Raw genomic sequence first — 115,343 nt, forward strand, 5'->3', positions numbered from 1 at the left:
ACCCACGGCCTCGGCTGGTGCTTCCCCACGACTGCACCAACGAACCACCACACCGACAGTCACATGATCAACCGACTTCTGTTAGGACCTCTAAGACGGTGTCCTATGTGGTGAGGCGGACCAGTCGCTTGTAGCAGCACAGGGCTGCGGCAAGGCCGAGAAAGGCCAGGTAGTTGCGTGGGTGGCGCTCGTAACGGGGACTGAGTCTGCGATAGCCGGACAGCCAGGAGATCGTCCGCTCGATCACCCACCTGCGGCGGCCCAAGCGTTCGCTGGACTCGACGCCTTTGCGGGCGATGCGCACGCCGATGCGCTTGCCGCGTAACCATTTCCGCAGGTGGGGGATGTCATACTCGGCGCTGTGCTGGCGGCAGGGGCCGGTACGCCGTGGGTAGTACAGCACCACTGTACGGACCCAGGACTCCAACAGCTCACAGAGCCGGACGAGTGACGCCTGCGGTGTTCTCCGAAGGGGCCAGGACAGCATCCGCTACGAAGAACACAGCCTGTCCGTGATCTTCGAAAGGGTCCACTACTCGTGCTCCTCGCTCGCGCCCTGCACACTTCCGCCGCTGTACTGTCCGCGCTCACCGTCGTGCTCGCCCCCACCACCGCGCATGCCGCCGAACCCGGCGACACGGTGGCGCTGCCCGTACGCGACGCCCTCGCGGCTCTGCCCGCCCGGGACGAGGACCGCACCGGCTAAAGCCGGGACAAGTTCCGGCACTGGATCGACGCCGACCGCGACGGCTGCTCAACCCGCAACGAGGTCCTCATCGAGGAAGCCGTCACCGCGCCCACTGTTGGAGCGAACTGTGCACTGACCGGGGGCAGTTGGTACTCGCCCTACGACGACACCTACTTCACCGTCGCCCGCTCCCTGGACATCGACCACCTCGTGCCGCTCGCCGAGGCCTGGGACTCCGGCGCCTCCGCCTGGACGGCCAAGGAGCGCCAGGACTACGCCAACGACCTCGGTGACACCCGCGCGCTGATCGCGGTCTCCGCGGCCTCCAACCGCAGCAAGAGTGATCAGGACCCGGCCACCTGGCAGCCCCCTGCTGCTGGCTACCGCTGCACCTACGCCACCGACTGGATCACCATCAAGACCCGGTGGCAGCTGGCCATCGACACCGCCGAGCAGGCCGCGCTCACCGACATCCTCAACAGCTGCCCGAACAGCCCCGTCGAGGTCACCCTCGCCCGCTGAAGGGGGCGGCTGCCGTGCCGGGGCTGGCGCGTGGCGGAGTCGGGCTGGCCGAAGGTGCGGGGCCGGCTATGTCTCGTCCGCGTCTTCGGTGAGTTTGGTCAGTTCCCGGCTCGCCCGGTCCGCCATCCGGCGGGCGTTGTCGGCAGCCCGGGCAGCGTCTGCCACCGCGGTGACGGCGAGGCCCGCCGCCTCAGTCGCCTCGCGCAGTTCCTCACGGGCTCTTTGCAGTTGCTCCTCCAGCTCGGCCACCCGATCCCGCGCTCGTCCAGCACGGGCATCGGCGGCCTGCTTCGCGTCCTGCGCCTCCGTGAGGGCGTCCTGGCTACGCCGGGCCGCCGTCGCCGCCTCATCGGTGCGCGCTCGGGCCCGCTTCACTCGCTCGCGCCGCGCCTCCCCGCGCCGATCGGACTTGGTCGGCTGGGACTTCGTCCCGCGTGTCGGCGCGGATGCCGCAGCCGCTGGCGGCCGGTGGCGTTCCGGCAGAATCTCGGGGGTGACCGCGGTGAAGTCCACAGTTGCCGGCGGCGCTTTCGTCAGCCGGGCTGCCGCCCATTCCTCAGAAACCTGCGCATCAGCCAGGACAGCGTGCAGGATCTGCTCGACCTCGTGCCGCACCACCTCCGTCAACGGCAACCCGGCCTGCTGTGCGAGCTCGGCCGTCTCCCGCGCCAGCAAGGTGATCATCTGGTGCTGCCGACGGCTCGCCTGGCGCAACTGCCCGGCATCCAGCGTCCGATGCGCCTGACGCAGCGTCTCCCCCAGCTCCAGCAGCCGCCGCGCCTCCTCAGGGCGCCAGCGTAGGAACAGATTCGAGGCCCAGGCCGCGAGCGTGGGCCGCCGCAACCCGGCGATCCGGCTGGCCGCGGCCGCGTCCTTCGCCCGGCGGGCCTCCGCCACCCGCGCATCCCGGGCCGCGATGAACTCCTCTGGCCGTAGCCGGTACAGCGCTCTGGTGACCTTTTCAACGTCCACACCGCCACCCTGCGCCCTTGTGCCGTCCCCGGACTGGGGCGCGTCGCGGTATGCGGCCTTGTCACGCGGCATTCACTCGCGCAGTCGAAGACCTGCGCTATGCGGTGCCTTGGTTCCGGTCTGCCTTCGAGGCACTGCTGAGATGGGCTGGCCCGTGCATCGGCTGCTCGTGTCAGCGGCGCCTTTCCCGGTCCGGTCGCACGGCCCTGTGAGGCCTGCGGCACGCGATGCATCCCGTTGCAACTCGGGTGCTGCCGGTCGGTACCACGGTCTACGGCGTTGAGCGCCGGATCGCGTGATCAGAAATATGGGTGCGCCGAGTAAAGAGAATGCGCGGCTGGTCCCTCTTCAGGTGTGACGGCTGCCCTCACGGCGAGGGCGCGTAGGGCCGTGGCGCGAAGGAGGAGCGATGGATCTTACGACTCTGGTACTTGTGGTGCTGGGCTTCCTGCTGCCGAGTGTCGTGGAGCTTGTGCGCAGTATGGCGGATCGCAACCATGCAACAGCTCAGCGGATCCGTGCCTATGGGGAGGCGGAAGTGGTGCGGGCCCGGCTCGGCCGGGGCAAGTCTGCGGGGACGGGGCGGGGGCAGGATGTCTGAGCCGGTGGAGGGCCTGGCCCTCGAAGCGGTGTACGAGCGGCACTACGGGGAGATGGTCGGTTACGCCCGTCGACGGTTGCGTGAGTCCAGGGCAGCCCTCTCCCACGTGGATGCGGAAGACGTCGTCCAGGACGCTTTCGCGCAGGCCTACCGCAATCCACTGCATATCGTGCGGCCACGGGCCTACCTCTACAAGGTGATCAAGCATCGGCTGCTGGAACTCGAGGAGCGGGCCCAATTGGCCGACCGCACCGCCGAGTTACCCGCTCCATACGCGATGGGCAGCGTGGAGGAAGTGGCCGTCGCGATCTGCGATGTCCAGCGTGCGTTGGCACAGTTGCCCGTTCAGCAGAGAACAGCGGTGTATGCGGCAAAGGCCTGGGGGTTCACCCAGCATGAGGTCGCCGAGGTGATGGGAAAGCGCCCGGGGACCGTCGGCGTCCATATCGCCCGGGGAGTGCAGGTACTGCGGGCCGCGCTGATGACCACCGCGAGCGTCGCCGCCGTAGTCGTGTGTATCGGCGCCGCAGCGGGTCTGCGCCGCATCAACGCCGCCTCCCGGGGACGGACGCCGCTGCCTGCCTCCGACGATGTCCGGGCCTGGCTCTGGCTCGTTCCGTTGACCGTTGTGGCACCGGCCGTCGGGTACATAGTCTTCGAATCGCCCTGGACACGCTGGTCCCGGGCGAATTCAGTGGCCCGGCGCCCTGATGTCACGGCCGTCGGGACGCTGCTCCTGCACCTGCCGAACCTGCTGTGCAGTATGGCTGTCCTGGGCGTCGCTGGGGCCTTCCTGGGACGGTATTGGGTCATGGTGATCCTGATCTGGCTGGCTAGCGGTGCCTTGGTCTTTCACCGACCCACCGAACGTGCCATCGCCCGATACCTCATGCGTCTGCGGCAGCCCACTGCCCAGGAGATGGCCCGCATCGAGCCTGCGTGGCGCGAGGTCCTCGCCCGCGCCGGCCTGGAACGCCGCAGGTACGAGCTGTGGGTCGAGGACAGCGATCGGCCCAACGGTGTCTCCACCGCCGGCCATCTGGTGGGGGTCACCCGCTTTGCCGTGGAACGGCTGCCCGAGCACGAGCTGGCCGCCGTCCTCGCACATGAGTTGGGACATCACATCGGCGGTCATGCCTGGGCCACGCTGCTCGGCTACTGGTACGCCCTGCCCGGCCGAATGGTATGGATCATCGTGCGCACCGTTGCCAACGTCCTGTTCGTGGTGGCCCGTGTGTTCAGCATCCTCGGTACGGCGCTGGTCACACTGTTGTTCGGCGCTCTCCTTGTCGGCCTGGCGCTCGCGTCCTACGGGCTGCCGCTGATCATACTGCTGGTTCCGTATGGACTCGCCTACGTCGGGCGTCAGGCCGAACTCCGCGCTGACCGCTACGCAACCCAACTCGGCTTCGGCCCCTCGCTGGCCCAGCTCCTCACGCGGCTGCACCATCAAGAGCAGCAAGCGGGTCCGGCCCCCGTGCCCAGCACCAGCACCAGCACCAGCACCAGCACCAGCACCAGCACCAGTCGGAGGCGACGCCACCAGCTCCTTTCCACCCACCCCGACTACGCCACGCGCTTGAACGCACTGGAGCCGTACCGGCTCCCCGCAACGACCTCCAACACATGAGACCTGGCCGTGCGACACCCCCTACGGTCGGACAAGCGGCCGACTCGCAACGGGTAGGCCTGGGGCGTCTATCCATGTGAAAGGACAGGGAGCCGCGGATGCCGGGAGACGGGCCCAACAGCGAGCGCCAGGGAGCCGTACGGCCGTAGACCCGGAGCTGGTACCGGTGCGCGCGATCAGCGCTTCTTCACTGGCTTGTGTTGGGGGCCTTCGGTTGACCTGAGGGCATTTGTCACGGGTGTCGGCAACCCGCACCGGCGCAGGCGGGAATACTTGTGGCTGCCCGGTGTTCGGCTACTCCTGGTCCGGTGTCGTGGGTTTCGGACGTGGTCTCGAGGAGCGTCGGCCTGGCAGGCGGGGTGCGGCCCGGCGTGCTCTTTGCTTTGCGAACGCGTTAGCGGCTGCGGCCGCCGCGAGCAGGATGCCGAGTTGCTCGGCGAAGTCCTCCGGGGGCAGAGGCATGTCGAAGTCCGGGTGGTCGAGGTAGCCCAGGGCGACTGCTGCAGGAACGTAGTGCATGACGGCGTCGGCGACTTCGGTGCGGGGTCGGGTGGTGGCGTCGAGCTGGGTGAGAACGCGCAGGACAGTGGGGAAGCTGTCGTCGTAGTCGGGGACGTGCGGATCAGGCTCATCGGTGTCCTCGTCGATGTGGCTTTGGTGCAGCCACCAGTCGGCGGCGTCGGTGTCGCCGTGACCGAGGTGCTGCAGGTAAAGGCAGTAGGGGGCGAGGTCGTCGCCAGCGCCGGCGGCGTACTGCCACCAGGAGCGGGCGCTGTCCTGGTCGTCCGCCAACTGCAGGGCGCAGCCGAGCACCCGGGCCGCAGGGGGTTCGGGCAGGTGCTCGGTGATGAATGCCTGCAGCAGAGCGGGGGTGGTGTGGGCAAGGACGGTCTCGCACAGGGTCTTCAACTCACCTGCCGCTCGTTCCTGTTCGGGATCTGCACTGAGGACGGGCAGCGCCGGCAGCAAGGTGGCGGTCGTGGGGACGATGTCACGGGGGACGACGCGGTGGTCGAGGAGACGAGCACGGGCGAGGAGTTGGTCAATGGGGGTCATGCGGTATGTCTCCCGGGGCGTGCTGGGGGCCAAGAGCGGTGGTCAGGGATTTGCGGGCGTAGCGGTCGGTGGAGTGGACCGCGGCGATCGGGGTGCCGAGGACGTCGGCGACGGCGGCGTGGTCCAGGCCGAGGAGGTGGGTGAGGACCATGACGTCAAGCTGAGGGGCGGGCAGTCGGCTGATCGCTCTGAACAGGGCGAGGGATTCGGCGATCTGGCGGAAGCGGGCGTCGTCGTCGGTGAGGTGGCTCAGCGCGATGGTGTTGAAGGCGGCGTGCGTGAGTTCGGGGTGGCCGTCTTCGCTGTGGTAGGCGCGGTCCATGACCCGTTCGCGCAGCACGGGCCAGGCGAAGGCGACAACGTCGGAGCTGGCCAGTGCTTCGTGCCAGCGCAGCCACAGCAGGTCGAAGGTTTCCTGAACCGCTTCGAAGGCTTCCGGGTCCTCGAGGAAGACCCTCGCGTAGGCGGTGTAGGCGTCGCGGTTGAGGTCGGTGAATGCCTGGTGCTCCAGCGGCGGTTCTACGGGGCCGGTGGACAGAGCGACTTTCTGTATGCAGCCGTCGATCCAGTCAGGCTTCTTATGCGCTTCCAGGGCCGCGGCCATCCACAGTCGGCGCATGGGCCAGGTCGGGATCTCCAGTACCTGCAGCAGCCCGTGGGTGATCTCCCAGCGCGGGTACAAGCCCGCCCCGCGCAGCAGTTCGGAGATCTTCGACTTGGCCCAGCCGGAGCGCTCGCTGAGGTCGCTGATGGTCAGGCCGCTGGCCAGGAACCTCGCGCGTAAGGGCTCGAGCCAGGCCCGGTGGGTGGGACCGACCCCGTCCGAGATCGGCCCGAGTTTGCGGCCCGGCCGGCCGCTTTGGCCCCCGTCGGGCTGTGGGGGCACCGGTGGTGCGCTCACCCGGCGCGCTCCTCGTCCCCGCCCTCAGCGGCGGGTTCCAAGCCCGCGGCACCGGAGCCGGTCCGGGAACGGCGCGGCTCGCCACCAGCCAGCACGACGCCTACCTGTTCCACCATCAAGATCACTGAGGGGACGACGGCGGCGACCGCCGTAGTCTGCCCGAACACGGCCATCACCGCGCTCCACGCGGAGACCGTCACCAACGCGATGACGGCCCACACCTGCCTTCTGGACATCGAAGAGCCTTCCCACGTACCCGTTTGTGTACCTGTCCGGAACAGCTCCTCTGCGCGGTGCCGGCCGCGGTGTCGAGGAACCGGAGGCCAGCATGGAGCGCGATCAACCGGTCACGCCACGTGATCACGGAATCGCGGAACAATGCGCCGGGAGCCCCTGGGGGCGCACGCCAGCTTCCGTGCGCCCCGGCGCACGGGAGCGTCAGGCTTTCGGGGTGAAGTTCCCGGATTCGGCTGCGCCCGGCCGCGGAGTGCTCATCATGTAAACAACGGCGCCTTCGGCTGCCGTAGCCCTTCCCGTCCGGAAGGCGTGCCCCTCGTGCCGGCATTTCGAGAGGGGCGTGCCGCTCCCGTTCCCGCACCTCGGCGGGCCGGGAGCGGCCAGCGGCCCCTCTCGCCACATCAGGAGGCGGACCCGCTCTTGGTCACAAAACGCGCACGGGCTCCTGGGAACCAAGGTGTGCACCCCCGCCGCAGGGTGGCCTGTTGGGTTCAGGACTGGTAGCGCTCGGGCTTGGGGGCGCGTGCCAGGAGGCGGGATGCGGCGTCCTGGACGGTGAGCTGGTCGTTGATGACGCCGACGACGACCTCGGTGATGGGCATTTCGACGCCGTGGGCGCGGGCCAGATCGAGGATGGCCTGGCTGGACTTGACGCCCTCAGCTGTCTGGCCGGTGGCGGTGGTGGCTTCGGCGACGGTCAGGCCGCGGCCGAGGTGTTCACCGAAGGTGCGGTTGCGTGAGAGCGGCGAGGAGCAGGTGGCCTGCAGATCGCCGACGCCGGAAAGGCCAGCGAACGTGAGGGGTTCGGCGCCCAGGGCCGTACCGAGGCGGGCCGTCTCGGCGAGACCGCGGGTGATGAGCACCGCGCGGGCGTTGTCGCCGAGCCCCAGGCCGGTGGCGAGGCCGACGGCGAGGGCAATGACGTTCTTCACGGTGCCGCCGAGTTCGCAGCCGATGACGTCGGTGTCGGTGTAGGGGCGGAAGTACGGGGTGAGGCAGACGGCCTGCAGCGTCTTCGCGGCGGTCTCGTCGGGGCAGGCGATGACGGACGCGGCCGGCTGACGGGCGGCGATCTCGCGGGCCAGGTTGGGGCCGGACAGGACGGCGACCCGCTCGGCGGGGATGCCGACGGCCTCCACGATGACCTGACTCATCCGCAGCCCGGTGTGGGTTTCGATCCCCTTCATGAGGCTGACCACGACGGCGTCGGCCGGGATGAGGGGGGCCCAAGCAGTCAGGTTGGTGCGCAGCGTCTGGGCGGGGATGGACACGATGACGTGCTGGGCGCCGTTCAGGGCGTCGGCCGGGTCGGTGGTGGCGCGGATCGCGGCGGGCAGGGTGATGCCGGGCAGGTAGGCGGGGTTCTCGTGCCGGGTGTTGATCGCGTCGGCGATCTCGCTGCGTCGGGCGTGGAGGGTGACGGTGTTGCCGGCGTCGGCCAGCACCATCGCCATGGTCGTGCCCCAAGAGCCGGCGGACAGCACCGCGACCTTGTTCATCTGGCGTTTCCTCTTTCAGTGATCTCGGGTGAGCCTATGCCCTAGTTCGCGTGCGGCGACTGGGCGCGGGGCGGCGGAGGGTGACGATGACGGCTCGGCGGGTAGCAAGCCTAGGCTGCATGCGGTGAGCTTCGGCCAGCATGTTGGCGGCCTGGTCGGGGCCGAGTTCCAGACGTAAGCGGTCCTCGTTCACCCTCCATAGCTGATAGACCCGGTGCCACAGGTCGGGTTCACCGTGGCGGGTGTCGATGTGTTCGACCGTCAGCCCGGCTGCGCGGGCCTGTGCTCTGACCTCAGTGCGGCCGCCGGCAGGCAGGGTGCGCGTCAGCACGGCGCGGCCGCCGGGGGCGAGGACCCGGTGGAACTCGGTCAGGGCCGCAATCCGGTCGGCGGCATTGAACAGTGCGTCGATGCAGATCAGCCCGTGGGCGCAGGCGTCGGGCAGGCCGGTGGTCTCCAGGCTGCCGACAGTGAAGTGCGCCCGTTCATCGCCGACGAAGTCCGCGCGACGTTCGATGGCGAGGCGCACGGCTTTGGCGGAGACGTCGATCCCGACGAGCCGTGTGTTCAGTGCGCGGGCCAGCCATAGGCCGACGCCGCCGGTGCCGCAGCCGATGTCCGCCAGGAGCTGGCCGGGGCGGAGTTTGAGGCGGCTGGTCAGGGTGCCGAGCAGGGGCCAGTCGCAGGAGCTGTAGGGGGCGACTTCGGCCGGGTAGGCATCCCCCATGGCGCGTGCGTACAGCTCGGAGACGAGGGGGCTTTCGGCGCGGGCGGCGTGGAAGGCGTCGTAGTGGCCGGCCTGCTCCAACTCGCGATCGGTGAGGTGGGTCATCGGGGGATGTCCCTTCGGGTACGGGAGCGGGTGCCGGGTGCGACGACCTTGACAGCTGCGAAGGGGGCGTCGGGGGCGGAGAGGGTGACGGCGACGGGCTCGTAGCCGGTCGTCTTGTGCAGGCGTTCGGCGAGCGCCTGCACAAGTTCGGTGAAGGTGGCCGCCGTGGGTGGTCGGCAGGTCCTGAGCTGACCGTCCCAGCTGGCCGGTGTCTGCCGGGGGCTCGCAGGAGCGGGTTGGGGGGCGGCGAATGCGTCGTTGTGGCCGGGCAGGTCGTCGCGGGTGCCCGAGATCGAGGTGAGGCGGGACTGTGCGGCCTCGGTGATGGCGCGGCTGAGCGCGATGTGCGGGTCACTGTGGCAGCCGGTGCCGGCGAACCAGACCGGGTAGTCCTGGGACCACAGGTAAGCTAGGCAGACGGGCAGCGCGAAGGCGTTGTCGACGACGTACAGCTCGAGGCTGGTGCCACTGGCGTGGATACGTTCGGTGAGTTGGCGGACGTAAGGGTCGTCGACACTGTCCGCGTCGATGAGTCTGCGTAGGGTGCCGCCGGTGTTCTCGTCGACGTGCAGAGCATGCCTCTCGATCACCTCGAGCAGGGCATGGACCAACGCCTCGTCATGGGTGTTGCCGCAGGCAAGGCCGGTGCTGGTACACCGCCACAGCGCCGGCGTCCACATCGGTTGAGGAGCTCGAAAGACCACCCCCGCCGGAACCAGCAGCGAGCGGTCTGTCAGCAAGCCAACCCCTTGTGTCCACTGTTGCGGAAGGCGGTTGAGGGCTGCCACTTCCGACAACGTCTGGGGCGCGAGGCGCAGCGGAAGGGTCTCCAGCGGGTAGTCGACATGCACTGCGAAGGCGGGGCCGTCGAAGTCGACCTGCGGGGGCTGCTCGGCATGGTGGAGCTCCACGGCCTCCATCACCGCCGAGATCGCAGCGAGTTGATGCGTGGCCCCCTTGCCTTGAGAGACGGTCAGCGTATGGGCGACGGGGCGGTGCGCGGCCCAGACCGGCAGGCCGAGATGGTCCAGCCCGGTCAGATCGGCGACGCGGGTGATCCCGTAGGCCGGCAGCCGCGGCACCAGCACACTCCAGGTCGCTTCGGGGTCGCACGCCCGCACGGTGCCGTCGAACGCCAGCAGGTCAGTGGCGGACATCAGTGGTCGCCTCCGTGACATCAGTGACCGGCTGCTCCCGGTCACGCAGAAAGCCGGCTGTGAAGACCTTCATGGCCGTCACGGCCTCAGCCAGGCCTCGAAATCCCCGGGCCACGGCCTCTTCTTCCAGACCTGTGTCCGGCCCCCTCCAGATTTGCTGAAGGACGCGGATCGCGTACTCGTCCCTGACCGTTTCGGGCGTGTAGAAGGGCAGCTCTCGGCGGGCGTCGTGGTTGGCAGCGAGGTAGCGGGCCACAGCCCGACGGTCCAGATCCGTCTCGTGGGCCAGGAGCCGCTCGACGGTGCCGGAATCCCGCAGGTCGACCGGCACCTTGAACACCGTGTGGGCCGCGGGCGGGCCGGCTTCCTGACCGGTGAGACGGAACATGCGCTCAGCCAGCGGCATCCCCCGGCTGCCGTCGGACGGTCGGCGGGAGAGGTGGTCGAGATGCCACTGCCACAGCCCGCGAAAGTCCGGGTCGAACAGCTGCTGATAGGCGACACGCAGGCCGGTCGGCAGCATCAGACCGTCGACGTACTCGGTCGCGAAAGCGTTGTACCAGCGGCGGAAGTACACGCTGTCGGTGTACGACGCTGAGGGGACAGGTCCGCACGGATCCGGTCCGTTCAGAGCGACGCGGATGGCGCTGAGCGCGTCGGAGCGCTTGATGTCGCCGAAGTGCAGGTCGCTGCTGCGTCGTTCGCCGAGCCAGTCGGCGAAGGCGGTGGCGTTCTGGTCGCGGCAGACGGCGCGGATCGCGGCGTAGGTGCGCTGCGGGTAGTAGACCGCATGCAGAGCCTCGAGCACCGCCGCGGCTTGGGAGCCAGTGAGGATCCCATTCCTGACGGCGAGGTTGATGATGTAGCGGCAGTTCACCATCGGCCAGGTCAACGCCCGGCCCGTCATCGGGTCCTGGCCGACGGCGACTTCGTCGTCGCCGACGAGCTCCAGGTTGCGGTAGGAGCGGTAGACGTTGCCCACACCACCCATGCCATACGGCCACAGCTCAGCAGCCCGTAGGGCGCCAAGACTGGCGGCTCCGATGACACGCACCCCGCGAGCCAAGACGGCAAGGATCTCCTTGTGCCGCAGGGCGGCGGCTTGGTGGTAGAGGCCGTCGATGAGGACGACGGTGTCGGTGTCCGCGATCGCCGCATCGAACAGATCGCCATGTCGGACGGGTGGTCGGCGGCGCACGGTCCGGTGGACGAGCAGGGTCTCATCCGGGGGAAGGGTGGGGCCGACGAATACGTGAATGGTCATGGCTCTCAAGGGCCCAGGGTTGAGGACGAATAGGTGGGAGGGGGGAAGTGCCCCTCAACGCACGGGCGTTGAGGGGCACCGCTCGTGGCGTGGTGACCGTCCCGGAGGGACGCAGCGTGATCCGGGTGCCGGTCACCTCACCGGGTCAGGAACTGGATCACGTTGGTGCCACGGGCCCGGTCAGGGGCCCTCGTCCTCGACGTCCTCGATCCGCACGGTGCCGGATGGCACGGCGATGTCGGCGAGACGCACGGTCGTGGTCTGCTGGGCCGCGGCTGCGGTCTCGGACTTCGACAGGTTCTCCATGACAATCCCTCCCTTCTTTCCTCGGTATTGCGGCCCGGGCGGTTGCCCGGTGCCGGTGGTCGCACCGCGCCCTGTGGGTGCGGCGGTGGTGCCCGGGCCTCGCCGGTGGTGCTGGCTGAGGCCGGCTTCCCGTCCGCCGGAACGGGAAGGAGGAGACCCGGCGCCGTGCCGCACTCCGGGGGGATGTGAGTACCGCCCGGCGCCGGGAGATCGGAGGCCGACGAGGTGTCAGCCGGTTCGCAGGCCTTGCAGCAGGGCGAGGCCGAAGGCGCCGACGGCGAGGGCCACCAGTGCCATGGGAATCGCGGTGTCGGCGAGTCGGCTGCGCGACTGTCGTCTTGGTGGCGCGCTCATGTGCGGCTGCCCCGGTGCTCGTCGAGGAGGCGCTCGTCCTCCGTACGGGCCTGGACCGGCATCTGCACGGCCGCGGCGGGTAGCGGAGTGCTGGTGCCGAGGATCGGGTCCACTCCCCTAATCAGGGCGGACAGTCCTCGCTGGCGATGCGGGGCGTGCTGCATCTGGCTGCAGCGCCGTCCCGCGCCGTCGTGCGTGACGCGGACTTCCTCCCAGCCCAGCTGGTCACGGAAGTAGGCGGCGAGTGGGGTACCGGGCACCGTGGCGCGTACCCAGTGCAGGCGAGTGCCCGGGCGGCGGGCAGCAAAGTCGAGCGCCCACAGGGTGATCCGGCGAGTGAGACCGTTGCCCTGCTGATCGGGATGGGTGTGCAGCGCGGACAGGCCCAGGGACGGCTCGGCGCGCTCGCTCGGCGTCCATCCGAAGGGCAGGGCGGCGTGCAGGACAACGCAGCCGACGACGGCGCTGTCCTCTGTGAGCAGCATGAGCACCATGTCGTCGTCGGGATCGTCGATCAGGAGACGGACGGCGATGCTGTCCGCGGGTGCCAGGCCGTTTCGGCTGGCGCACCTGTTGTGTGCGCTGAGCAGGTCCCGGACAGCAAGGGTGTCTCCTTCGGCGGCCGGGCGCATCTCGTACATGAACGTCTCATCTCGTGCGGAGTCTGAGGAAGCCGGTCAGGGGGTGCAGTGCGTGGGCGCCGCGCCCGCGAGGTGGCGGTGCAAGTCGCGACAGCAGTACGCGAGAGGCACAACCGCGGCAGTGCCACGCGCCGTGTAGATCGGCGGACTAGCGAGGAGGTGTTCGGCCTCGGCAAGGCTGCGCCGCCCTCGAACACGGACGCTTTCGTCCTGCTTCACGTGATCCAGGGCCTCGGTCATCTCGAGCACGAGCAGGGCGAGATGGCCCCGCAGAAGCAGCGCAAGAAGTGCAGCCTCATCCCGGTCCGGCAGCTGCGCCTGCGCGTCGAGGACACGCTCGACGGCGGCTGCGGCCAGTTCCGTATCGATGGGAAGAGCCCGTAGCGCGGCGGTCTCGCGCTCCCAAGCAAGGGCAAGCTTCATAACCGGCTCCTTGTCTCGTCTGGCCGGTCTTCGTGGCCCCGAGCCGTTTCACCGTCAGAGGGGTGGTCGATTTCGAACCAGACCGTTTTGCCGACCCCGGTGTGCTCCACACCCCAGCGAGAAGCCATCTCCTGAACCATCAGCAGGCCCCGCCCCGACTCGTCGTGCTCACTCGGCGAAGTCCTGGGCAAGGCCTGCTGGTTGGCGTCCGTGGTTTCCACACGCACCGCCGCTCCGGTCCACCGCACCGTCACCCTGCTCATCGTCTGAGCGTGGACAACGGCGTTGGCGAGGATTTCGGCCGTACAACTCTCCAGTCGGTCCAGCTCTGCCTCAGACAGGGGGAGATCGCCCTCGGCGCAAGCCGCGCGCAGCTGCTTCCTCACCCGGGATGCCTCGCCGAGGGAAGGCGGCACGTACGTGACGAGTGCTTGAGCGGTGGAGAGACCTAACTGTGCGCCTGCAATCGCCCTCGTGGGCGTTTGGCATGGGCCCTCAGGGGTGCTGGGCGATGCCGTCATGCCAGGACGGGAAGACTGGGTCACCGGATGCCTCCGCAGTTGAAAATCGCTAGCTCAACGTCGACTGCGCTGCAGGTAGCACCTGCGGGCAGCGCCTGACACGCGCAGCCCTGATTGGCGGCTTTGGCGGTGACGGTCACCACTGGTTCTCCCTCTCGTCGGCGCTTTCGTAATCGACTTCCGCCCAGATCCGGGAGGTCCCGTTCTTCTCCAGGCGGTGGCCGAATCGGTCGGCCGTCACGTAGAGGAAGGTGAGTAGATCGAGGCGGGCGCTCTCACCGAGCGAGTCGGGCACGGTGGCCTCGATACGCGTCCGTCCCTGGGACTCGTCCTCCGTCGGAGCTTCGCCGAACACGGCGGTGAGCATGGAGGCGATCGCGGTGGCCTGGGCCTTTGGCGAGCTCACAGATCTCCCCCTGCACACAATTCATCACCTAACGTAGTTCTAATGCATTAGCTTGAACCTGATGCATTAACTTGTCAATTGGGATGGCGAAACGTGCCATTCCGCGAGCCGACCAGTACGGAGTCCTCGCATGGGCCACGACGAGCCGCCGCAGCACCAGGTGGTCGCCAACGACCTGCGCCGCCGAATCACCAACGGCGAGTGGGAGGTGGGCGCGAAGCTTCCGTCGCGCGCCCGGCTCGCGACGGAGTACCGCGTCGGCGCCAACGTGCTGCAGAAGGCACAGGAACGCCTGATCATCGAAGGCCTGTTGGAAGGCCGTGCCGGGTCCGGGACCTACGTGGCTGCACCCCGCGAGCGCCGGCGGATGGTCCGCGCACGACATCGGGAGCAACGCGGTGGCAGCCCCTTCCGCGGCGACATGGCGGAGATCGGCCGCTCCGGCACATGGGAGGCACACTCGGAGGCCCGCACTCCGGCCCCGGACGGGATCGCCCTCCGCCTCGGGATCGACACGGGTGAGCTGTGCGTCCGGACCGAATACGAGTTCCTCGCCGACAACCAGCCCGCTCAACTCTCTGTTAGCTGGGAACCGATGTCGATCACTGGGGAAACCCCGATTGTTCTGCCCGAGATGGGGCCGCTGGCCGGCTTGGGCGTCGTCGAGCGGATGCGGTCCATCGGCATGGAGGTCACCACGTGCGTGGAGGTGCCGCGTCCCTCCCGGGCCAGCCAGGCGCAGGCCAACCTGCTCGGCATCGGTCTCGGTGACCCGGTCCTCGTCATCGAGCGGACGTACTACACCGGCGAGGGCCGCGCGGTGGAGACGGCTGACATCACGGTGCCTGACGCCCGCTGGGAGGTGGCCTACGAGTTCGGTATCGACGCCTAGGGCCGGTGCGCGTTTCGCCACCGTCCCATCACCGCCCTCCCGCAAGGCCACCGGGCCTTCCGACAGCTGTCGCTAATGCGCGCCGCAGCTCGCAGACGCGGGTCAGGCCGTGGCCGAGTTGGATCAGCCAGTAGGGCCCGGGCGGTGTGGCCTTGCCTTCTGGCGGCAGCGTCCAGTCCAAGTCGCCGAACGCCACGCGCTGCGGCAGTCGCCAGCAGGCTGTGCTGCCGGAAGGGACAAGGAAGTACAGCGCGGGACGGGACGGATGCGGGTCGACGACGACCGCTCCGGGCTGGGTGAGATTCTCTAGGGCTCGCAGGGCGAGGAAGCGGGCAACCATGATGACGTCCCACTCGTCGCCCGCACACACGAGCTGTGCGCCGCCCGTGCTTGCCCGCCCCGTCACCGTGGTGACCATTCGCCATCCGCCCTTCGCCGAGGTGGGCGTGAACTTACGGCCACTTCGGCAGGGCAGAGCGAACTGAGAGTTCGGCAGAACTGTCAGTTCGGTGGGTCAGGCCAGCTGAAGGCGCTCGGCCAGTGCGTTGACCTGGGTACGGAAGGTTGGCCGGACGCGCCTCCGCAGACCCAGGACTATGTCCCGGGCGAGCGGGCTGCGGGCCAGATCCTCGGGAGCCAGGTCCTCCAGGCTGAGCAGATGGACGAGGACGGCGGCGTCCTCACGGCGCAGATCGTGGCAGCGGGCTACTTCCAGTCCGAATGTGAACTGGCGCTCTCTACTGGGCAGTTGACTGATGTCTACCTGGTCGGCCACGCGAAGCCCCTCGGCTGCCTCCCCGGCGAGCATTTCAATGCTCATGGCGTGGAGGGACACATTGGTGGGGCCAAAGACCGTCCAGTGCGCGTTTCCCTCCCCCACGCGCCGGGCCAGGGAAGCAGCACGCTCCTCCAGACGGCGCCGCGCCTCCCACCAGTTCCGCAGGCGGGCGTCGGCTACCACGGCCACCAATTCGAGGGCACCTTCCATCGCACACGCCTCTGAGCTCTTTGGAGCTCGACGCAGTTGCTCCGCGGCCAGCAGTGCAATCCCCTTGGCCTCTTCAACGGCACCGGGTTCATCATGAGAAAGCAGAACGTGGCCGAAGTTCCACGCCGCAGCCGCGATACGGACGGGGTCGTCAGCGTCCTCGGCGGCACGCATCGCGCGGTCGGCGACCATCAGGGCGAGGTCGAGGCGGCCTGTACGCCGACAGTACGAGCGCAGCAGACCGTACAAGTCGGCGGCCACTCGCAGAACTTCTCGCCGTACCGTTGCATCGCCCTCTCCGCGATGCGCGCGCACTGCGTGCTCCACATCTGCAATGAGGGCGGGCAGGATGTCAGCCGCCTTGGTGAACCGGTCCTTCGAGGCCTGCCAGATGCGCCACGCCTGCTCGACACGTTCGCGAAGCAGCACCGCACTGGCCGGGGCACCACTTGGGCCGGGTACAGCACCCGTGAGGACACGCGCCACATCCGGCGCCGCGCCGCTCGGCGCGGCTGTCTCTTCAACCGGTTCCTCGCTCAGCAGGGCGCCGACAGGCGCATCCAACTCGGCGGCGATGCGGCACAACACGTTGGCGGAGGGCACCTTGGTCCCAGCCTCGATCAGGTGCCAATAGCGCTCAGAAATGCCGCACAGGCCAGCCAGCACAGCGACGGATCGGTTGCCTCCCTGGCGATACTGCTTGATCCTCAGGCCGATTGGTGGACGCGGGGCGGGTAACGTCATGCCGACCCCCTTTCCTGGGCACTTCTCGTAACGTCAGCGTAGGGCCAAGCCGGGCAGCAGACGGCTGGTCCGCACAAATCTGCGGACGGCTGAAACTGCGGTGAAGGCCGGGAGTTGGGGAGGCGGACCGTGCCACTGGTCTTGTGGGACATCGACCACACCCTGATCGATACCCGGGGTGTGGGCCGCGAGCTGTCCGCTGCGGCATTCGAGCGGGCCACCGGGTGCCCGATGCGTGAGCAAGCCAAGATCGACGGCATCACGGAACGAGTGATTTTCCGTGAGACTGCCAAGCTCCACGGCCTGGCCACCAACCCAGCCGACTTCCAGCGTTTCGCCGAGGCCCTCACCGACGAGCACCTCAACCACCTGGGGGACCTGCGCGAACGCGGCCACGCCCTGCCTGGTGCAGCAGCCATACTGAACGCCCTCGACGCCCAAGAAGTCCGGCAGACCGTGGTAACGGGCAACATCCGCCCGGTCGCCGAACTCAAGCTCCAAGTGTTCGGCCTCGACAGCCCCATCCAATGGGACGTCGGAGCCTACGGTGAGGAACACGACAACCGAGCCGAATTGGTCCGCCTCTCCTTGCAGCGCGCCTGCACCCCGTCAACCAACGCCGTCCTCGTGGGTGACACCCCCGCAGATATTGAAGGCGCCCACACCAACGGCGTTCGTGTCATCGCAATCGCCTCAGGACACAGCGACGAGGCGACCTTGAAGGCCGCCGGCGCCGAGATCGTCCTGCCCGACCTACGCAACACCGAGCTCCTGCTCAAACTCGTTCGGGACGACATCTGACAGCCGCATGCTGTCCCACCTCCTCAACTCGGAGGCACTCAACCGCTCCGGCTCGGTCGAGGCTCCGGCCTGCCCCCGAGTTGCCTTGAATCGGGAGAGCTGATCTCGCGCTGCTGGTGTTGCGCGCCGCTCGTACTCGACGGGAGTGAGCATCTCCAACGCGGAGCGTCGGCCGCCCAGTTCCTTGCACACCCTGATCCGCTGACCGCTGCCTTCCAAACCCGGACAGCCTTGTCTGCCCTTGAACTGGACCGTGCCGGACGCCATACCGCGCGGATGCTCGACGTCCTTGTCAGTGTCGCCCGACTCGACGTCTACGCCGCCCGCGACGCTCTGCACCACCCCGTCTCCGCTTCAGCCCTGGACGGCCAGGCGACAACCGCATTGACCGCAGTGGTCGCCGCGGCCGGGCTGGGAGCCGGCGCCCTGTCCACCCACGACCACCAGGCCCTGACGGGCGTAGTCGGCCACGCCGAGAGAAAGTTGGGATGGCTGCTGCAAGCCGATCCAGACTTCGGTTAGGAGGGGCCGACCCGTGATGGCCAGCCGTACATCCCCACGCGGTTTGGCGGCGTCGGCGTTTCGGCCATTTCCCACTCGCGGCCGATTCAAGCCAGACCAGGGATCGGGCCCCTGCGGGATCCGCGGACGCAGGCAATAGCGGGCTGCCCAGGACGACCGAATGACGTGTGTTCGATATCGCCGTCGAGTCGTTAGACCTCATGACTCAGCCGCAGCGAGCGTCCTAGGGGGAACCATCACCTCGACCATTACGCAGGACCCGCCGCCTCAACCGCCCAAGGGGACCGCGCCGGACGACGAACCGCAGGAAGCTGGTGTTCGAGAAGCGGAATACCTCAACCGCGACGAGTTCGCTCTCCAGACCGCCACCGGCTCGGTGCGCAGCATCATCAACGGCGGGGCCCGCCTAGTGCGCACCGGCTGGTACGTCCAGGACTGGCACAACCTCCGCGACAACGCCCACGGCCAAGCCATGACCGACTCACGCGGCACCACTCCCGTACCCGCGGCCCCCGAGAGCTTCGAGGTCCGCGACGTCACCTACCGCTACGACGGCGCCCCCAAGGACAGCCTGAGCAGCGTCTCTCTGCACGTGCGCCGCGGGCAGATCGTGGCGCTGGCGGGGAGAACGGCTCCGGCAAGACGAACCTGTCGCGCCTCCTGCGCGGGCTGCTGTTGCCCACCGAGGGCGATGTGGCCTGGGACCACGCCTCCACAGCGGACTTCGACCCGTGGGGGTCGTGGGAGCATGTCGCGCTGGTGCCCCAGAAGTTCACGCACCTGCCGTTCGGGCAGGGCGACACCAGCGATGCGGCCTTGCACGCCGCCTGCGAGGCGTCCGGCGCCGCGGAGATGTGCCGGGCCTGCGCTCCGGCCTGAACACCCTGCTGACCAGCGAGTGGTTCGGAGGCAGCAGCAGCTCTCCGGCGGGCAGTGGCAGCGCCTGGTCCTCACCCGCGCGTCCCACCGGCAGACTGCGCTCCTGGTGCTGGATGAGCCCACAGTCGCCCTCTACGCCGGCGCGGACCACCGTATCTTCGCCGGTCTGCGCGAACTGGCCAAGGGCGGCGCCAACCTGCTGATCACGCATCGCCTCACCAACGTCGCCGTCGCCCACCGGCTCGTGGTCTTGAACGAAGGGAGGATCATCCAGGAGGGCACCTACGCCCAACTCCCCCAGCAGCCAGGGCTGTTCCGGACCCTGTGCGAGCTGCAGCGTCGGATGAGCGGAGACACCCGGTGACCACCACCAGGCCCGTGCCAAGGCCACCGATGTGCCGAAGCAGAGACACCCGCCCGCTCCTGATCCTCCCTTCCAGCCACGTTCCCACCGCCCAATCAACCCGCAAGGAGTGTCGTGACGACTTCGCCGGCCACTGCGGCGCCCGCTGCCCCCTCATCACCGCCCGCCCTGCAACTGATCCCGTCCCGGCAGACGCAGACCACGAACCGCACGTGTTCGCCAAGAAGCACATCCGCATCACCGTGGACTGGCCGATCGTGCCCGGCAGCGATGCCCGCCCCACCAACCCTGGGAGCTGCGACGCCGGATGAACGACGGTGCCTCCTGGCCACCACTGGCTCCTCCGTGCCGCGGCTCGTCCGTCCACCGTCGCGAAAGGCAGGGATACATGCCCTCTCCCCTCTTCCCTTCAGGTCACGTCACACCGCGCGCCACTGTGCCATGGGCGCAGTACGCCGCATCCCGGCATGCGGCGTGGATGGGGGCCGCCGCGATCATCACCGACGAGGTCGGCCGTGTCCTGCTGGTGCATCCCACCTACCGCAAGGACGAGTCATGGCTGCTGCCCGGGGCGTGGTCGAAGCCGGCGAGCACCCCCACCTCACCTGTCGGCACGAGATCACCGAGGAACTGGGCCTGAATCTGACCCTGTCGGCCGTCCTCGCCGTCCACTCCCTCTCCCCGCACCACCCCGACCTTCAGCCCGGCACGCCCTGCCCTGGCGAGGTCCGGTTCGTCTTCGACGGCGGAACCCTCACCCCCGACCAGGTGCAGGCGATCCGCCTGCCGCACGAGAAACTCTCCGCGCACGCCTTCCTGGAGACCCGGGACGCGGTGCAGAGGCTGCGCCCGATGGACGCTCAGATCATGGTTACCGCCTACCGCGCCAGGCTCGGGAACACCGCGACCGCTCACCTGGCCGACGGCCGGCACACCCTCGACGTCCCAGCGCTGGATCGCCATGACGTCCACGTCCGCTACCGGCCCTTGTGGGACAGCCCTCTTCACCGTGATCCCGTACCCGAGGGGCTGCCCGTGCAGCAAGCCTGGGCATGGTGTTTCGTCCCCCGACGGCCGGATCGTCGTCGTGGCCGACCCCGGCCCGCGGGGCGCACTGCCAATGCTGCCCGGCGGCACCCTGGAAACGACCCACGCGACTCCCGAGGACACCCTGCACCGCGAAGCCGCCGAGGAGGCCCAGCTCACCCTGGCCTGTCCGATACGACTGGGCTGGTTGCTGGACGAAACGGGCGAGGTCTACGGCGGCGTAGGGCCCAACGCGAGGCTCCGCCTGGCCGCCCGGGTCACCGCCATCGGCCCGGAGGCCGTCGACCCCGCCACCGGCCACCCCTTCGCCCGCCTACTCGCCACGCCCGGCCAGGCAGTCGCGCTGCTGGGTGGGGCCCACCGGGAGCGCGGCAAGCCCAGCTCGCGACGGAAACGGCACGCAAGCGGTGGGGGCTGCCCATCGCTCGCACCGCCGCCGTCGATGCGATCCCTGCCGAGGGGGTGCGGCTGAGCTGAACCGACCCGCCCACCCCGCGCCGACTCCACCCGCTCCACGCCCTGTGAGGTAGCCCCATGCCGTTGTCGCACGAGCACATCCGCACCACCATCGATGCTTACCTCGCCCGCCACCCTCACGAGCGCGAACAGCTCGGCGGACTACTGGATGCCCTCAACCGGAACGGCGACGAGATCACACGCCGCTCCACGTTCACCGGCCACGTCACCTGCGCCGCAATCGTCATCGACCCACTCGGCCGCGTCCTGCACGTACTGCACCTGGCGAGCGGAAAGGTCCTCGCACCTGGCGGACACACCGAGCCCTCGGACCATTCCCTACCAGCAGCGGCGCTGCGGGAGCTGCACGACGAGACCGGGATCCCGTCCCAGGCCGTCACGCCGTGGCCCGGCTACGAGACGGTGCCGCTCGACATCGACATCCACGACATCGACGCCAACCCAGGCAAAGACGAACCGGGCCACCACCACTTCGACCTCCGGTTCCTCTTCCGCCTGCACACCGCGAACGAGGTCGACGTAATGCTGCAGGAAGAGGAGGTCGGCGGCATCGAGTGGCGGCCCGTGGACAAGACGGCCTCCCCATCCCTGCGCGAGAAGCTCCAAAGGCTCCCGCTCCAGGTCGAACCGGAGACGACCAACGCCTCCGCACTGATCTACAACGACCGTGGCGAGTACCTGCTCCACCTGCGCGACTACTTTCCCGGCGAGATCTGGGAGCCGGGCATGTGGTCCCTGCTGGGCGGCGGCCGAGAGCCCCAGGACGCCACCCTGGAACACACGGTGCGGCGCGAACTGGCCGAGGAAGCCGGCCTCGATATCGCCAATCTGACCCCGTTCGGCACCGAGTACGCCTGCGACGACGCCGGCGCGGTCGTGCCCATCGCCATCTACGCGGGCCGCTGGAACGGCGAACCGCGCGAACTCCGCCTGACGGAAGGGGTGATGCTGTCCTGGTTCGCTCCGCACGACCTCCACCGCCTCCGGATCGCCGACACCACCAGCGACCTCGTACGACGCCACGCCAGCCGCCCAGCCAGCACCGCACCGCCCGGGCTCCCCTCGCCCGAGAAGCCTCGCCCGCCTTCGCCGGACGCCACGGTCCCTCACGTCATCGGCGTCCACCTCTACCTGGAGCGCCCCGACGGGACAGTACTGCTCGGGCTGCGCCACCCCAACTCCCAGTTCGCGCCGTCCACCTGGCACGCCCTGGCCGGCCATTGCGAGCAGGAGAACGCCATCGCCTGCCTGATCCGGGAGGCGCACGAAGAAGCCTGCCTGCGCATCGAGCGCCAGGACGTCGAACTCGTCCACGTCGTCCACCACATCGACAAGCCCGAAGACCAGCCCCGCATGGGCCTGTTCTTCCGCGCCCGCGCCTGGAGCGGCGAGCCGCAGCTGCGCGAGCCAGACAAGTGCACCGAGTGGAAATTCTGGGACCCTGCCGCGCTCCCCGACAACCTCGTCGCCTACACCCGGCTGGCCATCAGCAAGATCCAAAACGGGGAGCTGTACAGCGAGACGGGCTGGCCCGCATGACCGGCACCACGAACCGCGCACACCGTCGCGTGTCGCCCGCGACCGCGACCGGACGTGCGGACACCCGCCTCGTGGTGATCCGCGGCAACTCGGCGTCAGGCAAGTCAAGCGTGGCCCAGAGACTGCGAGATCACTACGGCCGCGGTGTCGCGATCGTGGGCCAGGACGTGATCCGCCGCAACGTGCTCAGGGAACACGACACTGCGCGCGGCGCCAACATCGCCCTGCTGGGCAGGATCGCACGCGAAGCACTGAACGCCGGCTTTCACGTGGTGCTCGAAGGGATCCTGTACGCCGACCGCTACAGCCACATGATCACATCTCTGGTCCGTGACCACCGCGGCATCTCCCGCTGCTACTACCTGGACGTGCCGCTGGAGGCGACGCTGGTCCGGCACGCGTCGAAGGCGGACGCCGCGTACCTGGCGCAGGTCACCGACAGCCACCTCACCTCCTGGTACCGCGAGATGGACCTCCTGCCCGGCGCTCTGGAGACCGTGATCCCGGCCGACAGCACGCTGCAGGACACCGTCGCGCGAATTATTCGCGAGACCGATCTGACCTCTGCCTCCCCCGCCCCGCCACCGCCGTGCAAGATGTCACAGGAAGACTCGATGGACCCTTTGGTGTTGATGTCGGATCCGCGAGTCGCCGCGATCCCGGTGCTCGAGTGCGAAGAGCCGCTCGTCGACGTCCGAGACCACGACTTCCGTGTCGATCCCCGCAAGCAGGATCCGCTGGGCGCCTTCGCTCACGTTCGCGAAGGCCTCCTGTCCCGGCTACAGCACGCCCGCTCGCTCCTGCCCGCCGGCACCGACCTACTGTTCATCGAGGGCTACCGGCCGCTTTCCCTCCAGCAGCGCTACTTCGACGAGTATCGGGACAAGTTGGCCGCCGCTCAGCCAGGCTGGACAGCTGAGCAACTGGATCAGGCCGCCGGCCGGTACGTGTCTCCGCCGGACATCGCGCCTCACTCAGCGGGCGCGGCCGTGGACGTGACCCTCGTCGACCAGGACGGCCACGAACTCGATCTCGGCACCCGCGTCAATGCCACCCCGGAGGAGAGCAGCGGTGCCTGCTTCACACACGCTCCCAACCTCAGCAATCACGCGCGCCACCATCGCACGCTGCTGCTCAACGCCATGGAAGGCGCAGGTTTTACCAACTATGGGACCGAGTTCTGGCACTTCTCAGTAGCGGACCAGTACGCCGCACTGATGCGGCATGACCCGCACGCGCGCTACGGACCGATCGAACTGCCCTAGCGCGCCGGCAGCCTCATCCACCTCCTCGCCACTCACCCCGATCCGCAGACACAGAAGCGCGTCCACCGCTCCATGACCAGTCGCGCCCCCACGACCGCGACGGTCGCCAAGCATCGAACGGAGGCATGTATGCCCGACGACACCCGGCAGACGCTCCCAGCCCTCCCCAGCCCGGCGGCCGGAGACGAGCCGCGCGAGCACCACATGCACCTGCTCGGGCAGTACTACCGCCAAGTGGAAGCAGGGCGCAAGACGATCGAAGTAAGGGTGGCCACTCCTCACAAGCGCGACATCAGCGTCGGTGACGCAGTCGTCTTCCACGATCGGGATACCGGGCGCGAACTCGACGTCCGCGTGCAGCGCATTACCTGGTACCCCTCCTTCAAGGACCTGCTCCGCTCGGAGGACGCCGCGCTGATCGACCCGGACGGGCCGCCCAGCGGACTGCTCGCCAACCTCCGCAGCATCTACCCGCCGGCCAAGGAAGCCCTCGGCGTTCTCACCCTCGCATTCGACCACCGCCCTGCCCGGCCGCCCCATGCCGATGACAGCCGAGGAGTACGCGCAGCCCCCCCACCACACGGTGTACGGCTGCCTGTACATGCGCGACGAGCATGACCGGCCGGTCCAGCTCCGCTCGGTCTACGGCACCAGACTCTGGCAGCTCCCGGGCGGGACCCTGGACGCCCCGGGCGAGGACCCGCTGCAGACCGGCGAGCAGTTCGGCCGCATCCGGCTCGATCCCGCAGAACACGACATGTGGGCCATCCACGACCTCGCGACCTGGCAGGAGCTGATGGCGCCACGCGCCTTCGCCCGCCTCGACGCCGTCGAACGAGCCCGGCGCGGCGAAGGCCCCGCCTACCTGATCACGCACACCTGACCCCTCAACACCCGCCCACCAGGAGGCAACTGTGCCCGCCGAGGACACCAACGCCCGGGCCTGGCAGATCTACGGCCAGCGCCAACTGACCCGTGCCTACACCCCACCCGTCCCCGAACGACTCGGCTGGACGCCCTGGGAAGGGATCGGACCAGGAGCAGAAGTCCTCGGCGACGTCACCGGCCGCCGTGTCCTGGACATCGGCTCCGGAGCCGGCCACCACGCCGTCCATCTCGCTCAGGCGCACGGGGCGCGCGTCACCGCCGTCGAACTGTCCCCGACCCAGCACGAGCGCGCCGTCGGCGCCCACGCGGACGTGGACGGCGTGGAGTTCATCCAAGCCGACGTGACCGAGCACCTGGCCGGAGCCGAGCCGTTCGACGCCGCGTACGCGATCGGGACGCTCGCCTTCATCGACCCACACCGCTCGCTGCCGGCACTGCGCGACGGCCTTCGCCCCGGCGCCCCGCTGATCCTCTCGCTCCTGCACACCGACCTGCACGGCTGCGGCCCATCCATGGAAGTGGCGCCACGAGAGCAGACGATCCTGCTGCGGGACGACCCGCCCCTGCCGACTCAGATGTGGGTCCTGGCACCGCAACTGTGGGAGGACCTACTCACTGAGTACGGTTTCCGCGTCGAAGCCATCGACCTGTATCCAGACCCCGACGAGAGCGCCGCGGTCATCCAGCAGCTCATCCGCGCCCGGCGCCTTCCCGGCCGGCCGGCGCGCGTCTCCAGTCGGCCTCGTAGCACCCGAGCGCCGGCCGCCCACGCGGCCGTCGGCGTCGGCGCGATCCTGCTCAGCAGGCAGGGCATCCTGCTGGGCCAGCACCGCCGCGGCACCCTCGAACTGCCGGGCGGCAGCGTAGAGGCCGGGGAATCCTTCGAGGACGCGGTCGTCCGCGAACTCGCCGAGGAGACGGGTCTGGTCGCTCGGACCGCCGGCGTGCGGCTCCTGGGCACGCTCGTGGACCACGTCGAAGGAGTCCTGCGGGTCACCGTCGGCGCGCTCGTCCACGCCTGGCAAGGGCAGCCGGTCACGCAACCGGACGAGAGCGTCGGCGACTGGGCATGGCATCCGCTCGATCAGCTCCCCGACGGCCTGTTCGTATGCAGCGCCCAGATCCTCACAGCCTGGCGGCCCGACCTGTCCATCGACCACCCGCAGGCGCACTTCAATGCCTTCGCCCCAACCACGTAGGCCGGCGCCCGCATGAAGGCCGTCGACGCCCTCCCGCCACACGACGTAGGTGCCGCTCCCCCGGTGCGTCCCGTAATTGATGATCAGGCGTTAAGGGATAGGCGGCGGGCTCGTAGCCAGGCCGAGGTTCATCGGCCGCCCGACTTGATCCATGGCCATTTCACAATGCAGGCCACGCCAGGGGCGACAACCATGGCCAGCAGCCAGAGGCCCACGCTCGCTGGAGAGTAGATGTAGTAGCGCCAATGCTCTGGCAAGGACGACGGCGCAAGCAGGAGCAAGATCAGCGTGGCCCAAGTGGCCAGCACGACTGCCGCCGTGCGTGCTGCCGTTATCATGATCGCCCCTCAACGTTGCTCCATCTCTGTGGATCGGATACTAGGGCAACTGAGATGATCTTGGCATGGCTGGGCCGACGGGGGAACGTTCCAGCACACGTTGGTCCGGCTGTCAGCCGTGCGCAGCTCGTGGGTACGCACGATCCTCGAGAACCTCACGCAGAGCACCTCGGTGGGCCTCTTCGAGTCGTCCGGCAGATGAACTGACAATGCCGATCAGTGCTATCTGGCAACGCGGGGATGTTCCGGCAGAAACGGACAGCGCAAGCCGGTCCCGGACGCATGCCTCGCCTGCGAGGGGTGCTGGATCCTACGGCTGCCGGAAGACCGGCGGGAGCAGGTCGTCGCCCGGCCAGAAGGCCTGCTCAGCAACAAGCCCTGTGAGGAACTTGTCGACCTCGGCAAGGACGGCGGCGCGCTCCTGCGGTCCATAGGCGATGACTTGGCCAGCCGCAGGGGCGAAGAGGCGGACGTGGCTGTTCGGGCCGGTGCAAAGGAGGGCGCGCCCGATCTCGGGCAGACCGAGGCTGAGGGCGTCGCACTCACCTGCGCGGACGAGGTGCACGAGGTCGGTGGTGACCGTCTCCCAGTCGCCCACCTGCGGCCAGCCAGAACCGCCGCCCAGTTCATGGGTGAGCGTGGAGAGCGGGATGATCTCGCCCGGTGTGCGTGACCGGGTGAGGCGTTCATGGATCCGTGCGCCATCGGGCTGTCGCACCTGGGGATGGAGCAGGGTGTCGGCGGCGACCACGGTGGTGTTGATCTCCTGGGTGCCGGGGCCGGGGTAGTACGGCTCGTGCGCGAAGAGGAGATAGGTGTCCGTGGTGCGGGCCAGAGCGTCGGTCTGGCTCTGGGGCATGGGGTGGGCTCCCTTCAGCGGTGAAGTTGTAGGCGCGGGTTGATGAGTTGGTGGGGCCGCGGGTTCGAAGGCGGGCGGGAGCGGGCCCAGCGGGCTGGCCCGTCATGCGGCTGGTGGCGCTCGTGCGGGCTCGCCCGCGCTGCGGCAGCAGCAGGGTTGAGGGGCTGGGTGACTTGGTCGGCGAGCTGGGCCATCAGCCGCGGTGCCGATGAGCCGGGCCAAGGCGGACGTGGTGTCAGCTGTCTGGAGCAGGTCGGCAGCGTCCCACAGGAGGCGGTGGCCCGTCTCGGCCGAGCGGCGTAGCCGCTTAGCGTCGCTGGCGACGGCAGCCTGTAGGACACGGGTGTGCAGTGCGGCAAGCCGCTGCAGGCAGCGGCAGGCGGCGGCGTCATCAGCACTGCGTACATGCCGTGCGACCCGGTCGTCGAGCTGGTCAGCAAGGCGCTCGGTGAGCACCGGGGGAAGCAGCACCACCGGCAGCACGAGGACGACAGGGCTGCTGCTCAGCACCGCGTACAGGGCAGCGAAGAGGCTGATAGCCGCCATGGTCATCGCGGAAAACCGCAGCGACGCAGAGCCATGGGTGGTCAGGGCGATCCGGGTGGCGGGACGGCGGGTCAGCCAGCCCAAGGCCAACCGCTGCAACAGCGTCGCATCCCGGGTAACCACACCGACCTGCTGCGGGAGTTGGGGGAGTGTGCCGTCATCGGGCACCGTCCAGGCAAACCACCCCCAGCCGGTGCCCTCCACCACGAGCGCGGGCTCACACAGGCTGGCGCATCCCGCGCCGGGGCAGACGTGACCTCGTCGCAGCACACGGCACTGTTCTTCCTCCCAGCATCGCGGCTGACGGGCGAATGGACGCGGCGGCTGCCCGGGCGCTGTCTGCGGTGGCGTGCGGGGCGTGTTGGTCATGACGGGCTCGCTTCCAGAAGGCCGGTCACGGTCAGGGCGGAGGCGCAGGTCGAGCAGCAGCCGTCCCCGTCGGGGTGAGCCCGCCGGGGAGTCGGTCCGGGGCAGGTGCGGCACAGCGGCCAGCCCAGGCAAGCCGGGCATAGGTCCTCACTGGGGGCGGTGCCGGGTCTGCCGCAACCGGAGCACTCCACCAGCGCCCGGTAGGCGATCGCCTCATCGACGGTGCGGTCGGCAGCGGACGGCGTTGGGGACTGCACGGTCCACGCAGCCGCCTCATGGCGGCCGGTGCTGCCGGCAACGGTGGCGGTGGCTGGGGGCGGGTAGAGCTGGGCGGAGCGCAGGCGGGCAGCGACGATCGCGCCGACGGAAGTGCGGATACGTTCCGGCAGCGGCCGGCTGGTGATGATGTGGCGCAGCTGTTCGGTGCTCCAGCCGGCCTCCAGCATCGCGGTGACCACCCGGCCCTGGTCGTGCAGGGCCTTTTCCTGCAGGAGCAGTTCGGGGTGAGCGGAGCCAATCGACAGCAGCAGCCGCGTGCCAGGGTCATCCGGCGCCCACCGGCCCCTCCCCTCCGGCGGTGCAGCCGTCACGCCCGGCGTGGGCTCACCGCGGGGGCACGGAGGGAGGGGACTGGTGTTCTGCTGGTTGGTCTTCTTAACGATGGTGTTCTTTGTTGGGGGTTGAGCCAACGTAGGGTTATCCAGTCCTGGATTTCCCGAATCTGGTCGTGACGCGCACCGTTGCCAGGCTGGCAGATCTGTGATGACGTACGTCGCCGCGCCCAGAGTGCCGTCCGGGTGACGGTCGCGCTCCCGCTGCAGGAAGCCGTGGCGCGCAAGCTCCTGCAAACCGGTCGTCACCGCATCGACGCCGTCACGGCCGCAGCGGGCAAGGTCCGCCACCGTCATCCGCCAGCCCTCACGGTGCGTGCTGATCAGCCCGAACAGGCCCTTCGCCTTAAACGACAGGCGCTCGTGGCGGAACAGGCCGTTGGCAATCTGCGTGAACTGATCCCCCGCCATCACCCCGCGGCGGACGCCCATACCGCAGCCGCTCCCGCCACCCATGCGCGGCGACGGTGCGTCCACTGCTGCGGCGGCGTCCGCCAAGACGGCGTCGACGAACGCGGGGCGGTCAGTGATCGAGTACACGATCTCGCCGAGGGTGCCATCGCTACGCCGGAGGCGTTCACGGACCAGGTAGCCGTGCCTCTCCAGCTCCTTCAGCCCGGTGCGCACCGCGTCCCGGCCATCAGGACCGCACCGGACAAGCCCGGCCACGGTCACCTGCCAGCCGTCCTGATGGGTGCTGATGTATCCGAAGAGCCCCTTCGCCTTGTAGGACAGACGGCCGTCCCTAAAGAGGGCGTTGGCGATCTGGGTGAACTGATCGCCGGCCATCACGCCCCGACGGATCCCTGCTCCAAGGCTCACCACGCTCCCCCGCACGTCATGGAGACAGCAGCAACGAGGTCGTACTGCATGCCGTGGAGGGGGAAGCGGTCAGAGCATTTCCGTGCGCACGCGCAGGCGAGGTCCATGCCGTCCAGGGCATCCAGCGGCCCTGACCAGACCATCGACCAGGTCAGGCCGACCACGGTCACAATCCGAGCACCATCAACGGTGCTCAGCCATGGTCAGGGCATGGTCAGGCCCACCACGCCCCTGACCACGCCGTGGCTCGGCCCGGTTGCGCAAGCTGACTGCGCAGCATCGCGCAGACCCGATGCGCAACACGGGCTGCGCAACCGAAAGGGGTGCGCAATGGTCGGGGCCACGTCGTTGCACAGCACCGGACGGGCCTCGGCGCGCCGAATGCGCATGCCTGCGCAGCCTTGCGCACCACTTCCCTGCGCACGTCCGAACAACTGCGCATACCGACGCCGCCCCACCCGCGCCTACGCACGCTCCGCTGCGCAGACACGCAGCCGCGCCGGCTCACCCGCTGCGCAACTGCCCGTGGTCAGGAGGTGGTCAGGCTGACCACGGGCTGACCACGCCGTTTGTGTCCTCATCGTGACCGTGGTCGGCCTGACCTGGTCGATGGTCTGGTCAGGGTCGGCGGATGTCCTCACCAGCAACATCCGTTCCGAACCAGGAGGTTGACCATGCCTCACCGAAGGCACGCCTCGCCCACGCAGGAAGGCGCTACCGTCATGGCGGCAGGCGCCCGCCTGGAGGCGATGCGGCGCCGGGTGCGTCTGTCGCGGGTGGCAGTGTGGACGGTCATCGCGGCCGGACCGGTCGCCCTGGCCGTGGCCGTCACCTCGCCCCCGACCGCAACCGTCGCGGCCCCGCAGGACCGATCGGCTGCTGCGCAATCGGTCACGGCGGTGCCCGCCGACCCGGCCGGCTATGCGCAGGTGTTCATGACCGCGTGGCTGCGCAGCAGCGCCGACGACACGGCGTCCGCGCAGGCGCGGCTTGCGCAGTCGATGGCGCCCGACGTCGAACTGCCCGACCCCGCGACCGATGCGCAGCCGACACTCGCATCGGTCACCACGGTGCGCAGTGCGCACACTGGCGCCAGTGCCTGGTTGGTGACGACGGCTGCGCAATACACAGAAGGCGTCGTGCGCTACTTCACCCTGCCCGTGACCGCCGACACGGCTGGCTCCTCCTTCGCGGTGACCGGCACCCCTGCCGTAGTTGCCGGCCCCAGCCGGGCCGAGCCGCCCGAATCTCCCTACACGGTCCCGGTCGGCGACGGCGAACTGACCCGCGCTGTGGGCGAGTTCCTCGCCGCCTATCTGACGGGTGCCGGTGAGGTGGACCGCTACCTGGCTCCCGGTGTGCGTCTCACCGCTGTCTCGCCCGCCCCGTTCTCGGCGGTCACAGCGCGGGAGATCTCGGCGATCGAAGAGGCCGCGGCCGGTGATGAGGTTCCGGGCGACGGCGCCCGGGTGCACATCCAGGCGACAGCCGTGGCCCAGGACACCACCGGGCGGTGGCCGCTGACCTACGAGCTCACCCTCACGGCCCGCTCCGGGCGGTGGGAAGTCGACGCGCTCACCTCCGCGACGGACCAGGGCGGGGGTACACGGTCATGAACACGGACCGGAGTGTGCTGGCGGGAAAGCTGGACGACGTCGGCGAGGCGTGGATCAACATGTTCCACCGCTGGGGCGATCTCGGCCTGCAGGCGGGGCTGACCTGTCTGGTCTTCATCACCATGGTCCAGAAGGTCAGCGTGCGCGCCGGGATCGGTGCCCTGCTGCTGATGATCGTCGCGCTGGGGTTGTACAACTCGCGCGAGGACCTGGCGAACATGTTCGAAGACGAGGTGAAAAACCCCGCCCAGGGTGCGCCCGCCGTCCCCGGCATCATCTCCCCACCACTGGCGGCCCCGCACGGCCACACACTGTCTGCAGGGAGCGGGCTGTGAGCGGGGCGGGCGCGGTGAGCGCGCCGCGGGTGGGCCGTTACTACACCTCAGCCCGCCGTCACCCCTGGGTGCTGGGCAAGGTCGCCGACTGGAGGATTCCCCTCGGCCCGTATACGCCAGCGCAGCTGGCGGTCGCGGTCGGCGGCGGCTTCATCCTGTTCAAGACCGTCCCCTGCTGGTCGTGGCTGGGGCCTCTTCCGGTGGTGGTCTGGCTGCTGGCCGTCTGGGCGGTACGCCGGCAAACCATCTGCGGCCGGGCGCCGCTGCCGGCCGCGCTCGGCCTCGTGCTGCTGGGCTGCCAGCCCCGCGGCGGGCGGATCGGCGGACGGGCCGCCCGCGACCGCCAACCCCGCACCCTGACCGGCGGTTTCACCATCGAGGGCGCGCCCGGACCACGGCCTGCCTCGCACCGGGCCCCGTCCCGCACCGCCCGGCGGCGCGCGGCCGCGGCATCACGGCCAAAGGCGGGACGGGCTCGTGCGGTCGGACCCTCCGTGCGCCGTCCCCGGACGCCGGCTGCCGATCGGCCGACGCCGGCCCCGGCGTCAGGGGTGCAACGGCTCCTGCTCGCCACCCACATGCCGGGCGGGGGTGTGGGGTGAGGGTTCCGATCCGGCACATCGCCGGGCATCTGCTGTGGTCGGTGCAGGGCAGCGTCTGGGCGATCTACCGCCTGCACCCCGGCCCCGACACCGACGGGCAGGCAGAGGAGAGCGTGCAGGGCACGTATGTGCCTGCCGCGGTCCGCGAGGAACAGCTCGCGAAAATCACCCACTTGGTGCGCTCGCTCGCCGGGACGCCGCGGTTGTTCGGGCTGTGCGCGCAGGTCGACCCGGGTGAGATCGCGCTGAAGATGATCGAGGGCATCGAGCCCGCCACACAGGAGCCTGGCACGGGCCCGCATCCGTGGGTGGAGAACGTCGAGGCCGCCCTGGAGTTGCTGGACGAGCAGGAGATGCACCGGCGCACGCTGTGGCTGGCCGTACCGCTCGCACCCGAGTCTCGCGGCCATCAACTGTCGGCCCAAGTGGGTGCGGTGTGGGCGGAGTTCGCGCCATTGCTCGGCCTGAGGACGGCGCCGGTGTCCCGCCGGGAGGTGACCGCGTACCGCGAGCAGGCCGCGAAGGTCCAGGCGGCACTCGCCGGCGGCATCGCTTTCCGTCCGGCCCGTGCGGCGGAGATCGTGTGGATGATCCAGCACGCCCTGCACCGCGGCCTGCCCGAACCACTGCTGGCGGAGGCAGAGAGCAGCAGCCTCTTCGACGGGCAGCTGCACCGCGGGGTGCTGCGCTCCCCCAGCTATGCCGACCTCGGCCAGGTCCGCCTGCAGGAAGGCGGCCTCGATGCCGGCGTCGATCACGGAGACGGCCTCGACGGCAGCGCGCGGATCACGCGGTCGGGGCGTGCAGCGTGGTGGCGGCGCCAGGCCAGCTCACCGTTGGCGCGGCGCTGGCTGCAGATGGAATCCGATACCGGTACCGGCTACCAGGCGCAGCTGGTGCTGGCCGAGTGCCCGCCCGCCGTCAGCCAGAGCGCGGCGGATCTGTTCGCGCAGCTGGAGAGCCTGGATTTTCCCGTCGACTACACCATCGACCTGACCCTGGTGGACGCGGAGAAGGCACGCGCGCAGGTGCAGCGCAAGAAGAACGAACTCATCGACCAGGCCGACCAGTACGACGCCCGCCCCACCGGCATGCCCGCCTCGCTGGCCGAGGCCGCCCGTGATCTGGGCGAGCTGGATGCCCGGCTGTCGCGCACCGGAGTGGAGGTGGAGGTGCAGTCGGTGACCGTGCTGACGGTGTGGGGTCCGACCGCCGCTGCCTGCGATGCCCGCGCCCGGGCTCTTGGCGCGCTGCTGGCCGGCGCCGACTACCGCGCCGTGCGTCCAGCGGGCCTGCAGGAAGCCCTGTTCACCCTCGGCCTGCCCGGAACCGTCCGACCGGGAACGGTACGGGAATTCACCCAGCACCAGGTCTCCGAGGACTGGGCCCTGTCCGGGGCCTTCACGGCCGCTCAGGTAGGTGATCCGAACGGCATGTTCCTCGGCATCGATCTGGACTGCGGCACCACCCGCCCCGTCATGATCAACGTGGCGGACGCACCGAAGCAGGACGCCTCGGCCTCGATGGGCATCGTCGGCGATCTCGGCGCCGGCAAGAGCGTGCTGCAAAAGCTCATCGCGGAGGCGGTATGGGCGCGCGGCGGCTGCGCCATCTGCATCGACCGCACCCCGGTGCGCGAATGGGCCACCTTCGCCCGCGCCGCCGCGGGCAGCCGGGTGCAGATCATCGACGCCGCCCGCGCCGCCGTGTCCATCGACCCGCTGCGCATGTTCAACGGCCCTGAGGCACATCACTACGCCCTGTCCTATCTCACCCTGCAGCTGGGCATCGGCCCGATGAGCACCCACGGCGAAGTCCTCCACCACGCCGTCGAACAGGCCGCCACCAGTGACACACCGTCCATGCAGCGCGTGGTGGAGGCCTTGGAGGAGATGGCCCAGAGCCAGCCGGGGCGGCGCCAGGACGCGGCCGCCACCCTCGCCGGACTCCTGCACGTGGTCGCCGCCAACCCCCTGGCGGCGATGGTCTTCGATGCCGCCCTGCCGCCGGTGCGGCTGGATGCCTCCAGCGCCTGCGACATGATCGTGATCACGACAGCCGGGCTCAAGCTGCCGCCCAAGGCGGCCTTCGCCAACCCCGAAATCCTCCACCAGCAGCCCCTGGAAGCACTGATCGGCCGGGCCGTGCTGTATCTGATCGCCGCGCTCGCCCGGCAGAGCGCCTTTGAGGACCCCGGCCGGTTCACCGCCGTCGTGCTGGACGAGCTGTACTGGCTGACCTCCTCGGCCGAGGGCACCGCCCTCGTGCACGAAATCCTCCACGACGGCCGCAAACACGGCGCCGGACTCATCGCCGGATCCCACGACGCCGACGAACTCGGCCCCGACCGCGGCCTGATGGCCTACCGGGCCCTGGCCCGCACCACCGACCGTGAACGCGCCCGCCGCGGCCTGGAATTCGTCGGCCTCGACCCCACCGACACCGAACTGCTGCGGCTGGTCACCACCGGCCTGTCCCCCGTCGGCCAGCGGGGCCGCGAGGGCGAGTTCCTGCTCGCCTGCCCGCGGCAGAACACCGGCCGCGTCAAGGCGATCATCCCGCGCATCACGCGGATCGCCTCCTCCATCACCACCACCCCCGGCACCCGCACCCACGCTCCCGCCCCGCCTCCCCCACCGGCCACCGCTGAGGCCGATACCGCTGCCGGGGTGGCCCTGTCCAAGGAGCACCCGCGATGAGCCTGCGTCCCCTCCCGTCTGCGACACGCTCGCCGTTCGTCTCCCGGGCCCGACGCCTGGCCGCCGCGGCAAGCCTCATCACCCTCATGGCCGTCTTGGCCGTCCTCCTCGCCCTGTTCCTCACCGCAGGCCAGCCCGAGCCCTGGTGGCCGCGAACCAACGCCTCCTCCCCCACCTCGACCCACACCTCCACCGCTCCAGCACTACGGCGCGAGGAGTGTGGTCTGATCGCGGGCCCGGCCCGGACCTACTGCGAGCAGGACACCCACAGCCCCCTCTCGCCGCGGCCGCTCACACCCAGCGGCCACCAGGTGGCGCGGGCGGTGTGGCGCCTGGTGCCGATCGGCTCAGGCTTGGCCGCGCTGATCGTCTGGCGCCGCAGCAAGGCTCGTACGCGAGGTGGGTGCTGAATGGCCCGCCGCCCCCAGCCGCGCCGCCGCTCCCGCCCCCGGCTCCGGCCGGCCGTCACGGTCCTCGTGCTGGCCGTCGTGTTCGTCATCGTCAACACCCAGGTCGTGTATGCGGCCGGCGCCGGCGATGGCGGCACGGGTGATCTGCTGTCCCCACTGAACATCACCTCCAGCGAGGGCATCCCGATCGACGGCTACGAACTCGGCGCCCAGGGCGGTTCGATCTTCAGTTTCCAGTCGCAGTCCCTGGCGTTCGCCCTGTCCGGGCTGTTCACCGTCATCCGGCTGCTGGTCGGGCTGGCCGGGTGGGCGATCGAACTCGCCTTCCGCTTCCCCCTGCTGGCCATCCTCATCAAGCCCGCACAGCGGGTCGCCGACGCCTACAACACCGTCGTCGTCGAGCGCCTCGGGCTGAAGGGGCTGCTGCTGGCATGGGCGTTCATCTTCGCCGCCTTCATGATCGTGCGGGGGCGCATCGGCCGCGGCCTGGGTGAAATCTTCCTCACCCTCACCATCGCCGCCTTCGCCGCGTCCGCATTCGTCCGCCCCGACTACCTCCTCACCCCACACGGCCCGCTCGGACAGAGTCAGCAGGTGGCGGCCGAGGTCGCGAAGGAGAGCGTCAACTCCTACGACTGGGGCGGCAAACTCGCCAGCCTCAGCCCCTGCGACCGCATGGCCGGCGCACAGGAAGCCAAGTGCCTCCAAGAACAGGCCGCAGCACCGGTCGCGGCCACCGACGTGGCCCGGCCGCTGCAGGACTCGATCACCAACGCGCTAATCGTCAAGCCGTACATGCTGCTGGAGTACGGGCGCATCCTCGACCCCGGCAAACCCTCCGACCGCAAGGCCTACGCCGTCCACCTCAAATGGATCACCGGCGGTTACAAGGCGGGCAGCGGACCCGTCAGCGAGGAACGCAAGGACCACTGCAGCAAGATCAAAGGTCCCGCGAAGCAGTACTGCGAACGCGACGCCACCGGCGCCGACCAGGACATCCCCGAGGGCGCTGGCGATGTCGGGCTCACGCCGGGCCAGTCGCTCACCGATATCGACAGTGCCGCCTTCAGCGACGAGGCACGGCAGTTCGCCGCCTTCCTCGAGGACCTAAAGAACTCCGGCGAGGTGGGCAAGGCGTGCGCCGCCTACGCCGAAAAACCCACCTGGTGGCGGGTGGGCGGCGCGTTCCTCCTGCTCATCGCAGCGTTCTTCATCTGCGGCATGCTGCTGTCCAGCGCCATCGTGCTGCTGGGCACCCAGGGCATCGGCGCCGCGGCCGCGGCCGGCGGCGCGATGACGTTCATCGCGGCCATGCTGCCCGGCCCGCCGCGGCAGTCGGTGTGGAAGTGGCTGTCCATCTGGGGCATCGCCATCCTCGCCATGGTCGGCATCTGCGCCTTCGTGCCGTTCTTCGGCATCGCTGTGGACGCCACCATCACCGACGGCCCCGACCTGATGGTCGAACGCATCCTCCTCATCGACGTCCTGGCGATCGCTGGCGCGGCCGGGCACCGCCGCCTGCTCACCGGCATCAGCTCCTTCGGGCGGCGCATGGCCATGCGGATGCGCTACGCGAAGATCGGCGGCACCCATATGCCGGGCGACACCTCCGAACTCGGCGCCGCCCTCGCCATGAACTCCCCCACCGCGCTCGGCGGTTACGGCGGCGGCCTGCGCGCCCTCGGCGGCGGGGGCCGATTCGGGATGCTGGGCACCCGCCAGCGGCTGATGGGGGCGCTCGCCTCGCTGTTCGACGGGGCGGGCATGCCCGTCGACACCGGCCGCATCCTCGCCGACGCCACCGCCGAAGCCGGACGGGGACTGGCGCCGGTCACAGCGGCCGCCGCCGCGGGCGGCCTCGGCGCCCGGCTGAGCTTCGGCGGGGCGCAGCTCGGGGCGCGCGGCGCGTACTGGCTGCTGATCGGCCGCCGCCCGGACCGGGACAAGCTCGCCCAGTGGCAAAAGCCCACCGCCGACGCAGACACACCCCCCGGCGGCCCCCACGGCACAGGCGGTGGGGGTGCAGGCGGTGGTGGAGGGCCGCGGCGGCCGGGCGGACCGCCGGACCGCTACCGAGGCGAGGATGGGGAGATCGTCGACCGGCGCACCGGCGAGGTCCTGCACGACCAGAACCGCGACCGCACCCTGCTGTCCACCCGTGCCCACAACCGGCTCGTGCGCTACCGCGGCTACCGCATCCTGCATCGCGGCGGCCGCCTCCTGTACGGCGCCACCCTCGGCCTGCCGGCCAATGCCCGCCGGGCCAGGCAGGGCGGTTCGCGCTACTCCCAGGACGCCCGCCAGCAAGTGCAGGTGTGGGCCAACACCGGCCGCGAGGACCGCCGGGCCTGGGGCGACATGGGCCGGCACACCACTCAGGTCCTGCGCGACCATCTCGACGACCGCGGCGGCCCCGGCCCCTTCACCACCCCCCGCCGCCTGCCCACCCCCACCACGGCCACGCCCCAGCCATCGTCCCCGGCACCTTCCGGCCCCGCGGTAGCCGGAGAAGCAGTCCCGCTCACCCGGGAACAAGCCCGGCGCCGGGCCGAAAGCCTCCGGCAGCCCGGCGCAGCAAGTTCGTCTCCTGGACAAGAACCCGCAGCAGGGCCGCCCCAGGCCTCGGCCCGGCCTGCGTCCGGGCGCGGGCGTCGCTCCGGCCGGCCGCCTGCCAGTGACGCGTCGAGCCCGGCGGCACCGCAGCCCAACCCGCCAGCCCCGCCGCCCGCGTCGCCGCGGGTGCGTCCCGGCCGCGCCTCCGGGCCCTCGATGCAGCCCGACGCCACCGGACCCGCCTCGCGGGAGCAGGCACGGGAGATGATCCAGCGGATCCTGCGGCGCAGCGAAGAACGCACCCGCCGCGAGGGTGAAGGCGGTGAGCAGGAGTGAAGCCCCACCGACGCCACTTAGGGCGGTGGGCCTGCCTGGTGGCCCTGTTGTTGTCCGCGGCAGTCTGCTGCGCTGCTCCGGTCTCGACTGCAATCAGCGCCTACGCCGCACTGCAGGCCGGCGCCGACCGCCAGGACGCCATCGAGGGCGGCAGCGCCGCAGACATCCCGGCCCGGATGCTGACCGCGTACAAGAAGGCCGTACAGCAGATCGGCCGGCACGCGCCGAGGTGCCGGGGCATGCGGTGGCCGATCCTCGCCGCCGTCGCCAAGATCGAGTCCAACCACGCCATCGGCCACACCATCACCGCCAGCGGAGACATCCACCCCCGCATCTACGGTGTGCTCCTGAACGGATCCGGGACCGGCGGCAACACCACCCCGTTCCCGGACACCGACCACGGCCGTTGGGACGGCACCGCCACCGGGGAGCGTGCCGTCGGGCCCTTCCAGTTTCTGCCCTCCACCTGGAACACCGTCGGCGCGGACGCCAATGGCGACCGGGAGGCTGACCCGCACAACGCCGACGACGCCGCCCTCGGAGCTGCGATCTACCTGTGCGGTGACGGTCGCGATCTGACCCGACGCGCCCAGCTGAAGGCGGCGATCTACCAGTACAACCACTCCACCGCATACCTGGCGAACGTCCTCGGATGGGTCGACAAATACTCGGCGGCCGCCAACGACCCGGGCCTGAGCGGCGTTTCCGGCACGGTCCGCACCGTCATCGAGGCGGCGCTCGCCCAGCGGGGCGTGCCCTACTCGTGGGGCGGAGGCAGCACCACGGGTCCCTCCTACGGGATCTGCTGCTCCCCCAGCGGCAAGAGCGGCGCACACGTCAAGGGCTTCGACTGCTCGGGCCTGACCCTGTACGCGTTCGCCCGGGCCGGCGTGCGCCTGCCGCGCACCGCGGCCGCGCAGGCCGGGGTGGGCCGGCGCATCCCCGCCCGTCTTGGTACCGGCGCGCTCACGCCGGGTGATCTCGTCTTCTACGCCCATGTTCCTGGACGGGATTCGACGATCTACCACGTCGGGATCTACCTCGGCCACGGGCAGATGATCAACGCCGCCCGTCCCGGCACCGTCGTCCGCGTTGACGCCGTGGCCGCCATGTCCGGTTACGCGGGAGGAGCCCGCCTGCTGTGACCACCACCCCGCATGAGGTCCTCCAACGCAGAGATGAGGGTGTCCAGGTGATGGATCGACATGATGCCCATGTACCGAACGCGCTGCTGCCGGGTGGCCGGCGGGCAAAGCCACCTCACGCAGTACGGGCTTTCGTCATCACGCACCGCACGTCACCGCGCTGTCGTCCGCCGACGCGGGGCCTGGTGGCCGTGGAATCCCTCGCGCGCATCCTCAACGAACTTCCCACCGTCCACACTGGTGTCGAGCACCCGCATGGCCGTCGATGGCATCGCCCTGTCGGCGGTGACGGACGCACAGCAGCCGTCCACACCGTTTTCAAAGGCGCCACCGGCCTCAACGGCAGTGCTGCCCGCACTCATAGCCACGGATGCATCCGGCAGTGGCACAGCTCCCTCCGTTGCCGGTCCGCGGGCTGTGGCCGCGGGTCGGTCGAGGGTGACGGTTTCGCCTGCCGGCGGCCTGTCTGCCGTCGCGAGCCCCGGCACTACGCGCACAGCGGTGGCTGCGGAGCGCGCCGCATCGAGGCTGGTGCCGCGCGGCGACGGCGTGACCGGGGATCCGTTCATCCATGGCGTGGTCGGGAACATCTGGCCCGCCGATCTGCCCGACCAAGAGCGGGAGTTGCTGCTCGCCACATCGCGACCAGCTGCGGGCGGACGCCACCGGCATCGGCTCCGTGGCTCACGGTCTTCCGCGACCCGTCCCAAAAAGGCGCCGGCGTTGGCTGCCGATCGCTTCCGTATTGCGGCCACGACCGCCCGCCGAGCCGCGGCGGGGATCGGTCGTGCATCTGGTGAGAACCGCCGCAGCGCCTTGGCCGACCTGCGCCTCATTGACTGGTACTTCACCTGCTTCCACACCGAAGGAGCGCCCGGATGGGCCCCGCGACAGCCTGGCACCTGACCGACACCTCCGGTTCTGCGTCGACGTCGGCGGCCGGCCCGACACGTGGCCTGCTGACCGGGATGTTGGAGGCGGCAGATTGGCTGCTCGGGCACTGGTGGGTGCCGGTGATGGCCGTGGCCGGTATCTGGGGCGCGGCCGAGTGGCTCATCCGGCACCTCGCCGCACGCGCCTGTGCGCAGCGGATGGCCCTGGAGCTGGTCCCCGCCCGCCACTTCGACCCGGGTCTGGAGGAGATCTTCCGCCGCGGTGTCCAGCTCGCCCGTGCCTCTACGGCGATGCCGTGGTGGGTGCCGCGGCGGGCGAAGGCGGTGCAGATCCGGCTGCGCGCTGATGGCAGTACGCCCTTGCGGTACCGGATCGAGGGCCCGGCAGGCGGCGAACGGCTGCTGTCCATCACCCCGTTCGGGCCCGCCGTGACCGTCCAGCGAGCCCGCCCCATCCACGACGGCCCGCGCGCGCACATAGTGCGGGCCGAATTCGTCCTGCGCGGCACCCCCACCGCGCCACTGCGCGAAGTGCCGCTGGACCCGGACCCGCTCCAGCCGCTCATCGACGCGGTCTCGGACCTGCGCGCCGAGCTCGGCGACCTCGCCGAACTACGCCTCGACCTCCAGCGCGCGCCCAAGTGGGCGCTGCGCGCACGGCGCACCCAGCTGATGAGTGCCGCCCGCCGTACCGAGCACCGCGAGGCGCAGCGGGCCGCCCGCTGGCTCCGCCACGACACCGCCGGCCTGGAAGACTCCCTCACCACCCAGCTCAGGCAGCTCGTCACCGGCAAGGACAGCGGCCCGGGCCGACGGCTGGTGATACCGCCCGTGCCCCGACGGGTCGATCGGGAAGAAGCCCTGGGCAAACTCGCCGCCGACGACCACCTGGTGCGCGTCCAGCTGCTGGTGATGTGCGCCTCCAACACCGAAGGGCGGGCCCAGGCCCGCCTCGCCCAACTCCAGGCCGCACTCGATGTGTTCGGCGGCCGCTCCCGGTGGGCGATGCGCGGGCTGCGGCTGGGTCCGTGGCGTCTGGGCGCTGATCACTGGCCCACCCGCCGCGGCTTCGAACAGCGCTGGACGCTCGGTCTGTGCCGGCCGCCGAGGGCGAACTGGGTACGCCTGGAGGAACTCCTCGGATTGCTCAAACCGCCCACCGTGCACTGCCGTCTGCCGCTGCTTGCCACCGAGCTGCCCACCTTCCGCTTCGGCGACCCCGCACTCCTGCTGCAAGGCATCTACCAGCATCCCGACGGACGCCGCCGTCTGGTCGCCACCCACACCGCGGAAACCCTGTTCGAGTGCGCGGTCGGCAAAGCCGGCGGCGGCAAGACGGAACGTGCCCTCGCCCAGGCCATCGCCTACGCGCACGCCGGCGGCGCGCTGATGTTCCTCGACCCGCACCGCGACTCCTGGCCCCGCGCCGCGCCCTTCCTCGCCCACTCCCACCTGATGGGACGGATCGCGCTCATCGACCTCAACACCACCGGCCCCCACCCACACTTGAGTTCGTGGAACCCGCTGGCCCTGCAGCACGGGCAGGCCCCGCACGAAGTCGTGGAGTCGGTCGCGGACGCCTTCGCTTCGGTCCTGGGCTGGGATGACGCCACCGCACCCCGCGCGCTGACCATCCTCAGCGCCGCCCTCACCGTCCTGACGGCCATCAACCAGGCCGCCTGCCAGGCCGGCCGGATCCACGATCAGGCCACCCTCTTCCAGATCCGACCCCTGCTCACCGACCCTGACTTCCGCGCCGCGGCCCTGGCCGCCACCACCAGCCGCCTCGACACGGACACCCTGTCGTGGTGGCAGACGGTCTTCCCGCACCTGCCCGCGGACGCCTTCGCCGTCGTCCTCAACCCCCTCGCCCGGCTCGCCGCCCACCCCACAACCCGCGCCTTCCTCGGCCAGCCAGCCGGCGTCTACAACAGCCGCGCCGCCATGGACAACGGCCTCATCGTGTGGATCTGCCCCGCCGGCACCGGGCCCACCGACCGAATGCTCACCGCACTCCTCGCCCGCGACCTGCTGCGCTCTGTCCGCTCCCGCCGTGACACCCCCACCCAGCAGCGCCGCCCGTTCCGGCTGTACTTCGACGAACTCATCACCCTCACCGGCGCCGCCCCGGACACCATCGCCGCCATGTTCGAGGACTTCCGCAAATACCGCGTCAGCGTCCACGGCATGACCCAACTCCTGGCACGCCTGCCCACCCCGGTGAGGCAGTCACTGACCCAGAACGCCTCCACCCTGTCCACCACCACCGGCTCCACCACCGCCATCGCCCCCATCACCGCCGAATGGGGCGACACCCCCAACCCCGCGGAAGTCGCAGCACTCGACCGCTATGAGCACTACACCTCCCTGACCATCAGCGGACGCCGCATCGGCCCCGTCCGCCTGACCGGATGCCACCTCGACGACGTCTTCGCCAACCAAGCCCGCCCCCACCGGATCCCCGCCCTGAACAGAGCCGCACAGACCACCGCCCGCGCCCAGCCCCTGAACCAGCTCACCGCCACCGCCGCCAACCAACAAGCCCGCGTTCAGGCCTTGCTCAGCCACCTCGCGACCACCACTCCGGTACGCCTAACCAAAGACAACAGGGGATACCAATGACCCGCCCCGACCACTGCCGTCGCCTCGACCGGCGCCACCTTGCTCACCGCTCCTCCCGTTCCCCCCACCAGCCCACCCCAAAGTAGCCGTCTGCGCCCTCAAGTGCCCCTCGCACAGCAGCAGTGGCGAACACCGAGGCACTCGGGCCGATGCGCTTACAGGCCGGCTCAGCAGAACCGGGTCGGCCGTGCGCCGGTGGCGTGCAGCCTTGGGGCTTCACCGCCAAGGCCCGCCCTTGCCTGGTGAACGGCACAGGTGGACGGGGTTATCCGCGGTGACCGTGGCGGGGCTGTCGAATGTCGCAGGTTTGTAACTTATCCCAAACCCCTTGAGATTTGCGTGAGCGAACAATAGATTCGCTTCCGCCACTCAATGCTCAGCAGCGCATCACGCATGCTCCAAGCCGCACTTGAGGGAGCCCCACATGAACCGCATCACACGCTACATTCGCAATAAAGAAGCGTTGAACACCGGGACCAGTGAGCCTGCCGAGAAGTCCGCAGGCCTGGACCGGTGGCCGCCGGCCACCCGAGCCGTCACCCGCATCGGCCGCGCCTGCGTCATCGAAGGTCTCACCGACTTCGGCCCGGACGACCTCCACATGGTCCGCGACCGCTTCCCTCATCAGCACGTCACCCTCGACGGCGACGTCATCACCGTCTGGCCCGCACCCCTGCCCCACCCCTGACCACACCTCGGACAGCCAGCCCGCCCCGCGGCCACGCGGCCCCTCAACCAAGCGCCCTTCCCTGCCGAAAGGACACGCGTTGCTATGACCAGCCTGGGCACCACCAGGTTCACCCGGCGCCTGTTAGCCGTGACGATCACAGCAGGCCTGACCCTCACTACAGCCAGCTGCGCCAGCTCCCCCTCCAGCCCCCAGCCCGATCAGTCCGACCCCACCCCCACACCCGCCGCCCACACCGCTAGCAGCACCCCACGCGCGCAGACCGGCCGCACGACGACGGCGCTGGCCGAACTCGACGGGCCGGCCGGCCTCATGCTGATCCTCACCGCGGCCGAACGCGACCAGAGCGGCTACCTCACCCTGCGCGGCATCCTGCGCAACACCTCGAGTGTCCTCATCACCGTGCCCGCCCAGTTACGCGGCACCGAAGACCACATCGTCAGAACCAGCCCCTCCCTGGCCGGCGCCACCCTCATCGACTTCGTCCACCACAAGCGCTACTACGTTCTGCGCGACACCGACGGCAACCCCCTGACCACCATCGGCCTGACCCGCCTCAAACCCCACCAAAAAGCCGATGTGTTCATGCAGTTCCCCGCACCACCCGCCACCACCCACCATGTCGGCTTCCAGATGCCCCTGTTCGACACCACCACCATCACCATCACCGGATAAGGCGCACCGGTATGCCCTCCCTCCGAGCACAGCTCATTGCCCTGCGCCTGGTCCTGGCCCTCGCCCTGGTCCTCGTGCCGGTCGGCGCCGTGGGAGCAAGTCGCGACCTCACGCGCACCACCGCCACCGCCCACAGTCGAGCAGCATCCGACGCCCCGTCGCCGACCCCCTCCCTGGCCTTACGCCCAGGCGCCCGCCTCGCGCCCGAGCGCATCCTGGACTTCTTCTCCACCCCGCTCGCTCTGAACTACGTCATCACCGACGAAGACTCCACCCCTCCCGACCAAGACGCCGCCGGGCCGTCGGCCTCGCGTACGCCTGGCCACGACGGCGCCGAGCAGCCCGACACCGTTCCCGCAAATCCGTCCGCGACTGCCCCGCCCAGCAGCAGCACCACCTCGCCCACCGCAACGGCCAAGCCGTCCCGCACCCCCTCCGACACGCAGCCGCCGGCACCGTCCGAATCCGACCACACCGTGAGCCTGTACAGCCTGCTCGGCGCCGCCGCACTCCTGACAGTCGCCCTCACCACCGCTCTCGCCCTGCGCAAGGCCCGGCAGCGCTCGACGGCGGACCGCACAACCGACAAGGACTCGCAGCCCGCCGACGCCTCAGCTGAGGCGAGAGGAAAGGAGGGGCTCGAGGGCGTCATGCTCCTGGATGCCGCCCTGCGCACCATGGCGTACTACAACGCCCAACTCCCGCAACCCACCAGACTGCCTGCGGTGCGCGGCGCGCTCATCGGCACCACTACGGTGCGGGTCCTGCCTGAGGACCCCTCGACCGAGCCACCCGCGCCCTTCACGGCCGGCCGCAATGGCCGCTGGGTGCTGCCGGACGACGCCAACCTGTTGGACGCGGACACCACAGCCCAGGCGCCTGCCCCCCACCCCGCCCTGGCCGTCCTCGGCACCACCAGCAACGAAGAGCTGCTCCTGCTCAACCTCGCCTCACTACCCGCCCTGCTCCTGGATGGCGAACCCGAACACGTCCGCGAGGTGTGCACCGCACTCGCTGTCGAACTCACCACCAGCCCCTGGGCCGACAGCCTCGAACTGATCACCGTGGGCTGCGGCGACGGTCTCGACCGCCTGTTGCCAGCCCCAGCCGTCACCCCCTTACCCGACAGCGCGCACGCCGTACGGGAGGCAACCGAGCGGCTCCTGGAAGCACACCAGTCACCCGACCCGAGCCACCACCCGCTGGTGGTCCTGTGTGCTGCCCCGCTGAGTGCGGATACCGCATGGCACTTCGCCGACCTGGCAACCACCACCGCCCCCCGCCCCCTCACCCTGATCGCACCCGCCCACACCACCGCAGCCCATTTCCCCGATGCACCCAGCCTCGACACAGCGGACAACCGCGCGCAGTACCTCGAACCTCTGGACACATGGGTCACCCTGCAACGCCTCACCCCAACCGCCTACCAGCAGATCAGCGCGGCCCTCGGGCCCGCCACCAGCCACCCGCCCCGACCTCACCACACCGGACAAGACACCGCTCCAGATCCCGTGCCAGAGGCCGAACTCACGCCCGTCCAGAGCGAGCAGGCACCAAAGGCCCACTCGTCACAACCCCAGGGATCGCCAGTCCCCGGGACCGCGACCTCGTCGACGGCCCCCGATGACGGCAACAGAGATGTGTTTCCCGCCCTCCTCAGCACGCTACGCCCAGCAACAACCGATCCCACGCATCCATCAGAGACGGCATCCGCAGGCACACCCCCCGCACAAAGCGTCACTCACCCAATGGCCAGCGCCAGCATCGCGCCGCCGGGGGCTGACGCGGCCCGGCAGCGTGACGAAAGCGCCCCGCAGATCCGGGTTCTGGGGCCGGTCGAGGTCGACGGCGTCGACGCCACCGGCCACGGCCCCCGCATCGCCCAACTCGCCGCCCTGATCTATTTCAAACCCGGCCGCACCGCCGACGCTGTCTGCACCGACATGGACCCCGCCCACCCCTGGTCCACCACCACCCTCAACGCCCGCCTCCACCAACTGCGCGCCGCCCTCGGCAACGACCCCACCGGCCAGCCCTATGTCCCCCGCCGCAAGACCGGCGACGACCCCTACCACCTCAACCCCACCGTCACCTGCGACTGGACCCGCTTCCAGCACCTCACCCACGACGCACTACCAGACGAGAGCACCCAAGCCCCGGACATCGAACAACTCGAGGAAGCCCTCGCACTGGTTCGCGGCACACCCTTCGACGGCAAACCCCTGCCCTGGGCCGAACCCCTGCAGCAGGAAATGACCACCGCCATCGCCCAGATCGCCCACACCATCGCCACCCACCGCATGAGCCCCGGCCCGCACCACAACCTCGACCGGGCACGACAGGCCATCGCCCACGGCATCGACAGCGACAGCACGGCCGAACTCCTCTACAGGGACTGGATCCTGGTCGAGGACGCTGCAGGCAACCGGCACGGCGTCCACACCGCCATCACCCGCCTCCAGCACATCAACCGCGCTCTGAACTCTCCCCTGGAGCAGGAGACCGAACAGCTCATCAACTCGCTCCTCGACCCTGCCCGCCATACCCAGGCCAGCCGACCATGACCACCACACCCAACGCGACAGACCTCCGGCAGACCGCCCACGGCTCCGCCACCCGGCTTGCGCCGCGGTCGGCCCCCGGTGCGCGCCACGGCGGTGCCCAGGCATCGGCCGGACCCGGGCCCACCGGCACGGCGACCCCGATGACACCTCGGGGGCACCGCCTCGCCATCACTGCCATCAGCGGCGGGGCTGCGCTCATCGCCGGGATCGGGTTCACCGGCTCCTACACCGCCGTCCGCGACCTCGCCGCAGACAAGGGCTTCGGCCCCTTCGCCTACCTGTTCCCCCTCGGCATCGACGTCGGCATCTGCGTCCTGCTCGCTCTCGACCTTCTCCTCAGCCACCACCGCATCCCCCTGCCCCTGCTCCGGCACACCGCCTGGCTGCTGACCGCGGCGACCATCGCCTTCAACGCCGCCACCGCCTGGCCCGACCCCCTCGCCACCGGCATGCACGCCGTCATCCCCCTGCTGTTCATCACCACCATCGAAGCCGGCCGCCACTCCATCGGCCGCCTCGCCCACCTCGCCGCCGGCACCCACATGGACGGCGTCCGCCCCGCCCGCTGGCTCCTGGCCCCCGCGCCCACCTTCCTGCTGTGGCGGCGCATGAAGCTGTGGGAACAACGCTCCTACAGTCAAGCCCTCGCCTTCGAACGACAACGCCTGCTCTACCAAGCCCGGTTACGGAGCCGGTACGGACGCGCCTGGCGACACAAGGCTCCCGTCCACACCCTCATCCCTCTCCGGCTCGCCCGCCACGGCATCCCCCTCCCCCACACCCCACCACCCACCAACCCCGCCGGCGACCGAGCATCCGGCGCACCACCCAAGCCTGCCCCGGCCGCCTCCTTGGACGACCGCCAACGGCCTCGCAACAGCGAGCACGCCGAACCACGGCCGGGGCACGCTCAACCGAGCCCCCCTCCACCGCCAAGCACCGAAACGGCGTACTCCACCCACCCCAGCCGCAGCCCGAAGCCCTCTACCCCCTTCTCTCAGACAGATCAACTCCGCGCCGCTTACCAGGCGTTCAACGCCGACACCCGCACGGAGCCCAGCCCCACGCACTGGGCCTGGTGGAACCGGCAGGACCACCAGCTGCCCGAACCCGCCAGGAAGAACGCCGCCCCCAGCCACACACAGACAGCGGTCGCACCCACGGGCATCGCCCGGCCCCACTTCGATCCACCCGACGCCATACGATCTGTGCCAGCCGGCGAACCGGGCCCGTACGAGCGACCGGACCACGACTCCGGAACTCCGACGGTGCGTGATCCGGGCCAGCAGTCTGACCCACCGGACGCTACGGCCCCTACGCCCACGCAGCCGGTCGACGATGCCGCTCCGGCCAGCCACCAGACAGCAAATGGTGCGCCCGCCAAGCGCGCGGCAAGGGATTCCATCCACCGCACCCTTCCCCCACGCTCCCCAACAGCCTCCGATACAGAACCTCCAGAGCAGCGGATCCCCGCGCGCAACGACCAAAATCCGCCAACACCCCTACCTGCCAGACCTGCTGATGGCCAGCGAGACGGCACCTCACCCGAAGAACACGATCGGCATGCCACCAACCACAGAATCAACGCGGCCCCGCAGCCGCCCACCAGCGAACGCCTGACCCTGACCGACCGGTACTACCTGCACTGGATGGACTACCAGGCCCAACACGGCGCCGAACCCACCCCCGAACAACTCTCCACCCACCTCGCCAGCCAGGGATTCCTCGGACGAGGCGGCGCACCCATCAGCGCCTCAAACCTGCGCCGGCACTTCCTCAACTGGCGCATCTACAACCTCTGGGCAACCCACCGCAACCACCACCCCGCCCCGTCCGCCGAAGACATCGCCCACCAATGCACGGCACACCACATCACCGGCCAATACAACCGCCCCATCACCCCCACCTATATCACCCAGCACACTCCCGAATTCGAACGCCGCTGGCACACCATCACCCAGGAACGCCCGACACAGCCACTGTCGAGGACGGGCCAGTGAAACGTGGTCTGGAACTGGGGCTCCATCGTCGGTCTGGATGATTTCGACCTGGAACGGCAGGCGCTCGATGACGTAGTCGAGGAAGTGATTGGCGGTAGTCTGGTTCAGAGCCGGAGAGATGCGCAGGACGCGGAGCCGTGTGCCATCGTCGATGACGGCAAATCGGAAGAACTTGTTCCGCCCGCCGCGGCGTCCCGGGGGCGTTGAGGCGAGCGGCTCGATGAACTTCGCGCCGATCTGCACGCGGTGTCCGGGCAGCTTCTGCTTCTCGTACCACTTCCGTCGGCGGTCGGTTAGCGCTGCGAGGCGGGCAGGCGGCCCATGACCGGCCGGCTGAGGATCCGCCAGACTCCGGAATTGTTGATGGTGACGTCGTGGTGCCGCTTGAGGTACATCGCGATCTTCTCTGGCCCGGAGGGTTAGTTCTGCCACGGGTGGATGATCTTTCCAACCGCCTCGACATAGACGGCGTTCGGGCAGGCCTTCGGCGCCGCGAACGGGCGCGTAGACCCTCGACGCCCTCGGCCTGATAGCGGGCAGGTGTAGTAGGACTGTCCGCTGATCGCGAAATACCAGCAGGACATCACGAGGTTTCCCGCTGACCTCGTCGACGTGGCGTATGACGGCCAAGCGACGCTTGGCCTTGCGGTCAAGCGGCGGGGTGGTGGGGTTGGATTTCGGTATGTGGATCTCCGTAGTGAATCAGAGGCCCGGATCTCAACGATGATCGTCAGTTGCCACAGTGTCGGAGGGTGAGAGACAGGCTCAGGGCCTGCGTCTGATGCCGGCACGCGAGCATGCCGAAAGGCACTCCGGGTAGCCGGTCGCGCTGACGCATTCGCCGCGAATGGTCTCCTCGCCGACATGAGGTGCGGCATGATGACTTACCGTGCGTACAGGGGGCATAGGCCAAGGGTCACAAGGTGCGCGTCGGATGCTGCTGCTGACGGCGTCAGCGGTCCTGATACTGGCGGTGGGGTTCAAGTACAACGAACAAGAGACGCTTTCGGTCATATCCGCAGCATCCGCGATGCTTGGGATCGTTCTGGGCTACTTGGCTGAGTTCCGTGCGCGGCATGCCGAAGCCGCAAAGGACTTGGGCCTGATTGCGAAGGAATTGGCGGCAGACGTTCAGCGGGAGTGGAGCGCCGAGGCCGCCCGGCGTGAATTCATCGAGTCCTCTGCGCTGCCGGTTGCTTGGCGTCCAGCGGAATCCGGACTGGTGGAAGGCTGGGCAGATGTGGTCAGGATCGCCCGTGCTCTGCCCGGTGGGCCGCCCGGAGATCCCCACGCGTGGCCGGTGGACGTGGCGGGGCTGGAGGGTATCTACGCGCAGATTGGCGAGGTCTTCACTCAACGGGTGCCCACTCGTCGGCTGGTGGTCCTGGGCGGGCCCGGATCCGGCAAGAGTGCGCTGCTGATGCGTCTGCTGCAGGAACTGGCGCCACCGGGCAGCGGCGGACCGGTGCCGGTGCTCTTTTCCCTCGCCTCCTGGAACCCTCACGACCAGGGGCTGAAGGAGTGGATGGCTGAGCAACTGCGCCGCAACCACAACGTCAGCCTCAGGCATCCTGCGTCCGCAGAGTCGCGGGAGCTGGACCGGGCCGAGGCATTGGTGGACCGCGGACTTGTTCTGCCGCTCCTGGACGGGTTCGACGAAATTCCGCCGGCCCTGCATGCCGTGGCCCTGCATCAAATCAACAGGGCCTGGCGGATGCAGCCTTTGGTCTTGGCAAGCCGCACCGACGCCTATCGCACTGCTCTGACTGGGCCGGATGCCAGGCGGCTCGATGGTGCGGCCGGCATCCAGTTGGTACCGCTCACCCCTGGTCCAGCCGCCGACTACTTGCGCAGCGGTCTTCCCCGCGCCGAGCGATGGGATGCGGTCATCGCATGTCTGGGTACCGACACTCCCGTCGGCGAGGTGTTGAGCACGCCACTGGGCCTGTTCCTCGCGCGCACCATCTACGCCCCACCGCCCCGTGTCGGCGCGACCGAACCAGCTCCGCACCCGCAGGAGTTGTGCGACACCACACGCTTAAGCACCCTCGCCGAACTGGAGCGCCATCTGTTCAGCCGCTTTATCACAGCCGTCTACGACGACCGGGACGCACAGAACAAGCGGCTCCGCTGGTCAGCACAGCAAGCCCGTCACACGCTCATCACTCTCGCCCGGCATCTGGAAGATCATCACGGTGGCAGCCCAGACCTGGCCTGGTGGGAACTGCGCTCGGCGGCACCTGCCGAGCAGCGAGAAAATGCCGTAGTGCTGACGACTGCTCTCATCGGCGCCGTCGTTGTCGGCCTTGTTTCCGGTCTCACCTCCGGGCTCGGCTGGGGGCTTGCCGGCATGCTGGGCGCCGTCCTCCTGTGTGGGTTCTCTTCCGCCGGTGGCCTCATGAATGCGGCCACCGTCGTGTACCCGAGCTCCCGTTTCCAGTCCGCCTTGCACTTCGGGCTCGTTGCGGCGCTCGTGGCAGCGTTCGCTGTACAACAGTTCGTTGGCGTGCGCGCCGCGCAGTGGGCCGGCCTGGTCGCCGCTTTCATACTCTGGAATCGGTTCAACAAAAGGCTGACACTGGAGCGAGTGGATCTTGCCCTCCAGGTCGGGCCGGGGAAGTCGGTCCGGCAGGATCGTTGGATCTTCTTCCAGATCATGCTGCTGTACGTCCTGGGGTTCGGGGCCTGGGGCGTCTGGGGGTTCGGCCTGAAGAGCAGTTTCTGGGTAATACCGGCGTTGGGCATCGGCGGCGGGCTGGCTATTGGGCTCGCCGCGGGACTGGCGCGGGGGTTCTATGTCGGATTCAGGGAGACGGCATGGCCGCAGTTCGCGGTAACCACGGCCTGCCTGGCGATGCGCAACCGCGTCCCGTGGTCGTTGATGGCGTTCCTCCAAGACGCACACGAACACCGAGGTGTACTGCGCCAAGTCGGCACGGTCTACCAGTTTCGCCACATCGGCCTGCAGCGCTATCTCGCCGAGCAGCCATACGGCGATGATGCCACTCTCCCGAGAACCTGAGAAAGGCATTCCCTACCCGGCTCAACTGGTGGGGCCCTGGACATGATGGCTGGCCATCATGCGAACGCATGGGCAGGGACGGTGCGCCCCGACTGAGGCTGGCCGCGGTTCGAGTTGAGGACGTCGGGCCTGAGCTGTGCCGTGGCTGAAGTGGCCGGTCGCCGCCAAAGGCGAAGGCGACCGTGAGGGCGTCGTGGGTGTGCATGCGCAGGCAGAACGCGCAACCGTTGATCTGGGAGGTGCGGATCCTCAGCAGATCGACCAGAAGAGGGTCGAGGCCCGCTGCGGCGGTGGCCTTCTCCGCCTCCGCCGACAGGGCGATGAGGGTCTTGTAGGCGTCCGGGGGCTGCTCGCCGATGTGGACGCACTGCGCCCCGAGCTACTCGGCTGGCAGGCATGGGCGGAGCCAGTCCTTGGCGCCCCGCCCCGTACCTGTGGTGCGCGAGCTTCAGCCCCAGCGTCCCCCACGACCTGGTCGCCGCCTTCGCCGCGTCGCTCGCCTCACCTGTCCCGGTGCCGCGTCGTCGGCTGCCCAAGCTCGCGGAGGGTCGGCTCACCGTCATCCGCCGCAGCTGACTTGACAACAGCCTCAGCCGCGATCTTCACGGCCGTGCGACGACTATTACTCCCCTGATCGACTGAGCCCGTACGGCCTCGGCACGTGACCAGCGGCAGGACGGCCGCCTGGGGTGCAGCCTCCGTCTGTCCTCGGAGCCTCGGGACACCGCTCAGTCCACGGTGACATCAATCGTGTGCCAGCCGGTCGCTCCGTCTGGAAGCGGCCCCTGCTCCGTTCGTGTCTGCACCTCGCCGGTCTCGTCGATGGCGCGGACCTGCAGCTGGTGTTTGCCGTGCTTCGCCTGCCACGGCCAGCTCCACTGCCGCCAGGTGTCCACCGACGGCACCTTCGCGAGCTGTGCCCGCTGAGCCTCTGACTGTGCGACTGCCCGACGCCGTGCGATCGAACGCCGTGCTGATCGGTACCGGCAACTACCGCTCTCCTGCCCTCCGGGACGTGCCCGCGATCCGGGGCAACCTCACCGACCTCACAACGGTCCTCAGCGACCCCGTGTCCGGGTCGTTCCCCGCCGCACGGTGCGCGGTGGTGCCGGATCCGGCCGACGCGCGGACGGCGTGGCGCGCGTTGCGGGACGCGGCGGATGCGGCCGAGGACACACTCCTGGTGTACTTCGCCGGTCACGGGCTGCTCGGTACACGGGGCGAGCTGTACCTGACGATGGCGGACACGGATCCAGAAGAACTGCGGGTGACCGGGCTGGAGTACGACGTACTGCGGGAGGCGGTCTCGCAGTGCGGAGCGGACAACCGGATCGTGATCCTTGACTGCTGCTTCAGCGGCCGAGCCGTCCCAGCCCTGGGGACCGCACTCATCCAGACGGCCATCGAGGGAACGTACGTGCTCGCCTCCGCCCCGCCGAACGGGGTCGCCCTCGCGCCCGACGGGGCAGCGCACACCGCGTTCACCGGTGAGCTGATCACGCTCCTGCGCGACGGCGTGCCCGAAGGACCGGAGTTGCTGGGCCTGGGCGAGCTCTATCGCAGACTGCTGAGAACGGCGGTGCGGCATGGGCTTCCCCGGCCAGTGTGCAGCGGCACCGGAACGGCGGATCTGCTGGCCCTGGCCCGCAACGCTGCCACAGGTCCGACGGCTCCTCAGGCTCCCCGCACCCCAAAGACTCCGAGAGGCCCCAGCGTGGGCCACCTCAGAGAACCGAAAGGCGCCCTGCCCGAAACGTCTGGGGCGTTCGCAGCAACCACCACACCATTTGACGCCCCTGCCACTGCGCCGCCCAGCCCAACCCCTGCGAGGCCCTCCCGGCGCCGGGCGCTGGCATCCATGGCTGCGGTCGCCGTGACCGGCGCCGGCGGTGGCATCACGGCGTGGAAAGTCCTGGAACGGCAGGGGAACAGCACCGACGCTCACGCCGGTGGCCCGACCTCACCCAGCCCGTCGACCGCCGACACGCACGGCGCGACCGCGAACGTCACTCCGACCTCCAGCGTGACCACCACCCCAAAGAGCATCGGAGACACCAGCGCCCGAAGAATGATCGCCAGAACAACGGACATCCCGGTCGGCGGCGGCCTGATCATCGCGAAGGAGAAGATCGTGGTCACCCAGCCCGAACAGGGCTCGTTCCACGCGTTCCGCGCCGTCTGTACCCACTCGGGCTGCCCGGTGAGTGCGATCAGCAAGGGGGCCATCCTCTGCCCCTGCCACGGCAGCACCTTCGACATGGCGGACGGCTCGGTACTCGGCGGCCCGGCGACCACGGGGCTGTACGCCCGCCAGATTGAGATCCACGGAGACAGCGTCATGATCGCAGCGGACACCTGAGAGACCACAGGGCGCCCCACACCCCTGGGTCCTTCGGCCGGAAAATCTGCGGCACAACCATTCCGGCGGATCTCAAACGTTCGAACGCGGCACCGGTAGTCCGTCAAACCCGGTGGCGGAGACTTGCCAGCCGTCCTGACAGGTGCGGCTCCAGGACGACCGCGCAGTACACCACTGGTCCCCAGCGTGCCGGGTGAAGTGTCGCTCCACCAGGTCGGCGACAGACGGGGGACGTGCTCGGCGCGGAGCCGCCGGTTGCCAGGCAGGCCGCCACCAGGGGGTGGGATTCGAATGACGGTGCAGCGATCACGGCAATGTCGAGGCGAGGCCTTTCCCGTCCTTTACGACGAGCCACAGTGGGCCGTCTCGTTCAGTCATGGGCGAGGTCGACAGTACGGTTGACGATTTCTCGCGCAACAGCGGTGCATGTCTGGTCCTGGGCGAAAGCCCGGGCTCGCAAGCGGAGCATGGCCTCATGAGGGGCCACTCCCAACTGCGCCATGATCATTCCGCTGGCCAGGTGGATCTGCTTTCGGTCGTCGTGAGCCCCTTCCAGCCATGCCGCTGCCCCGTACGGGTTCCCAGAAGGGTGACCGAGGGTGCCGATGGTCACGGTCAGCGCCTCGGCAACCAGCAGCGCCGTACGGAGAAGTCCGGTACCCGCGCCGCCCGCGGTTTCCCGGTAGAGGTCCAGTGTGCCCAGGGGGCCCGCCGGATCGGTCAGCGGCAGTGAGACGACGCCTTCGACGCCCACCTTGGCCGCCTGGGCTGCGAACAGGAGCCACCGGCGGGATTGCGGGCCGCGTGTCAGGTTCGAAGCCAGCACCGGATGCCCCAGACGCAGGGCCTGCTCGCACGGGCCCTCACCGAGGGTGAACTGGACCTCCGCGAGCAGTGCGGCGACCTCGTCGCTGGCGAACAGCAGAATGCTGGTGTTCACCTCGGGCAGGGCGAGCGAAGCCGACAGACCGGAGACCTCCGGCAGAAGGTTTACGCAGGCCCGGCACAGTGCATCGGGTATCTCGGCGGGCGGTACTCCGGCGACCGCAGTGGTCAGTTCACGCGCGATGCGCAACCTCTCGAGCTGCACGGTGTGCTGGGAGTCCTGCCCGTCTGGCCCTCTTTCTACGAACATCCTCTTCCTCCCAGCCGGAACGTATTCACTGTCCGGGTCGACGGCTTCGGGCCTTGTCCCCTTGTTTCGGGGCAGGGCCGCACCTCCCTGAGAGGGGGAGGCTCACGAGTGTCATCGGTGTGGTTGTGGGCTGCTGCGAACCGTCGGCGGGTTCGAGAATCACGCCCATCCCCGAGAGGCCGTCCACGGTGCCTCGCATCAGGACGGCTTGGTAGCTGAGTCTGCCGTTCATGAGACCGGCGGAACGCAAGGTCCCGCCATCGTCGAACCACAGCTTGCGGGCCTTCCCCACAGGCGGAGACGCCACATCGGAGGTGCGGAAGACTGCCTGGTTGCGGGCGTGCGAGATGACGACGGTGCCCGTGGCGCTTTCGGTCAGCCGTGCGCCTCGGCTTTCGGCGTGGCAAACGCTGCCGCGACCCGCGAGGTCCCCTGCTCGGCCCGGCGGGCCTGATCGACCGCTCTCTCGGCTCTCTGCTGTTGCCATACGGTGGTGGTTCCGAAAGTGGCGGTCGCCGCGAGGCCCGTCGTCAGCGCCTACCTCGGCAGCCCCCGGTCCCACACCCACGGCCGAGTCGGACGGCCCGGCCAGCACACCGGGAGACTCCTGCAGGACGGTGTTGATGCGCTGCAGAGCCCGCTCGCGCGGCTCGCTACGAGGCGCCGCCGCGACGGCACGTCCCAGACGCGCGGCGGTAGCGCACAGTCCGGCGCTCTGCTGAGCAGTCGGTTCGCAGCATGCGAGACGGCGCTCGGAGATGCCGCGTTCTTCGACGGCCGGGGGATACAGGGCGTGGACGGCGGCCATACGGTGCAGTTGGGCGGTGGCCATACGGCCACCCCTGGGCAGTCGGCGCAGCCGGATGCGCCCGTCGCGCAGGCGAGTTCTGACAGCTCCCAGAGGATTACCGAGAGTCTCCGCGATCTCGCGGTACGTCAGTATCCGGCAGCAAGCCAGGATGACCGCCTGACGCTGGATCCCGGTCAGCGTGCGCAGACAGCGCCGCGCCTGCTCCTGCTCGGGGCAGACCTCGACGTGCTTGGTCACCCCGGCGTACTCAGGGGTGCGCGCCAGGGGGGCGGCTGTGCGATCCCGGGCGACCCCGACCTCCGCGTGCCGGACCTGATCCACTGCCCGACGGCGTGCGAGGGCCAGAATCCAGGAGCCGCCCGTCCCTCGGTCGGGCCGGCAGCGCGGAGCGGTGCGCCACATCTCCACCAGGACCTCCTGAGCGATCTCCTCCGACTGCGGCTGATTCCTGAAAGCGGCACGGGCCGCCCTCGGCACCGAACTCACGACTCCGTCGTAGACAGAGGCGAACGATTCCTCGTCGTCCAGAGCGACGCGGGCTACGGGCTCCTCGGCCCTTACGGCTTCGTCGATGGATTGCGTCCGATGTGAATGTCTTCCTTCACAAGGTCCTCCGCGGTTGCGACAGCTCCGGGCGTAATCCGATCCTGAGCCGGGCCGTGGATTGGTCCTGAGCACGGCGAACTGTCAATACGCCGGTTGGCAGTGTCACGCTGACGCGGACGGCTTGGCGCCGGGAACACGTTCGTGGCGGATGCAAGTCCACGTCGCGGCCGTTTGAGGCCCGGACGAGTCAGGCGCGTGGTGTTCTCCCGCAGGGCAGGCACAGCCTCCGCTACGAAGATCACAGCCTGTCCGTGATCTTCGAACGGGTTCACCACTCGTGCCCCTCGCTCGCGCCCTGCACACTTCCGCCGCTGTGCTGTCTGCGCTCACCGTCCTGCGCTCCCCCGCCACCGCGCACGCCGCCCAGCCCGACGACACGGCTGCGCTGCCCGAACGCGACGCCCTCGCGGCTCTGCCCGTCCGGAAAGGAGGACCGCACCAGCTACAGCCGGGACAAGTGATGGCACTGGATCGACTTCGGCCGCGCCGGCTGCTCCACTCGCGACAAGGTCCTGATCGAGGAGGCCGTCACCGCCCCGACGGTTGGGGCGAACTCCGCGCTCAGCGGTGGCAACTGGTACTCGCCTACGACGATGCCTACTTCACCGTCGCCCGCTCTCTGGCCATCGACCACCTGGTCCCGCTCGCCGAGGGCCGGGACTCTGTCTGGACGGCCGAGCAACGCCAGGACTACGCGATCGACCTCGGTGACAGCCCGGCCCTGATCGCGGCCTCTGTGGCCTCCAACCGCAGGTAAGAACTCCCAACAGAATGATCTTCGTGGTGATTGGATCACTCCGGAATAGATGATCCGGGGGTTCGGGGTGGCGCGGCTGATACAGGTGACCGGACCCTTCCACGACCGTCGCGGCCCGATACCCTGGTGGCCCCTGGAGCCGGAATCGGGCCGGGGCTCCAGCGCTCAGTCCAGGACCTGGGCCTGTGTGGTCGCGTCGAGGGCGCCGGCGGATTCTTCCCACACGGTCAGTTGCGGGTCAAGGACCAACGCCCCTGCGATGGAGTTTCGTTGGCTCCGGCCACCGGACAGTTGGCGGTCTGTCGTCGGCCAGTGTGTCGGCCCGCTCGGCCGACGGACCTCACTCCCCTTCCTTCATGTCGAAGGCGACGAACCGCAACTCCGATGTGTAGCGCCGTCCTTCGTCGTCGGTGAGCCAGGTCTGTTCCGGGGTCGGGAGCATCTCCGTGAAGGTGGCCGTGCCCTGCGGGTCCTTGCGGGCCAGGCGGCGCAGGGCCTTGGCGAGGATCGTCACGTAGACCGGGCTGTCGAAGTCGACGTAGAAGGGCCGGGACTCCGTCTGTGAGATTACGAAGACATAGCGGGGCAGGCCGAGCCGGGTGCGCCAGTGGCGCGCCCGGACGAAGCGCCGGGCTTCGTCCTTGTCGTCGGCGAAGTCGGCGTCCGCGGCGGGCAGTTGCCAGGTCTCGCGGGCGACCACCATACGGTCGAGGGTGACACGGGGGGTGTGGGCGGCCGGTGGCAGCAGTCGGAAGAGGTCCATGGACAGCGTGGTCAGGACGTGCGAGAAGACGTCGAGCGCGGGGAAGACCGCGCCGTCGGGCAGGCGGACGACCAGGCTGCCGTCGCGCTCCTCGACGAGGGCGTCGGCGCTGCGGACGGCCCGGGGGCGAGCGGGGTCGGCGGTGAAGTCGGAGAGGGCGATCTGGTAGTCCTGGGGCCGCACCAGTGTCTGGCGGACGCGGGCGGAGAGGCGGGCGCGGTGCTCCTTGGGGATGAGCGGCAGCAGGCGCGGGCCGGGATGATCCTGGTCGGTGTGGGCGAACAGCTCGTCGACATCGGGATGCTGGTGGGTGAAGAGCGAGGCGCCCAGGGTGTTGGCGGCCAGGTGGAGTTCACCGAGGACGAGGGTGAGGTCGCCGCGGGCGGCTGCCTCGGGACCGTCGGCGGCGATCATGATGTCCGGACTGAGGTAGCGGGCGGCGCTCCAGCCTCCGCCGCCGTCGAACTCCCGTTGCACGGCCGCCGCGATGTCGCTCGTCTGCCGGCTGACCCTGCGGGGGTCTTCGGGCACTGCGAGGATCCGCTGCCAGCGGGCGGCGAACTCCTGCTGCAGCTCACCGGCTGCCGTGCGGGCGGTGCCGTGCAGAACAGGCAGGCATGCGAACCAGAACGAGGCCAGGTCGACCGGGCCGTGTGCGGCAAGTCGCCGCTGGACCGCCCTGATCTCGGCGTCCACGGTCTGGGCAAGCCGAGAGGTGAGCCAGCCCGCGCTGTCCATCAGGAGGCGCAGGGGTGACAGCGCCTTCAGCACGGCCGGGCCGAGGCGGGCGGTGGCGGAGCGCCGGGTGTCGCTGTAGACGAGTGCACGGCAGGGGGCGGTGGAGGCCGACTTCTCGCGGACGGCGGCCGTGTCGGTGAGTTCGGTGAAATCTCGCTCCAACTCCCCCAGTGCGGACAGGAGTTCGTTCTCGTCGGTGGCAGCGGCCACCTTCTCCTTGCCTGCTTCCAGCAGGTCGAGGGCGGCGAGGCCGCGTCGCTTGAGATGAGGGTCGCCGATGCTCGACAGCCACGAGCGCAGGGCACGTTCCGGGTGGGTGTCGGCCGGGACCTCCAACCGCCAGGTGACCCAGCGACGAGCCACCAGGTCGTGCAGTGTCGCGGGAACGTCGGTGCCTGGCACGTCAGCGGCGATGTCTCGGGCCGTGCGAACCCCGTCGCAGCGAGCGAGGACCGCCGCCGCCGCGGCGGGCACCGTCGTGGGGCGCCTGCCGGGTACGCGCACCTCGTCGCCGTTCACCACGACGAACGGCACCCGCCTCGGGGCGATCCAGTCGCGCGATCGCGGGTCGGCGTCCAGCATCTTCGCGAGCGCGTCGATTCCCCAACTGGCCCAGTAGACAGTGGAGTCAGCGATCAGTCCGGATCCGGGATCGACCTGCGCCCCGGGCACCGCGGGGTCCCAGCGGCCCCAGCCGACCGGGCCGAAGAAGCCGATGGTGTCGTTCTTGACGCAGAACCGCTGCCAGTAGTGCGCGACGAGCTCCTCACGCTGGCGGGGCATGCTGCTGCGCGCGTCGGTGTCCGGGTTCCAGCGCAGGAACGGGGCGATGCCCGTGCTGAGCACGGGCCGGTTCTGCCAGGCCAGCGCCTGCCGGAACGCCGGGGTGCGGGCGATGTCCTGCAGTTCGTGCGCGGTGTCCACGGCCGCCGCGGCCAGTTCGCCGGCAAAGGCCTCCCAGTCGGGTCCGGACAGCGGGGCGTCGGGGGCGAACTTGTCCGCCGCCTCCGCGAGACCGAGGGGAGCCAGCCTCAGCACGCCCTCGGCCGGGAAGCCCGGGCCGCGCAGCGCGAACTGGTTCCACAGGCGCCAGCGGCCGAGGAACGGGACGAGGTCTTCGGTCATGACGGGACTCCTTGACGCGCGCGGGACGAGGTGGGCGGAGGGTGCGGCGGCGGCCCGGCCGGTGGTCCCGGCCCGCGCACGGATGGAGGTGCGAGGGCCGAGGTCCGGCCGTGGCCACGGTGCCCGCGGTTCAGAGGCGACCGAAGTCGGCGTCGACGACCTCGGCGAGGTCGCGCGGGGTGGGGTAGGCGAAGACGAGGGAGACCGGGATGTCGTCGGAGCCGAGGGTCTCCTGGAGACGGCCGGTGATCTGGAAGGCGGTCAGGGAGTCGCCGCCGGCTTCGTAGAAGTCGGTGTCCGCGGTGAGGTCGGCGTAGTCCAGGACGTCGCGGAAGATGTCGACGAGCAGGTCGAGGGTGCTGGTGGCGGTGGCGGTGTTCTCGGTCATGGCGTGTCCTCCTGAACAGTGGTGGGTGCGGTGCAGTTGTGCAGACGGGCGGCGGTGTTGCCGCCGGAGACGACGGCCACGGCGGTTTCGCGGCGGCCGGCGCGCAGGGCTCCGGCCAGGGCGACGGCGCCGCTGGGTTCGGCGTCGATGCCGTGGCGGCGCAGCAGGGCTGCCGCGGCAAGGATCTCGGCTTCTCCCACGGCGATGAGGTCGTCGACCCGGTCGCGGATGATCGGGTAGGTGTGGTGTCCGGGCCGCTGGCCGCGCAGACCGTCGGCGACGGTGTCGCTCGGGGGCAGCTGGACGGGGTGTCCGGCGGCCAGGGAGCGGGCGTAGCGGGGGGTGCGGGCGGGTTCGACGCCGACCACCCGGACCGGGTGTGCGGTGGCGGCGAGACAGACGCCGGCCAGGAGGCCCCCACCGCCGACCGGGACGTAGACCGTCTCGGCTTCGGGGGCGTCGGTGAGGAGTTCGGTGCCGACCGTCCCCGCGCCGGCGATCACCAGGGGGTGGTCGGACGAGGGGACGAGGACGGCGCCGGTCGTCTCGGCGAGTGCCCGGGCGCGGGCCTCGCGTTCGGCCACTCCCCCGCCGACCTGGACGGTGCGGGCGCCCAGGGCGCGGATGGCGGCGGCCTTGGCGGGTGCGGCGCCTGCGGCCAGGACGACGGTCAGTTCCAGGCCCAGGGTGCGGGCGATGCGGGCGAGGGCGATGCCGTGGTTGCCCGAGGAACCGGTGACGACGCGGTCGGCGGCCAGGGCGAGCACGGCGTTGGCGGCACCTCGGGTCTTGAACGAGCCGCCGATCTGGCGGTGTTCGGCCTTCAGCAGCAGGCGTGGGCCACAAGCAGCGGTGATCGGTCCGGGCAGCAAGGGGGTGCGCACGACGTACGGGGCGATGCGCGCGGCGGCCGCGGCGAGAGCGGCGGGTCCGTGCAGGGGATCCGCGACGCGCGTGGCCGCGGGCCGGGCCTGGAACGTGGTCCGATGGCCGGTGGCGGTTGTCGCGCTCATGCGGGGCTCCCGGCGCCCAGGCGGCCGCGGTCGGCCTTGCCGCCGCGGGTGGTGGGCAGCGTGGCGTGGCGGTGGAAGCGGCGCGGCATCAGGTGGGGTGGCAGGCAGCGGGCCAGATGGGCGCGCAGGGCGGCATCCGGCACCGTGTCGTCCCCGGTGACGTGCGCGGCCAGGTAGACGCGGCCGCGGTCGTCGGTGTGCGCGGTGGCGACGGCCCCGCTCACGGCGGGGTGGGCCAGCAGGGCTCCCTCGATCTCGGCGGGGTCCACGCGGTAGCCGCGGATCTTGATCTGCCGGTCGCCGCGGCCTTCGTAGCGCAGCCCCTGAGGAGTCCACCGGCCGAGGTCACCGGTGCGGTAGATGCGGGAGCCGGGCGGTCCGTACGGGTCGGGGACGAACGCGGCGGCGGTACGGGCCGGAAGTCCGCCGTAGCCGCGGGCGAGGCCGGTGCCACCGATGTACACCTCGCCCACGGCGCCGTCGGGGACGGGGGCGAGGTCGGGGCCCAGGACGCGGATCGTGGTGCCGGGCCGGGGCAGTCCGACGACGTCGCCGTCCGGGTCGGGATCGGCTGGGACGTCGTGGCGGGTGGTCGTCATCGTGCACTCGGTCGGGCCGTACTGGTTCACGAGGCGGCCGGGGACGAGGGAGCGGCCGCCCGCGGTGAGGAAGGGGCGCAGGGACTCGCCGCTGGACGCGACGAGCGTGACGCCGGCCAGCGGGTCGGGAAGGTCTCGCTGTCCGGCGAGGTGGGTGAGGAACGACGGGGTGACGCTGAGCAGGGCGGTGACACGGTGCTCGCGCACGGTGCGGGCGAACTCGGCCGGGCGCAGCAGCCGGGCGCGCTCCACCACCACGAGGCGGCCCCCCGCCAGCAGGGGCGTGAAGGTGTCGCGGATGGAGGCGTCATAGCCAAGGGGAGCCATCTGCAGCGCCACCGTGTCCGGGCCGAGGCGGAACGCCCGAGCGGTGTCGCGCAGATAGCGGTCGAGCGCGTGGTGCTCGACGAGGACGGGGCTCGGCTCGCCGGTGCTGCCGGAGGTGTGGCTGACGTAGGCCAGCGCCCGGGGATCGACGAGCGGGAGCAAAGGGTCGTCGGTGGGGGCCGCGGTCGGCGCTGCGTCCAGGTGGACGACGGGGACCCCGAGGTCGAGGTGGGCGGCGTCTGCGGTGGTGGTCAGCAGCAGGCGGGCGTGCGCGCTGCGGACGAAGGATGCCAGCCGGTCGTGGGGCTGAGAGACGTCCAGGGTGAGGAAGGCCGCGCCGCAGCGCAGGACGGCGGTCATGGCCGCGACGGCGTCCGGGCCGTGTGCAACGGCGATCGCGCAGACGGTCTCCTGCCGCACACCACGGGCCCGCAGCAGGCGGGTCAGCTCGGTGGTGCGGTCGTGGAGTTGCCGGTAGGTCACCGGTCCTTCGGGGGTGTCCAGGGCGATCCGCTGCGGGTGCCGGGCGGCGTGTGCGGCGAGGTCGTCGGCGAAGGTGCGCATCACCGGCTCCCCTCGGCCGTGACGCTCTGGTCGACGGCGACGAAGCGCAGTTCGGAGGTGTAGCGCCGGCCGTCGGCGTCGGTGAGCCAGGCCTGCTCGGGGGTGGGCAGCATCTCGCTGACCTTCAGACGGGCTCCGGGATCCTGTCGGGCGAGGCGGCGGGCGGCCTTGGCGAGGATGGTGGTGTACACGGGGCTGTCGAAGTCGACGTAGAACGGGCGGGGTTCGGTCGGGGAGACGACGAACACGAAGCGCGGCAGGTCGTGGCGGCGCTGCCAGTGGCGGGCCCGGACGAAGCGCGCGGCCTCCGACTTCTCGTCGGCGAAGTCGGCCTCCGCGACCGGCAGTTGCCAGGTCTCGCGGGCCAGGATCATGCGGTCGACGCTGATCCGCGGGGTGTGATCGCCTTCGGGGCGCAGGGTGAAGCGGTCCATCACGCGCTGGGTGAGGGTGTTGGCGTACGCGTCGAGGAGGTCGTAGCGGGTGCCGTCGGGGAGCATCACGGTCAGCCGGCCGTCGATGTCCTGGACCGGCACATCGGCGCTCAGCACGGTGCGCGGCCGGTACGGGTCACCGGTCTGGTCGACCAGCGCGACGTAGTGGTCCTGGTCGCGGTCGAGCGAGGGGCGGCTGCGGGTGGACCACTTCAGGGGCAGCTCCTTGGCGAGCATGGGCAGCAGCCGCGGGGCGGGGAAGTCGCGGCTGGTCTCGGCGATCAGTTCGTCGCGGTCGGGGTGCTGGTGCACGAAGAGGGAGGCGCCCATGGTGTTCAGGGCGCAATGCATCTCCCCCAGGACCAGCTCCACGTCCCCGCGCGCCAGCGCCGCCTCGTCCTCGGTGACGACGAGCACGTCGGGGCTGAAGTAGCGGGCCAGGGACCAGCCGTCGCCGGGCTCGTCGAACTCCTCGCGGACCCGGTCGGCGAGGTCGGCGGTGGTCAGCCGGACGCGGCGCGCGCCATGTGGGATGTCGAGCAGGCGGGCCCACTTGGCGCGCAGTTCACCCTGGACGGCGTCGATGAGGTCGCCGGCCTCGGGGTGCGGGGAGGGCAGGGTGTGCAGCCACAGGGTGGCGAGGTCGACGGGGCCGTCGGCGGCGAGCCGGTCGTAGGCGGTGCGCAGGCGGGCGCGGATGCCGTCGGCGAAGCGGTTGGTCATCCAGCGGGCGGCGGTCAGGCACAGCTGGAGGGGTTCCAGGTGGGCGAGCAGGCGCGGCCCCGTGGTGGCGGTGGCCGCGCGGCGTGTGTCGGAGTAGACCAGGCCGCGGCAGGGTGCGGTGCGGGCGCCCTTGGCGCGCTGGGCCTCGGTGTCGGTGAGGGCGGCGAAGTCGGCTTCCAGCGCGCCGATCGCGGTGGTCAGCGCGTCGGCGTCGTCACCGGCGTCGCGCACGGCGTCGCGCCCGCCTTCCAGAACGGCGAGCTTGGCGAGCGCACGGCCGCGTGCGGCGGCGTCGGGGACCCGCTCCACGATGGCGCGCAGGGCACGGTCGGGGTGGGTGGCCGCCGGTACCTCCAGGCGCCAGTGCACCCACCGCTTGCGCACCAGCTCCCGCACGAGCGCGACGATGTCGTCCTCGGGCTGGTCGAGCGCGGCGGCGATCTCGGCCACCGGACGGGTCCCGTCGCACAGTTCGAGGACCGCCGCAGCACGCTCGCCCACCGGCTGTGCGGGCCGTCCGGGCACCCGGACGGTGGTGCCGGCGACGCGGACGATGGAGACGCGGCGCGGGGGGATCCAGCGCATCAGCGCGGCGTCCTCGGCCAGCACCTTCGCCAGCGCGTCGATCGCCCAGCCGGAGAAGTAGACCTCCGCGGCGGCCAGGAAGGTGTTCCCGGGGCTGCTGGAGACGGCGTCTGTCGCCTCCAGGTCCCAGTGGCCCCATCCGACCGGGCCGAAGAAGCCGATGGTGTCGTTCTTGACGCAGAACCGCTGCCAGTAGTGCGCGACGAGCTCCTCACGCTGGCGGGGCATGCTGCTGCGCGCGTCGGTGTCCGCTTTCCAGCGCAGGAACGGGGCGATGCCCGTACGCAGCACAGCGGGGTTCTGCCAGGCCAGGGCCGCCTGGAAGCGGGGCTGGGCGGCGACCTCCTGCAGATCGCGGGCGGTCTGCACGGCCGCGGCGGCGAGTTCGGCGGTGAAGCCGTCCCATTCGGGGCCGGACAGCGGCGTGTCGGCGCCGAACTTGTCCGCCGCCTCGGCCAGTCCGGGCGGGGCCAGGCGCAGCACGCCGTCGGCGGGGAAGCCCGGGCCGCGCAGCGCGAACTGTTCCCAGAGCCGCCATCCTCCGCCCGGCAGCAGGACAGGTGCGTGCTCGTCCGACATCGCGTGCTCCTTCCGAAAAGGGGGGTGCGGAAAAGCGACCGGCCCCGGGGCGGACGGTGGTCCGCCCCGGGTTCGCCGGGTTCTCCGGCCGCAGAGCACCGTCCCGCGCGGCGGGGGTGTGCCGACAGAGAAGATCCGGCAGCAACACATGCCATGGGGTCGGCGCGTTCGTCCCTGACCCCCGCCGTCGCCGTCCGGGCACGCTGTCGGCGTCGGCCGTGACCTGCGGCCGGCCCCATCACCCGCGGGAGGTTCACCGTGACGCAACCCGACTTCGCGAACGGCGCGGACGCCGAGGAGGTCCGCCCGGACACCGACGAGGAATACCTCGTGGTGCGCAACGACGAAGAGCAGTACTCGATCTGGCGAGCGGATCGCGATCTGCCCGCGGGCTGGCACCCGGAGGGGCGGCGCGGCGGCCGGCAGGCGTGCTTGGACCACATCGGCGAGATCTGGACGGACATGCGTCCGCTGAGCCTGCGCCGACGGCTGGCCGAGGCAGATGCCTGAGCAACTCCCGGGCAGGCTCCCGGGTCCCTCGGCGCACGACCCGCCGGCCGGCGGCGCGTGCGGGCCGCCGGCCGCTCCCGCCTCGCCGGTGGCGCTGCCGCAGCGGCTGTGTCCGGCCGTGCTGGACCTGTCGGGGCTGCGCGACAGGCCGGCCGCACGCGCGCCCCGTACCCTGCGCGCCCCGCTGGAGCTGTACCTGGCGCGGGTCGCGGAGCAGGACGCGCAGACCCTCCGGCAGGCCCGCGAGGTCCTCGACGCGGAGGAACGGGCCCGCGCCCGCGCCTTCCGGCACGACCGGGACCGCGACGCCTATGTGGTCGCCCACGCTGCACTGCGGGAAGTGCTCAGCGTCGTCACGGGGGTGAGCGCCGATGCCCTGCCGCTGACGCGCGAACCGTGCGCCGGCTGCGGCGGACCGCATGGGCGGCCCGTGCTGCCCACACCTGGGGTGCACTTCTCGCTGTCGCACAGCGGCGGGCTGGTGCTGGTGGCGCTCGCGCCGGCACCGGTCGGGGTCGACGTGGAGGAACTGGCCACCGTGAAGGTCATGCTCAGCGCGCAGTCGGCGCTGCACCGGGCGGAGGCGGACGAGCTGGCACGGCTGCCCGCCTACAGCCGGCCGGCGGCCTTCACTCGTGCCTGGGTCCGCAAGGAGGCCTACCTCAAGGGACTGGGCACGGGGTTGGTCCGCAACCCCGCGCTCGACTACCTGGGCACCGGCCCGACGCCCACCGACCCGGCCCCGGGCTGGGCGGTGCGCGACCTGCTGGTCCCGTCCGGCTATGCGGCCGCCGTGGGCCTGCGCACCTGCTGAACCCGCACCGCGCAGCGCGGCGGGGACCGCTTCGAGTACCGGTCCCCGCCGCGCTGCCGGCATTGCGTCCCGGGACGCCCGACCTGCGCGCGGCCTTCACCTTTCGGCCACGTTTTCCGCCGGGTCGACCGGTATACGATCACGCGCGTGACAGCACCCGAACCCACCATCGTGGCCACCTCCGGCGGTGCTCGCCCCGGCCGTCGCACACGGGTGCTCTTCGACGCGCTGGTCCACCACGCGGTCGATCTCTCCGGCGTGCACGGCAGGCGTCCGCGCATCCTCCACGTCGGCACCGCCGCGGGAGACTCCGAGCTGGTCGCGGCGCGGGTCGCCGAGGCGGCCCGGGTGGCGGGTTACGACCTCACGCCGCTGCACTTGTTCCCCATGCCCAACGTCGAGGACATCGAGGCCACGGTGCTCGACCACGACGTGGTGTGGGTGGGCGGCGGATCGGTCGCCAACCTGCTCGCCGTCTGGCGGGTGCACGCCGTGGACGACATCATGCGGCGCGCCTGGCGGGCGGGAGTGGTGCTCGCCGGCGTCAGCGCGGGCTCGATCTGCTGGTTCCAGGGCGGCACCACCGACTCCTTCGGCCCCGAACTGCGCCCGGTCACCGACGGACTCGCTCTGCTCCCCTACGGCAACGGCGTGCACTACGACTCCGACGAGGGCCGCCGCCCGCTGATCCACCGCCTGGTCGCCGACGGCACCTTCTCCGAGGCGCACTGCACCGATGACGGGGTGGGGCTGGTCTACCGGGGCACGGAACTCGTGGGGGCGGTCGCGGAGTTGCCGGGGAAGGCGGCGTACCTGGTACGGCGGGAGGACGGCCGTGCCGTGGAGGAGCGGATCGAGCCGCGTCGGCTGCCGCCGGCCTGAGCGGCCCCTCTCCCACGACGCCACGTACGAGCGCGCGGGGCGACGGGCCGGACCTCGATGCCGTCGGCATCAGGTCCGTGCAGGCCCGCGCCCCGCGTCGTGGACGGGTGCTTCCAGGACTCAGACCAGGCCGTGGCGTACGGCGTGGGCGACCGCGTGCGCGCGGTTGCGGGCCTGAAGCCGGGTCATGAGTTCGTAGATGACGTTCTTGACGGTGTGTTCGGAGCAGCCCAGCAGCAGGGCGATGTCGGCGTTGCCGTGTCCCTCGGCCATCAGACGCAGCACCTCGGTCTGCCGCGCGGTCAGGGCGGGCGTGCGGGTGGCCGGCGCCGCGTCGGGGCGGTTGCCGGTGCTGAGCATGCCGGTCAACTCCGGGTAGGGGATGCTCGGATGAGGGTGCGCGGCCCGCAGGACGGCCTTCAGGAGACTGTCCTCGGTCAGTTCGGCGGCGCCGATGACGACGGCGCCGGCCCGCAGGGCCCGTCGGCGGTCGTGTGGGCTGACGGTGTCGCAGACGAACAGCACCGGCCCGCGCGTGCGCGGCGCGCGCAGCGCCCGGCCCGCATCGGCGGCGACGATCACCGTGACCGTCCCCGCGGACCCGTACGCGTCCGCGGCGCACCGCAGTCCGGCGCGTTCGGCCAGCGCCCTGACCCGTTCCGCGCCCGGGCCCGGCACGAGGCGCACCGCGACAGCCGAATCCGCGGGCGGCACCGTCACAGCCGCGGTCACGGCGCCGGCGGCGGGCGGCGCGGTCAGGGTGGCGGTCACAGCAGGCCCGCCCGCAGGGCGTAGGCGACCGCGTGCGCGCGGTTGCGCAGCCGGAAGCGCTGGGTGATGTCGTGCACGACGGTGGTCACGGTGCGCGGCGAATACGCCAGCCGCTGGGCGATCTCGGCCGTCTCGTGCCCCTCGGCCACCAGGCGCAGCACGGAACGCTCCCGGTCGGACAGCATGCCCTCGCTCCACCCCCCTGCGCCCCGCACGGACGCGTCCGGTTGATCCAGGAGCTCCTCCAGCAGGCCGGGCGGCAGGGTGCAGTCGTCCCGCGCCGCGGCCAGCACCGCGTGGGCCAGCCGGGCGGCGTCGGCCTCGCGGCGCAGCAGCAGGCCGCGGGCACCGGCGGCCAGAGCGTGCAGCACGTCCCCGGCAGCGAGGAGGCCCGCCACCAGGACGACGGCGGGGCGGTGGGTCTGGGTGCGGGTGGCACGCACCATGTCGAGCTCGGCCGGACCGAGCCGGTCCACGGTGAGGACGGCGACCCGCGCGTCCGCGGGCTCGCACACGGTCAGTTCGGGCCGGACGAGCAGGGTCGCGCGGATGCCTGCCTCCAGCACCGGGTCGAGTGCGACCACACTGACAGGTACGGGTGCTCCCATCTGCTGCTCCTTGGAAGGTCGTGCGCCCGGCCTGAGGCTGCGCGGGCAATCTGGCGTGGGGACTTGCCCACACCCTGCCGTGCGCACCAGCGCCGGGGCATCGGTAGCGGGACCCCACATTTGCGCCCCGGCCACACCCCGCACCCCGGGGACACCGGGCAGGCGTGCACGTCCCCGGCCGCTCAGCGGGCCCGGCGGCACGCGGCGCAGGCGCAACGGCGCCCGGCATGGGGGTCATGGGGGGTACCCACCCCCACCCAGGACCCCCCACCCCAGTCGGACCCGGCCGCACCCCCATCCCCGACCCTGCCGCACCTCTGCCGGAGCACGCCTGCCACCTGCGGTTTCCGTGCCGCGTCCCCCATACCCCCACCGGTGCGGAGAGGGGTGGGGAGAATATGGGGGACGGTTACCCATGTGGGGGCCGTAGGGGGTCTGCGACCTTCTTCTCGTGACCGACACCGCCAGCCTCCCGACTCCCCGGAGCGCCGGACTGCCCGCCACCTGGTGGGCCCCGGCGCTGACCCTCACGGAGCGGCTCGCCGCCCCCGGGCTTCCCGGAGCGGCCTCCGCCACCGCCGCCCACGGGCCGCTGCCCTGGGCCGTCGGCGACGCGGAGGGCTTCGCCCTGCGGCTGGACCGCCTGGGCGTGGACGGCGCCACCGCGGCGGCGCTGGCCGCCGAGCCCGCCGAACGCCTCGCCCGGCGGACCGCCAAGCCCGACTGGGCGTCCTTCGCGGAGGAGGTGCTGGCCGCCGCACCCGACGATCTCACCGAGGTCGAGGCCGGCGGCGAGGGCCCGGACGCCTTCGCCCCGGTCGTCAGGCCGCTGGTCGCCACAGCCGCCGCCCGCCTCGCCGCGCTGATGGACGACGTCCCGGAGACCGAAGCCACCGTGTGGCGGGACGGATTCACCGAACGCCTGACCCGGCAGCTGGTCCGGCAGGCCGCCCGCACCCTGGTCCGGGAACTGCACGCCGCCCGGAGCGCCGGGCGCCTGGCGGGGGCCGGTCCGCGCGAGCGGTTCGTCTCCTTCACCGCGGCCATCGGCACCCGCCGCGGGCTGTCGGAGCTCTTCGCCGACTACCCGGTGCTGGCCCGGATGCTCACCCGGACCGCCCTGGACGCGACGCAGGCCGCCGCCGAGCTGGCCGCCCGCTTCCAGGCCGACCGCTCCGCCCTGGCCGCCACCCTCCTCGACGGCCGCACGCCGGGCCGCCTCGTCCGCGTCGATCTCGGCCGCGGCGACGCCCACCAGGGCAACCGGTCCGTGGCCGTCCTGCACTTCGCCGACGGCAGCCGGCTCGTCCACAAGCCCCGCCCGCTCGACCAGCACGCCCTCCTCGACCACCTGGTCGCCTGGCTCAACGCCAAGGTGCCCGGGCTGGGCCTGCGCACCCCGCGCACGCTGCGCCGCGACACCTACGGCTGGCTGGAGTTCATCGAGCACCGCTGGTGCACCTCGGTCACCGAGACCGACGCCTTCTACCGCCGCCAAGGGGCCCTGCTGGCCCTGCTGTACGCGGTGGACGGCGCCGACATGCACTACGAGAACGTCATCGCCCACGGCGACCAGCCGGTCCTGGTGGACGCCGAGACGCTGCTGCACACCGGTCTGAGGCAGGCCCTCACGGCGGGCACCGACCCGGCCGCGGACGCCCTGGCCGCCTCCGTCCACCGCACCTGCCTGCTCCCCCACCTGCTCATCGGTGAGCACGGCGCCCTGGACATCTCCGCGCTCGGCCGGGACACCGACGGCACCTTCCCCAGCGAGGGCCTGCGCTGGGAGGACAGCGGCCGGGACACGATGCGGGCGGTACGCGGCCCGCTGCCCAGCCCCGCCGCCCAGAACCACCCGCTCCCCCACGGCACCTCCCTCACCGGCGCCGACCACACAGCGGCCCTGCTGGGCGGATTCCGCACCGCTTACGCGGCGATCGCCGCCCACCGCGGCGAACTGCTCGACGCCCAGGGCCCGTTGGCCCGGTGGGCGGAGCGCCCGGCCCGGCTGATCGCCCGCGCGACCCGGCTGTACGCCACCCTCCTGGAGGAGTCCACCCACCCCGCGCTGCTGGGCGACGCGCTGGCCCGGGAAGGGGTGTTCGCGGTGCTGTGGACGGAGTCCGCGCACGACACGGCGCGCGAGCGTCTCACCGAGCACGAGACCGCGGCCCTTTGGCGCGGCGACATCCCCTTCTTCACCCACCGGCCCACCGGCACCGAGGTCCGGGCCGATGACGGCACCCCGCTGCCCGACGTGCTTCCGGTGGCCGCCGCGACGGCGGTGCGCGACAAGCTCGGCCGCATGGACGAGGTCGACTGCCACGACCAGGAATGGATCATCTCGGCCACCCTCGCGGTACGCGGCGCGAACTCACCGCTCGATCGCCCCCGTTCGGAACTGGCCCCCACCCCCGTGCCACCGGCGGCACCCGAGCCGTCCCGCCTGCTGGCCGCCGCGTGCGGGATCGCCGACGAGATCACCGCCCGCGCGGTACGGGACGGCTCGCGCGCCAACTGGATCGGGCTGGAACGGGTGTCGGGACCCCACTGGGCCGTCCTGCCCATGGGGGCGGGCCTGGCCCAGGGCTACTGCGGGGTCGCGCTCTTCCTGGCCCACACCGAGGCACTCACCGGCTCCGGGCGCTACGGCACGGCAGCCCGTGAGGCGGTCCGCCCGCTCCCCGCCCTCCTCAAGGCGCTCGCCGAGGACCCCGAACTGAGCGCGGCGGCCGGACCCGGCGCCTACGACGGGCTCGGCGGGATCGTATACACCCTGGTCCGCCTGGCCCAGATCCTCGACGAGGGCCTGCGGGCCTGCCTGCCGGACGCGCTGACCGCACTCGGCCACGCCGCAGCCGCGTGCCCCGACCCCGGGCTGGCCCAGGGCCGGGCCGGGGCACTGGCCGCCGCACTCGCCGCCTACGAGGCCACCGGTGATCCGGCGGCCCTGCGCCTGGCCGACCGGATCGCGAGCCTGCTGCCCACGGCAGCGGCGGACGACCACCTCCCGGCCACCGCCGGTCTCGCCGACGGCACCGCCGGAATCGTGTGGGCGCTGCGGCGCTGGGCCCACCACCGGCCCGAGCGCGCCGCCGGCGTCGAAGCCGCAGCCCGCGCCCTGCTCGACGCCACGCCGCACAGTCACGGCGAAGCGGACCTCTCCTGGTCGCACGGACTGGCCGGAAAGGCCGCCGCCGGTCTCCCGGAGACCACCGCCCGGCTCGCGGACGCCCCCACCGGCCCCGACCTCAGCCTCACCCAGGGCGCCCTCGGCCGGCTGGAGGCCCTGGCCATCCTCGCCGGACAGGGCGACACCGCAGCCCGCTCGGCCCTGGGACGGCACAGCGGCCACGTCCTCGCCCTCGTCGAGGCCCAGGGCCACCGCTGCGCCACCCCCGACCACGTTCCCACCCCCGCACTGATGACCGGCCTGGCCGGCATCGGCTACGGACTGCTGCGCCTGGCCGACCCGAGCACCGTCCCGTCGGCCCTGCTCCTGCACCATCCCGCCCACTGACCCACCCGCACCTCCGCTCGTCAGCACAACGGCTCCTCCCACCTCCCACCCCGTGCGCCCCGCACGGGACACCAGAAGGGACCACCGTCATGGACAAGCACCTCGTCGCCGCCGACACCGCCGAGTTCACCGCCGCCGACTCCGCCGAGACCGCGCGCACCGAGCAGGACACCGCGGGCGGCATCACCCTCTCCGGCCGCAACCGCGCCTGCGCCCGCGCCCGCGTGCTGGCCGGCATGGTCCTCACCAGCGGCATCGTCATCACGCTGAGCACCCTGGACACCTCGCCCCCCCCACCCCGCTCCCGGGCGCGGGCCCGGGGTGGGGGGGGGGGGGGGGGCCCGGCGGGGGCGGCCCCCCGCCGCCGCGTTCCCGCCCCTGCCCCCTCGCCCGCACGCTCCAGCCTCCCGGCCCGTACCCGCGGCACGCCAGAAGGTGATCGCGACCAGGGCGCCATCTGCCCCCGCCCCATTCCGCCGACTAACATCAGCGTTCATGCGTTCCCATACGCCTTCCCTGGTCGGGCGGGACTCCCAACTCACCCAGCTCGAACGCGCCATGGCCGACGCGAGGCAGGGCATGGGCAGCGTCCTCTTCCTGGTCGGCGAGGCCGGAGTCGGCAAGTCCCGTCTCGCCGCGGAAGCCGTGGGCGAAGCCCTGGGCTCCGGAATGCGCGTGCTGCGCGGCCGCAGCAGCACCACGGGCCCCGCCGTACCGTTCCGGCCGCTGACCGAGGCGCTGATGTCGCTGTTCCGCGGCGGCGACCCCATGGACGACCTCGCCCTCGGCCCCTACCGGCCGGTCCTGGGCCGGCTGATCCCGGACTGGGACACCGGGGAACGCGACAGCAGCTCCATGGTCATCCTCGGTGAGGCCGTGCTGCGCCTGCTCATCGCCGCCGGCCGCGGCCAGGGCCAGTTACTGCTCCTGGAGGATCTCCACGACGCCGACCCCGAGACGCTCGGCGTCCTGGAGTACCTGGTCGACAACCTGGCGTACACGCCCATCGTGCTGGTGGCCACCGTGCGCACCGACATCAGCGACGCCCTCGACCTCGCCCAGTCCGCGCGGCGCCGCGGCGCCGCCACCGTGATCGAACTGCCGCCGCTGTCCCAGCCGCAGGTGCACCAGGTGATCGCCGCCCAGCTCGGCGCGGACAGCCCCGACGACGTGCCCGCCGAAGTGCTCAGCAGGCTGTGGGAGGACAGCTCGGGCAGCCCCTACCTCGTCGAGGAACTGCTGCAGTCGATGATCGGTTCGGGCACCCTGGTGCAGGGCCCCGGCGGCTGGCGCGCCGTCGGCGACCTGCGCCGTGACGTTTCCTCAACACTCGCCCGCGGCATCCTGCGCCGCATCGACCGGCTCGGCGCCCAGGGCCTGACCCTCCTGTCCGCCGCCGCGGTCCTGGGCCGCCGCTTCCCGCTCTCCGTCCTGCAGCACATGACCGGCGTCGACGACCGGGCCCTGCTCGGCCACCTGCACGCCGGCGTCGCCGCCCGGCTGGTCGTGCCCGACGAACCCGCCCCCGACTGGTACTCCTTCCGCCACTCCCCCACCCTCGAAGCCCTGTTCACCCAGATGACACCGGGCCAGCGGGCGGAGCTGGCCCGCCGGGGCGCACAGGCGGTGGAAGAACTCCACCCCGCGCTGGAAGGCGACTGGTGCGCGCTGGCCGCCGGCCTGCGCTGCGAGGCCGGCGACCGGGTCGAGGCCGGGCTCCTGTACGCCGACGCCGGCGGACGCGCCCTGGCCGCGGGCGCACTGAACTCCGCCGTGACCCTCCTCAGCCGTGCCGAGTCCCTGCTCGCCGACGCCGACGACCCCCAGGCGCGGGCCTCGGTCCTGGAGAACCTGCTGCCCGCCCTCGCCGAAGCAGGCGACTTCGCTCGCGCCTTCGACCTGGTGGACGACCTGCACGCCCTCGGCGGCGCCGGCCTGAGCGCCCAGCGCCTGGCGACACTGCACGCACGGCTGGCCAAGGTCGCCCACACGGCGGGCCGGTGGAGCGACGGCAACCGGCAGATCGTCCGCGCCCGCGAAGTCCTGGCCGCCGCCCCCGACGAAGCCACCGCGGCGGCCGTGGACGTCACCGCGGCCTACCTCGCCCTGGACACCCCCGGCCCGGACCGCACCCAGCACGCCGAGAAACTGGCGCGCTCCGCCGCCGACGCCGCCGAACGCCACCAACTGCCCGTCGTCGCCTGCCAAGCCTGGGAACTGCTCGCCACCGTGGCCCGCGAACGCGACCCGCAGGAATCGGCGGCCATGCTCGCCCAGGCCCAGTCCGCCGCCGAACGCCACCGGCTGCCGTTGCAGCGCATGTACGCGGCCACCCGCATGGGCGGCAACGCCTGGCTCGCCGAGGGCGACACCGCGGGGCTGCTGACGGCCCGCCAGGAGGCGCTGCGGCTGGGCTCGGTGAACATCGTGCACACCGTCGACGGCATCCTCGTCCTCGACGCCGTGCTGCGCGGCGAGGACAGCGCCGCACGCTCGGCCGCCGCCGAATGCCTGGCCGTCGTCCGCCGCCTGCGCCTGGCCCCGGCCGTGCGCTACGTGCTGATGGCGCAGGCCACGCTGGAGGCCCATCGCGGGGACCGGCCCGCGATGGAAGCGGCGCTGGCGGCCTTCACCGAGTGGGACGGCGCCGGTTCCCAGGAGGAACCCCTCTGCCTGGGCCTGGCGCGGGCCTTCTGCGCCCTGCTGGAGGAGAACCGGGACCTGGCGCGCACGGAGTTGGCGGCGGTCAAGGCGCTCGAGGCGGACAACCCCTCCACCTACCACCTCAGCGGCACCCACGGCCTGCTGCTCCTGCTGGACGTGCTGGACGGTCACGCCGACCGGGCCCGGCACGCGGAGATCAAGGCGACCGCCATGGCCCGCATGCGCTGGAACCGGCAGTTCGTCGACCTCGCCGAGGCCGTCCTGCTGGGCCGGGACGGAGCCGGGGCGGACGCGACGGGCGCCGTGGACCGGGCCCTGGCCGTGGCCGAGCCGTATCCGCTGGCTCAGCAACTGGGGCTGCGGCTGATCGCGGACGCCGCTCACCAGGACGACTGGGGGGATCCGGTGGGCTGGCTGCGGCGTGCCGAACACTACTTCCACGAACGGGACATCGCCGCCGTCACCGGCGCCTGCCGGGCAGGCCTGCGCCGCCTGGGCGCCCCGGTGCACCAGCACCGCACCGGCACCAGCGGCATTCCGGAGCAGTTGCGCACCCAGGGAGTGACCGTCCGGGAGTTCGACGTGTTCCGGCTGCTCGCGGAGCGTCTGAGCAACAAGGACATAGCCGACCGGCTGTTCATCTCGCCCCGGACCGCGGAGAAGCACATCGCCAGTCTCATCACCAAGACGGGAGCGGCCAACCGCGCGGATCTGTGCGCGCGATCGGCCGCTCTGCGCTCCGGCTGAACGGTGGGCCGGCGCTCAGCGCATCTCCCGCACCGCCCGTGAACCGAGCACCGCGAGCCCGGTGCCGGCCAGCACCACGGCCACCACGCCGAACAAGGCCAGGTGGCTGGTCCCGGCCAGGGCGCCGCACAGGATCAGTGACAGCGGGGCAGCGGCGTAACCGAGGACCATGTCGACGGAGACCACCCGGGTCAGTACGTCCTGCGGGATGTTGCGCTGGATCCAGCTCAGCCCGAAGACGCCCTGGTAGCCGATGGCGAAGCCCATGGCCAGGACGGTCGCGATCACGACCGGGGTGCTCTGCGCCAGACCGAGCACGGCCATGCCCGCGCCCAGCCAGCCGGCGAGGGCGGCCACCAGAAGACCGACGCGGGGCCGTCCGCCCACGGCGCCGCCGACGAGGGTGCCGAGCACCGCTCCCCCGGCCAGGGTGCCGTTGAGGACGCCGAGCGTGGCCGACCCGCCGCGCAGCACCTGGTCGGCGAGGGTGGCGAAACCGACCGTGAAGGGGCCCGCGTAACAGAAGTTGACCGCGGTGTCGAGGGCGACGATGGTGCGCAGGCGCGGGTCGCGCAGGGTGAAGGTGACGCCCTCCCGGATCCGCGCGCCGAGGGATGGTCCCGACTCGGCAGGGGCGCTCCTGGCGGGCCGCGGGCGCGTGCGGATGCGGGCCACGCACAGGCCGCACAGGGCGAAGCAGACCGCGTCGACGAGGAAGGCGACCGGCGCCTGCGTCAGCGCGATCACGACACCGCCGACGGCGGGGCCCACGATCGCCGCCGTGCGCGCGCCGGCCCCCAGCAGGGCGTTGGCCGGGGCGAGCAGGTCCTTCTCGACCACCGACGGCAGGATGGAGACACGGGCGGGCTGGAAGAACGCGTCGACGGCTCCGAAGGCGGCCGCCGCCGCGCACAGCATCCACACCGTCAGGTGCCCGGTGAGTCCGGCGGCGCCGACCGCGGCCATCAGCACGGCGCGGGTCCAGCTGGAGGCGACCATCAGGGTGCGGGTGGACCAGGTGTCGCCGAGGGTGCCTCCCACCAGGGTGAGCAGCGCGCGGGGTACGGCCTGGAAGGCCAGGACGTAGCCGAGGGTGAGGGTGGACCCGGTCAGGCTCAGGGTGATCCAGGAGAAGGCGACGACGCTGAACCCGTCACCGAGCAGGGAGAGCGCCTGCCCCGTCCACAGCAGGCGGAAGGAACGGTGCCGGGCGGGCGCCCACAGCCGCGGACGGTCCGCGGCGAGGGTGGTGGCCATGGGGGTGCCTCTCTTCGAGGGGACGTGTGCGGTCCGGTCAGTAGTGGACGGGCAGCGCGGTGAGGCTGCGGTTGAGCATGGACGGCTGCCAGGTGAGGTGTTCCGGGTCGGCCAGCGTCAGGCCGGGCCGCTCGCACACCAGCGTGCGCACCGCGCAGACCGCGACCAGGCGGGCGAGCGCGGCACCGATGCAGAAGTGGGCGCCGAAGCCGAACCCCAGATGTGTCGCCCCACTGCGGGTGACGTCGAAGCGGCCCGGGTCGGGGAAGCGGGCGGGGTCGCGGTTGGCGGCGGCGGTCACGAGGAAGATCCGGTCCCCGGCACGCACGGTCTGCCCGCCGAGTTCGAGGTCCTGGGCGGCCGCGCGGATCGACATCTTCGACGGGCCGTCCAGGCGCAGCGTCTCCTCCACCGCGCCCTGTGCCAGCTCCGGTTCGGCGCGCACCGCGGCCAGCTGGTCGGGGCGGGTGTGCAGGGCCAGGACCGTGTTGGCGATGAGGTTGCTGGTGGTCTCCCCGCCGGCGAACGCCATCTGGGTGAGCATTCCGACGAACTCCTCCTCGCTCACCGTGTCGCCCACCCGGCCCTCCGCCAGCACCTGGCTGATCAGGTCGTCGCCGGGCTCCGCGCACCGCCGGGCGACCAGGGCACCGAGGTAGTCCTCCAGGCTGACCAGGGCCTGGAGCGAGGCCCGGTACTCGCTCTCCTCCTGGGCGGTGCCGAGCACCAGGTCGGCCACGCGGGTGTTCCAGTACCAGAAGGAGGGGCCGTCGGTGGGCGGGATGCCGAGCCAGCGGGCGAAGACCAGGGCCGGCAGCGGCTTGGCGAGGTCGGCCATGAGGTCGCCGGTGCGGCCGGGGGCGGCCTTGCGGGCGAGCACGGCCCGGGTCACCTTCTCGGTGAAGGCGCTGTAGCGGGCGACGGCGCGGGCGGCGAACGCTTCCTGGAAGACCTGCCGCAGCCGCCGGTGCTGGGGCGGGTCGTTGAAGACCATCCAGCGCGACAGGATGCCGAAGGCACGCTCGGCGTCCTCACGGGCTCCCTGCGGGACGGCGTCCATCAGGGGCCGGACCCGGTCGGCGGAGACGGCCCGGTCGCGCAGGCAGCGCATGACCTCGTCGTAGCCGGTGACGAGCCAGGCGTGGTGCAGCGGGCTCCACTGCACGGGGGCGCTCTCGCGCAGCGCGTCGAGGTGTGCGTAGGGGTCGGCGACCAGGTCGGGGGCGAGCAGGTAGCGCTCGGTGGGGGCCGGGGCGTGGGTGGTCATCGGGACTGTCCCCTCTCCAGGACGGCGAGCAGGCCGGCGATGCCGGTGACCTGGGGCTCGGCCATCATCGACATGTGGTCGCCGTCGCTGATGTGCAGCGTCAGCCCGCCCTGCGCGGTCTCCCGCCAGCGCTCGACATAGGTGTCGTAGTCGACGTCGAGTCCGGGCATCGTGACGCCGCGGGGCAGGCCGGCGGCCTCGCTGCCGACCACCAGGTGGATGTGGCCGGGGTAGGGCCGTACCGCGTAACCGGCCAGCGCGGCGAGCAACGAGTGCCAGACCTCGATGGGGGCGCCCTCGACGAGGGCCGCCTCGGCGGGGCTCATGCCGGCGCCGAGGAGGGTCGCGGTGAGTTCGGCGGTGGCCTGGTCGCGCTGCGGGGAGGCGGGCAGTTCGCGCAGCCGGTCCCGCAGACGCAGGGCTTCGCGCAGGTCCCGGGTGACGCCTTCGAGGCGGGCGCGGGCGGCCGGGTTGGGCAGGTAGGGCTCGATGAGGACGAGCGGTTCGACCGGGTGGCCTGCCTGGTGCAGCTGGGTGGCCATCTCCAGGGCGATGTTGGCGCCCATCGACCAGCCGAGCAGGGCGTGCGGACCCGGGACACCGCGGTCGGTGATCTCGGCGGCGTAGTTGGCGGCGATGCCGGTCACGGTGCTGGGGTCGACGCCGCCGAGCAGGCCGCGGGCCTGGAAGGCGTGGACGGGCCGGCCGGGCGGCAGGGCGCGGGCCAGCGGCACGAACCAGGCGGCGCTGCCCCCCGTGGGGTGCACGCACCACAGAGGTTCTCCCTCGCCCTCGCGCAGCCGCACCTCGGAGGTGACGGTCTCGGGCACTCCGGCGCCGACCGCGCGGGTGGCGTGGGCGGCGAGGCGGGCGAGGGTGGGGTGTTCGATCAGGTCGCCCACCGTCACCGGCAGCCCGCGTCCGGCGGCCAGCAGCGACACCCGGACGGTGGACAGGGAGCTGCCGCCGATGCGGAAGAAGTCGTCGTGGACGCCGATGCGGGACAGGCCCAGCACCTCGCGCCAGATCTCGGCGAGGATGCGTTCGGCCGGGGTGGCGGGGGCGACGTACTCGGTGTCGTCCTGGTCGAGTTCGGCCGGCGGCAGCGGCAGCGCCCGCTTGTCGATCTTTCCGCTGCGGTTGACGGGCATGTCGTCCAGGACGACGAACCGTGAGGGCAGCATGTAGGCCGGGAGGCTGGTGCGCAGGGCGCCGCGCAGTTCCTCGGGGGTGTGCCGGCCGGTCGCGTCGGTGACGAGGTAGGCGACCAGGGCCGGTTCGCCGCCGGGCAGGTCGGTGCGGTGCAGGACGACGGCCTGGCGGATGCCCGGCAGTTGCCTCAGCGCGTGCTCGATCTCGCCGAGTTCGATACGGAAGCCGCGCAGTTTCACCTGCGCGTCCCGGCGGCCGAGCCATTCCACGCTGCCGTCGGGCCGGTAGGCGCCGATGTCACCGGTGCGGCACAGCCGTTCGCCGGGCTCTCCGTAGGGGTCGGGGATGTAGGTGGCGGCGGTCAGGGCGGGCCGGCCCAGGTAGCCGCGGCCGACGGCCTGGCCGCCGAGGTGGATCTCACCGGGTACGCCGACCGGGACGGGCTGGAGGTCGTCGTCGAGGACGTGGATGCGGGTGTTGCGGATCGGCGTGCCGACGGGCGGGCGGCCCTGGCCGGGGGCGAGGTCGGCGGCGACGGACCACACGGTGGTCTCGGTGAGGCCGTAGACGTTCTGGAAGCGGCGGCCCGGCGACCAGCGGTCGGCGAGTTCGGCGGGGCAGGCCTCGCCCGCCACCTGGAGCACGCGCAGGTCGGGGAAGGTGTCCTCGCCCAGGACGGCCAGGGCGCTGGGCGGCAGCATGCCTCCGGTGATCCTGGCCTCGCGCAGCGTGCGGGCCAGGTCGGGGCCGGGACGCAGGTCCTCCTTGGGGGCGGTGACCAGGCAGCCGCCGTTGGCGAGGGACCAGGTCAGTTCCAGGATGGAGGCGTCGAAGCCGAAGGACGCGAACTGCAGGACGCGGTCGGCAGGGTCGGGGTTCACCAGGTCGCGCTGTCCTTCGAGCATGTTGGACAGGCCGCGGTGGGCGATGGCGACCCCCTTGGGGACGCCGGTGGAGCCGGAGGTGTAGATCAGGTAGGCGAGGGTGTCGGCGTCCGGTGCGCGGCCGGGGACCGGTCCGACCGGCTCGGCGGGCACGTCCAGGTGGAGGGTGGGGCCGTCGAAGGGTACGGCGCCGTCCAGTGGCCGCTGGGTCAGCAGCACCCGCATGCCGCTGTCCTCGGCCATGAACGCAAGCCGCTCGGTGGGGTGTTGGGGGTCCAGCGGCACGAAGGCGCCGCCGGAGCGCAGCACGCCGAGGGCGGCGCGGACCCAGTCCGGGCCCCGGTCGACGCAGATGCCGACCACGCTCTCCGGGCCGACGCCGAGCAGCCGCAGCCGGCGGGCCACCTGCTCGGCCTGCTCGTGCAGTTCGGCGTAGGTCAGCGGCTGCCCGCGGTGTTCGACGGCGACCGCGTGCGGGGTGCGGGCGGCCTGCGCGGCGACGTGTTCGTGGAACAGCAGCGGCGAGGGGGGCAGGTCCGGGCCGGCGGCCCAGCCCAGGACGGTCGCGCGTCCCTCTCCGGTGGCGGCGGGCGGGCTCACCCGGCCGTGCGGGTCGGCGGTCATCGCCTCCAGCTGGGCCACGAACACGTCGGCGACCTGTTCGGCGGTGGCGGGGGCGACGTAGGCCGGGTCGGCGTCCAGGGTGAAGGCGTTGACGCTCGCGTTGACCAGCAGCGGGAACATGGTGCGGGCGATCTCCAGGGAGTCGTCCCAGGAGTCGTGTGCCAGACGATGGAAGTTGACGTAGTTGAAGACGGTGTCGGTCAGGTTCGGTTCGGTGGGGCGCAGTCGGGCGATACGGACCAGCGGCACCCGGCGGTGCGGGAGCATCTCCTGCTCGGCGCCGAACACCTCGCGCAGGTGGGCCAGCCAGTCGCCGCGCGGGCGCTTGACGCCGAACGGCACGGTGTTGAGGAACAGTCCGCGCATCCGGTCGGCGCCGGGCACCTCGGGGCGCCCGTTGGTGACCAGGCCGATGCTGTGTCCCTGCACGCTGTCGTCGCGGTCGGCGAACAGGCTCATGGTGTGGTGGAAGGCCGCGAGGAGCACGGTGCGGCGTGGCACGCCCGCCTCCTTGGCCAGGCGGCCGATGCGTTCGGCGAGGTGGGCGTAGGAGCGTCGCACCTCGTGCACCGGCGGCCCGTCCGCGGCGGCGGCCTCGGTGCGGCGGCGCAGCGTGACCGGGCGCAGTGCGGCGAGCCGGTCGGACCAGTAGGCCAGGGATTCCTCGCTGTGGAGCGCGGCCCGCTCCAGGGCGACGTACTCGGCGAAGGCCGGGACGCTCGGGGGGCGCGGTGCGGTGCGCCGGGTGACCGCCTCGCGGTGCAGCGCCAGCAGATCGGCGACGAGGGATGTCAGGCTCCAGCCGTCGAGGACGACATGGCAGTCGGTCAGGACCAGGCGCAGGTCGTGGTCGGTGATGTGGTGGAGGTGGATGCGGACGAGGGGGGCGGCGGCGAGGTCGAAGCGGCGCTCGAACTCGGCGTCCACGAAGCGGCGCAGCCGCTCCCGCTGCTCCTCGCGGGGCAGACCGCGCAGGTCGGTGTAGCCGACGGGCAGGTGGGCGGTGCGGTGGACGAGCTGGAGGGGTTCGCGGTAGGTGACGAGGTCGACGGAGGTGCGCAGGATCGGGTGCGCGGCCACGACGGCGTCGACGGCGGCCTGGAAGGCGGCGGCGTCGAAGCCCTCGGGGACGGTGATCTTCAGGTCGGTGACGTTGTGGTAGGCGCCGCGCCGGGGGTCGGCGAGCATCTCGTGCAGCATGCCGGCCTGCAGCATGGTCAGGGGGTAGGCGTCGGCGAGGCCCTCGGGCAGCCGGGCCGCGTCGGCGGCGTCGATCAGGGAGAAGGCGGCGACCGGTTCGGGGGCGTCGGTGGCGTCGGTGACCAGCGCGGCGAGGTCGGCGAGGGTGCGGGCGCGGAAGACGTCGGCGACGCTGAAGCCGAGTCCGGCGAGCCGGCCGACGCCGACCAGGCGCAGGGCGAGGATGGAGTCGCCGCCCAGGTCGAAGAAGTTGTCGTCGCGGCTGACCCGCTCGACGCTCAGGACCTGGCTGAACACCTCCGCCAGGGCGCACTCGGTCGTCCCGCGCGGGGCGGTGTAGGCGCCGGCTCCCGCCGAAGCGGGGCGCACGGCGGTCAGCGCGGCGCGGTCCACCTTGCCGTTGGCGGTCAGGGGCAGCCGCTCGTGCCGTACGAACAGGGCGGGGACCATGTACTCGGGCAGCGTCAGCCGCAGTCGTTCCCGCAGGGCGGCGGCGTCCAGGGGCCGGCCCTCGGGGGTGACGACGTGGGCGACGAGACGGGCGGCGCCGTCGTCGCGGCGGGCGACGACCGCGGTGTCGGCGACGCCGGGCAGGGCGCGCAGCGCGGTCTCGATCTCGCCGGGCTCGATGCGGTAGCCGCGGATCTTGACCTGGTGGTCGGCGCGTCCGACGTAGGCGAGCTGTCCGTCGGGCAGGACGCGCACGAGATCGCCGGTGCGGTACATGCGGGCGCCTGGCGCGGCGAAGGGGTCGTCGAGGAAGCGTTCGGCGGTCAGCTCAGGCCGGTTGCGGTAGCCGCGGGCCACTCCCCCACCCGACACGTACAGTTCGCCGACGGTGCCGTGCGGGACGAGGCGTCCCCAGGCGTCCAGGACGTAGCCGTGGGCCCCGGTGAGGGGGCGCCCGACGGGTGAGCGGACGGAGCCGTGGACGTCGTCCTCGGTGATGGTGCGGATCGTGACGTGGACGGTGGTCTCGGTGATCCCGTACATGTTCACCAGCGCCGGACGCGGCCCGGGAGCGGAGAACCAGTCGCGGTAGTCGCGCACGTCGAAGGCGTCACCGCCGAAGACGACGGTGCGCAGGGCCAGGGAGGAGAAGTCGGCCCCGGCCTCCCGGAGGTGGGCGCGCAGGCCCTTGAAGGCGGCCGGGGTCTGGTTGAGGACGGTGACGCGCTCCTCACGCAGGACACGGTGCACGGCGGCCGGGTCGCGCACCTCGTCGGCGGTGAGGACCGTGACCCGCCCTCCGGTGGCCAGCGGTGCCCACAGTTCCCAGACGGAGAAGTCGAAGGCGGGCGAGTGCATCAAGGTCCACACGTCGCCGGGGCCGAAGTCGAAGTGGCGGTCGGCGGCGCCGAGCAGCCAGGCCAGGTTGCCGTGGGTGATCTCGACACCCTTGGGGCGGCCGGTGGAGCCCGAGGTGTAGATGACGTAGGCGAGGTCCTCGTGGGCGGGGACGCGGTCCGGTGTGTGCGCGGTGTCCTGCTCCGGGACGGCGTACCCGGCGGGCGCGTCCAGTTCCAGGAGCCGGGCCGGCAGGCCCGCGACGGTGTCGCGGGTGGCGGAGTCCGTGACGATCAGTTCGATGCCGGAGTCGGTGACGGTGAACTCACGGCGTGCCTTGGGGTGGGTGGGGTCCAGGGGAAGGTAGGCGGCTCCGGCCCGCCAGACGGCGAGGAGGGCGACCGCCAGATCCGGGGTGCGGTCGAGGCAGACGCCGACGAGGGAGCCTTCGGCGACGCCCGCGGCGCGCAGGCGGCGCGCCAACGCGGTTGCTGCCGAGTCGAGTTGCGCGTAGGTCAGGCCGCGTCCCGAGCCGGTGACGGCGAGTGCCTGCGGGTCCCGGGCGATGTGGTCGCGGATCCGGTCGGCGGCGGTGCGCGGCGCGGAGGCGGGCGCCGCGGTGGTGCGGGCGGGGCCGTCCGGGCCGAGCAGGTGGGCGCGGTCGGCGCCGCTGAGCGGGTCGACGGTGCTCAGCGGGGCGTCGGGGCTGGTGCGGAAGGCCTCCAGGAAGGCCACGGTGTGCCGGGCGAGCGCGGCGACGGACTCCTCGGCGAAGAGGTCGGGCCGGTAGACGAAGGCGAGTTCGGTGCGGTCGCCGCCGTCGCGCAGGTCGAGCGTGAGGTCGAACTTGGCGGTGGTGAGCCCGATCCGGTAGGGCGTGCCGTCGGCCGCGCCGAGGGTGAGGGCGCCCGTGCCGGTCTCGGTGTGCGTGTACAGCACCTGCACCAGTGGGTTGCGGGCCAGGTCGCGCTCGGGGCTGAGGGCTTCGACGACTTTCTCGAAGGGCAGCGACTGGTGCGAGAACGCCTCCAGGACGCGGTCCCGGGTGCGGTGCAGCAGCGCGACCGGTGTCGGGTCGTCGGAGAGGTCGCCGCGCAGCACCAGGGTGTTGACGAAGAACCCGACGAGTTGTTCGGTCTCGGCCCGCTCGCGGTTGGCGACGACGGTACCGACGGCGATGTCCTGCTGCCCGCTGTGGAAGGCGAGCGCCGCCTGGAAGGCGGCGAGCACGGTCATGTACGGCGTCGTCCCGGCCTTGCGGCCCAGGGCGGCGAGGGCGTCGGTGAGGGCGGGCGGGAGGGTGACGGCATGGACGGCGCCCTGGCTGGAGGGGGTCTCGGGACGGGGGTGGCCGGTGGGCAGGTCCAGCGGGGCGAGGCCGGCGAGCCGGTCGGTCCAGTAGGCGAGGGCGGGGCTGTCGTCGGCGGCGCGCTGCCAGATCGCGTAGTCGGCGTATTCCAGGGGCAGTTCGGGCAGGTCGGCACGGCACCCCAGGCACCTGGCCCGGTACAGCTCGACCAGGTCGCGCACGAGGACGTCCAGGGACCAGCCGTCGGAGACGATGTGGTGCATGGCCAGGACCAGGACATGGTCGTCATCGGATGCACGCACCAGAGTCGCCCGGAAGGCGGGTTCGCGGGCGAGGTCGAAGGGGCGCAGGGCCGCGGCGTGGACAGCGGCGTCCAGGCGGGCGGGGGCGTCGATCTCGTCGGCGGTGTCCGGGCGGCGGATGCCGTCCTCGCCCGTCGGGGCGGCCTCGACGACGTCGAGCACGGCGTCACCGGCCGACAGGACCCGCTGGTAGGGGACGCCCTCGTGCTCGGGGAAGACGACGCGCAGCTGTTCGTGGCGTGCGACGAGGTCGGCGACGGCGGCGTGCAGGGCCGGCACGTTCACGGGGCCGCTGAGCCGCCAGGCGGCGGGCAGCAGATAGGTCACAGCTCCGGGGTCGAGGCGGTCCAGGAAGTACAGCCGCTGCTGGGCTGCCGACAGGGGTGTCCGTTCGGGGCGGGGCCGGACGCGGACGGGGCCGTCGTCGCGGGCGGCCGACCGGCCGCGCAGCCGCTGTTCCAGCAGTCGCCGGGCGGCCGGGGAGAGGCCGCCGGTCGCGGGCAGGGCGCCGGGGCGCACGTCGGACGTCGTCATGAGGCACTCCGAATCTCAAGGTCTGTGGCGGGGCGGGCGGCAAGCCGCCGGGAAGGGTCCGTGAGGGGGCACTGCCAAGGGACGGAGAGCGGCCGACGACGTTCGCCGGGTGCCGACCCGGCGCTCGGTCAGCGCCCGGCGGCCGGCCGCAGGTCCGCGTCGGTCAGAGGTCCACGGTCAGGGACAGGTCGATCTCGTCGTCACTCATCTGGGAGATCAGCTCCAGCAGCCGGCGTTCCACTTCCGCGGCGAGCCGCTCGACTGTGGGGTGTTCGAACAGGTCCCGGACCTGGAAGGGGCAGTCGAAGGCGATCCGGAGCCGGGAGGCCACCGACACGGCGCGCAGGGAGTGGCCGCCCAGCGCGAAGAAGTCGTCGTGGACGCCGACCCGGGGCAGGTCGAGGACCTCGCACCAGATCTGGGCGACGACCGTCTCGGCCGGGGTGCGCGGCGGCACCAGGGTGTGGGCCTCCCGGACCTCGGGTTCGGGCAGCGCCGCGGTGTCCAGCTTGCCCTGGACGGTCAGGGGCAGGGCGGCGAGCAGGACGAACGCCGACGGGACCAGGTAGTGGGGCAGTTGGGCCCGGCAGTGGGTGGCCAGCGACTCCTCGGACAGACCGTCGCCCGCGACATAGCCGACCAGCGCGGGATCGCCGTGCAGCGTGCGGACGAGGACGGCCGCGCCGCGCACCCCCGGGTGAGCGCGCAGGACCGCTTCGGCCTCACCGGGTTCGACGCGGAAGCCGCGGATCTTGACCTGGTCGTCATTGCGCCCGAGGAACTCCAGTTCCCCGGAGGGCAGTCGGCGTACGACGTCCCCGGTGCGGTACAGGCGGGCGCCGGGTGCGCCGTACGGGTCGGGCACGAACCGCTCGGCCGTCAGGGCCGGCCGGCGGAGATAGCCCCGTGCCAACTCGGGTCCTCCGAGGAGGAGCTCGCCTGGGACGCCGTGCGGGGCCAGTTCACCGCGGGGGTCGACGACGTAGGTGCGGCGGCTGCCCAGCGCCCGACCGATGGGCACCCTGCCCTCCGGCCGGCCCCGCAGGGTGTGTGCGGTGGCGGAGACGACCGCCTCGGTGGGCCCGTAGGTGTTGACGACCGCGACGTCCGGCAGGTGAGCGAACCAGTGCTCCAGCGGGTCGGCGGGCAGCGCCTCTCCCCCGGTCACCAGCAGCCGCAGGCTGCCCAACCGAGGGGCCAGCGCGTCCAGCCGGGCCACGAACTCCGCCCAGTAGGACGGGGTCAGTTCCATCACGGTGATCCCGGCCGCGGCGACGTGGTCGGCCAGTTCCTCCGGCGCCCAGATCTCGTCGGGCCGCACGTGGACGCTCGCTCCGACGCTGAGCGCGGGCAGGATCTGTTCCAGGGAGGCGTCGAAGGAGGTGGAGGCGAAGGTGAGCACCCGGTCCCGGCCGGTCAGCTCGAACAGCTCGCGGGCGGCGGCCACATGGGCGTCCAGGGCGTGGTGTTCGACGCCGACGGCCTTGGGCCGGCCGGTGGAGCCCGAGGTGAAGATGACATAGGCCAGGTCGTCGGGCCGGGGCGTGTGGCGCGGGCCGTCGGCCCGCGGGGGCGCGGCGTCGGCGCGGACGGACGGCACGCCGAGGGCGTCGACGGTGTCCTGGGTGGACGCGTCGCACACCACGTGTCCTACGCCCGCCTCCTGGAGCATGTGCCGCAGGCGCTGGGACGGCAGGTGCGGGTCGAGCGGGACGTAGACGCCGCCCGCCCGCCAGACGGCGAGCATGGCCGCGACCGCTGCGACGCCCCGGCTCACGCACACCCCGACCGCGTCGGAGGGGGCCGTTCCCGCGTCGGTGAGGGCGGCCGCGATGCCCGCGCTGCGGGCGTCGAGTTCGGCGTAGGTGAGGGCGGTGTCCTCGCAGACGACGGCGGTCGCCTCCGGCCGCCCGGCCGGCGTGAACGCCGGTGCCGGCGGGGCGCTGTCGCCCGCGGCGGCCAGCAGCTCGCGGCGGTCGTGCGGCGAGAGCAGGGGAGCTTCGTCGACGCGGACGTCCGGGGTGTCGAGCAGGGTGTGCAGGAGGCGGCCGACGTGCTCGGCGAAGCGGGTGGCGGTGGCCGGGTCGAAGAGGTCGGCCGCGTACTCGACGTTGAGGGCGAATCCGGTGTCCCTGATCACGAAGGTCGCGGTCAGGTCGAACTTGGCCGAACTCCACGGCAGGGCCAGGTCGGTGGCGTCCAGGCCGGGCAGTGCGCCGTGGCCCGCCGAGGCGTCCTGGACGTCGACCATGACCTGGAAGAGCGGATTGCGGGACAGGTCGCGCTCGGGGCGCAGCCGTTCCACGACCTTCTCGAAGGGGACTTCCTGGTGGTCGAAGGCGCCCAGGACCACGTCGCGGACCCGGTCGACGAGCTCGGCGAGCGTCGGCCGCCCGGACAGGTCCGTGCGCAGCACGACCGTGTTGACGAAGAAGCCGACCAGCGGCTCCAGTTCGAGCCGGTCGCGACCGGCGACGGGCGTGCCGACCGAGATGTCGCTCTGTCCGGTCCAGCGGGCCAGTACCGCCTGTGCGGCGGCCAGCAGCACCATGAAGCGGCTGGCCCCGTGCTCCCGGGCCAGGGCGTCGACGCCGTCGACCAGTTCGCGGGGCAGTTCGACCTCGACGGCGCCGCCCCGGCCGGTGAACGCGGCCGGGCGGGGCCGGTCGGTGGGCAGGTCCAGGACCGGTGCACCGTCGAGAACGTCCTCCCAGTAGACCAGTTGGGGTTCCATGGCGCCGCTGTCGGCCCGGTCGCGCTGCCACACGGCGAAGTCGCCGTACTGCACGGGCAGGGGCGGCAACGCCGCGGGCCGGCCCCGCAGCCGGGCGTGGTAGTGCTGGGCGAGTTCGTCCAGCAGGACGCCCTTGGACCAGCCGTCGGTCACCGCGTGGTGCAGGCTGATCAGGACGACGTGGTCGTCGTCGGCCAGTTCCCACACCCCCGAGCGCAGCAGGGGCGGCCGGGCGAGGTCGAAACGGCGGGTGGCGAAGGCCGCTGCGCGCGGGCGCAGCCGGGTCACGCGGTCCGGTCCGTCGACGGCCGCGGGCACCCGCTCCCAGTGCAGTGGCACCCCGACCGGAGCACACACCTCCTGCACCGGCCGTCCCTCGTGCTCCACCAGTGCGGTGCGCAGGACCTCGTGGCGGGCGACCAGGTCGTCCAGGGCCTGCTGCCAGGCGGTGCGGTCCAGGCCGCCTCGGATGCGCCAGCAGTACCAGAGCAGGTAGGACTCGCCCGTGTCGGAGGTGCGGTCCAGGAACCACAGCCGCTCCTGGGCGAAAGACAGCGGCAGAGGGCGGTCTCGGTCGACGGGCACCACCTCGGTGGCGCCCGAGACGCGGGCGTCGGCCACCGCGGGGGCGAAGCCGCGGACGGTGGGATGCTCGAAGACGGTGCGCAGCTCGACCTCGCGCCCCAGGCGCTGGGCGATCCGGGAGACGGCCATGGTGGCGAGCAGGGAGTGACCGCCCAGGTCGAAGAAGCTGTCGTCCAGCCCGACCCGTTCCAGGCCCAGGACATCGGCCCACACCTCGGCGACGACCCGCTCCGTCTCGTCACGGGGCGCGGCGTAGACGGGACCGGCCGCACCGCGGGTGTGGGCGGCCTCCGGCAGGGCGGACCGGTCGAGCTTGCCGGAGACACCGACCGGCAGGGCGTCCAGGACGACGAAGTCCGACGGTACGGCGTGCTGCGGCAGGTGACGCGCACACCAGGCGCGCAGCTCGGCCCGGTCGGGAACGGCGCCGGCGTCCGCGACGGGCACCACGTAGCCGATGAGACTGCGGCCGGTGGCGCGGTCGGGATGTGCGGCGGCCTGCGCGACCAGCGGGCAGGCCCGCAGCACCGTCTCCACTTCACCGAGTTCGATGCGGAAGCCCCTGATCTTGACCTGGTCGTCGCGGCGGCCGAGGAACTCCAGCTCCCCGCCGGGTGTCCAGCGCACGATGTCACCGGTGCGGTAGAGGCGTCCGCCGGGCGGTCCGAACGGATCGGGCACGAAGCGGTCGGCGGTCAGCGCGGGCTGTCCGAGGTAGCCGCGCGCCACCTCCGTCCCGCCGATGAGGAGTTCACCTCCGACGCCGACCGGAACGGGCTCGCCGTCCGCGTCGACGACGTACACACGGCGCTCCCCCAGCGGGCGGCCGATGGGCACGGTATGGGCGGGCGGGTCGTCGGCGTCGTACGTGGTGGCGGTGACCGTCGTCTCGGTGGGGCCGTAGGCGTTGCAGACGCGGACGTGGGGGACGGCGGCACGCCACGCGGCGAGCGTGTCGGGCGGGACGGCCTCGCCGCCCAGGACCAGCAGCCGCAGGCTGCCCAGGGCGGCGGCAAGCCGACGGTCGAGGGAGAGGGTCAGTTCGGCCCAGTAGGTGGGCGGCACGTTGACCACGGTCAAGGCGTGCCGCCGGACGATCTCGGGGACCTGGGTCGGCAGCCACGGCTCGTCGGGCCGCATGACGACGCCGGCGCCCGCCGTGAGGGCCGGCAGGACCTGGTCGAGGGAGGCGTCGAAGGAGAACGAGGCGAAGGCCAGGACGCGGTCGGCGGCGTTGATGCCGAACCGTGCCCGGGCGGCGGCCACGTGGGAGGCCAGGGCGGCGTGTTCGACACCGACGGCCTTGGGCCGTCCGGTCGATCCGGAGGTGAAGATGACATGGGCCAGCTCCCGCGGGTGCGGGCGGTGGCGGGGCCCGTCCGCGCACGCGGCTACGGTGCTGGTGTCGACGCGGACCGGCGCGAGCGCGGCGGCTTCGGGCGCGGTGACCGGGTCGGTCACGACACACGCCAGGTGTGCCGCCTCGGCCATGTACCGCAGACGCTCGGCGGGAAGCTCGGGGTCGAGGGGCACATAGGCGCCGCCCGCCCGCCAGATGCCCTCGATGGCCGCGACCGACCACAGGCCCCGGCGCAGCAGGACGCCCACCGCGTCACCGGGCTTCACACCCGCGCCACGCAGCGCCGCCGCCAGACCGCCGGTCATCTCCTCCAGTCCGGCATACGTGACACTCTCGTCACCGCACCGCAGCGCGACAGCCGAGGGATCGCCGGAGAACGCCAGGGCGGGCGCCGGACCGGTGGCACGGTCGGGGGCGGCATGCCATGCGGGACGGGGCCGGGCGAGCGCGCCCGGACGCGCGGGAAGGGACCGGACCAGCTCCCGCACCGGCGTGTCGGGAGCGGCGAGCACAGCCCGGACCAGAGCGACGTACGCCTGGGCGAAGACGCGCATGGTGGCGGCGTCGAAGAGGGCGGTGGCGTACTGGAGCAGCGCGGCGATGCTGCCGTCCGCGCGCAGGGTGAGGTCGAGGAAGACGTCCAACGGGGTGTGGAGCAGCGGCGGTTCGACCAGCCTGACCTCCAGCCCCGGCATCTCCACCGCCTGGACGGGCGCGTTGAGGAGGGTGAAGGACGCCTGCGCGAGCGGGTGCCGGGACAGGTCGCGGGAGCCGCCTAGGGCGCCGACGACGAGGTCGAACGGTGCCTCGGCGTGTGCGAGATCGACCGGGACGCGACTGCGCACCCGCTCCAGCAGGCCGGCGAAGCCCGCCGCGCCCCCGAGGTCGGTGCGCAGCACGACCGTGTTGACCAGCGGGCCGATGAGTCCGGCGGCGCCGGGCCGGGACCGCTCGGCCAGGGTGCTGCACACGGCGACGTCGTCGCGGCCCGCCCAGTGCCCGAGCAGTACCTGGTAGGCAATCAGCAGGACCATGTACCGGGTGGCGCGCCGGGAGCGGGCGAAGGAGTCCACGGCGGCGACCAGGTCGGCGGGCAGATCGAAGCGGACGACGTCACCCGCGCCGTCCCAAGTCCGGGGCCGCGGCCGGTCCGTCGGCAGCTCCAGCGGGGTCAGTCCGGAAAGGCGATCGCGCCAGTGGGCCAGCATGCGCTCCAGCCGCGGGCCCCGCAGCCGTTCCCGCTGGGCTCGGGCCAGGTCGCTGTAGGAGATGGCGGGGGCGGCGACAATCTCCCCGCGATAGCCGGCGGCGAGTTCTTCCAGCAGGATGCCCCAGGACCAGCCGTCCACGGCGATGTGGTGCACCTCGACCAGCAGCAGGTGCTCGTCGGCCGCGACGCGCGCGAGAACGGCACGGACCGGGTGCTGGGCGGCCAGGTCGAGGGGCCGCCCGAGGCAGCTGCGGTACAGCTCGTCGGGGCCACTGGCTTCGGTGTGTTCCAGGACGACACCGGCCGGGGCGTCCACCACCTGAACCGGTTCACCGTCGACGGCGGTGAACCTCGAGCGCAGCACCTCGTGCCGGTCGACGATCGCGGACAGCGACCGGTGCAGCCGGCTCACGTCCAGGGGACCGCGCAGCCTCAGGACCAGCGGGAGCATCGACCCGCTGGAGGAGCCGGCGAGCTGGTCCATGAACCACAGCCGACGCTGGGCCAGGGATGGGGTGCGGGTGTCGACGCCGTCCAGAGCCCTCTCGGGGGCCGGTCCTGCTGTCACTGTGAGCCTCCAAGCCGTGTTTTGCAGCAGACTGCCGTCCACGGCCGGGGGCCCATAGGGAAGAAGACGCAGCACCACACGCAGAGCGCGCTGCCGAACCGGCGGCCGTGCCGCCTGCGGACTGCGTCCGAAGCACGGTCAGGCTGCCAGGACTGACCTGGGACGCGACGAACGACCGGGCGAAGGCCGTCGCCCTGCGCCGCCGCGGGGCAGACCGGCGGGACCGGAGCGCCGATGCCGCTCGCCCGCCGGAGAACCGGCTGCCCCGACTGTCATGCCCGTTTCCCGCACCGTGGCCAGTCCATCCAGCCCCGAGACCATCAGGAGCGGGGACAGCATTCGAGGCGTTCGACGAGCTGGTGGTGGAAGAGGCGCAGCTTGTGGAAGACGGCCGTCAGCTGGTCGGCGACTCTGAGGAACCTCGCCCCCACCCAGAAGGTCCTGTTCCAGGTGGGGGATGCCTTCGGCGAGCATGTGAACGACGGGCGTCATTGCCCCTCGAGCCGGAATTTCCCGCGCGAGGACGTCACCGCCGCAGCAGTCCCACAGAGCCCGTGGCCACGACCTCGCCGACGACGTGCACGGCGAAGCGGGCCCCGCTGTGATCCCGCGCCACCTCGACGACGGCACCCGCACTCGGCACGGGTGCCCGGACGGCGACCTGCAGGCCCACCACTGCGCGGCCCGTCCGGCCCGAGGACAGCAGCACCGCCTGGCGTCCCGCCTCCAGGACGGCGGGCGCCGGCAGCCGCCTGGGCCGGCGGGGCAGGAGAACGGGGTGAGCCGCATCGCGCGGGAGGATCTCCAGTCGCCCCTGCGGCCCCCTGGCCAGCAGAACGTCCGGGTCGGCGGCCGCGCCCACCGCTGCCGCGACGGGATGCAGCAACCCGGGCCGCCGCACCGCGACAGCCGCCTCACCCGGCCTCTCCACCGGCGCGGCGAAGGTCATGGCGCAGGTCGCGAACGGCTGCCCCTGGTGCAGAAACTCGGCCGTGACACGGAACGAGACCACCGCCCCGCCCTCCCCCCGCACGACATCGCTCAGCACGACCCGGACCGGGACATGGGTGGCACTGCCGCACTCCACCGGCTGCCCGGCCGGGGACAGCCCCAGGTTCACCGAGGTCATCTCCAACGCCATGTCACCGCTGAGGAGCAGGTGCCGGTGCTGGACGGCCACCGCGAGTTGGCGGGTGGACTCGACGGCGATCAGGGGGTGATGTACCACGGAGGTGTCGCGTTCGTTGAGGGGATGCGTACGGGGCCACTGGCACAGCCCTTCGAAGAACCGGTCCCCGAGCCGACTCAGTGACACCACCAGCAAGGACGCCATGGTCTCCAGACCCAGGCTGTCCCAGGTCAGCGGGCCGTCCGCACCCTCCCTTTCCGATGCCTGTACGACACGGGAAAACGTGCCGAAAGACTCCTCGGAAAGGCCCACTTCCCGTACTGCGCCCTCAAGCACGGAACCTCCTCGATACGGGGAGCGGTCGCCCGCATATTCGAGCGGACCATGCAGACAATTCGGGCCGACAGCCCCTGCCGGATGCACCGGCCCCCGGGGTTGTCACACGCTCCGGCCCCAACGCCACCACGCCCTCCTCGACGTTGCCCGTCGTCGAGGCCACGGCTGTCCGCACCAACGACGGCGTCTGCCATGACCGACCGCGAGTCGATCACAGCCACACTCGGCTCCGCATCGCGGCCGAGCTTCTCGCAGAGCGGGTCATGGCACTCCCTGACCGACAAGTCACTGTTGGCAGTCTCGCCGAACGCAAAGACTTCCGGTGCGCGGGGAGGCGTTTGCCGTGTGGCGCGAGCGGCGCGGCCATGTCCACGTGGGCAACACGGCGGCGCGCGGACGGCGCCGACTCAGCGCCTGCGGCTGCTACGCGACCAGCCGCTGCCGATACCCGCGAGATGCAGAGCGAGCACGGCCAGCCCGAGGAGCATCACATTGGTCGAGCTGTAGGTGTCATCGGTCGAGATGTCAGCCGCGTTGATGCGCGGATTCGTCCGTCAGACGGAAGGGCGGGGTGCTGCGGGAGGAACTTCTTGATCACGTGCTGCCGTTCGAGTTGCCGAGGTCGGGTTGACTTCTCTCGGCCGAAGCTCTGGAGATACACCGCCGCAGCGAGCGGATCTGCCGGACGGGGTTTCCCGGCCGCACCCACGCACTCGCCGACTTCGAGGCGGCACATGCCCATCTGGGCCGAGCAGGCCCGCCTGGACCTGGGGCGTGCGCTCAGTGGCCTCCGCCGGCTGACCGCGAACGATCACGAGGCACGGCCGGCGGAACCCGTGGAGTTGAGTGATCGTGCGGTCTACGACCCGGCGTCGGGCAGCGAGCCCGGGAGTGCCGCGGTCGGGGAGGTCGCCGCGACCGCTGCCCGGCGTCGGGCAAGCGACTCCCGGGCGGCCTCGCGCGGGTGGCGGCGGCGCCAGTACGGGTTGTCGTGGGAGAGCTTGCTGCTGACCCGGCCGTACATGCCGAAGGTCAGGATCACCAGGCCCATGATGAAGCTGAACATGACGTTGGTCATGCCGAAGTCCAGGAAGTTCGCGGACTTGTCCAGGACGAAGATGTGCCAGAAGCCGCTGAGCAGGAACAGCGTTCCGACCGTCATGTTCAGGGTGGAGGCGAAGTTCCCGCCGATCACGCCGCCGGCGATCAGCCCCAGTCCGACGACGACGGAGACCAGGCTCAGAGCCCCGTTGGTCGTCATGCCGGCGACGGTGTCGCCGTCGGTGTTGAAGGGGCTGAGCTGGTCGGTGAAGCCGAGGATGCCGAAGATCAGCAGGACCACGCCGCAGAAGGCGGCACCGTACCGGTAGACGGTGCCGAGCTGATGGTCGACGGGCAGTTCGTCACGCAGGTTCATGGAGAGCGACCCTTCGCGAGATGGGCGTTTTACCCCTCTTTCTCCGATTGGGGCCTCCTTGGTTGCACCGGGCGTCGCTCAGCCGGGGTAGCGGCCTGTCGAGCGCAGCTGCCAGCGGCGTTCGGCGTAGGCGAGGTCGTCGCGCCACAGTCGCCCGGCGGCGGTCCGCATCAGGGGCCGCAGCAGCGGCGTCATCTTGCGGGCCACGGCGAAACCGGGCCGGTCGGATGCGGCGACGACCGCTTCGACGACGGCTGTCCGGGGCCTGCCGTGCTCGTCGGGGCCGAGCGGTGTCGCGTGGGTCTCGACCACCGAACCCGCGCCCTCGCCCCGGGTGATGCGCATCAGGACCGTACGGGGCTCGGGTGCGGTGAACACCGCGCGCACCGGCACGACGAGTCTCCCGGCGACCTTGAAGGACACGTCCACGGTGAACGCGTCCTCGTCCACCGGCTCGCCGTCGTCCGCGGCACCGCCCTCGTCGTGCTTCACCCGCTCGTCCTCGACGGCCGCCGTGTCGACGACGGCCAGGTCGACGAAGGAGTACGGGTGGAACCAGGCCCCGTGCCACGGGTCGAGCCGGTTGGCGACCACGTCCTCGGGTTCGCAGGTTCCGACGCCGACATACACCGCGGACAGCGCTCGCGCCGGAGCGGGCCGGACGGGCACCACGGGAGCCTCCAGAGGAGTCTCCCCGCCCACGGCGTCCAGGCGTACCCAGACCAGCACCCCGTCGTCGTGGACGGGCAGCGGTTCCCAGCCCGCGAAGGCGGTTCCCCGCAGGCTCAGGCCGTGCCAGTGGCACACGAGGGTGCCGCAGCGCACCGGGCTGTCCCGCAGGGGTGCGCCGAGATGAGGGCAGACACCGGGTCCCGCGACCAGCTTGCCCGCGGCATCCCGCCAGACGACCAGCTCCTGTCCGGCGACCGTCCGTGCCAACGGCCGGTCGTCCCGTACGTCCTGGGACGCACCCACGACGAACCAGTTGCCGGACGGCCGCGCCTGCGCGCGTTTCAGCGCACGGGCGATCACCGCCGGCCGTGCCTCGCGCCAGGTCGGCTGCTGCCGCTCCCAGGCCACGGCGTTCCGGCGCAGCGACAGCGGGTACCGCCCTCGGCGGACGGGCCGGTCGGGGCTCACATGGCCTCCTGGTGGACGGAGTCGGCGGCCGAACCGGTCGAGGCTCGCCCCTGGACGGTGGATACGGGTGGGACGGCTGACGGGGGCGGGACGAGTGCCACGTGGCCTTCGGAGCGGCGCCGCCGCCGCGCGCTGATCCGTGCGGTCACCAGCCGTGCCGCCCCGTCGACGGCCACCGCGGCACGCCGTCGCCGGGGTACCACGGACCGGCGGTGCAGCACCGCGTAGCCGTCGTCGGCGATGGCGTCCAGGATGCCGCCGTACAGGACGAAAGCCGTGCGGATGCAGGGGCGGGCGACCGGGTCGAGCAGGGTCAGGCCTGGCGCCGCGTCGCGGTAGACACCACGGGTGAGGTCCTCGGCGGCCCGGAGCGCCTCGGTGATGCGCGGGTCACGGCCCCCCGTCGCGCGGCTCCAGGACAGCAGGTCCCGGTCGACGCCGTGGGCGCGCAGCAGGTCGGCGGGAAGGTAGACGCGGCCGCGGTCGAGGTCCTCGCCCACGTCACGCAGGAAGTTGGTCAGCTGGAAGGCGACGCCGAGGGCGGCGGCGTAGGGGGCGGCCTCCTCGCGTGGCACGACGGTGCCCAGGACGGGGAGCATCTGCAGCCCGATCACGGCCGCGGAACCGTGCATGTAGGCCCGCAGGTCGTCGAAGGTCGGGTAGTCGGTCACGTCCAGGTCGCTGCGCATCGAAGCCATGAAGTCGCTGAAGTGGCGGTGGTCGATGTCGTAGCGCCGGGCGGTGTCGGCGAGGGCCCTCACCACGGGCTCCGGGCTGTCGCCGTCCTTGAGGCCCTGTTCCATGCGGTGGTGCAGGCGGGCCAGTTCGGTCGCGCGGCGGTGGGGCGGGACGGCCGGGTCGAGGGAGTCCACGATGTCGTCCGCCCACCGCGCGAAGCCGTACAGGGCGTGGACGGCCGGGCGGCGTTCGACGGGCAGCAACCGGGTGGCGAGGAAGTAGGTGCGGCCGTGCTGGGCATTGAGCTGACGGCACTGGATGTAGGCCTCGCGCACCACCGGGTCGGTGATGCCCGCCGCGTCGAGTTCACGGCCGGTCATGTGGTGGTTCCCTTCGAGAGGGCCGATGGAGCCGGAGGGGCCGCAGGAACGGCGGTCGCCGTGGCCGGTGTGCCGGCCGCCGGGCCCCCGCGTCCGCGTCCTGGTGCGGAAGCGGTGTGCCGGCCCGTGATCCGGGCCGCGGCGAGCTTGCCGGACAGCAGCACGGTGGGTACGCCGACGCCCGGGGTCGTGCCGCAGCCGGCGAGGACGGCGTTCACCGTGCCCCGCACGAGGTTGCGCGGCCGGAACGGGCCGGTCTGCGGGAACGTGTGGGCCGCGGAGAACGGGGTTCCCGCCGCGTGCCCCTGCGCCTGCCAGTCGGCCGGGGTGACGAGGGTCTCGTCCTGCACGGACTCGGCGATGCCGGTGAAGCCGCGCCGCTCCAGCTCCCGCAGCACGCTGTCGCGATAGCGCGGCCCGAGTTCGGCCCAGGTGGCGGCGTCGGGTCCGAGGGCGGTGTTCGGGCACGGGGCGAGGATGTAGTGCAGGTGGCGGCCGGGCGGGGCGAGCGAGGGGTCCGTGGCGGTGGGACGGGTGATGAGCAGGGACGGGTCGCTCATCAGCTGCCCGGTACGGGTCAGTTCGTCGAACGTGCTGCGCCACTGCGCCCCGAACGACAGCGTGTGGTGGGCCAGTTCCGGCCAGGTCCGGTCGGTGCCGGCGTGCAGGACCACGGCCGACGGGGCATACCTGAGCCGGGTCGGGCGGCGTGGGGTGTGACCGAGGAGGCCGTAGGTGACCGGCAGGTCCGGGGTGAGGACCACGGCGTCGCAGGCGATCCGCTCCTGGTCCGTCACGACGGCCGTCACGCGCTCACCCGAACGCTCCAGACGGGTCACTTGCTGACCGAAGCGGAGATCGGCGCCCGCCTCGGCGGCGGCGTCCGCCATGGCCTGCGGCAGCGCGTGCATGCCGCCCCGCGGGAAGTACACACCGGCGACCGTGTCCATGTAGGCGATCACGGCGTACGCGGCGAGGGCCCGCTCCGGGGGAACACCGGCGTACAGCGCCTGGAAGGAGAACACCCGGCGCACCCGCTCGTCGCGCAGGTACCGGCCGATCCTGGCGTCCAGCCGCCCGAACCCGCCGAGTGCGGCGAGGCGCGCCAGGTCCGGGGTGAGCAGAGAGAAGGGCGAGTCGAAGTTGGCGTCGATGAAGTGCCGCATCTGGGTTCGGTACAGGTCGGTCAGCCAGGTCCTCAGCCGCCGGTAGCCCGCGGCCTCTTGGGGCCCGGCGAACCGTTCCAGCTCCGCGGCCATGGCGTCCTCGCCGGTGTGCACGTCGAGGCTGGAGCCGTCCGCGAAGAGCGCGCGGTATGCCGGGTGCAGCGGGATGAGGTCGACGCGGGCGCGCAGACTGTCGCCGACCGCGGCGAACGCCTCGTCCGCGAGGTCCGGCATGGTGAGCACGGTGGGGCCGGTGTCGATGCGGTACCCGTGGTGGTCGAGTCGACCGGCCCGGCCGCCGGGCAGCAGATCGCGCTCCACCAGCGTCACCCGCCGGCCCGCACCGAGCAGATGCAGCGCGGCGGACAGACCGGACAGGCCGGCGCCGACCACCACCACGTGATCGGTGCGTCCAGGAATGGTCGTCGTCATCGTGTCGCCCCCTCGACGGCCGCGCTGAGCACCAGGGAGACGGGCAGGCCGTCGTCGGCTCCGGCGTGGTCCGGTTCGGGCGGGGCAGCGGAGAGAGTACCGGCCGCGGCGATGAGCAGCTCCCGCAGCGGCAGCCGGCCTTCCGGCTCCAGCGGGACCGATTCCAGATATCGGGTCGCGTGACCGGCCAGCCGCTCGATCCTCGCCTCGACGACGTCCCGCGCACCAATGGCGACCAGCACGTCGCGGACCTCGGCGAGACGGCTCTCGGACAGGTCGGCGCGGCCGAGCGACCGCCGCAGGACGGCCATGGCGTGCCGGTCGCCCGCCGCCTCCGCCCGCGCCTGCGCCACGGCCACGAGATACGTCGGCTTGCCCGCCCGGATGTCGCCTCCGACGGGCTTGCCGGTGTGCCGGGGGTCCCCGAAGACGTCGATGAGGTCGTCGCGGAGCTGGAAGGCGATTCCGACGCAGCGGCCCGCCGAGCACAGCGCCTGCGTGCGCGCGGCGTCCGCGCCCGCCAGGGCCGCGCCGAGTGCCAGCGGGCGTTCCACGGAGTACAGAGCGCTCTTGAGGCAGGCGGCGCGGATCGCGCGGGCCATGGACCGTGAAGAGGTCGCCTGCCCCTGGACGTCGAGATACTGCCCGGCCACCATCTCGGTGCGCATGGCACTCCACAGATCGCGCACGGCACGGACGCGGGACCGGGGCGCGTCGAGGTCCGCGACGATGTCGTCCGCCCAGGCCAGGGCGAGGTCCCCGGCGAGGATCGCCGCGGACTCGCCGAACCCCAGTCCGGCGTCGGCGGGCACGCGGTCGGCGTACTGGGCGGCGAGGTCCGCATGCAGCGCCGGCCGGCCGCGGCGCGCGGCGGAGCCGTCCATGACGTCGTCGTGCACGAGGGCGCAGGTCTGGATGAGTTCCAGCGCAGCCCCCACCCGCAGGGCCGCCTCGGCCTCGGCGGGTCCTCCCCCGCAGGCGCGCAGCGCCCACCACACGAACCGGGACCGTGTGCGCTTGCCGCCCCCCAGGGTGAAGCGCGTGACGCGCACGGCGATGTCGCGGCCGAAGTCCGGGTCCAGGGCCATGGCGCGCTCCACCTGGTCCGCCAGCACGCTCTCCAGCACCCGTCCCACGGCCGCGGGCACGTCGTGGTCCACGACCCGCAGCCCCCCGTCGTCCGACGGGAATGGCAGGGGAACGGGACCATGGCCGACTCCTGTCGTGGCCACGGGGTGATCCTTCGCCTCGTTGCGGCGCATCCCGGTTCCTCTCCTGTTGCTCGCGCATCCTCCTGATGGAAGACCTTCCGCGCGGAACGCCCGCGCGGATGCGCCCGGGACGACAGGAAGCGATCTTTCGCGGCGTCCGATGTCCACGAGTGGAGCCCGATACCGGCACCACCGCACGTCGCCCGCACCGCGCCCTGCGCCAAATGGCCGCCCGCTGTCCGGCTCTGCCTGCATCCGCCGCGGCCGCTCGGAGGGAAGCAATCCGTCGGGTCACTGGCCGGACCACCCCCGCGAGGAGCCGGGGTGCGCACAGGGAGGGAGAACGCACGTGTGGGAGGCCGAGGTGGCCATCGTGGGCGCGGGGGCCGCAGGACTGTCCCTGGCCCACCGTCTCGCGCGACCCGCTCCCGGTGCCTGCCGGGTGACCACCGTCCTGCTGGACGCCCCGCCGGGCCCGCTCCGCCCGCCCGAACGGACCTGGTGCTTCTGGGAGCAGGGCCCCGGCCGCTACGACGCCGCGCTGACCGCGTCCTGGCCGCGGCTGCGCGTCCACCGTCCCGATGGGCGCCCGATGGACCACTCCATCTCCCCCCTCGTGTACAAGATGATCCGCTCCGCCGACTTCGAACGCCTCGTCGCACGCGAGGTGGCGGAGAGCCCGGACGTGCGCCGGCTGGAAGCCGTCGTGGAGTCGGTGGACCCAGTCGCCGAGGGAGCCGTGATCCGTGCGCGGGACGAAGGGGGGCGCCCCGTCACCGTGCGGGCCCGCTGGGTGTTCGACTCCCGGCCGCTGGGCAGCCTTCCCGCGGCACGGACCACGCTGCTCCAGCACTTCCACGGCTGGTTCGTCCGCACCGAGCGGCCGGTGTTCGACCCGGGCGCAGTGGAGTTCATGGACTTCCGGGTGCCCCAGCCGCCCCGCGGCCTCGCGTTCGGCTATGTGCTGCCCACCGGCCGGCGCGAGGCACTGGTGGAGTACACCCGCTTCTCGCGCTCCGTGCTGCCCCTGCCCGCGTACGAGGAGGCGTTGCGGCACTACACCGCGGACCTGCTGCGTCTGGGCGACTTCGAGGTCGTGTCGACCGAGACCGGCGTCATCCCCATGACCGACGCGCGCTTCGCCCGCCGCTCGGCACCCTCGGTCTTCCGGATCGGAGCAGCGGGCGGCGCCACCCGACCCGCGACCGGCTACGCCTTCTCCGCCGTCCAACGACAGACCACGGCGATCGCGCGGGCCCTGCACGCGCGGCGCACCCCGGAGCCTCCGCCCGCCCACTCGGCCCGCGCACGCGCCATGGACGCGGTCCTGCTCCGGGCGCTGGACAGCGGACGGGTCGACGGGGCGGAGTTCTTCACCCGTCTCTTCTCCCGGGTGCCGACGGTTCGGCTGCTGCGCTTCCTCGACGGCCGGACCCGGCTCGCCGAAGACCTCGGCCTGGGCCTCCGCACGCCCGTGCTGCCGATGCTCCACTCCGCCGCGGAGCTGCTCTGGTTGCCCCGCACCCCCTTTCCCCACCCGTGATCCCGGCACGAAGGAGTCCCGTGCAACCCGACCGAGGCGACCATATGACCCTGCTGCGCGACGAGGATCTGGCCGTGGCCTTCGACCACGCCTCCCGCAGTTACGACGCGCTGGTGGCCGCCAACCCCGGCTACCACGCCCACCTGCGCCGCTCCGCGCGCCGTCTCGGCCTCTCCGACCGGGCCGAGGGGCTGCGCGTGCTGGACCTCGGCTGCGGCACCGGCGCCTCGACAGCCGCGCTCGCCGAGGCGCTGCCCGGCGCGGAGATCGTGGCGGTGGACGCGTCCGCGGGGATGCTGGAGCGGGCGGCGGCCAAACGATGGCCGCAGGGGGTGACCTTCGTGCACTCCTCCGCGGAGCGGCTGGCGCAGGCCGGTGTGCGCGGGCCGTTCGACGCGGTCTTCGCCGCCTATCTCTTCCGCAACGTCGCCGACCCGGATGCCGTGCTGGAAGCGGTGCGCGCCGCACTCGTCCCCGGGGGGCGACTGGCCGTCCACGAGTACACGCTCAGCGGACGGGCCGTCGACCGCGCGGTGTGGACGGGCGTGTGCCGGGGCTTCGTCCTGCCCGTCGCGACCCTGCTCGGCGACGGTGACCTGTACCGCCATCTGTGGCGCAGCGTCGTGGAGTTCGACACGGCGGGCCACTTCGCCCGCCGGGTCCGTCGCGCCGGTTTCACCGACGTCCGGGTGCTGCCCCTGCCGGGCTGGCAGACGGGCATCACCCACACCGTCGTCGCCCGCCGCCCGGGCGCGGGTACCGAGGTGGGCCGGTGAGCGCGCTCGGACGGCCGCCCGTCGCCCGGCGCGGCAGGGACCGCCGCGCCCGCACCATCCTGCCGGTGCCCGGCGCGCCGCGACTGACCGAAGACCGGACCCTGACGACCGCCGTCATCGGCGGCGGCATCGCCGGTCTCGCCGCCGCGACGGCCTTGGCCGAGCGGGGCGTCCGGGTCACGCTCTACGAACGCCAGCCCGCCCTGGGCGGGCGGCTCGCGGGCTGGCAGACCGGCCTCGCGGACGGCTCCACCGTCACCATGAGCCGCGGCTTCCACGCGTTCTTCCGCCAGTACTACAACCTCCGCGGACTGCTCCGGCGTACCGACCCGGGCCTGGAGCGCCTGCGCGCGCTGCCCGACTACCCGCTGTGGCACGCCGACGGTCTGCAGGACAGCTTCCGGCACGTCCCGCGCACCCCACCCTGGAGCGCCCTCGGATTCGTCGCCCTGAGCCCCACCTTCACCCTGCGCGACCTGCTCCGCATGAACCCGCTCGCCGCCCTGCCGCTGCTGGACGTGCGCGTCCCGGACGTCCACACCCGGCTCGACGACGTCAGCGCCCACGACTTCCTGGCGTCGATCCGTTTCCCGGAGGCCGCGCACCACCTGGCGTTCGAGGTGTTCTCCCGCAGCTTCTTCGCCGACCCGCGCCACCTGTCCGCGGCGGAGATGGTGCTGATGTTCCACATCTACTTCCTCGGCTCGTCCGAGGGACTGCTCTTCGACGTGCCCGACGAACCCTTCCCCACCGCCCTGTGGGATCCCCTCGCCGGCTATCTCGACGGCCACGGCGTCGACCTGCGCACCGACACCCCGGTCGAGTCGGTCGAGCCCACCGCGACGGGCGGCTTCCGCGTCGCCACCGGCACGGGCGAACACCACCACGACACGGTCGTCCTCGCCCTCGACGCGGCCGGCCTGCGCACGCTCGTGGAGCGTTCCCCGCGCCTCGCCGATGCCGCGTGGCGCGAACGCATCGCCCGGCTGCGCAACGCGCCGCCGTTCCTCGTCTCGCGGCTGTGGCTGGACCGTCCCGTGTCCGCCGGCCGTCCTGGCTTCCTCGGCACCAGTGGCTACGGCACCCTCGACAACGTCAGTGTGCTGGACCGCTGGGAGGGCGAGGCGGCGCGCTGGGCCTCGCGCACCGGAGGTTCCGTGGTGGAACTGCACGCGTACGCCCTGGGCGAGGGGGCTTCCCGGGACGTCGAGCAGAAGCGCCTGATCGAGCAGCTGCACCAGGTGTACCCGGAGACCCGCACGGCCACCGTCGTCGACGCTCGGCACGAATGGCGGGCCGACTGCCCGCTTTTCCCGGTCGGCGGATACACGGACCGGCCGACGGTGCACACGAGCGACCCCGCACTGGTGGTCGCCGGTGACCTGGTGCGCACAGAGCTGCCGGTGGCTCTCATGGAGCGGGCCGCCACCAGCGGCTTCCTCGCGGCCAACGCGCTCCTGGAACGGCGCGGGGTCAGGGGCCAGACCCTGTGGACGGTGCCGGACGGCGGTCGCGGCGCCCTGCTGCGGCGCCTCGCGCGCACGGCGTCCGTGCACCGGACGTAGCTGGGCAGCGCCATTTCGGCGGGCAGAGCCGGCATACAGGGACCTCTCGCAGGCGTCCGAGGCGCCGGGCTGTGACGGACGGTCTGGAACGGGAGATCGCCCATGAGGCATCTGACGACGACTCGGCACAGCCATAGGTGACCGCACCGAGCTCACCACGAGGCGCGCCCTCGCGGACACCACCCGGCTGATGTGCCGTACCGGTGGCTCGACCGCCCCCGAGGCGCTCGCGCTTGGTGGCGACAGTGCGTGAGGGCCGTCACCTGCATGCCGCACGACGCGCGGCCGGGTCGGCGCAGCCGTACGAGGAGCCGGCTCAGTCCCGGGAACGGCGAACTGGCCCGCCCCCATGCGAAGACTGAAGGACGCTCGCGCGGGGCCAGGTGGGTGATCGGCGCATCCGGGCGAGGTGTGCGGAGGGAAGAAGCTCGGTACCCGTAGGTGGCTGCCGCTCCGGCCGCCCCGGCGCCGCCGGACTCGCCAAGGAGGCTTCTGTGCCCGCGTCCCCGAACATCCCCGACGCCCTGGTCATCGGCGCAGGTGTGGCCGGACTGGCCTGCGCGCGGGACCTCCTGGCGGCCGGGCTGGACGTCCAGGTCGTGGAGGCGTCCGACGCCGTGGGCGGCCGGATGCGCTCCGACCAGGTGGACGGCTTCGTCGTGGACCGGGGCTTTCAGGTGTTCAACACCTCCTATCCGCAGGTGCGCCGCAGGCTGGTGCTGCGCGAACTACGGCTGCGGCCCTTCACGGCCGGCGTCCTCGTCCACACCGCCGGGCAGGGCACCCTGCGCTTTCAGGACCCCACCCGGCGGCCACACGCCTGGTCGACGCTGCTGCCGGGACGGCTCGCGGGTCCCCGCGACCTCGCGGCGGTCGGCCTGCTCTCGGCCCGCGACCTGTTCGGCCCGGTCAGTCGGGTGAAGGCGGGACGGGACCGCACCACCCGCACCGCCCTGGCCGACGCTGGATTCCCCGAGGAGTTCGTCGAACGCTTCTTCCGGCCGTTCCTGTCGGGGGTCTTCCTGGAGGACGAGCTGGAGACCTCCAGCCGCTTCTTCCACCTCGTCTGGCGCAGCATGCTGCGCGGCACCCTGTGTCTGCCGAGCGCCGGCATCGGCGCCGTCCCCGCGGCGCTCGCCGCCGCGCTGCCCGCGGGCACGGTCCGCCTGGAGACCGCCGTGAGCGCCCTCACCGACGACGGCGCCGTCACGGACACCGGGCAGGAACTGCCCGCGCGGGCAGTCGTGGTGGCCACCGGCCCCGGCCCAGCGGGGCGGCTGCTCCCGGGCCTGAAGGTGCCCGATTGCCGCGTGGTGACCACGTACTACCACGTCGCACCGCGGTCACCGCTCGCCGAACCGACTCTCCTCGTCGACGAAAGCCGCCGGTTTCTGAACACATGTGTCCTGAGCGAGGTGGTGCCCGAACACGCCCCGGGCGGCTACGTCCTCGTGGGCACCTCGGTGCTGGGCGCAGACACCGACGGACGGGAAAAGACCGTGCGCGCCGCGCTGGCAGAGGCGTACGGAACGGACACCTCGGGATGGGATCTCCTCACCGTCCGTACGATCGTCGACGCGCTGCCGGTCATGCCGCCGCCGCTGCCGCTGAGCCGGACCACCCGGGTGGGGCCGGGACGTCACGTGTGCGGCGATCACCGGGCCACGGGCTCGGTCCAGGGAGCCCTGGCCTCCGGCGCCCGGGCCGCCCGCGAATTGCTCCGGGAACGCTTCCGTCACTGACTTCGGTCGTCGAGGGCGGTGACGCCGAGGCGGCCTCACACAGGGCGGCGACGGCGGCCGGGGCGGTGGTTGCGGGTACCCGCAGCCGGACCGTGCGCAGGTCGTCCTCGGTGAGGGTGAATTCCTCGATCGCCGGTTCCTGTCCCGGCTCGGTCTGCCGGGCGGCCCACCGCAGTCTGGTGTGGCGGGACTTCAAGGGGGCCCTCTGGTCGAGCAGTGGGTGGCGGAGCAGGGTGGTGAGGGTGCCGTCGGCGATCAGGCCGAGATCGAGTTCGCCGCCGCCTGCCCCGTCGAGGACGCCTTGGGCCGCTTCGTGCTCGGGAAGCCGGCCCAGCGGTTCGAGCACTCCGGGATGGATGAGGTAGTGACCCCAGGGGCGGCGCCGTTCGGGGCCTCGGGCGAGGGCCCGGACATGGGCACTGCTCTGCAGGATCCGGCCCTCGGTGAGGGCGGCGCTGGTGGCGACGGTGCCGACGACGCGCACCTTGGCCCCGTTGGAGGTGGGCATCCGGCAGTCGACGCCGGTGAGGGTCTGCGGGGAGCGCACGTAGAGGTTGGGGCGCTCGGAGACCAGCACGCGTTCGTCCGGGCGCAGCCGCAGCAGCTGGGTGGCGGCTCGGGCGTCCAAGGGGTTCAGCGAGGGCAGCACGCAGGTGCGGATCTCCCCGCAGGCCAGGACCGGGAGAGCCGGCGGCGTGTCCGGTAAGGCCGTCACCTCGACGGCTCCGCGCAGAAGGCGTACGAGACCCGGTCGGTCGACCGGGATTCGGCTGATGGACGAGCACGACTGGATCGGCAGCCCGCGACAGTGGCACTTCGACTCAGAAGGAGTGCTTCGAGCGAGGACACGAGGACACTAGGACACCGGCCTCCTAGTGGGGTGCAGCGCGCCGCTCATGACGCCGGCTCAGGATCGGGAGCGACCTCCTGAGCCCGCACCCAAAGGGCGTTGAACCATCTGACCTGGCGGTTGACCCTCTCGCGCTGCGCGTCGAGCGTGGTCTTCACGTTGACTCCCAGCTGGTCCGGTTCGAACTCCAGATACAGATCCGTGTCGAAGATGACGACGTCCCGCGAGGCCAGCCTGGGATGCGGCTGCTCCACCGGAGAGGGTGGGAGGACGAGGTAGCGCACGGCGATGCCGACACTGAGCTGAGCCTGGCACAGCCAGGTGAACCGGGCCATGACCACGGGGTCGTTCGCCTCGGATTCCCTGACCATGAATAGACGGCGGATCGTGACCTGGCGAGCCCCCATCGCCTCGGTCTGGGCGTCCAGATACGGTCCAGCTGAGTCCGTGCCCCAGAAGCGCTGGTCGACAGAGCTGCTCGTGGCGTCGATGGTCCGCTGGGCGCATTGCGTGAGCCGGATGAGCCACTCATTGTTGTCCCGTGGCCAGTGCGCGCTCATCCCGGTCAGGTCGGTGACGACGGAGGCGAGGCTCTCGACCTCCGACCGGGCGAACGCCTTCACGATCTCCGGGCCCTGCTGTCCGACCCGCCTCAGATTCTTGATCAGGCGTTTGGCATCGCTGGTGCTCATCCCGGCATCGTCGAGATCGCTCAGCAAGGCGGCTGCGTCACTGAGGTGGTCGAAGTCCTCCTCCAGCCGGCGGCTGCGTTCCATATGACCGGTCTCGAGCGTGCCCAGCCGCTGCTCGAAGTCGACCATGTACTGGACGATGAGCGCGGACCCACCGATGACGACGGCCACCGCGATCTTCCACAACTCGTCGCCGGATTGGTTCACCAGATTGGTCAGCACGTACGCGACCACGCTCACGACAACAGTGATGAGGATCTTGAGAACGAGCGGCGCGATGTGCACCCCGCTGGTGGCCGGTCGTGGTGTGCCAGGCTCTCCCTGCACGGTTCTCTCCCCCCGTCGGACGCTCACCGGATGATGCCCGCTCGGCCCGACGCCGGCACCTCCCGGCCCGAGCCGAGCCGCAGAGACGCCAACCGGTCCCGGATGCGCAGTGCGGCAGCGCTGTGCAGCCCGTCCGGGGGCGTGGGTGAGCCGGCCGCCGTCCGGAGAGCCTTCGGTTCGGACCAGTGCACGCCGCTACTGGTGAGCCTTTGAGTCGTCGCCGACACACAACTGCCCTTGTGTTGGCTGGGTACTGTGCCGGATGGCCGGCCGGGGCGGCTCAGATGTTGGCGTCCGGTGCCGTGTCCCCGTGCGTGACTGCGGCATCGGTGTGGGGCGTTGCCGTGAAGTACTCAAGCGTGCCGGTGAGGCTGAGGAGCCTGTCGAGCTGCACGGGCCGGTCGTCCAGATGCAGACGTACCCGTGCGGCGGCGGTGCGGCGGCCGATCATCAACAGGATCGACAGCCCCATGGAGTCGACGATGCCGATTCCCGCACAGTGCAGGTGCAGGTCCTTGAGACCCGGTCGGGCCGAGAGCTGGGCGGTGGCCTTCTCCAGAAGAAGGTCGGCGGTGTCGTAGTCGAGATCTCCGGTGATCTCTATGCGGACCGTGTGCTCGGTCTCGACGGTGGTCAGGTGGAGTGCGCGAGGCGAGATGGTCATGCGGGCGTTCCGGTTGTGGTGTGGTCGGTGGAGAGGGCTTCGATGCCGCGTTTGAGTGTGCGCGATGCCCGGGGGAAGTCTTTGAGCTCACGGGCGAAGAGGATCAGGGCCGGCGGCAGGGACTGCACCGCCACGTTCCTGGCCCGGAGAACCCGGGCTGTCCAGGTGATGAACCGCGTGAAGAGGTCGTCGTCGCCGAGGTAGAGGGCGGCGGCGAGGAACTCCACTATGTGAGCGAGGTCTTGCGCCGTGCGCTCGCGCTGCACGTCGTCGTAGGCGCGCATAGCGGGGAACGCGTCCTGGAGGGCGAGGAGGACGGTCCGTACAAGGGAGGCGCTGCTGCGGGCGACCAACGTGTATTCCTGGTCGGCCAGGTGGGGCAGGTCGTCCAGCTGCTGGTGGTCGGTCCTCGGGCGCGGCAGCGGCGCCTCGGCGAGGCGGTCGGCGGCGGCACGCGCGTCCGGGGCCCACGCCTGAGCGCCGAGCAACTGTGCGTAGCGGCCGTCGGATCCGAACGCGGCGCCGCCGACCAGGACGGGGACTCCGATGGCCTGGCACGCGGTGATGGCCGCATGAGCGGTGGGGAGCCTGGTCGGCATCGAGCTGGACAGAGCGACCGCATCGGCCTCAGTGGTGTGCAGGTGGGAGATGAGGTGCGGTGCGGGCACCTGCGCACCGAGGTAGTCGACGTGCCAACCACGCAGCCTCAGCACCTCGGCCAGCAGCCGGGCGGGCAGCGCGTGCCATTCGCCGTCCACGCACGCCACCGTGATCCGACCGCGGCAGGACGCCCGGCGGGCGGTGGGATGCAGGGCGAGTGCAGTCACGGCGCGTTCGTTGATGGCCGTCGCGGCGTGTTCCTGCGCGACGCTGATGCGGTTCGAGGCCCATTCCTCACCGACTCTGACCTGAACCCTCGCGATCACGTCCAGGAGGACGGACTCAGGGTCCAGGCCCTCGTCCAGGGCCCGCAGGACGACGTCGGTGGCGGTGTGCTCATCTCCGGCCGCCACCGCGTTCCACAGCCGGCCGGCCAGCTCGTGGGTGGGGGCGGGTGTGGGGAAGAGGGGCGAAGTGCTCGTGCTCATGCGGTGTACCTGCCCCGGGTGTGGCCATCCACCGCGCTCAGATGGTGGGTGCGTGGTGCAGAGATCGCGACGACGGCCATGTCGTCGTGGCCGCCGTTACCCAGCCACTGCGAGGCGAGCATCTGGACATGTTCCACGATGCCCTCCGCCGCCATACCGGCGCACTCGGCCAGGACGCGCTGGAGGCGTTCCTCACCGAACAGGGTGTCACCCAGCGGGCCGCCCCTGGCATCGGTAATTCCGTCGGTGTAAAGGATGCAGGACTCCCCCGGGGCGAGCGTGACGGTCGTGGTGTGCACTCTGATGTCCGGCAGGACCCCGATCAGGGTGCCGCGGGTGTCAGCTTCCTCAACCGTTCCGTTCGCGCGGATGATCAGAGGGTGCGGATGGCCCGCGCTGGTCAATCGCACACGCACTTCGTTGTCCTTGCGCACTGCGGAAGCCAGGACCAGCGTCGCGAACCGGGTGTGATGCGAATTGCGCAGTGCGGTGTTCAGCAGGTTGAGCATCTGCTGGTGGTCGTCGGCCAGAGGCAGCAGAGCGTGCAGGGTATTGCGGATCTTGCCCGTGAGGACGGCGGCCTCCAAACCCTTGCCGCACACGTCCCCCAGCGCCACCAGCGACGGCTCCCCCTCCGCGGCGCCGGGGTGCACGTCGTAGAAGTCCCCGCCGACCCGCTCGTGATCCGCTGAGGGCCGGTAGCTGCCGGCGAAGTCCACACCGGAGATCTGGTGCAGCGCGGGGGGCAGAAGGTCCCGCATGAGGACCTCGGTGATGGCTGTTTGCTCCGCGTATAGGCGGGCGGCTGACATCGCCGCTCCGGCACGTGCGGCGAAGAGACGGGCGAAGACCTCTTCCTCTTCAGTGAAAGCGGCTCGCCCCTCCTTGCGCAGCAAGACCAGTGCACCGGCCGGAACGCCGTGCCCCGGCAACGGAGTGATCACTATCGCCCCGATGGGACCGAAGCCCTCGGGAATCATCCATTGCGGCGCCGCGGAAGCGTCGATCCACCGCGAGGGAACCGGCGGGAACCCGCGCAGGGCCTCGCTCAGGCCGGGAACCTCGTCAGGATCGACCACTTCCTGTGAGGCGAAGGGGGTGCCGCCACGCAGGCAGGACACCACGGGCAACCAGCGGCCGCGGGAGGGTGCGACCGCCAGGGCCGCGTCGGCGAGGTGATCGGACGCCATCTGCGCGGTCAGGTCCATGCACCGCCCCAGATTCAGCGAGGACAGCAGGGCGGTGGACGCCGCCGCGAGGAACGCCGTCTGCTCCCGCTCCATACGCAGGGCTTCACGGGCCAGTTGGTGGTCGGTGTCGTCCACCAGCCACCACGCCACCGTGCCGTCGTCCCGCACGCTGGAGTGCGCCTCGAAACGGCGTCCTTCGATCAAGCCCGACAGCGGCACCTCCGGCTCCCGCGCACCCTGCGGGTCGGCCGGGCACGTGGAGCGGTGGGCCGCGGCGAGCCATGCCGGTACCACATCGGCAAGAAGCGCTCCGGGGAAGGCTGCGGGCAGCACGACCTGAGCGGCTTCGTTGCGCTTCACCAGGATGCCCGCCGCGTCAGCGACCAGCACCGGGTAGGGGGCCCTGCCCCAGGGGAAGTCCGGCTCCGCGCCCGCGTGCGCCTGAGTAGAAATCAAACATCGAGGACCCGCTGCGCGAGTCCCTCACCTCGCCAACCCCAAAGAGATCATTGTCGTCAGGCAACGATCCCTCGCAAATGCCCGTCTGGCAAGTAGCTTCCCACCAGGCCTTCTACCCACCCTCACGCGAAGGTTCCGTGCGCCAAATCCCCCAGAGGCGCCTCGTAATGGAGGTCGAACCACAGAAACAGCAGGCCACCCGACAGCTGTCCGACCCGATCTTCACAAGGGTGCAGATCTCGTGGCCAAGTGGGCAGGCCCTGCCGCCGGCGCGCCGCAGCCGTGGCGGCCCGGGAATTCACTCGTCGGCGTGACACAAGGGCGCTCTCACTCGCACGGATCTGGTGGCGGAGATGTCCCGGCGCGCCGCGTCAGACCACGACGGCCGCAACAGCGACAGACCTTGACTGCTGTTCAGGGCGCCCGGGCGCTCCCTCCTGCCGGCCGGGCCGACGGAGATCGGCACGGGGTGAAGTGGCCAACCTCACCAAGCCGCCGGCAGAAGTGCTGCCGTTTGAAATCGACGCCCTGCCCAGATCGCCATCGCGCGGGAGCACCTCCGCAGCAAGCGCGAGCGCCACGTCTGCAGGCAAGCGCCAGGTCTACAGATAAAAGACCCGGGCGAGAAAAAACGCGGCGAACAGGGCGGCGCCGGTGATGACGAGCCACATCCAGAAACGCGGGTGTTCCCAGATGCCGCCATCCGGCCGTTCCTCGTGGGCCTCGGCTGTCGAGCCTTCGACCGGGGGCGTCTCCTCCGGAGGTACCAACGGATCGGTCATGCGATCAGGATCATGCACCTACGCCCAGTACGCATCCCGTGCCTGTGCCTATCGGCCCACCGTACGGGTGGGCGAAACGGCCTGCCCTTTTACGGCGGGCTACTGGGCCTTCCTGCAACGCCATCGCACCCGCTTGGAGCGCAATCCGCGAATGGCCCAGGCCGTTCGGGGGCTGGACCGCCTCACCGACCTCCAAGCCCTCCTGGAACAAGAACAGGGACGCGGCGACGGCCCACCGTGACTCATCCGGGTCACACGACGCAGCGCCGAAGCACTGGCGAAGACATAAAACGGGCGAGGAGCACCTCATGAGCAGTACGGACATCGGCCTGCGGGCGGGCGGTCCGCAGGGGCGCGATGCAGCAGACAGCCGGGCCGGTGCTCAGCGATGACGAGATGGACGCCCCGACACGATGGCGGACGACCGTCCGGCACGCACTGCACCCACACGTGGACGGCCGATCCCACGCCGCTGAGTGAGACGTGCCTGCCCTGCGCGGCGCGCGGGCGCGTGCCGGGTGACCTGCTGCTGTGCCTGACATGCGGGCACGTGGGGTGCAGCGACAGCTCCCTCGGCGCCCACGCCACAGCCCACTTCGACTCCAGCGATCCGAGTGCTGGAGACCAGTCATCCCCCAGTCTTCTACATCCCTGCCGAGGACATCCGCACCGAGTTCGTGATCCCCGCCGTCTCGGGCCGGACCTGGTGCGAGTGGAAGGGAGCCGCCCGCTACTGGGACGTCATTGTCGGAAACGACGTACGGGCTCGCGCCGCCTGGAGCTACCCCACCCCGAACCCGGCCATCACGGACTACCTAGCCTTCTATCCAAGTCGCATGGACCGGTGCACCGTCGCCGGAGAAGACGTCACCGCCCAAGAAGGCGACTTCTACGGAGGTTGGATCACCGCTGAGGTGCGAGGACCCTTCAAGGGCCCACCCGGCACCAACCAATGGTGATCCGGCAAGGGCCTCGTAGTTCGCGTCTGCGGAGATGCACAGCTCAGAGCCTTGTACACACCCTCAAGGGCGCTGCAACGCGGCGTACTCGGCGGTGAGTTCGTTCGCCATGCGGGTCACCGAGAAGCGCTCCGTCACCAGCTTCCCGCCTGCGGTCGCGTACCGGCGGCGCTCGTCGTCGCCGACGCGCGCGAGGCGGCGCAGGCCGCGTTTGAGGCCGGTCGGGCCGGAGGTGTCCATCAGGACTCCGTTGACCCCGTCACGCAGGTAATGGGCGACACCCCCGTTCCGCGGCCCGGCGGCGGGAAGGCCCGCCTCCATCGCCTCGAGTATCGCGATCCCGAACTCCTCCTTGGCACTCGGGCACACGTACCAGCAGGGCGCCTGCTGCGAGCGAGCCGCCAGGGCCCGCTGGAGACGGCGTACGTCGGTGTTGGACAGTGCCGGCATCAGGGCGAACCGCCGGGACGCCTGGGGGAAACCGGCAAGCAGGGTGTCGATGCGGCGCCGCATGTCGGTCTCGGCCTCGGTGGCTGTGTGCGGGCTGCCTCCGATGAGCAGCAGCGTGCTGGTGCCGTACCCGCCGGTCTCCAGCCAGGCCCGCACCAGGAGGTCCTGCTGTTTGACCGGGTGAAGGCGACCGACGGACAGCAGTAGCGGGAGGTCGCGGTCCTCCGCGTCGAGAGCGTCGGGGCGTGCGCCGTCCTGATACAGGTTCGTAAGTGCCTGGCGCTGCCGATCGTGCTCGTCGGGGGCGGGCCGGTAGGGGGCGATGCCCTCGGGCGGGGCGCTCGGCCCCTTGCCCCCTCCGAGGCGTGCCAGGTGGGGGTAGTGGCGGACCAACTCCCGGGTCCCGCCGCGACCGGGGATGCCCACGACCGTGTCCGCGCGCTCCACGAGGCGGTCGGCCACAAACACCCGATGCAGGTCATGCCGCAACGCCTCGGCGGCCCGCGGGTCGTCTTGGTCGCGTGCGGCGTGGCGGTCGGCGAGTCCGCGATGCGGGTCCGGGGTGGCGGTGAACACCGAGGCGGCCCCCAGTCGTTCGGCGGCTTCGGCGAGTGCCAGGCTCGCGTCGTCGGCGTATCGGACGTGCAGGACGTCCAGGGGCCGCGGCATGCCGCCCAGCAGTCGCACAGCCCACCAGGTCAGCGCGGTGCGATGTCGATGCGTCTGTATCGGGGCGAGTGACCGGGGCGTGTCGACGGGCAACTTCAGCACCCAGTGCCCAGGACGCCGTTCGAGAGCCAGTCGGTCCTCAGCCACCAGGTCCTCGTGTCCCGCCGTCACGACCGTGATCACACCGGCGATCCCCTCGGTCTCGGCGAGTGTGTCGCCGAGACCGCCGAGCAGGACCGCCATTCCCCCGCTCAGGCCCTGTCCCGGCGTGTCCAGGCCGCCCAGCAGCATGGTCTGCGCGACCACCCGGCCCTCGCGCTCGCCTTCTCTCGGCCCCAGCACAGGTGCCGGCGGGTCCAGAAGCACCCGCTCGTAGGCGTCCGAGGCCACGGACAGGTCTGGCAAGTAATGCGTACCGCCGGGGAGTTGGTGCAGGTAACGCCACGCGGCGTGACGTACGGCCCGGTCGGTGTGGCGCCCCGCGCGCGCGGCCTCGGCCGGTGCGAGGGGGGCCAGGTCGGTGGCCACGGCAAGGTCCAGGAAGTGACCGGTCGTGGAGGTGTCGGGTGCTTCGGTGAGCGCCGCCCGCAGGGCTTCCTCCGCATGGCGGTGGCCGTACCAGCGCACGGTCTCCGGCCACAGCTCGGCCAGCACCGCCCACAGCCACGGGCCCCCCTCGCGGTGGGCGAGCAGTGCCTCCGGGGTCAGCGGCACGCCGAGACGGGCGGCACGGCGCAAGGCCGCAACGACCGCGTCCTCGCGTCCGGCGCCGAGCCCGTCACCGGGTGGTAGCGCGCGTGGCCGTACCCCGTACTCGGCCTCCAGCAGCCGGACCAGGTCGTCCTGCGGATATCCGGCGGCGTTCGGCCCGTCGGTGTGTCCGCTCCATCGGGTACCGCTGAAGAAGGCGGTCCGGGCGGCCACCAGGGGATCACGGGCGCGCGTGCCGACGGCAGCCCGTCGTCCTGTGCTCTCGGTCGCCCGGGTAGGTGCGAAGGCGGCGGCGGTCACGCGCTCTCCTGTCTCAGGAACGGCTCTGACCTTGGTGATTCTCGAAGCGAGGCGCTCACGGATGCACCCCGCTGCCGTGGTGATCGTCATGCCGTCCGCACCGCCCCGACGCGGCTAGGATGCGCTGGCCCGGTCCGGACGGACCGCGGCCGCAGGACATCTGGCCGAAGGGTTCGCATGCCGCGTGTCGTTGTCGTCAGCCCCCCGTTCCTGTCCCACGCCCAGCCCTTGTCCGTTCTGGCCGGTGCCCTGCGCGGCCGGGGCGCGGAGGTCCACTTCGCGTGCGCGCCGGCGTTCGAGCACCTGGCACGACAGGCGGGAGCGGGGTTCGTACCGCTGTCCGTGACCCGCAACGCCAACACCGGGGTGGCCGAGGCGACCCGGCAGGACGCCCGGGAGGCGGAGCGGCTGCGCGAGTTCCTCGACGCGACCCGGGAGGGCGCCGTCGCCGCGCTGCTCGCCCAGGCCCGACACCGGCGCGCGGACATGCTCGCCGACCCCGAGGGAGTGCTGGAGGCGCTGCGCGCGACAGACCGGCGCCTGCGGCCCGACTGGTACGTCGTGGACCAGCTCAGCTACCCGGTCACCCTGGCCCTGCACTGCCTGGGCCTGCCGTACGCGACGTTCTGCCCCGGGCACCCCAGCTATGTGCTGTCGGGGCCCGACGCGTGGTTCGGCGTCCCGTACGCCTGGCCGGACGCCGTACGCCCCGATCCGGCTGGCCTGGAGGAGCTGTCCGGGGCCGCCCAGGCCAACGACGAGGCCTTCACGGCTCTGTTCGCCGCCTTCGCCCGCGAGCACGCCCCCTCCCGGCCCGCTCCGGGCAGGGCCTTCGCCCTCACCTCTCCGCACGCCGTCGTGCACGCCTATCCGGAGCTGCCCTGGCTGCCCACGCCGCCGCAAGGGCCCGTGCGGCTGTTCACGGGGCACATGGCCGCACCCCCGGCGGCACTGGACGCGCAGTGGGAGGCGCGGCTCAAGGAACTGCGCGGCGCTGCCTCGCGGGTCGTTCTGGTCGCGCTCGGCACGTTCCTGTCCGCGCGCGACGACGTCCTGCGCACGGTGGTCACGG

General features: G+C 71.4%; 85 protein-coding genes and 7 pseudogenes (1 of these 92 running past the window's edge). 42 read left to right on the top strand and 50 right to left on the bottom strand.

Annotation, left to right across the window (positions count from 1 at the left end):
• Positions 1-103: 103 nt before the first annotated feature.
• Positions 104-352, bottom strand: a pseudogene (locus ACFUO4_RS38785) (transposase); the annotation flags it as partial.
• A gap of 204 nt (positions 353-556) precedes the next feature.
• Here ACFUO4_RS38785 and ACFUO4_RS38790 point away from each other — a divergent pair.
• Positions 557-1,210 (top strand): annotated as a pseudogene (locus ACFUO4_RS38790) (HNH endonuclease family protein).
• 66 nt (positions 1,211-1,276) lie between these two features.
• On the opposite strand, the gene ACFUO4_RS38795 reads toward ACFUO4_RS38790, so the two are convergent.
• A complete protein-coding gene (locus tag ACFUO4_RS38795; protein ID WP_383493994.1) occupies positions 1,277-2,182 on the bottom strand; it encodes a hypothetical protein in 906 nt (301 codons plus the stop codon).
• A gap of 593 nt (positions 2,183-2,775) precedes the next feature.
• Here ACFUO4_RS38795 and ACFUO4_RS38800 point away from each other — a divergent pair.
• Entirely contained in the window at positions 2,776-4,413 is a 1,638-nt protein-coding gene (locus tag ACFUO4_RS38800) for a sigma-70 family RNA polymerase sigma factor (RefSeq protein ID WP_383493997.1), read from the top strand.
• Between the two features lie 294 nt (positions 4,414-4,707).
• On the opposite strand, the gene ACFUO4_RS38805 is transcribed toward ACFUO4_RS38800, so the two are convergent.
• From ACFUO4_RS38805 to ACFUO4_RS38865, 13 genes are all read right to left on the bottom strand, one after another.
• Positions 4,708-5,469 carry a hypothetical protein gene (locus tag ACFUO4_RS38805; RefSeq protein ID WP_383494000.1) on the bottom strand — a complete coding sequence of 254 codons (762 nt, stop codon included), beginning with the start codon at positions 5,467-5,469 and terminating at the stop codon, positions 4,708-4,710.
• Positions 5,456-6,370, bottom strand: a complete 915-nt coding sequence (locus ACFUO4_RS38810) for a sigma factor-like helix-turn-helix DNA-binding protein (protein WP_383494002.1) — start codon at positions 6,368-6,370, stop codon at positions 5,456-5,458. The genes ACFUO4_RS38805 and ACFUO4_RS38810 overlap by 14 nt, the downstream gene beginning before the upstream one ends.
• Positions 6,367-6,606, bottom strand: a complete 240-nt coding sequence (locus tag ACFUO4_RS38815) for a hypothetical protein (RefSeq protein WP_383494005.1) — start codon at positions 6,604-6,606, stop codon at positions 6,367-6,369. Before ACFUO4_RS38815 ends, ACFUO4_RS38810 begins: the two co-directional genes overlap by 4 nt.
• 492 nt (positions 6,607-7,098) lie before the next feature.
• The gene (locus ACFUO4_RS38820; RefSeq protein WP_383494008.1) at positions 7,099-8,106 is read right to left on the bottom strand and encodes an NAD(P)H-dependent glycerol-3-phosphate dehydrogenase; all 1,008 of its coding nucleotides are present in this window, start codon (positions 8,104-8,106) and stop codon (positions 7,099-7,101) included.
• 34 nt (positions 8,107-8,140) lie between these two features.
• The gene (locus ACFUO4_RS38825; RefSeq protein ID WP_383494011.1) at positions 8,141-8,938 is read right to left on the bottom strand and encodes a class I SAM-dependent methyltransferase; all 798 of its coding nucleotides are present in this window, start codon (positions 8,936-8,938) and stop codon (positions 8,141-8,143) included.
• Positions 8,935-10,095 carry a YcaO-like family protein gene (locus ACFUO4_RS38830; protein WP_383494014.1) on the bottom strand — a complete coding sequence of 387 codons (1,161 nt, stop codon included), beginning with the start codon at positions 10,093-10,095 and terminating at the stop codon, positions 8,935-8,937. The genes ACFUO4_RS38825 and ACFUO4_RS38830 overlap by 4 nt, the downstream gene beginning before the upstream one ends.
• Positions 10,082-11,359 carry a TfuA-like protein gene (locus ACFUO4_RS38835; RefSeq protein WP_383494019.1) on the bottom strand — a complete coding sequence of 426 codons (1,278 nt, stop codon included), beginning with the start codon at positions 11,357-11,359 and terminating at the stop codon, positions 10,082-10,084. The genes ACFUO4_RS38830 and ACFUO4_RS38835 overlap by 14 nt, the downstream gene beginning before the upstream one ends.
• 180 nt (positions 11,360-11,539) lie before the next feature.
• Positions 11,540-11,665 carry a hypothetical protein gene (locus ACFUO4_RS38840; RefSeq protein WP_383494022.1) on the bottom strand — a complete coding sequence of 42 codons (126 nt, stop codon included), beginning with the start codon at positions 11,663-11,665 and terminating at the stop codon, positions 11,540-11,542.
• A gap of 228 nt (positions 11,666-11,893) precedes the next feature.
• Positions 11,894-12,019 carry a hypothetical protein gene (locus ACFUO4_RS38845; RefSeq protein WP_383494025.1) on the bottom strand — a complete coding sequence of 42 codons (126 nt, stop codon included), beginning with the start codon at positions 12,017-12,019 and terminating at the stop codon, positions 11,894-11,896.
• Complete coding sequence (locus ACFUO4_RS38850) at positions 12,016-12,660, bottom strand: GNAT family N-acetyltransferase (protein ID WP_383494028.1); 645 nt, start codon at positions 12,658-12,660, stop codon at positions 12,016-12,018. Before ACFUO4_RS38850 ends, ACFUO4_RS38845 begins: the two co-directional genes overlap by 4 nt.
• 36 nt (positions 12,661-12,696) lie before the next feature.
• On the bottom strand, positions 12,697-13,083 hold the full coding sequence (locus ACFUO4_RS38855) for a DUF6415 family natural product biosynthesis protein (protein WP_383494031.1): 387 nt from the start codon (positions 13,081-13,083) through the stop codon (positions 12,697-12,699).
• Positions 13,080-13,604, bottom strand: coding sequence for an ATP-binding protein (locus ACFUO4_RS38860; RefSeq protein WP_383494034.1), 525 nt, complete (start codon positions 13,602-13,604; stop codon positions 13,080-13,082). The genes ACFUO4_RS38855 and ACFUO4_RS38860 overlap by 4 nt, the downstream gene beginning before the upstream one ends.
• 136 nt (positions 13,605-13,740) lie before the next feature.
• Positions 13,741-14,010 (bottom strand): hypothetical protein, encoded by a 270-nt coding sequence (locus ACFUO4_RS38865; RefSeq protein ID WP_383494038.1) that lies wholly within the window; start codon positions 14,008-14,010, stop codon positions 13,741-13,743.
• 130 nt (positions 14,011-14,140) lie between these two features.
• On the opposite strand from ACFUO4_RS38865, the gene ACFUO4_RS38870 reads away from it, so the two are divergent.
• Complete coding sequence (locus tag ACFUO4_RS38870; protein WP_383494041.1) at positions 14,141-14,902, top strand: GntR family transcriptional regulator; 762 nt, start codon at positions 14,141-14,143, stop codon at positions 14,900-14,902.
• A gap of 28 nt (positions 14,903-14,930) precedes the next feature.
• On the opposite strand, the gene ACFUO4_RS38875 is transcribed toward ACFUO4_RS38870, so the two are convergent.
• Positions 14,931-15,320, bottom strand: coding sequence for a hypothetical protein (locus ACFUO4_RS38875; RefSeq protein ID WP_383494045.1), 390 nt, complete (start codon positions 15,318-15,320; stop codon positions 14,931-14,933).
• A gap of 96 nt (positions 15,321-15,416) precedes the next feature.
• Entirely contained in the window at positions 15,417-16,634 is a 1,218-nt protein-coding gene (locus ACFUO4_RS38880; RefSeq protein ID WP_383494048.1) for a helix-turn-helix domain-containing protein, read from the bottom strand.
• A gap of 129 nt (positions 16,635-16,763) precedes the next feature.
• Between ACFUO4_RS38880 and ACFUO4_RS38885 the strand changes: the two genes are divergently transcribed.
• From ACFUO4_RS38885 to ACFUO4_RS38900, 4 genes are all read left to right on the top strand, one after another.
• Positions 16,764-17,435, top strand: coding sequence for an HAD family hydrolase (locus tag ACFUO4_RS38885; protein WP_383494051.1), 672 nt, complete (start codon positions 16,764-16,766; stop codon positions 17,433-17,435).
• A 276-nt stretch (positions 17,436-17,711) separates the two neighbouring features.
• The gene (locus ACFUO4_RS38890) at positions 17,712-17,957 is read left to right on the top strand and encodes a hypothetical protein (protein WP_383494054.1); all 246 of its coding nucleotides are present in this window, start codon (positions 17,712-17,714) and stop codon (positions 17,955-17,957) included.
• A 675-nt stretch (positions 17,958-18,632) separates the two neighbouring features.
• Positions 18,633-18,836, top strand: a complete 204-nt coding sequence (locus tag ACFUO4_RS38895; protein ID WP_383494057.1) for a hypothetical protein — start codon at positions 18,633-18,635, stop codon at positions 18,834-18,836.
• Positions 18,766-19,200 (top strand): ATP-binding cassette domain-containing protein, encoded by a 435-nt coding sequence (locus ACFUO4_RS38900; RefSeq protein WP_383494060.1) that lies wholly within the window; start codon positions 18,766-18,768, stop codon positions 19,198-19,200. The genes ACFUO4_RS38895 and ACFUO4_RS38900 overlap by 71 nt, the downstream gene beginning before the upstream one ends.
• Before the next feature lie 537 nt (positions 19,201-19,737).
• Here ACFUO4_RS38900 and ACFUO4_RS38905 read toward each other — a convergent pair.
• Entirely contained in the window at positions 19,738-20,163 is a 426-nt protein-coding gene (locus ACFUO4_RS38905) for a hypothetical protein (protein ID WP_383494063.1), read from the bottom strand.
• A 124-nt stretch (positions 20,164-20,287) separates the two neighbouring features.
• On the opposite strand from ACFUO4_RS38905, the gene ACFUO4_RS38910 reads away from it, so the two are divergent.
• The 6 genes from ACFUO4_RS38910 to ACFUO4_RS38935 all read left to right on the top strand — a co-directional run bounded on the left by ACFUO4_RS38910 (position 20,288) and on the right by ACFUO4_RS38935 (position 25,615).
• A complete protein-coding gene (locus ACFUO4_RS38910; protein ID WP_383494066.1) occupies positions 20,288-20,719 on the top strand; it encodes a hypothetical protein in 432 nt (143 codons plus the stop codon).
• A 62-nt stretch (positions 20,720-20,781) separates the two neighbouring features.
• The gene (locus ACFUO4_RS38915; protein WP_383494069.1) at positions 20,782-22,263 is read left to right on the top strand and encodes an NUDIX domain-containing protein; all 1,482 of its coding nucleotides are present in this window, start codon (positions 20,782-20,784) and stop codon (positions 22,261-22,263) included.
• Positions 22,260-23,528, top strand: a complete 1,269-nt coding sequence (locus ACFUO4_RS38920; protein ID WP_383494072.1) for a M15 family metallopeptidase — start codon at positions 22,260-22,262, stop codon at positions 23,526-23,528. Before ACFUO4_RS38915 ends, ACFUO4_RS38920 begins: the two co-directional genes overlap by 4 nt.
• A 129-nt stretch (positions 23,529-23,657) precedes the next feature.
• Complete coding sequence (locus tag ACFUO4_RS38925; protein WP_383494075.1) at positions 23,658-24,146, top strand: RNA-binding protein; 489 nt, start codon at positions 23,658-23,660, stop codon at positions 24,144-24,146.
• Positions 24,130-24,411, top strand: a complete 282-nt coding sequence (locus ACFUO4_RS38930) for a hypothetical protein (RefSeq protein WP_383494078.1) — start codon at positions 24,130-24,132, stop codon at positions 24,409-24,411. Before ACFUO4_RS38925 ends, ACFUO4_RS38930 begins: the two co-directional genes overlap by 17 nt.
• A 31-nt stretch (positions 24,412-24,442) precedes the next feature.
• Positions 24,443-25,615 carry an NUDIX domain-containing protein gene (locus tag ACFUO4_RS38935; RefSeq protein WP_383494081.1) on the top strand — a complete coding sequence of 391 codons (1,173 nt, stop codon included), beginning with the start codon at positions 24,443-24,445 and terminating at the stop codon, positions 25,613-25,615.
• Between the two features lie 648 nt (positions 25,616-26,263).
• Here the strand turns inward: ACFUO4_RS38935 and ACFUO4_RS38940 are convergent.
• The 3 genes from ACFUO4_RS38940 to ACFUO4_RS38950 form a co-directional block, all read right to left on the bottom strand.
• Positions 26,264-26,812, bottom strand: coding sequence for a hypothetical protein (locus ACFUO4_RS38940; RefSeq protein ID WP_383494084.1), 549 nt, complete (start codon positions 26,810-26,812; stop codon positions 26,264-26,266).
• A 102-nt stretch (positions 26,813-26,914) separates the two neighbouring features.
• Entirely contained in the window at positions 26,915-27,727 is an 813-nt protein-coding gene (locus ACFUO4_RS38945) for a hypothetical protein (protein WP_383494087.1), read from the bottom strand.
• Positions 27,724-29,127: a hypothetical protein gene (locus tag ACFUO4_RS38950; RefSeq protein ID WP_383494090.1), complete on the bottom strand. Its 1,404-nt coding sequence runs from the start codon at positions 29,125-29,127 to the stop codon at positions 27,724-27,726. The genes ACFUO4_RS38945 and ACFUO4_RS38950 overlap by 4 nt, the downstream gene beginning before the upstream one ends.
• Positions 29,128-29,834: 707 nt before the next feature.
• Here ACFUO4_RS38950 and ACFUO4_RS38955 point away from each other — a divergent pair.
• The 14 genes from ACFUO4_RS38955 to ACFUO4_RS39020 all read left to right on the top strand — a co-directional run bounded on the left by ACFUO4_RS38955 (position 29,835) and on the right by ACFUO4_RS39020 (position 51,320).
• Positions 29,835-30,776, top strand: coding sequence for a conjugal transfer protein (locus ACFUO4_RS38955; RefSeq protein WP_383494093.1), 942 nt, complete (start codon positions 29,835-29,837; stop codon positions 30,774-30,776).
• Positions 30,773-31,111, top strand: coding sequence for a hypothetical protein (locus tag ACFUO4_RS38960; protein ID WP_383494096.1), 339 nt, complete (start codon positions 30,773-30,775; stop codon positions 31,109-31,111). The genes ACFUO4_RS38955 and ACFUO4_RS38960 overlap by 4 nt, the downstream gene beginning before the upstream one ends.
• Entirely contained in the window at positions 31,108-31,713 is a 606-nt protein-coding gene (locus ACFUO4_RS38965; protein ID WP_383494099.1) for a hypothetical protein, read from the top strand. The genes ACFUO4_RS38960 and ACFUO4_RS38965 overlap by 4 nt, the downstream gene beginning before the upstream one ends.
• Positions 31,710-34,412 carry an ATP-binding protein gene (locus ACFUO4_RS38970; protein ID WP_383494101.1) on the top strand — a complete coding sequence of 901 codons (2,703 nt, stop codon included), beginning with the start codon at positions 31,710-31,712 and terminating at the stop codon, positions 34,410-34,412. Before ACFUO4_RS38965 ends, ACFUO4_RS38970 begins: the two co-directional genes overlap by 4 nt.
• On the top strand, positions 34,409-34,822 hold the full coding sequence (locus ACFUO4_RS38975) for a hypothetical protein (protein ID WP_383494103.1): 414 nt from the start codon (positions 34,409-34,411) through the stop codon (positions 34,820-34,822). Before ACFUO4_RS38970 ends, ACFUO4_RS38975 begins: the two co-directional genes overlap by 4 nt.
• Positions 34,823-37,711, top strand: coding sequence for a hypothetical protein (locus ACFUO4_RS38980; protein WP_383494106.1), 2,889 nt, complete (start codon positions 34,823-34,825; stop codon positions 37,709-37,711).
• 50 nt (positions 37,712-37,761) lie between these two features.
• A complete protein-coding gene (locus ACFUO4_RS38985) occupies positions 37,762-38,856 on the top strand; it encodes a C40 family peptidase (protein WP_383494109.1) in 1,095 nt (364 codons plus the stop codon).
• 878 nt (positions 38,857-39,734) lie between these two features.
• Positions 39,735-42,371, top strand: a complete 2,637-nt coding sequence (locus ACFUO4_RS38990; protein ID WP_383494112.1) for an ATP/GTP-binding protein — start codon at positions 39,735-39,737, stop codon at positions 42,369-42,371.
• 424 nt (positions 42,372-42,795) lie between these two features.
• Positions 42,796-43,059: a hypothetical protein gene (locus tag ACFUO4_RS38995; protein ID WP_383494115.1), complete on the top strand. Its 264-nt coding sequence runs from the start codon at positions 42,796-42,798 to the stop codon at positions 43,057-43,059.
• Between the two features lie 129 nt (positions 43,060-43,188).
• A complete protein-coding gene (locus ACFUO4_RS39000; protein ID WP_383494118.1) occupies positions 43,189-43,734 on the top strand; it encodes a hypothetical protein in 546 nt (181 codons plus the stop codon).
• Between the two features lie 11 nt (positions 43,735-43,745).
• On the top strand, positions 43,746-46,298 hold the full coding sequence (locus ACFUO4_RS39005) for a hypothetical protein (RefSeq protein WP_383494121.1): 2,553 nt from the start codon (positions 43,746-43,748) through the stop codon (positions 46,296-46,298).
• Positions 46,295-48,298 carry a DUF2637 domain-containing protein gene (locus ACFUO4_RS39010; RefSeq protein ID WP_383494124.1) on the top strand — a complete coding sequence of 668 codons (2,004 nt, stop codon included), beginning with the start codon at positions 46,295-46,297 and terminating at the stop codon, positions 48,296-48,298. The genes ACFUO4_RS39005 and ACFUO4_RS39010 overlap by 4 nt, the downstream gene beginning before the upstream one ends.
• 3 nt (positions 48,299-48,301) lie before the next feature.
• The gene (locus ACFUO4_RS39015; RefSeq protein ID WP_383494127.1) at positions 48,302-48,505 is read left to right on the top strand and encodes a hypothetical protein; all 204 of its coding nucleotides are present in this window, start codon (positions 48,302-48,304) and stop codon (positions 48,503-48,505) included.
• A 727-nt stretch (positions 48,506-49,232) separates the two neighbouring features.
• Positions 49,233-51,320: an NACHT domain-containing protein gene (locus ACFUO4_RS39020; RefSeq protein ID WP_383494130.1), complete on the top strand. Its 2,088-nt coding sequence runs from the start codon at positions 49,233-49,235 to the stop codon at positions 51,318-51,320.
• A gap of 196 nt (positions 51,321-51,516) precedes the next feature.
• Here the strand turns inward: ACFUO4_RS39020 and ACFUO4_RS39025 are convergent.
• A pseudogene (locus tag ACFUO4_RS39025) lies at positions 51,517-51,678 on the bottom strand (carboxymuconolactone decarboxylase family protein); the annotation flags it as partial.
• A 12-nt stretch (positions 51,679-51,690) separates the two neighbouring features.
• Between ACFUO4_RS39025 and ACFUO4_RS39030 the strand changes: the two are divergent.
• Positions 51,691-51,896 (top strand): annotated as a pseudogene (locus ACFUO4_RS39030) (DUF317 domain-containing protein); the annotation flags it as partial.
• Between the two features lie 152 nt (positions 51,897-52,048).
• On the opposite strand, the gene ACFUO4_RS39035 reads toward ACFUO4_RS39030, so the two are convergent.
• Positions 52,049-52,216 carry a hypothetical protein gene (locus ACFUO4_RS39035; RefSeq protein WP_383494133.1) on the bottom strand — a complete coding sequence of 56 codons (168 nt, stop codon included), beginning with the start codon at positions 52,214-52,216 and terminating at the stop codon, positions 52,049-52,051.
• A gap of 41 nt (positions 52,217-52,257) precedes the next feature.
• Between ACFUO4_RS39035 and ACFUO4_RS39040 the strand changes: the two genes are divergently transcribed.
• On the top strand, positions 52,258-53,679 hold the full coding sequence (locus tag ACFUO4_RS39040; protein ID WP_383494136.1) for a Rieske 2Fe-2S domain-containing protein: 1,422 nt from the start codon (positions 52,258-52,260) through the stop codon (positions 53,677-53,679).
• Positions 53,680-54,049: 370 nt separating this feature from the next.
• Here the strand turns inward: ACFUO4_RS39040 and ACFUO4_RS39045 are convergent, their stop codons facing one another.
• The 3 genes and pseudogenes from ACFUO4_RS39045 to ACFUO4_RS39055 form a co-directional block, all read right to left on the bottom strand.
• On the bottom strand, positions 54,050-54,769 hold the full coding sequence (locus tag ACFUO4_RS39045; RefSeq protein WP_383494139.1) for a GAF and ANTAR domain-containing protein: 720 nt from the start codon (positions 54,767-54,769) through the stop codon (positions 54,050-54,052).
• A gap of 70 nt (positions 54,770-54,839) precedes the next feature.
• Positions 54,840-55,646 carry an anti-sigma factor gene (locus ACFUO4_RS39050; RefSeq protein WP_383494142.1) on the bottom strand — a complete coding sequence of 269 codons (807 nt, stop codon included), beginning with the start codon at positions 55,644-55,646 and terminating at the stop codon, positions 54,840-54,842.
• Positions 55,646-56,230 (bottom strand): annotated as a pseudogene (locus tag ACFUO4_RS39055) (sigma-70 family RNA polymerase sigma factor); the annotation flags it as partial. The pseudogene ACFUO4_RS39055 and the gene ACFUO4_RS39050, both read right to left, overlap by 1 nt.
• 314 nt (positions 56,231-56,544) lie before the next feature.
• Between ACFUO4_RS39055 and ACFUO4_RS39060 the strand changes: the two are divergent.
• Positions 56,545-56,988 (top strand): hypothetical protein, encoded by a 444-nt coding sequence (locus ACFUO4_RS39060; RefSeq protein ID WP_383494145.1) that lies wholly within the window; start codon positions 56,545-56,547, stop codon positions 56,986-56,988.
• A 340-nt stretch (positions 56,989-57,328) separates the two neighbouring features.
• Here the strand turns inward: ACFUO4_RS39060 and ACFUO4_RS39065 are convergent, their stop codons facing one another.
• The 5 genes from ACFUO4_RS39065 to ACFUO4_RS39085 form a co-directional block, all read right to left on the bottom strand.
• Entirely contained in the window at positions 57,329-59,614 is a 2,286-nt protein-coding gene (locus tag ACFUO4_RS39065) for a lantibiotic dehydratase (protein ID WP_383494148.1), read from the bottom strand.
• A gap of 130 nt (positions 59,615-59,744) precedes the next feature.
• On the bottom strand, positions 59,745-60,002 hold the full coding sequence (locus ACFUO4_RS39070; RefSeq protein WP_383494151.1) for an acyl carrier protein: 258 nt from the start codon (positions 60,000-60,002) through the stop codon (positions 59,745-59,747).
• Positions 59,999-61,015 (bottom strand): threonine/serine dehydratase, encoded by a 1,017-nt coding sequence (locus ACFUO4_RS39075; protein WP_383494154.1) that lies wholly within the window; start codon positions 61,013-61,015, stop codon positions 59,999-60,001. Before ACFUO4_RS39075 ends, ACFUO4_RS39070 begins: the two co-directional genes overlap by 4 nt.
• A complete protein-coding gene (locus tag ACFUO4_RS39080; protein WP_383494157.1) occupies positions 61,012-62,505 on the bottom strand; it encodes an amino acid adenylation domain-containing protein in 1,494 nt (497 codons plus the stop codon). Before ACFUO4_RS39080 ends, ACFUO4_RS39075 begins: the two co-directional genes overlap by 4 nt.
• Positions 62,505-64,826: a lantibiotic dehydratase gene (locus tag ACFUO4_RS39085; RefSeq protein WP_383494160.1), complete on the bottom strand. Its 2,322-nt coding sequence runs from the start codon at positions 64,824-64,826 to the stop codon at positions 62,505-62,507. Before ACFUO4_RS39085 ends, ACFUO4_RS39080 begins: the two co-directional genes overlap by 1 nt.
• Before the next feature lie 258 nt (positions 64,827-65,084).
• Here ACFUO4_RS39085 and ACFUO4_RS39090 point away from each other — a divergent pair, with 258 nt between their 5' ends.
• The 3 genes from ACFUO4_RS39090 (at position 65,085) to ACFUO4_RS39100 (ending at position 67,032) form a co-directional block, all read left to right on the top strand.
• Positions 65,085-65,336 carry an MbtH family protein gene (locus ACFUO4_RS39090; RefSeq protein ID WP_383494163.1) on the top strand — a complete coding sequence of 84 codons (252 nt, stop codon included), beginning with the start codon at positions 65,085-65,087 and terminating at the stop codon, positions 65,334-65,336.
• Positions 65,329-66,150, top strand: a complete 822-nt coding sequence (locus ACFUO4_RS39095) for a 4'-phosphopantetheinyl transferase family protein (protein ID WP_383494166.1) — start codon at positions 65,329-65,331, stop codon at positions 66,148-66,150. Before ACFUO4_RS39090 ends, ACFUO4_RS39095 begins: the two co-directional genes overlap by 8 nt.
• A 147-nt stretch (positions 66,151-66,297) precedes the next feature.
• Complete coding sequence (locus ACFUO4_RS39100; protein ID WP_383494169.1) at positions 66,298-67,032, top strand: Type 1 glutamine amidotransferase-like domain-containing protein; 735 nt, start codon at positions 66,298-66,300, stop codon at positions 67,030-67,032.
• Between the two features lie 120 nt (positions 67,033-67,152).
• Here ACFUO4_RS39100 and ACFUO4_RS39105 read toward each other — a convergent pair whose 3' ends face one another.
• A complete protein-coding gene (locus tag ACFUO4_RS39105) occupies positions 67,153-67,803 on the bottom strand; it encodes a response regulator transcription factor (protein ID WP_383494172.1) in 651 nt (216 codons plus the stop codon).
• Positions 67,800-68,411 (bottom strand): LuxR C-terminal-related transcriptional regulator, encoded by a 612-nt coding sequence (locus ACFUO4_RS39110; RefSeq protein ID WP_383494175.1) that lies wholly within the window; start codon positions 68,409-68,411, stop codon positions 67,800-67,802. Before ACFUO4_RS39110 ends, ACFUO4_RS39105 begins: the two co-directional genes overlap by 4 nt.
• Before the next feature lie 451 nt (positions 68,412-68,862).
• On the opposite strand from ACFUO4_RS39110, the gene ACFUO4_RS39115 reads away from it, so the two are divergent.
• Entirely contained in the window at positions 68,863-71,931 is a 3,069-nt protein-coding gene (locus tag ACFUO4_RS39115) for a type 2 lanthipeptide synthetase LanM family protein (RefSeq protein WP_383494178.1), read from the top strand.
• 495 nt (positions 71,932-72,426) lie between these two features.
• Entirely contained in the window at positions 72,427-75,342 is a 2,916-nt protein-coding gene (locus ACFUO4_RS39120) for an AAA family ATPase (RefSeq protein WP_383494181.1), read from the top strand.
• A gap of 15 nt (positions 75,343-75,357) precedes the next feature.
• Here the strand turns inward: ACFUO4_RS39120 and ACFUO4_RS39125 are convergent, their stop codons facing one another.
• The 10 genes from ACFUO4_RS39125 to ACFUO4_RS39170 form a co-directional block, all read right to left on the bottom strand.
• The gene (locus ACFUO4_RS39125; protein ID WP_383494184.1) at positions 75,358-76,599 is read right to left on the bottom strand and encodes an MFS transporter; all 1,242 of its coding nucleotides are present in this window, start codon (positions 76,597-76,599) and stop codon (positions 75,358-75,360) included.
• A 37-nt stretch (positions 76,600-76,636) separates the two neighbouring features.
• Complete coding sequence (locus ACFUO4_RS39130) at positions 76,637-77,866, bottom strand: cytochrome P450 (RefSeq protein ID WP_383494187.1); 1,230 nt, start codon at positions 77,864-77,866, stop codon at positions 76,637-76,639.
• The gene (locus ACFUO4_RS39135) at positions 77,863-85,158 is read right to left on the bottom strand and encodes an amino acid adenylation domain-containing protein (protein WP_383494190.1); all 7,296 of its coding nucleotides are present in this window, start codon (positions 85,156-85,158) and stop codon (positions 77,863-77,865) included. The genes ACFUO4_RS39130 and ACFUO4_RS39135 overlap by 4 nt, the downstream gene beginning before the upstream one ends.
• A 163-nt stretch (positions 85,159-85,321) precedes the next feature.
• Positions 85,322-91,615, bottom strand: coding sequence for an amino acid adenylation domain-containing protein (locus ACFUO4_RS39140; RefSeq protein ID WP_383494193.1), 6,294 nt, complete (start codon positions 91,613-91,615; stop codon positions 85,322-85,324).
• A 526-nt stretch (positions 91,616-92,141) separates the two neighbouring features.
• Positions 92,142-93,080, bottom strand: a complete 939-nt coding sequence (locus ACFUO4_RS39145; RefSeq protein WP_079309319.1) for an AfsA-related hotdog domain-containing protein — start codon at positions 93,078-93,080, stop codon at positions 92,142-92,144.
• A gap of 859 nt (positions 93,081-93,939) precedes the next feature.
• Entirely contained in the window at positions 93,940-94,497 is a 558-nt protein-coding gene (locus tag ACFUO4_RS39150) for a DUF4383 domain-containing protein (RefSeq protein ID WP_079309318.1), read from the bottom strand.
• A gap of 78 nt (positions 94,498-94,575) precedes the next feature.
• On the bottom strand, positions 94,576-95,637 hold the full coding sequence (locus tag ACFUO4_RS39155; RefSeq protein WP_383494197.1) for a DUF5914 domain-containing protein: 1,062 nt from the start codon (positions 95,635-95,637) through the stop codon (positions 94,576-94,578).
• Positions 95,634-96,695, bottom strand: a complete 1,062-nt coding sequence (locus ACFUO4_RS39160) for a phytoene/squalene synthase family protein (protein ID WP_383494200.1) — start codon at positions 96,693-96,695, stop codon at positions 95,634-95,636. The genes ACFUO4_RS39155 and ACFUO4_RS39160 overlap by 4 nt, the downstream gene beginning before the upstream one ends.
• Positions 96,692-98,293, bottom strand: coding sequence for a phytoene desaturase (locus ACFUO4_RS39165; RefSeq protein WP_383494203.1), 1,602 nt, complete (start codon positions 98,291-98,293; stop codon positions 96,692-96,694). The genes ACFUO4_RS39160 and ACFUO4_RS39165 overlap by 4 nt, the downstream gene beginning before the upstream one ends.
• Entirely contained in the window at positions 98,290-99,555 is a 1,266-nt protein-coding gene (locus ACFUO4_RS39170) for a polyprenyl synthetase family protein (protein WP_383494206.1), read from the bottom strand. Before ACFUO4_RS39170 ends, ACFUO4_RS39165 begins: the two co-directional genes overlap by 4 nt.
• Before the next feature lie 298 nt (positions 99,556-99,853).
• Here ACFUO4_RS39170 and ACFUO4_RS39175 point away from each other — a divergent pair, with 298 nt between their 5' ends.
• From ACFUO4_RS39175 to ACFUO4_RS39190, 4 genes are all read left to right on the top strand, one after another.
• Positions 99,854-101,047 (top strand): lycopene cyclase family protein, encoded by a 1,194-nt coding sequence (locus tag ACFUO4_RS39175; RefSeq protein WP_383494209.1) that lies wholly within the window; start codon positions 99,854-99,856, stop codon positions 101,045-101,047.
• 44 nt (positions 101,048-101,091) lie between these two features.
• Complete coding sequence (locus tag ACFUO4_RS39180; RefSeq protein WP_383494558.1) at positions 101,092-101,823, top strand: methyltransferase domain-containing protein; 732 nt, start codon at positions 101,092-101,094, stop codon at positions 101,821-101,823.
• Entirely contained in the window at positions 101,820-103,388 is a 1,569-nt protein-coding gene (locus ACFUO4_RS39185; protein ID WP_383494212.1) for an FAD-dependent oxidoreductase, read from the top strand. The genes ACFUO4_RS39180 and ACFUO4_RS39185 overlap by 4 nt, the downstream gene beginning before the upstream one ends.
• Before the next feature lie 494 nt (positions 103,389-103,882).
• Entirely contained in the window at positions 103,883-105,130 is a 1,248-nt protein-coding gene (locus tag ACFUO4_RS39190; protein WP_383494215.1) for an NAD(P)/FAD-dependent oxidoreductase, read from the top strand.
• 34 nt (positions 105,131-105,164) lie between these two features.
• Here the strand turns inward: ACFUO4_RS39190 and ACFUO4_RS39195 are convergent.
• From ACFUO4_RS39195 to ACFUO4_RS39220, 6 genes and pseudogenes are all read right to left on the bottom strand, one after another.
• Positions 105,165-105,845: pseudogene (locus ACFUO4_RS39195) on the bottom strand (SCO2521 family protein); the annotation flags it as partial.
• Between the two features lie 179 nt (positions 105,846-106,024).
• Positions 106,025-106,957, bottom strand: a complete 933-nt coding sequence (locus tag ACFUO4_RS39200) for a DUF6879 family protein (protein WP_383494218.1) — start codon at positions 106,955-106,957, stop codon at positions 106,025-106,027.
• A gap of 322 nt (positions 106,958-107,279) precedes the next feature.
• Positions 107,280-107,663 carry an STAS domain-containing protein gene (locus tag ACFUO4_RS39205; protein ID WP_383494221.1) on the bottom strand — a complete coding sequence of 128 codons (384 nt, stop codon included), beginning with the start codon at positions 107,661-107,663 and terminating at the stop codon, positions 107,280-107,282.
• A complete protein-coding gene (locus tag ACFUO4_RS39210) occupies positions 107,660-108,751 on the bottom strand; it encodes a B12-binding domain-containing protein (protein ID WP_383494224.1) in 1,092 nt (363 codons plus the stop codon). The genes ACFUO4_RS39205 and ACFUO4_RS39210 overlap by 4 nt, the downstream gene beginning before the upstream one ends.
• Positions 108,748-110,331 carry a PP2C family protein-serine/threonine phosphatase gene (locus ACFUO4_RS39215; protein ID WP_383494227.1) on the bottom strand — a complete coding sequence of 528 codons (1,584 nt, stop codon included), beginning with the start codon at positions 110,329-110,331 and terminating at the stop codon, positions 108,748-108,750. Before ACFUO4_RS39215 ends, ACFUO4_RS39210 begins: the two co-directional genes overlap by 4 nt.
• A gap of 671 nt (positions 110,332-111,002) precedes the next feature.
• The gene (locus ACFUO4_RS39220; RefSeq protein ID WP_079309313.1) at positions 111,003-111,182 is read right to left on the bottom strand and encodes a DUF6480 family protein; all 180 of its coding nucleotides are present in this window, start codon (positions 111,180-111,182) and stop codon (positions 111,003-111,005) included.
• A 388-nt stretch (positions 111,183-111,570) separates the two neighbouring features.
• Here ACFUO4_RS39220 and ACFUO4_RS39225 point away from each other — a divergent pair.
• Both ACFUO4_RS39225 and ACFUO4_RS39230 read left to right on the top strand, forming a co-directional pair.
• Positions 111,571-111,750, top strand: a pseudogene (locus ACFUO4_RS39225) (hypothetical protein); the annotation flags it as partial.
• A gap of 46 nt (positions 111,751-111,796) precedes the next feature.
• The gene (locus ACFUO4_RS39230; RefSeq protein WP_383494231.1) at positions 111,797-112,141 is read left to right on the top strand and encodes a DUF427 domain-containing protein; all 345 of its coding nucleotides are present in this window, start codon (positions 111,797-111,799) and stop codon (positions 112,139-112,141) included.
• A gap of 63 nt (positions 112,142-112,204) precedes the next feature.
• Here the strand turns inward: ACFUO4_RS39230 and ACFUO4_RS39235 are convergent, their stop codons facing one another.
• Positions 112,205-114,271 (bottom strand): glycosyltransferase family 4 protein, encoded by a 2,067-nt coding sequence (locus ACFUO4_RS39235; protein ID WP_383494234.1) that lies wholly within the window; start codon positions 114,269-114,271, stop codon positions 112,205-112,207.
• Between the two features lie 177 nt (positions 114,272-114,448).
• On the opposite strand from ACFUO4_RS39235, the gene ACFUO4_RS39240 reads away from it, so the two are divergent.
• On the top strand, positions 114,449-115,343 hold the 5' portion of the coding sequence (locus ACFUO4_RS39240; RefSeq protein ID WP_383494237.1) for a glycosyltransferase. It continues 443 nt past the right edge of the window; only the first 895 of its 1,338 coding nucleotides appear in the window; the start codon lies at positions 114,449-114,451; the stop codon falls past the right edge of the window.

It is taken from the genome of Streptomyces sp. NPDC057280, assembly GCF_042668605.1.
In the GTDB taxonomy this organism is placed as follows: Bacteria; Actinomycetota; Actinomycetes; order Streptomycetales; family Streptomycetaceae; genus Streptomyces.

What these genes read in the sequence shown, in the direction of transcription:
- ACFUO4_RS38800 (WP_383493997.1), top strand. Translation starts at nt 2,776, where the DNA reads ATGTCTGAGCCGGTGGAGGGCCTGGCCCTCGAAGCGGTGTACGAGCGG.
- ACFUO4_RS38805 (WP_383494000.1), bottom strand. Translation starts at nt 5,469, where the DNA reads ATGACCCCCATTGACCAACTCCTCGCCCGTGCTCGTCTCCTCGACCAC.
- ACFUO4_RS38815 (WP_383494005.1), bottom strand. Translation starts at nt 6,606, where the DNA reads ATGTCCAGAAGGCAGGTGTGGGCCGTCATCGCGTTGGTGACGGTCTCC.
- ACFUO4_RS38820 (WP_383494008.1), bottom strand. Translation starts at nt 8,106, where the DNA reads ATGAACAAGGTCGCGGTGCTGTCCGCCGGCTCTTGGGGCACGACCATG.
- ACFUO4_RS38825 (WP_383494011.1), bottom strand. Translation starts at nt 8,938, where the DNA reads ATGACCCACCTCACCGATCGCGAGTTGGAGCAGGCCGGCCACTACGAC.
- ACFUO4_RS38830 (WP_383494014.1), bottom strand. Translation starts at nt 10,095, where the DNA reads ATGTCCGCCACTGACCTGCTGGCGTTCGACGGCACCGTGCGGGCGTGC.
- ACFUO4_RS38835 (WP_383494019.1), bottom strand. Translation starts at nt 11,359, where the DNA reads ATGACCATTCACGTATTCGTCGGCCCCACCCTTCCCCCGGATGAGACC.
- ACFUO4_RS38840 (WP_383494022.1), bottom strand. Translation starts at nt 11,665, where the DNA reads ATGGAGAACCTGTCGAAGTCCGAGACCGCAGCCGCGGCCCAGCAGACC.
- ACFUO4_RS38845 (WP_383494025.1), bottom strand. Translation starts at nt 12,019, where the DNA reads ATGAGCGCGCCACCAAGACGACAGTCGCGCAGCCGACTCGCCGACACC.
- ACFUO4_RS38850 (WP_383494028.1), bottom strand. Translation starts at nt 12,660, where the DNA reads ATGTACGAGATGCGCCCGGCCGCCGAAGGAGACACCCTTGCTGTCCGG.
- ACFUO4_RS38855 (WP_383494031.1), bottom strand. Translation starts at nt 13,083, where the DNA reads ATGAAGCTTGCCCTTGCTTGGGAGCGCGAGACCGCCGCGCTACGGGCT.
- ACFUO4_RS38860 (WP_383494034.1), bottom strand. Translation starts at nt 13,604, where the DNA reads ATGACGGCATCGCCCAGCACCCCTGAGGGCCCATGCCAAACGCCCACG.
- ACFUO4_RS38870 (WP_383494041.1), top strand. Translation starts at nt 14,141, where the DNA reads ATGGGCCACGACGAGCCGCCGCAGCACCAGGTGGTCGCCAACGACCTG.
- ACFUO4_RS38875 (WP_383494045.1), bottom strand. Translation starts at nt 15,320, where the DNA reads ATGGTCACCACGGTGACGGGGCGGGCAAGCACGGGCGGCGCACAGCTC.
- ACFUO4_RS38880 (WP_383494048.1), bottom strand. Translation starts at nt 16,634, where the DNA reads ATGACGTTACCCGCCCCGCGTCCACCAATCGGCCTGAGGATCAAGCAG.
- ACFUO4_RS38890 (WP_383494054.1), top strand. Translation starts at nt 17,712, where the DNA reads ATGCTCGACGTCCTTGTCAGTGTCGCCCGACTCGACGTCTACGCCGCC.
- ACFUO4_RS38900 (WP_383494060.1), top strand. Translation starts at nt 18,766, where the DNA reads ATGCGGCCTTGCACGCCGCCTGCGAGGCGTCCGGCGCCGCGGAGATGT.
- ACFUO4_RS38905 (WP_383494063.1), bottom strand. Translation starts at nt 20,163, where the DNA reads ATGGCGATCCAGCGCTGGGACGTCGAGGGTGTGCCGGCCGTCGGCCAG.
- ACFUO4_RS38915 (WP_383494069.1), top strand. Translation starts at nt 20,782, where the DNA reads ATGCCGTTGTCGCACGAGCACATCCGCACCACCATCGATGCTTACCTC.
- ACFUO4_RS38920 (WP_383494072.1), top strand. Translation starts at nt 22,260, where the DNA reads ATGACCGGCACCACGAACCGCGCACACCGTCGCGTGTCGCCCGCGACC.
- ACFUO4_RS38925 (WP_383494075.1), top strand. Translation starts at nt 23,658, where the DNA reads ATGCCCGACGACACCCGGCAGACGCTCCCAGCCCTCCCCAGCCCGGCG.
- ACFUO4_RS38930 (WP_383494078.1), top strand. Translation starts at nt 24,130, where the DNA reads ATGCGCGACGAGCATGACCGGCCGGTCCAGCTCCGCTCGGTCTACGGC.
- ACFUO4_RS38940 (WP_383494084.1), bottom strand. Translation starts at nt 26,812, where the DNA reads ATGCCCCAGAGCCAGACCGACGCTCTGGCCCGCACCACGGACACCTAT.
- ACFUO4_RS38945 (WP_383494087.1), bottom strand. Translation starts at nt 27,727, where the DNA reads ATGACCAACACGCCCCGCACGCCACCGCAGACAGCGCCCGGGCAGCCG.
- ACFUO4_RS38950 (WP_383494090.1), bottom strand. Translation starts at nt 29,127, where the DNA reads ATGGCCGGCGATCAGTTCACCCAGATCGCCAACGCCCTCTTTAGGGAC.
- ACFUO4_RS38955 (WP_383494093.1), top strand. Translation starts at nt 29,835, where the DNA reads ATGCCTCACCGAAGGCACGCCTCGCCCACGCAGGAAGGCGCTACCGTC.
- ACFUO4_RS38960 (WP_383494096.1), top strand. Translation starts at nt 30,773, where the DNA reads ATGAACACGGACCGGAGTGTGCTGGCGGGAAAGCTGGACGACGTCGGC.
- ACFUO4_RS38975 (WP_383494103.1), top strand. Translation starts at nt 34,409, where the DNA reads ATGAGCCTGCGTCCCCTCCCGTCTGCGACACGCTCGCCGTTCGTCTCC.
- ACFUO4_RS38980 (WP_383494106.1), top strand. Translation starts at nt 34,823, where the DNA reads ATGGCCCGCCGCCCCCAGCCGCGCCGCCGCTCCCGCCCCCGGCTCCGG.
- ACFUO4_RS38990 (WP_383494112.1), top strand. Translation starts at nt 39,735, where the DNA reads ATGGGCCCCGCGACAGCCTGGCACCTGACCGACACCTCCGGTTCTGCG.
- ACFUO4_RS38995 (WP_383494115.1), top strand. Translation starts at nt 42,796, where the DNA reads ATGAACCGCATCACACGCTACATTCGCAATAAAGAAGCGTTGAACACC.
- ACFUO4_RS39005 (WP_383494121.1), top strand. Translation starts at nt 43,746, where the DNA reads ATGCCCTCCCTCCGAGCACAGCTCATTGCCCTGCGCCTGGTCCTGGCC.
- ACFUO4_RS39010 (WP_383494124.1), top strand. Translation starts at nt 46,295, where the DNA reads ATGACCACCACACCCAACGCGACAGACCTCCGGCAGACCGCCCACGGC.
- ACFUO4_RS39020 (WP_383494130.1), top strand. Translation starts at nt 49,233, where the DNA reads ATGCTGCTGCTGACGGCGTCAGCGGTCCTGATACTGGCGGTGGGGTTC.
- ACFUO4_RS39050 (WP_383494142.1), bottom strand. Translation starts at nt 55,646, where the DNA reads ATGGCCACCGCCCAACTGCACCGTATGGCCGCCGTCCACGCCCTGTAT.
- ACFUO4_RS39065 (WP_383494148.1), bottom strand. Translation starts at nt 59,614, where the DNA reads ATGACCGAAGACCTCGTCCCGTTCCTCGGCCGCTGGCGCCTGTGGAAC.
- ACFUO4_RS39070 (WP_383494151.1), bottom strand. Translation starts at nt 60,002, where the DNA reads ATGACCGAGAACACCGCCACCGCCACCAGCACCCTCGACCTGCTCGTC.
- ACFUO4_RS39075 (WP_383494154.1), bottom strand. Translation starts at nt 61,015, where the DNA reads ATGAGCGCGACAACCGCCACCGGCCATCGGACCACGTTCCAGGCCCGG.
- ACFUO4_RS39080 (WP_383494157.1), bottom strand. Translation starts at nt 62,505, where the DNA reads ATGCGCACCTTCGCCGACGACCTCGCCGCACACGCCGCCCGGCACCCG.
- ACFUO4_RS39085 (WP_383494160.1), bottom strand. Translation starts at nt 64,826, where the DNA reads ATGTCGGACGAGCACGCACCTGTCCTGCTGCCGGGCGGAGGATGGCGG.
- ACFUO4_RS39095 (WP_383494166.1), top strand. Translation starts at nt 65,329, where the DNA reads ATGCCTGAGCAACTCCCGGGCAGGCTCCCGGGTCCCTCGGCGCACGAC.
- ACFUO4_RS39110 (WP_383494175.1), bottom strand. Translation starts at nt 68,411, where the DNA reads ATGGGAGCACCCGTACCTGTCAGTGTGGTCGCACTCGACCCGGTGCTG.
- ACFUO4_RS39120 (WP_383494181.1), top strand. Translation starts at nt 72,427, where the DNA reads ATGCGTTCCCATACGCCTTCCCTGGTCGGGCGGGACTCCCAACTCACC.
- ACFUO4_RS39125 (WP_383494184.1), bottom strand. Translation starts at nt 76,599, where the DNA reads ATGGCCACCACCCTCGCCGCGGACCGTCCGCGGCTGTGGGCGCCCGCC.
- ACFUO4_RS39130 (WP_383494187.1), bottom strand. Translation starts at nt 77,866, where the DNA reads ATGACCACCCACGCCCCGGCCCCCACCGAGCGCTACCTGCTCGCCCCC.
- ACFUO4_RS39135 (WP_383494190.1), bottom strand. Translation starts at nt 85,158, where the DNA reads ATGACGACGTCCGACGTGCGCCCCGGCGCCCTGCCCGCGACCGGCGGC.
- ACFUO4_RS39150 (WP_079309318.1), bottom strand. Translation starts at nt 94,497, where the DNA reads ATGAACCTGCGTGACGAACTGCCCGTCGACCATCAGCTCGGCACCGTC.
- ACFUO4_RS39160 (WP_383494200.1), bottom strand. Translation starts at nt 96,695, where the DNA reads ATGACCGGCCGTGAACTCGACGCGGCGGGCATCACCGACCCGGTGGTG.
- ACFUO4_RS39165 (WP_383494203.1), bottom strand. Translation starts at nt 98,293, where the DNA reads ATGACGACGACCATTCCTGGACGCACCGATCACGTGGTGGTGGTCGGC.
- ACFUO4_RS39170 (WP_383494206.1), bottom strand. Translation starts at nt 99,555, where the DNA reads ATGCGCCGCAACGAGGCGAAGGATCACCCCGTGGCCACGACAGGAGTC.
- ACFUO4_RS39180 (WP_383494558.1), top strand. Translation starts at nt 101,092, where the DNA reads ATGACCCTGCTGCGCGACGAGGATCTGGCCGTGGCCTTCGACCACGCC.
- ACFUO4_RS39205 (WP_383494221.1), bottom strand. Translation starts at nt 107,663, where the DNA reads ATGACCATCTCGCCTCGCGCACTCCACCTGACCACCGTCGAGACCGAG.
- ACFUO4_RS39210 (WP_383494224.1), bottom strand. Translation starts at nt 108,751, where the DNA reads ATGAGCACGAGCACTTCGCCCCTCTTCCCCACACCCGCCCCCACCCAC.
- ACFUO4_RS39220 (WP_079309313.1), bottom strand. Translation starts at nt 111,182, where the DNA reads ATGACCGATCCGTTGGTACCTCCGGAGGAGACGCCCCCGGTCGAAGGC.